Raw genomic sequence first — 115,343 nt, forward strand, 5'->3', positions numbered from 1 at the left:
ATGGATATACGGCTCGATGGTCGGTGGCAGCCGCCCTTCCTGACGGGCATTGGCCACTTCCTGAGGCACGAAGGTCAGCGCTATCCACACGCTGCGCTGAGCGAGCAGTTTCATCTGCTCTTCGGCGCCGGCCGGCTGACGCTCGCCCTGCGCCCACATCAGCGGATGCAGCGCATCGAGATAGTCCCACAGCGGTGCGGTCACCTCAGCGAACTGAGCATCACTCGCCACGGGAGATGCCAGCACCTCGCGCTGCTCGACGGGCAACAGCTCCAGCAACGCCTGCTTGAGGAAGGTGGTACCGTGGAAGCTGGGCGGCTGTGGATAGGTCACCCGCCCGGGATGCTCTCTGGCCACCTCCAGCAGGGCCTGCATCGAGCGCGGCGGCGATTCCAGCAGCGCGGTGTCGTACATGAAGATCAGCTGCGCACGCCCCCAGGGCGCCTCCAGACCGTCAGTGGCGAGTCCGAAATCGCGCGCGCCGATCTCCTCGAGCAGATAGTCACTGTTGGGCAGGCGCTCGACGAAGGGCCCCCACAACAGCTCGGCCTGCTTGAGCGCACGGAAGTTCTCGCCGTTGATCCAGATCACATCGATGCTGCCATCGCTGCGTCCGGCCGCCTTCTCGGCCAGCAGGGTCGAGACGCTCTCGGCGGTATCGGCGATCTTGACGTGGCGCACCTCGACCCCGTGCTCACGCGCCGCAATCTCGGCCTGGGCTCGCAGGTAGGCGTTGGTCGCCTCGCTCCCTCCCCAGGCGTGGAAATCGATCCGCTGACCTCTTGCCTGCTCGGAGATGGTCTGCCACTCGAGCGTGGCCAGCTCAGGTACCGGGCGTCCTGCTTTCGCATCGGCCGCATAGGTGAGCGCCATGCTCCACGGCGAGGCACTCACGCCCGCCATCAACAGCACGGACCCACCCATCAACGCCAGTGCACGGCGACGGCTCGGCTTGTGATTCGTCTCCATGAGGAGATCTCCTGATAGGAAAATGCCGCGTCCCGGACATGCGGGAACGCGGCATCAGTCATCGATTAGTGTTTTTCAGCAGCCGGAGCACTCGCGGTGTCCGTCGCCTTGAGCGTCTTGGTCGGTTCGAAGCGGCCGTTGCGGCGCCAGGTGAAGTAACGATCGAGCACCTTGAGCACGCCTTCCGGCTTGTGGGCATTCTTCCACATGCCAGCCGCGGCCTTGTTGGCTTCCGACAGTGTCGGATACGGGTGGATGGTGGACAGGATCTTGTTGAGTCCGATGCCGTGCTTCATGGCCATGGTGAACTCGGCCAGCCACTCCCCTGCATAGGCACCGACCAGCGTCACACCCAGGATGCGATCACGCCCCTTCTCGGTCAGCACCTTGACGAAGCCTTCGGTGGCCCGCTCGGCCAGCGCGCGGTCGCTCTCGCCCATCTCGTAATGGGTGACCTCGTACTCATAGCCCTGGGCCTTGGCTTCGGTCTCATTGAGGCCGACACGTGCCACTTCCGGCTCGGTATAGGTGACCATCGGCATGATACGGTAGTCGACCTTGAAGGTCTTCAGGCCACCGAACAAGGCGTTGACCGCCGCGTGCCACGCCTGATGACCCGCCGCATGGGTGAACTGGTAGGGGCCAGCCACATCGCCGCATGCCCAGATGTTCGGCTGCAGGGTCTGCAGCGACTCGGAGACATCGATGGTGCCGCGCTCGGACACCGCGATGCCCAGCGCTTCCAGACCGAAGCCTTCGACGTTGGCTTCGCGCCCGATGGCCACCAGCAGCTCGTCGAACTCGATCCAGCTCTCCTCGCCGTCGGGAGAACTCACGACCAGATGGCGCATTGGCTGACTGTCCTTGTCCTTGAGCACCTCGATGCGCGTGGCGGTGGAATTGATGCGCAGATCGACGCCCTCACCAGCCAGCTGCTCGTGCATCAGCGTGCTGACTTCCTCATCTTCACGCGGCATCACCCGTGGCGCACCCTCGATGATGGTGACGTGACTGCCCAGGCGCGCGAAGCTCTGACCCAGCTCCATGCCGATCGGGCCGGAACCCAGCACGACCAGGCGCTTGGGCTGCACCCTGAGATCCCACAGATTGTCAGAGGTCAGCGGCGTGATCAGCTCGATCCCGGGGATCGCAGGCACACGCGGACGAGCCCCGGTGGCGATCACCACATTGCGGGTGGTCAGCACACGCCCATCGACTTCCACTTCCCAGGGCGTCCTGAGTCTGGCATTGCCGGTATGGACTTCCACGCCCAGGCTCTCGTAGCGCTCGATGCTGTCATGCGGTTCGACACTCTCGACCACGTCCTGCACATGGCCCATCACCTTGGCGAAATCGATTTCCGGCTCACTGGCGGTGATCCCGAAACGCTGGGACTGGCGAATTTCATGAGCCGCACGTCCGGCACGGATCAACGCCTTGGAGGGTACACAGCCGGTGTTGAGACAATCCCCCCCCATCTTGTGACGCTCGATCAGCGCGACACGTGCATTGACGGCGGAGGCGATATAGCTGGTCACCAGCCCCGCGGAGCCTGCCCCGATCACGACCATGTCGTAGTCGAAGGTCTTCGGCTTGTCGAAGGCCGCCTGCTGCTTGCGCTTGCGCAGTACGCCGACGATCTTCTTGGCGATCAGCGGGAACAGGCCCAGCGCAGTGAAGGAGGCGATCAGCCCCGGCGAGAGGATGCCGGACAGCGACTCGAGCTGGCCCAGTTCACGCCCGGCATTCACGTAGATGGCGGTTCCGGCGAGCATGCCCAGCTGACTTGCCACGTAGAAGGTGACCACGCGCATGCGGGTCAGGCCCATCACCAGATTGACGATGAAGAACGGGAAGACCGGTACCAGGCGCAGCGTGAACAGATAGAAACCACCCTCACGCTCGACGCCACGATTGAGGGATTCCAGCTGACGGCGGAAGCGCTTCTCGATGCTCTCGCGCAGCAGAGTGCGGGAAATCAGGAAGGCCAGCGTCGCACCGATGGTGCTGGCGAAGGAGATCAGCAATAGCCCCCAGCCGAAGCCGAACAGCGCGCCCCCCAGCAGCGTCAGCAGTGCTGCCCCGGGCAGCGAGAGTGCCGCCATCGCCACGTAGACGACGAAGAAGGTGCCCGCGACCTTGTACGGCGATTCCGCGAACAACGCCTGGAATTCCGCCTGGCTGGCCTTGAGGCTCTGCAGGGTGAAGTAGTCCTGTGCCCCGCTGGCAAAGAACACCACGATGGCAGCGACGATGGCGCCTAGAAGCAGTAACTTGCGTTTATTCACTGGCGATTTCCTTTTCGATTCCTGCCGTCATGGGCATGTCATTGGGAGGTACCGTGTCCTTACGAGGCATGTCGCTGACTGGATGCACTGATTCGCGTAGCGGGGTGAATGGCTGTGGCTTGATCACGACAACGGTAACGTTTCATTCTGCATGTTCGCATCCATCCCACGTTTATTCGCGTAGAACCCTGATACAGGCAGTGAGTGAATGGCAAGGCCAGCCACCTCGCAGCCCACCGGGACATGGAGATTTCCATGTTCTCACTTCGAAGGAATGACGCCTTTCCCGGAGACACCATGACCCGATACACGCGAATCCCCTTCCCAGCGCTCAGACGCCTCACGCCACTGGCAAGCCTGCTCGGCGGCCTGCTGATTGTCGGCCACGCCAATGCCTTCGACCCGGAAACGGCGCCCAAGGGCGTCGCCGAGGGTGTCGCCCAGGGCCAGGAAGTCGCCATCTTCGCCGGTGGCTGCTTCTGGTGCATGGAGGGACCCTTCGACAAGCTGGACGGTGTGATCTCGACCACCTCCGGCTATACCGCCGGCGAACAGGACAATCCGACCTACAAGCAGGTCTCCTCGGGCAGCACCGGGCACACCGAAGCGGTCAAGGTGGTGTACGAGCCGGAAAAGGTCAGCTACGACACCCTGCTGGATGTCTTCTGGCACAACATCGACCCGGTCGCGGTGGATCGCCAGTTCTGTGATGCCGGCACCCAGTACCGCAGCGGCATCTACCCCCTCGATGAGGCCCAGCGTGACGCCGCCGAGGCCAGTCGCGAGGCGCTGAAAGACAGATTCCCCGAAGGCATCGCCACCGAGATCGAGGCGGCAGGCCCCTGGTATGCGGCCGAGGACTACCATCAGGACTTCTACAAGAAGAACCCGGTGCGCTATCGCTTCTACCGCGCCGGCTGTGGCCGCGATGACCGTCTGGAAGAGATCTGGGGTGACGACGCCCCCGCGCACTGATTCCGCCCTCCAGGCCCTCTGAACGACAACGGCTCGCCATCTGGCGAGCCGTTGTCGTTTGCGTGCTCTGCTGTCTGAGCTGATCTCAGTCTCGATACTGCGTGGCGGCCCGGCGCCAGCACAGGGTCGCCAGCGCGAAGGTCACCGCCAGCACCATTACGCTGGCGGCCACCACCCCGGGCCATCCGGCAGCCTGCCAGAAGGGTTCCAGCCAGAAGCCACCGAGACTCGCGCCCAGATAGTAGGCAGTCAGATACAGTGCACTGGCACTGGCCCGCGCGCCTTCGGCATTGCGTCCGACCCAGGCCGAGGCGGTGGCATGCGCGAGGAAGAAGCCGAAGGCATTCAGGCTCAGGCCGATCAGCATGCCGATCAGCGAATGGCTCAGCGTCAGCAGCGTGCCAAGCACCACGATGCCGGTGCCCAGCATCATGGTCAATGCCTGACCGCGTCGCTGAGCGATCGCCAGCGCGGCCTCGCCGTCCTCAGGCGCGGCCCCCGACACCAGACGCCGTGCCAGCCGGCCAGACTGGGAGGCGCCGAAGGTGCCTGCCAGATAGGTCAGGAACAACAGCCCCAGCCATTGACTGCTGAGTGACCAGGGCGCCTCACTCAGTCGGAATGTCATGTAGCTGTAGAGATTGACGAAGATGAAGAAATTCAGCCCGCCGAGCAGGAATACCGGCCACAGACGGGGGTTGCGAAGATGACGCCCCAGGCCTGCCAGCATGCTTCTCAGCTTGAGCGGCTGGGCGACGAAGCGTCTCTGGCGCGGCAGCAGCTGCCATAACGCCCCCAGCACCAGCAGGCTGACACCGCCGATGGCGGCAAAGCTGGCCTGCCAGCCCCAATGCTCCGCAATCACGCCCCCCGCGACCCGCCCGGAGATGCCGCCCAGTGAATTGGCGCTGATATAGAGCCCTACCGCCACCATCAAGGCGGGTTGCTCCATCTCGTCACTCATGTACGCCACTGCCACCGCCGGCAGGCCGCCGAGCAGAAAGCCCTGCAGCGCGCGCACCGCCAGCAGCGACCAGAAGCCCTCGGCGAACAGGGCCAGCCCTGAACAGGCCACCCCGCCGGCCAGGGTCCACAGCAGGATATGCCGCCGCCCAAGCGCATCGGACAGCGGACCGAACACCAGCAATGCGAGAGCCAGCGTCAGGGTGCTTACCGACAGGGACAGACTCGCCTGCAGCGAGCTCAGGCCCAGATCCGTCGCCAGCAGCGGCAGCAGCGGTTGCACCAGATAGAGGTTGATGAAGACCACGAAGGAGCCCAGGCACAGCGCCTGGGTCATGCGCCGCCAGTCACGCCCGCGCGCCTTGAGCGGCTCGGGCAGCTCTGTCTGTGCGGCGGAGAACGAGGTGTCGGAATCGGGGGAAGAAGACACGGAAAGCGATGAAGCCATCAGGTACCTGCACTCAATCAAGCATGGGGATGGCGCCAGTCTGCGCCGCGCGCCCGCATCAGTAAAATAGCTCGACATGATGATGACCATCAGCAAAGCTGATGGCAATCATCACAGCATGCTGAGGCAAGCGACGCCCCTTCCCCGCGAGCCAACGACAGTATTCGCCCTGCCAGCCGATCGTGGCGAAAGTCGGTCGTGATGAAGGCCAGTCGCAACGAAGCAGTGACAACGAAAAGGACTCAGTGATGAAACTGCCCTTTGATCTACGTGCCCTGGAGATTTTCGTCAGTGTCGTCGAGCATCAGAGCTTCACGTCCGCCGCTCAAACCCTCAGCCTGGCCCAGTCAGCAGTCAGCCAGTCGATCGCCGGGCTCGAAAGCCGACTGGGCACGCAGCTGCTGGTCAGAGGCTCACGCGGTCTGCGCCTGACACCGGCCGGCGACACGCTGCTCGAACATGCCCGGCCCATGCTGCAACAGGCACAGCGCGCGGCACTGGCGATGGCCGAGCTCGAGGGGCTGGTCAAGGGCGAGGTGCGCATCGGCGTCTCCTCGATGCTCGGCTCCTACTACTTCCCGCCCCTGCTGATGGCGTTCAAGGCACGCTACCCCGACATCAAGCTCAGCGTGATCGAGGGCGGTACCCTGAGCCTGCGCCGGATGATCGACAATGCCGAGCTGGACCTGGGCGTCATCGTCGAGGATCAACTCGGCACCGATACCCACGGCCTGATCCGGCGCCACTTCCTGAGTGAGGAAATGGTGGTCTGCCTGGCGAACGATCATCCGCTGGCCGCCCGCACGCAGATCAGTGTCGAGGAGTTCTTCGCCGAGGAGCTGGTGGTCTTCAAGCGCGGCTACTTCCATCGCGATTTCATCGAGCGCCTGGCCAGTCAGCATGGACTCGCGCCGAGCATCGCCTTCGAATCGAACCTGATCGCCCTCAACAAGGCGATCGTCGCGCGTGGCTTCGGGATCACCACCTTCCTCAAGCGTGTGGTCGAGGATGACCGTGAAGAGAACAACCTGACCGCCGTCTCCTTCGATGAGCCCGCCTGGCTTGAGCTGTCACTCGCCTGGCGCCGCGAGCGCGGCCTGTCGCGTGCCGAGCAGGCGCTGGTCGATTTCGTCATTGAACACTCTGCGGCCGGGAGGCCCACCCCGGATGCCTTGAGCGCTGAGGGTCAGGCTGACAGCGCTACGCTGGACTCTCCTTCCTGAACAGTGGCTGACATGTTCCCGGGCTCAGAAACGACATCACCCGGCCAGGGCCGGGTGATGTCGAAGAGGTTCTTGTCCCTTCAAGTGCTTGTCTCTTCAAGGGCTTGTCTGTTTCAGCGCTTGTTTTTTTCAGTGCCAAGCGTGATCGCCTCACTGGCTGCGCATGGCCAGCTTCATCTGCATGGCCTCATGGGGCATCGGGCGACGCGACTGCCAGTAGTGTCTGGACCAGTAGACGTTGTCGAGCCGCGACAGCTTCACGCCACGCGAGGTGGAGGCGTGCAGGAAGTAGCCGTTGCCGACGTAGACCCCCACATGGTTGTAGCGACGCGAGGGACGGAAGAAGACCAGATCACCCGGCTTGAGCTGCGACTTGTCGATACGCTTGCCACGCTTCACCTGGTCGGTGGTGGTGCGCGGCAGATCGATGCCGAAGCCATCACTGAAGACATGCTGCATCAGGGCGGAGCAATCGATGCCGCGGGAGTTGGTTCCTCCCAGACGATAGGGCGTCCCGGCCCAGCGGTCATGCTCTTCCAGCAGGACATCGCGGATGCTCGGCCCTGACATGGCGTAGTCCTGCGACTCGGCGGCCGGCTGGGACGCGGACTGGCGATAGCGCTTGAGCTTCGGCAGTTCCGGCAGGTCCACATCGTAGTAGGCCACATCATTGGACGGTGTTGAGTGACTGGCACAGCCTGCCACACCCAGTGGCAGGATCAGAAAACAGCATAATAACGCGTGGCGCATCCAGCATTCCTCGTCGTGGGCCCGGCGCTGGAAGGGTGAAGGTGAGCAGCGCTTGCGGACGGCGATAACCATTGATGCATGACGATGATCGTTGATCGATCAGGGATAAGACGGTGACTATCTGACGAGGTGGGCCGGATCAGGCAGCAGCACACCTTGCAACACGATGACGACAGTCAGATGACAAACCCAAGTCGTTCGCAGGATAGTAGTTCATGTCTCCGCAAACCGTATGCCATTGCCGCACAAGTTAGACCAAAGCATCAGAGAAAGTGCCCCCCTGCCGCTCACCCGACCTGAATTGAATCCCGCTCAGTGCAACGTGCGAGCGTCTCCGCTCAGCACATCCAGATGCAGCGCAGGCCAATGCCCCGGGCGCGCGCCCGGGAAATCGAGACTCGACCAGGCACCGGCCAGCGGTGGCGCCGCCGTCAGCCACTGGATGAGCGCATCGCGGAAGCCGCGCAGGAAGCTGTCACGCTGGTCGGTATCGCCCATGAAGAAGGCATAGCCGGCGAACAGTCCCCGGGCATATTCCTTCCAGCTGCCGTAGTGGTCGCGCGCCATCGCATAGGCGCTGTCCAGATAGGCAGTGAAGGTCGCATCGTCCAGCCAGCCCAGCTGTCGCCCGGCAATCGCGAGGTCCACCATCTGGGCGATGTCCCACGCCGCCATGTCCAGCTCGTTGCAGCGCGCCTCGTTGTCCCTGACGCGACGCAGACGGTCCAGATGCACCTGCTCATCATCGCCGCGCTCGGCGCTTTCCAGCACGTCGATCTCATTGTCGAGACGGGCGCGATTGAGGGTGTAGGGGCCGTAATTGATCTGGTATTCGTCCCGATCACCGGCATCGCGCAGGAAGTCGAGGAAGCCCTTGAGCGCCTCGGCGTTGGCGAGACCGTAATGACCTTCGAGCCAACCGCTGAGTTCCTCGACGCCCCGCCCGTACTCGTCCATCGGCTCGCCCCAGCACGGCGTATTGAGCGGGCCGCTCAGCGCCAGCGCCGTGAAGCGATCCAGACTCGGGCGCAGCCCCGGCTCCTGCCAGTCGCTGGCGCGCCAGTCGAGCCAATGGAACAGGCTGCCGGGGTCATCGAGATGCCAGCGGATCTCGTTGACCAGCGGATGGTCCTCGAGTTCCGGCACCGCGGACTCCCACACCGCCCAGGCTTCCAGCAGACGCGTGGCGTCCGGATAGTAGCGGCACAGGGCACTGCGCAGACGCTCGGCACACTGGGCCAGCTCATCGGCGGGGAAATCACCGCTGTCCTGCACCATCAGCAGATAGAAGGCGTACTTCTCGGCCATCACCACACTGGCAGGATAGCGATGACAGACGGCCAGCCGCTGACGGCGTTCCAGCTCGACGGCATCGGCACGTCCGAAGGGCGTCTGGGCATCGGGCAAGGCACCACGCGCGGCATCGGCGGCCAACTGATTGAGATGATGCGCCTGCGCCGGCAGCCAGAAGCGTGCCATGCCCTGCACGCCATCGCGGGTGTCCAGCGCCAGCGTCTCATTGAGATATTGGCGTGCCTCTTCGCGGCGCGCCGTATCGACCTCGGCGACAAGCCCCTGACGATAGAGCAGGTCCGGCTCGCGGATACTGGCGATGGCCAGCACCCAGTGGCGACTGTCATTGCGCCACGCACGAATCGCCGCTCGGCAGCGCTCACGCTGGGCGGCAGGCAGCAGCGCATGCAGCTCGCAACGCAGCGGCGTCAGTGGCGACGCCATCAACGGACGCCAGTCACTCTCGGTGTCGCGGGTCAGATCGACACCCTCGAACAGACTGCGACCGCGCTGATAGGCGCGAGCCACGCCCTGCCAATCGGCATAGCGACGCACCAGCAGGTCGATGCCGTGGGCGGCGAAGTCCTCGCCCTCCTCACGACTCAGCCAGCCGGCACATAGCCCGGCAAAGGCGAGATCGACCAGACGCAGCCAGTCCCAGGCGGCGAATTCCAGTGGCTCCCCACGATCGAGATACTGCAGCAGCAGCTCGCCGTAGGCCGCGGGTGACGGGGGCTTTTCCAGCCCGCCATCGGCGACGTCGATGCTGGAGGAGGCATGCGCGGGGGGGCCCTTGCGCCCTGCCGACTTGCGTTCGGCCTCTTCCTGAGCCGCGTCCGCTTCCAGCTCATCCAGCCACTTGGCACGCTCGCTGTCGCTGGCCGTCATCAGGCGTGCGCTGTCGATATCCCAGCCATAGCGATGCCCCTGGGAGGCCAGCCACAGCAACAGTCGAATCAGCTCATCACGCCCGGTGATCGCCCAGGTCTCGGCCAGCCAGCGCGTGACGTCCGGCCAGTGCGCCGCGGCGTCAAAACCGCTGACACCGTCTTCGTGCGGGCCGCTGTCATCGGTGGTCAATGTCCGACCGCCGAGCCACGGCGAGAAGATGGCGCGCGCCATCCAGACCCGGTCGCGCTCACCCTGAGGCCAGAGCTGCGTAACCGCCACCGGAGGCTGTGCCTCCAGCGCCTCCAGCAGACGTGGCCAGGTGACGCCGGCGTCTTCGTGCTCCAACTGGGACAGCGCGAGGCTGGCCTCGAAGAAGCCATCATCGCCTCGCGTCCAGCCCGCATCGCTGCGCGAATGGGCCAGGGCCTTGAGCCAGTCATCCAGCGAGGTGAAACGCCCGCCAATCGCCGTGAGTAGACGTATCAGCCAGGCACGCGTGCGCGCCTCTGACAGCCAGCCGGCGGTACGTGCCAGCGCCAGCAATTCCAACGCCTCCAGCTGGTGCAGCGGGTCCGGGGTATCATGGGGGAAAGCCTCCAGCAGACGCCATCCCAACTCCCCCGCATCCGGGACTTCCTGGGCCTTCAGACGCGCGCACGCCTGGGCCGGTGTCCACACCGTTTCCGGCGCAGCACTGAAACCCCAACCGCACAACACCAGCTGTTGCCCCCACCAGGCACTCAGGGGTTCGACCAAGGCACACCTCACGACTCGATAGGATTCGACTGACGCAACACTTGCGACCGGGCAACTCGCAACCGGCGGCGCATAGTGTAACGGAAAGGGGCTTGCGGCGATGCCCCTCGCGCAGGATAGCGAGCACGGACAACGCCATGACGCCCGAAGACAATGCCACTGTCATCGGGCGTCATGGCGTGGTGGCTGCAGACAGCGCAGGCCAAGATTACCGCATTCTCATCACATCAGGATCATCACATCAGGATGTCTTCATGGACTGGTTGCTGGTCGGGATACGGAAGAAGGCGCAGTACGCCACCGGCAGCACCACCAGCGTCAGCAGGGTCGCCACGCCCAACCCGAACACGATCACCACCGCCATGCTCGAGAAGAAGGCATCCGGGAACAGCGGAATCATGCCCAGCATGGTGGTGATGGCCGCCATCGACACCGGCCGCACACGGCTGACGGCCGCCTGCACCACCGCCTGGAAGCGATCCTCCTGCTCATCGAGCTGCACGTTGATCTCCTCCACCAGCACGATGGCGTTCTTGAGCACCATGCCGATCAGACTCAAGGTGCCGAGCAGCGCCATGAAGGTGAACGGCGCACCGAACACGATCAGACCACTGACGATACCGATCAGCGTCAGCGGCACGATGGACCAGATGGCCAGCGCCTGACGCAGGTTGGAGAACAGCAGCACCGTGATCACGAACATGCCCAGCAGCCCCATCGGCAGCGAGGAGAACAGCGCCTGCTGAGCTTCGGATGAGGTTTCATACTCGCCGCCCCACTCCAGGTGGTAGCCCTCGGGCAGCTCGATGGCCTCGATCTTGGGACGGATACGTCCCAGCACGCTGGCGGCCGTTTCCCCGGACAGCGGCATTGGCTCGGCGTAGACCGCCAGCATGCGCTGACGATCACGACGCTTGATCAAAGGGTCACGCAGCTCTGTCTTGAGCGGCCCCATCACCGAGCCCGCCGGCACGTAGGTCTCCTGCTCATCGCTCCAGACGTTGAGACTCGCCAGGGTGTCGAGATCGAAGCGCTGACGCTCCTCACCGCGCAGCAGAATCGGGATCAGCTCGGAGCCTTCGCGATAGACACCGACGCTCTCGCCGTCGCTGTTGATCAGCAGCGCCTGATGCAGCGAGTCACGCGTCACGCCGACACGCCGCGCCTGATCATCCAGGAATTCGGGCTCGATGCGATTGACGCGATTGCGCCATGACAGACGAATGCTGTCGGCCAGCGGCTCCTCCTCGAAGACGCGACGTACCTTGCCCGCCAGCTGACGCAGCACTGCGGGGTCTTCGCCGTAGAGACGCGCCTCGAGACTCGCCTTGGCCGATGGCCCGACCTGCAACGCCTGCACCTTGTATTCCACTTCAGGGTACTCGGCACGCACCAGGCGTATCACCTCCTCCATGCGCGCTTCGCGACTGGCCCGGTCCCGGGTCTCGACGATCAGCTGCCCGAAGCTGGCATAGCTGTCTTCCGGCGAGTAGGTCAGCGTGAAGCGCTGGGCACCCCCGCCGGTGACGCTGGTGACATGCTTGACCTTGTCCATCTTGAGCACCTGCTGCTCCAGGTCGGCGATACGCGCTTCCGTCGCCAGCACATCGGTGCCTTCCGGCATCCAGACATCGACGAAGAACAGCGGGGTCGAGGCATCCGGGAAGAAGGCATTCTTGACCTGTCCGAAGCTCATCACGGCCGCCACCAGCAACGCCACCGCGCCCCCCAGGGTCAGCCAGCGCAGGCGAATCGCCCAGCTCAGCAGACTGCGGAAGCCACGGAAGATGACGCCACGATAGGGGTCTTCCTCCTGATTCTCGTCCGTGTCACTGTCCTTCGTCTCCCGCGCTTCGCGGAAGAACATGTCGAAGAAGAACGGTGTCAGCGTCAGGGCGGTGATCCAGCTCAACAGCAACGAGTAGCACAGCACCCAGAACAATGACCCGACGAACTCGCCGGTGGCATCCGGCGACAGACCGATGGGCGCGAAGGCAGTGATCGCGATCACCGTGGCCCCCAGCAGCGGCATGCGGTTCTGATTGACGACCTCGAAGGCGGCCTGGCGCTTGGTCTTGCCACGCTTGAGACCGATCAACATGCCCTCGGTGACCACGATGGCGTTATCCACCAGCATGCCCAGCGCGATGATCAAGGCCCCCAGCGAGATTTTCTGCAGCTCGATGCCATGGATCGACATCATGACGAAGGTGCCGAGAATGGTGATCAACAGCACCAGCCCCATCAGCACGCCACTCTTGACGCCCATGAACACCAGCAGCACCAGAATCACGATGCCGATGGCCTCGGCCAGGTTGATCAAGAAGCCGGACACCGCCTCATCCACTACCTGGGGCTGGTGATAGACCGTGGTCAGCTCCATGCCCAACGGCATGCGCGACTCAAGCTCGCCAAGACGCTTGTCGACCAGCGCACCGACCTCGACCACATTGACGCCAGAGGCGAACGAGATACCCAGCGACAGCGCCGTTTCACCATCGGTGTGATAGAGGCGTGACGGTGATTCGGTGTATTCGCGGCTGACCGAGGCGATATCGCCGAGACGAATCAGGCCACCATTGCCGGGGCGCCCGACCACCAGACGCTCCAGGTCCTGCACGCTCTGGAACTCGCCACTTGGCTGCAGTTCCAGCGACAGACCGTTCTGACGGATACGCCCGGCGTCGCCGACCACGTTCTGGGCATTGAGCAGGTTGGCGAGCTGATCCGGCGAGATGTTCAGCGCCTGCATGCGATCACGATCCAGCGCGACGATGACCTGCTCGCTGCGCGCGCCGACGATGGAGACCTTCTTGACCCCCTCCACCAGCGTCAGCTCACGCTGCAGGAAGTCGGCCTGGTCCTCGAGGTCATGCGCCGAATAGCCCTTGCCGCTCAGGTTGTAGAGCAGGCCGAACACATCGCCGAAGTCGTCATTGACGATCGAGGAGCCACTGCCGGGCGGCAGGCTCGACTGGGCGTCATTGATCTTGCGGCGCAGCAGGTCCCAGTACTGCTGCATCTCGCCTTCGCGCACGCTGCTCTCGAGCTCGAGCGTGATCTGGGAAAGACCGGAGCTGTTGACCGAGCTGACGCGCTTGAGATTGGGAATCTGCTGGATCGCCTTCTCCAGCGGCAGCGTGACTTCCTCTTCCACCTGCTTGGGCGTCGCACCCGGATACTGGGTAATCACCACCGCGTTGCGGATGGTGAACTCGGGAAATTCCAGCTGGCCGAGGCCGAAGAAGGAGGTCACGCCACCCACCGACAGCAGCAGCACGACCATCCAGCTGATGACCTTGTGTCTCAGGAAATAATCGACCATGGATCAGAGCCCCGCTTCCTTGACCCAGGGACGCACAGGCTCCCCGGCTTCCATGCGACTGGCGCCCGCCGTGACCAGACGGTCACCGGCACTCAGTTCTCCCGTGATCACCAGTCCTTCGCCGGTAGCCTGCAGTACCGTGACCGGCACGGCCTCGACGGTGCCCTGGGAGCTGACTTCCTGCTGCCTGCCCTCGCGCTTGCCCTCATTCCTGCCGTCGTCTGAGCCGGTGTCCGTGGTGGCGTCATTGTTGATTGATGCGCTCGCCTGGGCGTCACCGTCCTTGGGCACATAGCGCCACACCACGGCCTGGTTCGGGCTTTCCTCCTGAGTGACCACCGCCTCGACCGGCACGCGCCACTGGCCCTGGGTCGCCGCCGTCAGCTGCTGCATGTCCAGCTCCACGGTGGCGCTCATGCCTGACAGCACGGTGATGTCCTGCGGCTCCGGCAGCGTCAGGGTGACTTCATAGCTCAGCGAGCCCTCGCTGGCGCTGGTGTCGTGCTCCTTGTAACGGGCCGGATAGCGCGACTCGCCACTGCCGAAGCGCACCCAGGCCAGGGCGGCATCCTCAAGGCGCCCGGCCTCGGCACGCTCACGATCGATGGCGCGCACCTGGCGCTCCGGCATGTTGAAGATCACATCGATCTGCCCCGGCTGCTGCAGCACGGCGATGGTTTCCTGGGCGGCGACCACCTGATAGTTGTCCACCGGCACGCGCGCGATCACCCCGTCATAGGGCGCCTTGAGATAGGTGTAGCTGAGCTGGTCCTGCGCCTGGGAATACTGGGCCTGCGCAGACTGGAATTCGGCCTGCGCCTCATCGAAGCGTGCCCGACTGATGGCGCCCTTCTCCACCGAATACTTCATGCGCTTGTAGGTCGCCTGCGCCAGATTGAAGCTGGAACGGGCATTGTTGAGCTCGCTTCTGGCGTCGCGATCATCCAGACGGGCGATCAACTCGCCCTTCTCGACCTCCTGGCCGGCCTGGACCTTGAGTTCGCGCAGCTCACCGCCGATGCGAAACGACAGGTTGGAGCGCTCCGAGGCCTCGACCACACCGGGATAGCGCTGGATGACCCCGCCGCCTTCATCCGACAACGACAGCAACTTGACCGGATGCACCTTCTGCTTCTCCAGCGGCGCCTCGGCCTCGCTGCAGGCCGCAAGCCCGAGGGCCAGCAGGAGTCCGGCGAACAGCTGAAGGACGCGGCCTCCCCGCCAGGCGAAAGGAGTACGCAGGTGTGGCTTGGCACCAGGTCGAAGTTTCATCAGCGGGCCCTTGAATCGTTGGAATGGAATGTCACAAGCGAAATCTGTCATCTGTCCGGCATGCGCTGAGGGGTTGGCTGCCCTCACTGGCGAAGCGCGATCGCGTCCCAGGCCATCTCGAAGGCCTGGTCGAAGCTGTCACCACTGATGGCTGGCACCTGGCAACCGGAGCCCTGCAGCAGGCTGTAGATCGACCGAAACATGAACACCTCGATGAGGGCGAGATCGATCTGCTTGAGAATGCCGGTCTGCTGGCCCAGCGCGAAGGCGTCCAGCAAGGGCGCGGCGCGCTCCTGATTGGCCACCCTCAGGGCATCCTGCATATGGGAAGAGTGCAGAAACTGATCGTGAAAGCGGAACAACGCGGGCTGATGGCGCCCCAACGCCACCAGGGCATTCCATACCCGACACAGTGCCGATTTCAGCTGCTGGGCGTCCGGGGGCAGCGTTGACGGCTCGTCCTCGAGCACCTCTACAGGCTCGGCCTCGAAGGCCTCGATGGCGACCGCGATGATGCGACGGCTGACCTCACGAAAGGTCGCCTCCAGCAGGTCATCCTTGTCACGGTAGTAGAGATAGAGCGTGCCGGGCGACATGCCGGCGGCACGCGCGATGCGCGCCACGGAGGTCACGGCAAAACCATGCTCGGCCACCTCATGCAGCGTGGCTTCCAGCAACGCCTGCTGCTTGTGTTCATCACGATGACGCATGGCCCGTCTACCTCTGGTCTAGTCTGTCTGTTCTTATCTCGAGCGAATCTCCACAAAATAAATGAACGTTCATTTATTTTCAACCAGACATTGCGTACCTGAGTGCACGCCCGCGCCTTGGCCATGCAAGCCAGCTCATGCAAACCAGCTCATGCAACAGATCAAACCGTGACTTAGGGGCAAAGGCGTCAAATACAAGGCCAGTGAATGCCTGAATCGAAATGCCTGAATCGAAATGCCTGAATCGAAATGCCTGGCTCGAAATTTCAGGTACGGAATGCCAGATACAGAATGCCAGATACAAGAAAGCGCAGCTCATCGAGCTGCGCTTTCTAAGGCATCCACCTGCAATCTGACACGCGCCCGCGGCGCGCTTCAGCTCTCGGGGTCTATGATCGCGATGATGTGGTCTTCCAGGTCCTGCTGGCGCACAGACACCTCGGAGACGGCAAAGCGTGACACCGAGAACCCGGCGCGCTTGACGCTCCTGGCATCGCCGGTCAACAGCGGGTGCCATTCGGGCAGCTCACGGCCTTCATTCAGGCGACGATAGCCGCAGGTTTCCGGCAGCCAGCGCAGCTTGCCCACCGTCTCGACATCCAGCGGAATGCAGCCCGGCACGCGCGTGGCGCGATTGGGATAATCGCGGCAACTGACCTTGCGCACATCCAGCAGGCGACAGGCGACATCGAGTACCGCGATATCGCCACTGTCTTCATCCTCGAACTTGAGCAGGCAGCATTGGCCACAACCATCGCACAACGCCTCCCACTCGGCGGTATTCAGCTCCGAGAGTGCGTGGCGCTCCCAGAAACGCTCACGCTTTCCGCCGTCAGGCTGCGGAACATCGCTCATCTTGCTCTCCTCGCCCTGCCGGGCAGCAGGGTCGTTTCATCAGTACGGTCTTGTCTGCCGGACAGGGCGTCAGTAATGCGTTTCCGGCGGCGTCACGCCAATCTCCTTGAGGAGATTTTCCTTGGCCGGCGGCATCTGCAGATAGAAGCCCTGCTCGCGAATCTTCTCGAGCACCGTGGTGCTGGCAACGCGCGCCAGCGGCTTGTCGGCACGAATCAGCAGTGTCATCAAAGGGGTCGGCGTGCCGAAGATGCCCAGCAGGGATTCCGGCACATCCTCGAGTCCGCGCGCCTTCTCGACGTAGAGGTACATCTCGTCCTTCTTGGCGCTCTTGTAGATCTCGCAGATCATCTTGTCGTCTGTCATCGGGCTACCCATCATCTTGCAGCGCTTGCGCGCATCAGCGAGCTCTGGCGTCACGGGCATGACCCGAGAGCTCACTATCGGTTTCTGGCCTGTGTTTTTAACCTGTGCGTCTGACCTGTGTTGCTGGCAGACCAGGCTGCGCGAACCTTGCGCATGCCCCTTTGCAGTCTGGCCCGCAGAAGCGGCGTGCGTCAGCTCTCGAGCGCCTTGGCCAGGCGCGCGGCCAGCAGCTCACCGCGCCAGCCCTGCGGCAAGGGCAGCGGCTCGCCCTCATAATCGGCGATCACCAGCGCTTCCATGTCACGGCGCTTGCCGAGAATCTCCGGCTTGAGCTGCGTCTCCTCGGCCACAGCATTGACCTCCCGCTTGAGGCGCTTCATGCAGTTCTTCCACTCCGGCGCCAACGGCGACGGCGGCACGCGCGGCAGCTGACTGTCATCGATCATGGCCACGTCCTTGAGCAGCGTCAGCACGGTGTCCCCGTGGCGCTTGATCTGCGGCGGATGCATGCCATCGACCTTGGCCAGCTCGAAGCGATTGGTCGGCAGTCGCTCGCAGATACCGAACAGCTGCGCATCGGCCAGCAGGCGTGACCGCGGCACGTCGCGCAGACGAATCTGCTCCTCGCGCCAGTCGCACAGCACCTGCCAGGCGGCCAGGCCACGCGGCGAGAGCTTCCACAGGCTGCGATGACGCTTCCAGTACTCCGGGTCCGGCGTGGCACCGCCGCTGCTGCCCGGGTCCCGGCAGTCCTCTTCAAGCCAGGCCATGCGGTCCAGCTCGAGCAACGCATCGCGCTGCTCGGACCACACCTGCGGCAGGAACAGCACGTCCAGCGCGGCGTAATCGCACTGCGCCTGACTCAAGGGGCGTTTGAGCCAGTTGGAACGCGTCTCTTCCTTGGGCACCGTGACACCCACCACACGCTCGACCAGACGCTGATAGCCCATCGAGGCTTCGCCGCCGGTCAGACCTTCGGCGATCTGGGTATCGATCAGCGGCGTCGGCGCCACGCCCGCCCAGCGCAGGAAGACTTCCATGTCCTCGCCGCAGGCGTGCAGCAGCTTGAGCGGGCCCTCTGCCCCCAACAGACGCTTGAGCGCCTCGCTGGCCGGCACCACGGTGGGGTCGATCAGGAAGATGCGCGGCGTCTTGCCGTCCGCACCGGGCAGCTCGCCGTCATGGGCAGCCATCAGCTGCACCAGTGCCGGAATCGGGAAGAAGGTCGACTCGCGGATGAATTCGGTGTCCAACGCCAGCCAATCGGCGCCTTCCAGTTCTGCACAGGCAGCGGCCAGCGCCTCGGGGGTCTCGACCCAAACGGCCTCGAAATCGAGTTCTGACAGCAGTGCGGTGGCGGGTTGATCACTCATCAGCAAGGAAATCTCGTGGTGACAGGCTTGCCCGGGCAAGCGGGGATTGAAGGTGACGGGCACTCGCCAGACACCGGGCGGTAAACGACCGCGGGCGTGGTGGTTCCTGACCACCACGCCCGCAGACGTGCTGCTGTAGTTGCTTTGATACCGAAGCTGCCTTTTGCAGAAGCTGCCTCGACATCGATGCCGGTGCCGAGCATCGGCACCGGCATCGCATCAGATCTCGCCGAGGGTGAAGGGCAGACGGCCGCTGAAGGCACGACTGAGCGTGCCGCCATCGACGTATTCCAGCTCGCCGCCCATCGGCACGCCATAGGCCAGACGCGTCAGCTTGAGCGGCTGCCCACCGTGTTGCACATCGCGAAGCTGCTCGGCGATGTAGTGTGCGGTAGCCTCGCCCTCGACCGTCGGGTTGGTGGCCAGCACCAGCTCCTCGATCTGGCTTTCTCGGACGCGGGTCTCCAGCGCATCCAGCCCGATATCCTCGGGCCCGATGCCATCCAGCGGCGACAGATGGCCGTGCAGCACGAAGTAGCGCCCCACATAGCCACCCGCGCCCTCGATGGCGAGCTGGTCGGCGGGCGATTCCACCACGCACAGCACGCGCTCATCACGCCGCGGACTCAGGCACAGCTGACAGACCTCCTCCTCTGTCAGCGTGCGGCAGCGCGCGCAATAGCCGACGCGCTCCAGCGCCTCGCCCAGCACGCCGACCAGACGATCGGCACCCATGCGATCACGCTCCAGCAGATGCAGCGCCATGCGCTGTGCCGTTCGCGGGCCAACGCCCGGCAGCACGCGCAAGGCATCCAGCAACTGATCTACCAGCGGCGAAAACCCCATCAGAACGGCATCTTGAAGCCGGCCGGAAGGTTCAAGCCAGCAGTCGCCTCTTCCATCTGCTTCTTGGAATTGACTTCGACCTTGCGCACCGCGTCATTGACGGCGGCCGCCAGCAGATCTTCCAGCAGCTCCTTGTCTTCTTCCATCAGGCTCGGATCGATCTCGACGCGCGCGACGTCATGACGACCATTCATGGTGACCTTGACCATGCCCGCGCCGGATTCGCCCTGGACTTCCGCCTTGGCGGCTTCTTCCTGGACCTTCTGCATGCGCTCCTGCATTTCCTGCGCCTGCTTCATGATGTTACCCATACCGCCTTTTCCACCGAACATGGCTCACCTCATCAATAACGTGTTGAACATGACCTAACGATAAAAACTGTCTGCCAGACGTGCCATGTCGTGGCACCTCTGGCCTTTGGTATGCGTGCTTGCCGGCACACACACCGCAAATCCGGGGAAGCATCAGTGGTACCCGGCACCGCCGACACTCGGTCGAAACTGCCCATAGCGTCAGAAATCATCCGGCTCGAAGGAGTTGACGCTTTCCTCGATCAGACGAGCACCCAGCTGTTGCTCCATGGACTGGATATGCGGGTCAGCACGCAAGGCTTCAACCGCGCGCGCATGACGCTCACCCAGCAGACGAATGCGACGACTGTGCGGCGTTTCCAGACCCTCCGGCAGCGGCGCGACGCTGATCTCCAGCACACGCTCCACGCCCTGGCCCGCCAGCGCCTTGCGAATGCGCTCCTGATGGACTTCGGCCATCATCGCCGACTGGGCGGGGTCCAGCCTCAACTTGAGGTGGGTGCCGTCGTCGTGCTCGACCAGGCAATGAGCGCCGATATTGCGCGTGATGCCGCCCAGCCCCAACGAGGGGAACAGCTCCAGCCACGCGGCGTGATTCAAGCGACCATCGGCACTCGATGCGCTTGGCACCGGCGAGGGAGCAGCCGCGGGTGCCGGCTCCGGCATCGGTTGCTCTGCCACGGCTGGCTCGTTTGCGACAGGCTCGTTTGCGACAGGCTCAGACACGACCGGCTCAGGCGCCGGCGATGCAGCGGGCTCGGGTTGTGCTGGCGCTGATGTTTCAGCTTCAGCGGCTTCCGGCGCTGCTGATACGGCTTCAGAGGGCTGCGGCGCTGCCATTTCAGCAGGCTGCGGAGCCGATGACTCAGCAGCCTCTGGCTGTGCTGGCGCGGAACCGAAGGCGGCACTCAGGCGTGACATCGCCGAACTGGGCGCAGCGGGCGCCTGTGCGGGAGCTGCCGTCTGTTCTGGCGCTGGTGCCGACTCCGGCGCGGTCTCAGGCTGAGGTTCGTCTTGCGCTACGTCGCGAAAGCCGGCATCCCGGGCGTCCTGCGGGACGTCCTCCGTCGCCCACGGGGGCGGCTCGTCGGCCATCGGCGGCTGTGCGTCGGTCGCTGGCGCGGCCACTGGTGCAGCAGGCTGGGGTGCGGGCGCCACCGGGGCCGCCGGAGCTTGCTGAACAGAAGCCTGTTGAACAGGCGCTTGCTGGACAGGCGCCGGGGCTTGAGCGCCAGGCGCGTTCGCCCCCTCCGCCTGGCCGGTCATCGGCAGCGGCGTCTGCGCCGGGCGCGGCACGCCCTGCGGGCGGAAGGCCAGCATGCGCAGCAGCGTCATTTCCAGCGCGGTGCGCGCATCCGGGGCGTTGGCCATGTCGCCACGCCCCTGCAGGGCGATCTGGTAATAGAGCTGCACGTCTTCGCCGGTGAAACGACTGGCCAGCGCCAGCAGTGCATCACGGTCACCATGCCCGTTGTCCAGCGCGCTCGGCACCATCTGGGCGATCGCCAGGCGATGGAAGACAGAGGCCATGTCGTCCAGCACCCCGCCGTAGTCCGGCCCTTGCTCGGCCAGTGTCGCGACCTCCGCCAGCAAACTTGCGGCGTCCAGCGAGGCCAGGCACTCAAGCAGCGCCAGCACGTGACGGTGATCCAGCGTGCCGAGCATGGCGGCGACATCTTCGCGCCGCACCTGACCATGGCCGAAGGCGATCGCCTGGTCGGTCAGACTCATGGCGTCACGCATCGAGCCATCGGCGGCCTTGCCGAGCAGCCAAAGTGCGTCTTCCTCGAAGCTGACTTCCTCGCGGGCGAGAATGTCAGACAGGTGCTCGACCACGCGCACCGGTGGCATGTTCTTGAGCGTGAACTGCAGGCAGCGCGACAGGATGGTGACCGGCAGCTTCTGCGGGTCCGTGGTCGCGAGCAGGAACTTCACATGGGGCGGCGGCTCTTCCAGCGTCTTGAGCAGCGCATTGAAACTGTGGGTCGACAGCATGTGCACCTCATCGATGAGGTACACCTTGTAGCGGCCCTGGGTCGGCGCGTACTGGACGTTGTCCAGAAGCTCACGCGTGTCCTCGACCTTGGTCCGCGAGGCGGCGTCAACTTCGATCAGGTCGACGAAGCGGCCATCATCGATCTCGCGACAGGTGCCACACACGCCACACGGCCTGGAGCTGACGCCCTCTTCGCAGTTCAGGCACTTGGCCAGAATGCGTGCCAGCGTCGTCTTGCCGACACCGCGGGTCCCGGTGAACAGATAGGCATGGTGCAGGCGCCCCTGATCGAGGGCATTGACCAGCGCACGGCTGACATGCTCCTGACCGATCAGTTCGTGAAAATTGCGCGGGCGCCACTTGCGCGCCAATACCTGATAGCTCATTGAGCGGGGCATTCCTTGGGCGATCTGAAACATGAGCTGAAATCTGCACGATCCGACTGGGCTTTACCCCCGACGATCGACAGACGGAGACCGATGACGAGGCCTCGCTGAGAATGCGCTCATTCTAGCGACTTGCCGAGTGGCTTCAAAGCACGATGCCACTTGCGCATCAGGATTGAGGGCACGACGCCGGATGACAGGCGTGGTGCACCCCGAATTGCGGGCACGACGAAACGCCAAGCGGGGCTCGGGTCAGGCAGGAGATGACAGGTTCAGACAGCGAGGGCGTGGCGAAAAGCTTCAGACAGCGCAAGGCGGAGGACTTGCAGGGGCTTGCGAGGGCTTGAGATAGAGCATTGCACAGCAGGCGAGGCAATGCGGACATTTCATGAGCAGCCACTTTCAGGGCCCTGAAATGGAGGCGGCCCCATCAGCCACATCCCGGCACACGCGTCAGCCACTACCGTTGCTCCCTTCCGGGCCTGGCGGGGTTTGCAGCCTAGCATTGCGGGAGGACCGATAGGGCCACCACAAACATGATCATTCGGTGAACTACCGAGCCAATCGCTTGAACTTCAAGCACTTGGCGTGATCAAGGCGCACACTATAACAGCGCATCGCCGCCCTCACAAGGGGAGATCACGCCACGGGCTATAGCGTTGCCTCACGCGCATGGCGATGGCGGAAATGACGCGCCATCACCGGTAGCAACAGCATCAGGACGATCAGGCGCAGAAGGTGATGGAAGGCGACGAAGATCGGGTCGAGATCGAGCGCCACTGCCAATAGCGCCATCTCGCCGATACCGCCGGGCGCCAGGGCAAGAAAGGCCACGTCACGCGGCACCCCCATCAGCTGATGGATCAGTTCGGCAAAGCAACCCAGCACCGACAGCGAGATCAGAGTCGCCACGCCCGACTGACCCATCACCCCGACCAGCACCCGCGGCGCAAGGCCCTTGAAGCGCGCCCCGATGGCGCAGCCCAGCACCAGCTGCATGACATCGGTGCCCCACACCGGTGGCGAGAAACGCACCACGTCGCCAAGCGACAGCACCAGCGCCAGCAACAGCGGCGCCAGCAGCGAGGCATTCGGTATGCGCAGTCGCCTGGCCAGAGGTAGCAGAATCGGCAGCACCGCGATCAACCACAGGCCGCTTACCGCCACATCCCTGCCGATGCCGGGCGTGCCCGACGCACCTTCCAGCACCCAATAGAGCGGCGGCAGAATCATGATCACCAGCAGCACTCGCAAGGATTGCGCCACCGCGATGCGCTGCGGATCGCCACCGATGCGCTCGCCGATCACCACCATCGCCGTCAGCGCACCGGGCACCGAGGAGAACCACGCGCTGGTGACGTCAAAACCACAGCGGCGATACCAGGCGGCGCAGGCCAGCGTCGAGGCCCATACCCCCGCCAGCAGCAGCAACGCCGACAACCACCAGCTGGAGAGGTGCGAGACCAGCTCCGGCGAGACGCGCGCGCCCAGCGTCAGACCCAGTACGCCCAGAAACAGGTTGCGCAGGCGGTCCGGCACACCGAGCCTCAACCCGGCCATCGCGCCCAGCAGGTTGGCGACCAGCGGCCCCAGCATCCATGCCAGCGGCATGCCGGTGAGCTGGAACAGCCAACCACCCACCACGCCCAGCGCCAGCGAGGCCAGCAGCGGCCTGAGCGACGCGACCGACACAGCCGACGCGACCGACACAGACGCGTCAGTCGAAAGCCGCTGCGCTGGCGAAAGACGCCGCGCTGGCGAAAGACGCCGGGCTGGCGAGAGACGAGAGGCGCGCGCCTTGAGGCGCTGCAGCGGAATGAATGGCATGCTGGCTTCCTTGTCAGCGACACGAAACAGGCCACCAATGATACGCTGGCGCAAGCGCCATTGGCTGCCTGTTTGAGGCATTATTGCGCCTTCAAGCGGCCACTGCAGGTCGCAGACCGGCCCTGGGCCTGACTCTCATCACTCTTGTCGCGTACCTGACGCGCCCTTGCGGAGCCCGGATGACTTTTCCCGACTCACTCCCCTCAGCACCTGACAATTCAGCGGCTGACGCCTCAGCGGCTGACGCTTCAGCGCATGGCTCAGCCACCGCCCCGTCCCCGCCCCTGCTGCTGGTCGAGGACGACGCCCTGCTGTCCAGCACGCTGTGCAGCGTCTTTTCCGCCGAGGGCCTTGCGGTCACCCACCTGGCCGACGGCGCCGCGGCGCTTGCCCGCCTGGCGACCCACCACGATCACGGCTTCGCGCTGATCGTGCTGGATCTCAACCTGCCCGGCGCTTCCGGGCTCGAGATTCTCGCCGCGCTGCGCCAGCACGACCGCCAGACCCCGGTGCTGATTCTCACCGCGCGCGGCGCCATCGAGGACCGCGTGCGCGGGCTGGACCTGGGCGCCGATGACTATCTTGCCAAGCCCTTCGTGCTCGATGAGCTGGAAGCCCGCGTGCGCGCCCTGCTGCGCCGCCATGCCACTCTTCAGGCCAGTCAGCAGGCCACTCTTCAGGCCAGTCAGCAACCGGCGCCCTCGTCTGGCATCGTCCCACGCCTGACCCTCGGCAGCCTGGTCTTCGAACCACTCAATGCACGCTTTCTGCTCGCCGATACCCCGCTGGCGCTGCCACCCCGTGAACAGCGCCTGCTGGGTTGCCTGATCCAGCATGCCGGCGAGCCGGTGGACAAGGCGCGCCTGACCCGGGAGGCCTTCGGCGAGGAGGAAGCCGTGGGCGACAACGCCATCGAGGTCTATGTACACCGCCTGCGCAAGCGCCTGGAAGGCAGCGATGTCAATCTGCGCACCATCCGGGGCCTTGGCTATCTACTGGAACAGACCACGGACGACAGCGCTTGAATTCCGCACCCTCACCACGCCCGCATTCGGCGGCAAAACGCAGCATCAGCCTCTATCGGCGCCTGCTGAGCTGGCTGCTGTTGCCCCTGCTGGCGCTGGGCACGCTTTTGCTGGTGCAGGCCTTCCTGTCGGCGCGCGAGGCAGCGGACCGCGCCTATGACCGGCTGCTGGAGGCCTCGCTGGTCACCATTGCGGAGCAGGTCAAATGGCAGGACGGCCAGTTGTGGCTCGACCTGCCGCCCGCCGCGCTCGAGATGCTGGCCACCGACGCCCAGGAGCGCGTCTTCTACAGCCTGGTGGATGCCGATGGCGAGCAGGTCACCGGCAATACCCACCTGCCGGACGCCAATCGCGCCGCCGATGGTCGCCTGACCCCACAGGAATCGCTCGGACGCAGCGGCGAGCTGTCGTTTCGCGATATCGCCTGGCAGGGGCAGGCACTGCGGCTGGGCAGCCTCGATACCCGGCTGGGCGGCTGGGGCGATGACCCACGCCACGGCCAGCGCTACAGCATTCGCGTCGCCCATACCCGCGAGGGGCGAGACACCCTGACGCGTGAGCTGTTCAGCGGCTCGCTGGTGCGTCTGGCGGGCATGGCCACGCTGGCACTGCTGGTGGTGCTGATCGGCGTGCGGCTGGCGCTGTCGCCGCTGACCCGCCTGCGTCGCGCCATTCGCGAACGTGACTCGCGCAGTCTGGCGCCACTCAACCTGCCCCTGCCGCGCGAGCTCGAAGAGCTCAAGCACACCATCAATGACCTGCTGGCGCGCATGCGCCGCGTGCGCGCCAATCAGGAGCGCTTCATCGGTGATGCCTCGCACCAGCTGCGCACCCCACTGGCGGGACTCTCCGCTCACGCCGAGCTGGCACTGCGTCAGCAGGACCCCAGCGCCTGGCATGCCGCGCTGGGCCAGATGCAGGCCACCGCCAGCCATACCGCCCACCTGGCCAATCAACTGCTATCGCTGACACGCCTCAACAACCCGGAGGTGCAGCCGCCGCGCGTGCCGCTGGAGCTGTCGGCGCTGGCGCGCGCCACCGTCAGCCGCCTGTTCCTGCGCTGTGATCGCGCCGGCGTGGACCTCGGCCTCGAGATCGCCCCGGACATCGATGGCGCCGCCTGGACGCTGGGCGTCGAATGGCAGCTCGAGGAGGCATTGGCCAATCTGATCGACAATGCCTGCAAGCACGGCGCGCGCACCGTCACACTCACCCTGAGCCGGATGGCGGCACCGAGCGATGCCACGTTCACGCAACCGGACAGCGCCGCACTGGCGGGCCGCTGGCGGCTGAGTGTCGAGGATGACGGCCCGGGCATCGACGCCGAACGGCGCCTGCTGGTGCTGCGCCCCTTCCACCGCAACACCCAGCCCGACAGTCATGCCCAGACGCCGACGCAGCAGCCCGATGAGCTCAAGCATCACGAAGGCGCCGGACTGGGACTGGCGATCGTCGATGGCATCGCGCGACACCACGATGCGCGTCTGACGCTCAGCGACGCGACAGCACTCAGCGTGACGCAGGCTGCCGACTCTGCATTCCGCGCAGACGATGCAACCCGCACAGCCGACACAAACGGCATAGCCAAGACAGGCGCGTCCTGCGGGCTATGCGTCAGTCTGTATCTGGCACCCTGTGCAGCGCCTGAGGTGAGAGAGGATGAGGACGATAAATCAGCACAGGCCGGCAAGCCTGCCAGGACAGGAGGCACAGCATGCTAGCGCGACGTCCGCGAATCGGGCGGCAGCGCCCTGACAAACACGGCCCTGACAGTCACGGCTCTGGCAATCACAGCCCTGTGAATCAGGGTCCGGACAGACAGCGCGCTGGAGGACTGGTGGTCTGCCTGGGGCTGGCCATGCTCCTGAGCCCCGTCAGTCAGGCCGCAACCCAGACAGGGGCCCGGACGGCGTTCGATCCGCTGCTCGAAGAGCATCAATCGCTGTGGTTGCAGGGCGGCCAGCCACTCACGGCGCCCGCGCCTGACAGTGGCGCCAGCCTCGCGGCCGACCTGACGATACACGCCGCGCTGGACCTGCCCGAGATTCGCCCGCTGCTGCTGCGCTACAGCCGCCAGCATCCTGAGCGCGTGCTGCACTACGTCAATCGCTCCGCCCTGGGACTTGAAGCACAGTACCTGCAGGCGCCGCTGACACCGCAGGCCGATCTGATGATCTCCTCGGCCATGGGGCTGCAGTACCGACTCGCCAATCAGGGTCATGCTCTGGCACTCGAGGCCCCCAACCTGACCGCCTGGCCGGCCAACTCACGCTGGCGCAATGAGCTGTATGCGATGAGCTTCGAGCCGATCGTGATGGTGGCGCGACGTGATGCGCTCAAGCACCTGGCGGACCTCGACGGCCTGCGCAATCCCCTCGATGTGCTGCGCAGTCATCGCGACTTCTGGCACCTGCTCGAGACGCGCCGCGAGCAGCTGCGCGGCCGCATCATCAGCTACGATCCGCGCCGCAGCGGCTCCGGCTTTACCTATGCCGTGTCCGATGCCCGTCAATCGCCGCGCTACTGGACGCTGGTGCGCGCCATGGGTCAGGCCGATGCCAGACTGGTCAGCACCACCGGCGCCATGCTCGAGGCGCTGGCCAGCGGCGAGGTGGACATCGCCTACAACCTGGTCGGCCCCTACGCGGTGACCTTTGCCCGTGCCCATCCGGAGCTGGTGGTGATCGTGCCGGAAGACTATGTGCTGATTCAGCGCCGGCTGGCCTTCGTCCCCCAGCAGGCACCTCACCCCGAGGCTGGTGAAGCCTTTCTCGACTGGTGGCTGAGTCTGGAAGGCCAGCGGCTCGTGGCCAGCGACAGCCAGCTGGGCGCGTTGCACCCCGAGGTGCGTGGCGAGGGCAGCGCTCAGCATATGCGCGAACAGCTGGGCGATGCGCTGCGCCCGATCGAGATCGGCCCTGGCCTGCTGGCGACGCTCGATCGCCTCAAGCAGGCCAGCTTCCTGAGCCGCTGGGTGCTGGAATTCGAGGCACCCGCTCCCGTTGTCGGTGAGACGAGTCAGGGGCAAATTCAGAGGCAGACCCCGTCAGCCACGCCGCCAGAATTGAACCAATGATGCGTGGCGTCAGAGCTGGCTAGCCCCTCTCGTTCTGTAAACGTACTGGACACAGCTCCGAGCCCATCACGCACAAGGCGCCCCACGGGGCGCCTTGTGCGTGATGCCATGCGGCAATCCAAGAGATGAGCGAGAGGATTCAGCGTCAGCGACCGCCGGCATCTCCACCACCGCCGGCATCTCCACCACCGTCAGCGCCATCGGCATCCGGTGCGGCCTCACGCAGCCCGGCGTCCTCACGGCCTGCCAGACCCTCGGCGGGCTTGCGGCGCGCGATCAGTGCACCACCTTCCCGGTGCTCGCTGCTCTGATACTCCGTGCTTTCCGTCTCGCTGCCTTCCAATGAGCCGCTGGCGGGGCGCAATGGCTCCGCCGAGGCGCTGCGCTGCTCGACGAGGCGCTCGGTGCCATCGGCGCGATGCAGCCAGACATCCATCTGCTGGAAGGCGACCTTGAGCCCGTGCTCGCGGAAGCGTGCATCGACCCAGCGATTGATCTCATCGGTGGCGTAGAGGCGATCGGTCAGGTCATTGACGTAGATGCGCAGCTCGAAACCGAAGTTGTCCTGGTTGTAGGTCAGGCAGAATACCAGCGGCTCCGGATCCTTGAGCACCCGCTTGTTTTCCTGGGCGGCCTGCATCAGCAGACGATGCGCCAGATCCAGATCACTGCCATGGGCGACACCGAAATTGAGCACCACCCGCGTGACGTTGTCCGACAGCGACCAGTTGATCAGCTGGTCGGTGACGAACACCTTGTTGGGGATGATGATCTCCTTGCGATCGAAATCCGTCACCGTGGTGGCGCGGATCCGGATGCGATTGACCGTGCCATGCAGATTGCCGATGGTGATGGTGTCGCCGATGCGCACCGGGCGTTCGAACAGGATGATCAGGCCCGAGATGAAGTTGGCGAAGATCTCCTGCAGACCGAAGCCCAGCCCGACACTCAACGCCGCCACCAGCCACTGCAGCTTGTCCCAGCTGACGCCCATGCTGCCCAATGTCATCACGAAGCCGGTCGCCATGATCACGTAGGACAGCAGCGAAGTGATCGCGTAGCTGGAGCCCTGCTTGAGCTCGAGCCGCGACAGGATCGAGACCTCCAGCAGGCCCGGCAGGTTGCGCGCCATCATCACCGCCACGGCGAGGGTGATCATGCCCGCGATCAGGTCCGCCAGCGAGATGGGCGTCGCCGAATCACCCTCGACGGAGGCGGCGATTTCCCACACCACCACGCTGTCGAGATAGCTGAGCACATTGAGCAGGTCGGCCCACACCACATAGAAGATCGCCAGGAAGCTGATGACCAGGATCAGCTTCGAGAGACGCAGTGACTGGGAGTTGACCTGTTCCATGTCCAGCGGCGGCTCTTCCACCACCTCGACACCGCCCTCGGCGCCCTCCTGAACCTGGGCGCGGCGACGCGCCACGGCGCGACGATAGGCCAGTCGCCGCGCGGCGACTGCCAGACCGCGCACCACGGTGGCTTCCACCAGAATCCAGGCCCCGAACAGGAAGATGGTGGTGATGAAGCGGCCACACAGGCGCAGCGCGGTGTACTCGTAACCGAGGCAGATCAGCACGCCCAGCGCCACCGGCACCAACGCCATCACAAGGCCCAGAATCAATCGGAACAGCTTGAGCCCGAAGAAGGGCACATGCGCCAGGATCAGCCGCGAGAGACAGAAGCTCATCGCCATCAGGCCCACGAACAGAATGGCCAGCCCCAGCGGACGCTCGAGCAGATTGAGGTCCGCCTCGCTGATGATGTTGGTGGTCAGCACCACCGGCAGCAGCGCGAAGCCCAGCCACCAGATATGGCGACGCAACTCCGCCACGTAGGTGGCCGGCCACTGGAAGTGACGCTCGGCGACGCCGTCCTTGACCAGCAGCCGGCGGAAGATGGCGAAGATGCCCCACGCCAGCGACAGCTTCAACAGCGCCTGGCCCAGCGCCCAGAGCATGATGCCCTCACCCAGCGACAGCACACCGCCAATCAAGGCCAGCGCCAGCGCGCCGGGAATGGCCAGCAGGACGTTGAGCAGAATGGCGCGCGGCGTATGCAGCTGGGTGTCCTGCTTCAGGCGCCCTATCTGGGCATGCAGATCCGCCAGGCGCGCGCGGATGCGTGAACGCTTCCAGGTGATGAAGATCAGCAGCAGCAAGCCCGGCAGCGCCACCCACAGGTCATTGAGCTGAAAGCCCTTGGACAGCCCCGCCACCACGCCGCGCCAGACGGTGGGCTTGAGCTCCTCGGCAAGCATTTCCGGGGTGCGTGACAGCCATTCCAGATCCAGTGGCTTGCCATTGGCGACCCAGAACAGCTGCTCCTCGATGGTCTGGCGCAGGCGTCCGGAGACTTCGAGCAACTGCTGCTGGTTGAGCTGCAGGTCAATGGCACGTGCCAACAGGCTGTCGTATTCCTTGTCGAGCTTGTCGACCAGCTCCTTGCGCGCCTCCAGCTGACCGATCAGCGCCTGACGCAGTTCGGCGCTGACCTGGCTGACATCGGTATTGCCGCCGGGGCGCTCCAGCGCCGCGGCCTCGCCCAGCACGTGCGAATCGAGATAGCCCGGAATATCGGCGAGCTGTTCGCGCACCTTGTTGAGTTCGAACTGCTTGAGGCGCAGGTCGGCGATCTCTTCCTTCAAGTCCTTGCGCACATCGACCTGCGGCAGGCGGCTCTGCTGCTCGCGAAGGATACGTGCCAGCAGGACGCTGCCCTTGATGGCCTCGATCTGCTCGCTCATGGTGCGCTCGACCTGGGTGACGCGATCAAGCTGGGTGCGCACCTCCAGCCCGTCGCGAATCACGGCGTTGACGCGATCGGTGATCGCCAGCAGCTGGCTGCTGAGCTCGCGATTGCGGTTGAGCACCTGCTGGAAGATGGGGTTGTCGGCCAGTGCGGCATTCTCGCCACTGGTGGCATCGGCGATGGTCTGCTCGGACTGGTTGCGGCGCTTGTCGTTGACCAGCGTCTGGACCTGCTCCAGGTCCTGCTCCAGATTGGCGATCTGGCGGCTGTAGAGAGTCTTGCGCACCTGGGCCAGCTCACGCAGCAGGGAGCTTGAATTGAGCTCTGAATGGCTCAGCTCGCCACGCGTCTCGGCCAATGCCAGACGGGCCTCGATCAGGTCACGCCCGGTGCCGGACAGGTCGGCATCGCCGCTGCCACCCAGCTGGGTCTGCAGGCGCTGCACCTGCTGCTGAGCATCGGCCAGGGTCGAGCGTGAACGCTCCGGCAGGCTCTGGGCATTGATCAGGCGCCGGTTGGTATCGGCCAGCCGGTCCTGCAGGTTCTGCAGCGAGTCGAGAATCGAGGTCATGCGCTTGTCCAGCGCCTCGACCGACTCGTCTTCCAGCGAGGCGATGCTGGGCGGGGTGTAGTCCTGAGGCAGGCGCGCCAGCTCGGCCTGCGCCTTCGCCAACTCCGCCGGCGCCTCCTTGACCTCACTCTTGAGGGAATTCAGGCTGCTGGTGGCCTCGGCGATGTCGTCGAGCACCGTCAGGGTATCCTTGAGGTCCGCGATGCGCTGACGGGTGTCGGCATCCGGTTTCTCGACGCTCTGCAGGTCTTCAAGCTGAGTCTGGACATCAGCACGCTTCGGGGCGTCCGCACTGGCCGTGGCCGGCACCCAAGCCAGCACCACCATCAGCAGCAAGGCGCCTGCCAACACCATCAGTCTCAAGGACTTGTTACCTGTCACAGCTGTCTCCTCAATGGTCACCACCGCGCTTCTTCATCGGCTCTACTGCCCCGCCAGGCCGCCGCCAGCCATGCAGGATGGCATCGTGGCAGGCCGCAAACGCGGGCAAGGGCCGCATTGTCGACTGGCGCTGCATCCCGCGCAATCCTTGTCGGCAAACGTCTGCCGGCGGGCGCCCAGCAAAGGATGAGGGGGAGAATGAACGAGAAAATGCAGCAAAGAATGACGGGGCGAGAAAGCGGTGCTTTCAGGCCAACGTGAGCGACATACATCGTCGCATCGAGGCGACGCACCTGTCGGAATCTTCGTGCTGGAACCGGACACAGCGTCACCAGTAGAATGGCAGACATGTCATGAACATTGCTCCATAATGCGCTGCTCCCCCGCCGCGGTGTAACCGACAGGATATTTCCATGCCCCTCCGCCTTGCCTCCATCGGATTCCGGTCCGTACCTGCACGCCTCTCGGGAGTGCTGGCCACAGTACTGCTGGGTGCCGCCGCACCGGCAGCGGCCGACGTGCCCTACACCATGGATGCCGAGGGACGCGTGGTACTGGCCAACGGCAAACGCTTCGCTCCCGAAGCGCTGGGCATGACTGCCGCCCAGGCCCGCGCGGGTGCCATGAGCCAGGCTGACTGGCGCGAGATGGCGGCGTCTGCACCGGGCACGGCGGAGGACGTCGAGAGTGACCCGCGTACCGAGCAGGTCTTCCTCTCCAACCGCGAAGACGCGGATGACGAGCGCTACTCGGCGGAAGCGGCCGAGATCGAGCAGGCACAAGGCCAGAGCATCGATGCGCCCCTCGATGAAAGCCTGGCCCAGCAGCGTGCCAAGGAGCGTGTCGTTCTCGAGGACGATGCCGAGAAGAATCCGCTGGCCATCACCGCCTACAAGCGCAATTACCTGCTGCCCTGGGCCTACAACACCAACCCGGATGCCAACGGCTTTGCCGAAGTCACCCGGGAAGGCGAAGTGGACAAGACCGAGGTGAAATATCAGCTCAGCCTCAAGGTCGAGCTGATGGATGACATCTTCGGTGACAATGGCGACGTGTTCTTCGCCTATACCCAGCGCAGCTGGTGGCAGGCCTACAACTCCGATGCCTCGGCGCCGTTCCGCGAGACCAATTACGAACCGGAAGCCTTCCTGCAATTCGACAATCGTTATGAGCTGTTCGGCTGGACCAATACCCGCAACCGCATCGGTTTCGCGCATCAGTCCAATGGCCGTTCCGACCCGTTGTCGCGCAGCTGGAACCGTGTCTACGCCGACATGATGTTCCAGAATGGCGACTGGGCCATCGCGGTCACGCCGCACTGGCGCGTGCCGGAGGAGTCCGACGAAGACGACAACCCGGATCTCTACAACTATATCGGCTACGGCGACATCACGGTCGGCTATACCGCGGATCAGCACGAAGTCACCTGGATGGTGCGTGGCAACCCTTCCAAGGGCAATTACGGCAACCAGCTCGACTACTCCTTCCCGCTGTTCGGCAAGGTACGTGGCTACGTGCAGTACTACCACGGCTACGGTGAGAGCCTGATCGACTACGACCACAGCGTGAATCGCTTTGGCCTGGGCTTCTCGATCAATACCTTCTTCGCCGGCTCGCCCGAGACCTGATAAAGAGACCTGATAAAGAGACCTGGTCCAGAAATTCTGATCAAAGAGTGCTGACGCAAGCACTCGCATGACCCTCTCGCAACGGGCAGCCCAGGCTGCCCGTCTTGCCATCTACCCCGCCCGTATGCACCGCCCATGTGGACTGCCCATGTAGACCTAGTGGCACATCCATGATCCAGATCATGCCTCCCGCACGCGACATGGCGATATCGTGCTCTGTGCGTGTCTTGCCCTTGTGTTTGTCGCGTTCGACCCCCACGACTTGTGCATGACCACGCAAGACGCGTCATGACGACGTGCTGACGATGCTTGCAGGAAGTCTCGCGCAAGCGGATTCAGGTCATGCCCTGCCGCCTGCGGCGCCCCAGGGAAGAGAGAGTTCGAGAGTCAAGCGCAGACAACACCGCGCTCACCATTCGCGAAATCTGATTCGACATACGGGAAGGAGTTACACCATGGCTATGCAAAAGATCGGCGATCACACCACTTCCGCGACCGGTGCCAACACCGACCAGCTGAAGGAAGATCTGCGCCATCTGTCCCAGACCGTCGAGGAACTGCTGCACGCCTCGGCTGAAGATTCCCGCGAGAGCATGAAGGAAGCCCGCGCCCGCGCCCAGACTCGCCTGGAAGCCACCCGCGCCCGCCTCAGCGCCCAGGGCGATCGCCTCGCCGCCGGCGCGCGCGAATCCGTGGACTGCGCTGATCGCTACGTGCACGACAACCCGTGGACCAGTGTCGGTATCGGCGCGGCCGCCGGTGTCGTCGTCGGCATGCTGCTTGGCCGTCGCTGATGCAGGAGCAAGGGCCGGTTGAACGCGTACTTGGCGCCATCCGACGTCTGACTGCGAGTCTGGTCGAGAGTGGCGAGACGCGCTTGCGTCTCGCCGTGCTGGAGCTCGAGGAAGAGCGCGAACGGCTGTTCGTGATGCTGCTGCTGTCGGGTATCGCCCTGATGCTGATCTGCTTCGGCATCGGTCTGGCGATCCTGCTGGTGGTCGTGGCCTTCTGGGATACCCATCGCCTGCTGGCCATCGCCCTGAGCGGCGGCATCCTGCTGACTCTGGGGGGATTGATCGCCTGGCGCGTCAAGGTGATCGCTTCCCAGCGCAGCCTGCTGCGCTCCACGCTCAGCAACCTGAGCCGTGACAGCGACAGCCTCAAGGATGTGCGGGCCGACGCACTGGAACGCCAGCGCCAACGCGAAAACCATTGATGCCCCGCCTGCCAGTGTCTGCCAAGGAGGCGAGATGAGTTCTTCCAGACAGTCCCTCACGCGACGCGACCCCACGCTGCCCCCGGTACAGGGGAACCGGCGTGGGCGTGCACATCCGCGTGATGTCCGGCGTGCGGAACTCGAGGCACGCATCAGTCAGCAGCGTCTCGATGTCAGCCATGCGATGCACGATCTCAAGGAAGCCACCGCCCCCATCGACCGTGGCTGGGCCAAGGTCCAGCAATACCGCGGCCCGCTGGTACTGGTGGGCGGCCTGATCGCGGCGCGGGGCGGGTTCCGGCCAAAGAAGGGCCTGAGCCTGCTCAAGCGCGGGTTGATGGGCTGGGTGATGATTCGCCGTCTGAGAATACTGCTCGACAAATGATCACGGTATTACAGCGAAAGCCCCGCCACCTGACATTCAGGTGGCGGGGCTTTTTTCGTCTCTGCAGCGTGCAGCTCCGTGACTCCTGCCACGATCAGGCGCTGCGGCTGTCACGCTTGAGCAGATACACGCCCAGATAGAGCACCGCGAAGATCAGCCCCAGCACGGCGGCGGCGCCGAAGACATTGCTGCCGTCACCGGGCAGGAACTCCAGGAAGGACGTCAGGAACTGTCCCAGGAAGATCGCCATCGTCAGGTAGGAGAGATTGCGACCGCGCACCGAGGTGTGGCTGCGCTCCACCGTCATGTGGTTGAGCAAGGGGATCGAGAAGCCGAAGCCCATGCCGGACAACACGGCACCGACGCTCATCAGCGTCATGTTCTCGGCCTGCTGGAAGAGGAACAGGCTGCCGGCATAGAGCAGGAAGGCCAGCACCAGCGTCGGCATCTCACCCAGGGCACGCGACACCTTCGGCATCAGCATCGCCGCGACCACCGCGACCAGCGAAATGCCCGCCAGGAAGATACCGGTGGCCGCTTCATCCAGCCCCAGCAGATTCAAGCGCATCGGCAGCATGACGATGGCGGTGAAGAACAGCGTCAACGAGATGGCCGCGGCCAGGTAGACGCTGATCAGCGAGGAGGACAAGGCCTCACCGCCGGCATTTCCGCTCTCCTCGGCAGGCGCTTCAGGCGACTGTTTCGGCACCATCATCCACAGCATGGCCAGCAGTACCCAGGCCAGCAGATAGAGGGCGAAGGGCCACTGCCAGGCGATACCCGCCAGCACACCACTGACGAACAGGAAGATCACCCCGCCAAGCTCGATGGACATGCCCTGCTGGGCGATCATCGCCAGACGCGCATGGCCGTGATACCACTCGGAGATCAGCGTGGTGCCGCCCGCCATCACCACGGCGGTCACGCCGCCGAGCAGGATGCGATCGGCAAACACGACGACGGTGCCTTCCAGCAGTGCGCCGCCCGCGCCCAGCACGCCATACAGGAACAGCCCGCCCACCAGCGAGCGATAGGCACCGACACGATCGATCATGCGCCCGGCGATGGGCGCGAACAGCACCGCGCCCAGCGATGGCAGGGTAATCAGCCAGCTGGCATGGCTCTCCACCTCAAGCGCCGAGGCGATGCTCAGAAGCCCCGGCGCGACCACGGTGCCCACCATGATGGTCAGACAGGCAATGGCCAGCAGCGTAAAACGGCCGCCGGCAGAAAGCGGTTGTGAGGGTCCGCACGTATCCTGCGCGGCCACTCCACTCGTTGATGTCGTCATATTGGCTCCACTCGAATTCAGAACCCTCCTGTCAGCCGCTACGCGCCCCGCCTGCTCGCGTGCTTGCTTGCGTGCTTGCGTGCTTGCGAGGCAAGGCCAGCGGCAAGCAGCCAGAGACAGGAGGCAAGGCGAGACGGCAGAGACTGACGAAGGGAGGTTTGGCAGGCCTTCAGACTAGCGAGTGCAGGCTTATAATAGAAATGACAATACTTGATATGACTTATACTGACTAGACATCAATCAACCACGAGGGCCGGCATGGAACTCCGCACACTGAAAACCTTCGTCTCGGTGGCGACGCACAGAAGCTTCTCGGCCGCCGCCCGCGAGCTGCATACCGTGCAACCCGCCATCAGCCGCCAGATCGCCGATCTCGAAGCCGAGTTGGGCGTCAGCCTGCTATGGCGCAATACGCGGGAAGTGAAGGTGACGGCACCGGGGGAGGCGTTGCTGGAAGAAGCGCAGCGCATGCTGGCGCTGGAGGCGCAGGCACGCAAGCGCGTGGCGATGGCTGCCAGCGGCCAGACCGGCACACTGCGCATCGGCTACATGAGCTCGGCCTGCGCAAGCTTCGTGCCCGGACTGATGCGCGACTTCGCCAGCGACCATCCCGAGGTCAGCCTGTCATTGCATGAGATGAGCGCCCAGCAGCAGTTGGATGCCTTCGCGCGTGACGAAATCGACATCGGGCTGTCGCGCCCGCTTCCCAGCGAGCAGCGTGACAGCCTGACCGCCCTGGCGGTCTACGAGGATAGGCTGATGGCGGTGGTGCCCGAGGGGCATCGTCTGGCGCACCGCAAGCGACTGGCCCTCAGCGAGCTTGCGCAGGAAGATTTCGTGCTGTTTCAGCGCGGGCAGGCGACGGGGCTGTTCGATCAGATCATCAGTGCCTGCGGCGATGCCGGCTTCTCACCACGCATCCAGCGCCAACCGGCCTTGATGCAGACACTGCTCAGTGAGGTGGCGGCGGGACTGGGAGTCGCCATCGCGCCCGGCTGCATTCGCCGCCTGCAACGTGATGGCTGCCAGTTCATTCCCCTGCGCCCGGCACTCGGCGCAGTACCGCTGGAGCTGCACTACCCCACCACACCGGCCCGTCCGGTGATCGAGGCCTTCGTCGCGCTGGTCGAGCAGCGCCTGCCCGCCATCCGCCAGCAGATGGCGTGAGGCGCAGCCAGTGGCGAGAAGGTGCCGGTCAGCAGTTCAGGCCGCAAGCCACCGCCGAAGACCACGCCCACTGGAAGTTGTAGCCGCCCAGTTCGCCGGTGACATCCAGCACCTCGCCGATGAAGGCCAGCTGCGGCAGATCGCGCACGCTGAAGTCCTTCTGCGAGATGGCATCGGTGACCACGCCGCCCATGGTGACCTCGGCGGTACGCCAGCCTTCGGTACCCGCGGGCTTGAGCTGCCAGTGATTGAGCGCCTTGGCCAACTGTTCGAGACGCGCGTTGGAGAGCTCGGCGAGACTGCGCTCGCTGATGCGGCCGGCATCGGCGTCCTGCCACTCGACCAGCGACTGGGCGAGGCGCTTGGGCAGGCGCTCGCCAAGCCAGGGGCCGATCTGGCGTCTGGGATGCTGCTCACGCAGGGCCAGCAGCTCGGCGTAGGCATCCACGCCCGGCAGCAGGTCGATGTCCAGCGGCTGACCGGGTGTCCACCAGCTGGAGGCCTGCAGCATCGCAGGACCGGACAGCCCGCGATGGGTGATCAGCATCGGTTCGCGATATTGGCCCTTGCCGGCGGTGACGCTGACGTCACAGGCAAGCCCCGACAGCGGTGACAGACGCTCCTTCCACTGGGAGGTCAGCGTGAACGGCACCAGCGCCGCGTAGGTCTCGGTGACCTCGAGCCCGAACTGGCGCGCGATGTCGTAGCCGAAGCCGGTCGCGCCCAGCGTCGGGATCGACATGCCGCCGGTGGCCACCACCACGCGCCCCGCCGTGTGCGTGCCATTGCTGGTCTCGACCCGCATGCCCTCGCCCGCGCGCTCCAGCGAGGTGATGCGCGTACTCAGGCGAATCTCCGCCCCGGCCCATTCACACTCCGTCAGCAGGATCGCCAGCAGGTCCTTGGCGGAATCGGCGCAGAACAGCTGTCCCGGCTTCTTCTCGACGTGCTCCAGCCCATGGCGCTCCACCAGTTCCAGGAAATGGTGCGGCGTGTAGCGCTTGAGCGCCGAGATGCAGAAATGCGGATTGCGTGAGAAGAAGTTGGCGGGGCCGGCATCCAGATTGGTGAAGTTGCAGCGCCCGCCGCCGGACATCAGGATCTTCTTGCCGGCCTTGTTGGCGTGGTCCAGCACCAGCACGCGCTTGCCCTGATAGCCTGCCGTGGCGGCACACATCAGGCCTGCCGCGCCTGCGCCGATGATGATGACGTCATATGTGGCCATGCGGGACACTCCGTGAAGCGAAGAAAGGAAAGGAAATCGGCTGTGCAGACACACGCGGGCCGGCATTCTACCAGAAGCCTGCCGCAGCCAGCGGCCGGAGATGGGAAACAAGACACCCCCACCGTCAGAGACGATGAGGGTGTCTTGTCAGACCGGACAGACTAGCCAGTCACGGCGCGCCTCAGACGATGACGCCCTGGCTGCGCAGGTAGTCGTCATAGGTGCCGGAGAAGTCGACCACGCCATCGGCCTTCAGCTCGATGATGCGGGTGGCCAGCGAGCCGACGAATTCGCGGTCGTGGCTGACGAAGATCAGGGTGCCCGGGTAGTTTTCCAGCGCGAGGTTGAGTGCCTCGATGGATTCCATGTCCAGGTGGTTGGTCGGCTCATCCATCACCAGCACGTTGGGCTGCTTGAGGATCAGCTTGCCGAACAGCATGCGGCCCTGCTCGCCACCGGAGATGACCTTGACCGACTTCTGGATGTCGTCATTGGAGAACAGCATGCGACCCAGGGTGCCACGCACGACCTGCTCGCCGCCGCCGGTCCACTGCGCCATCCAGTCATAGAGGCTCATGTCGTTGGCGAAGTCATGGGCGTGGTCCTGCGCGTAGTAGCCGACGTCCGCGGCGTCGGTCCACTTCACTTCACCGGCGTCCGGGTGCATCTCGCCGACCAGGGTGCGCAGCAGCGTGGTCTTGCCGATGCCGTTCGGGCCGATGATGGCGACACGCTCACCGGCGGCGACCGTGAAGCTGAAGTTCTCGAACAGGGTGTTGCCGTCGAAGCCCTTGGCGAGCTTGTCGATCATCACCGCGTTGTTGTGGACCTTTCTGGTCTGCTCGAAGCGGATGAACGGGCTGACACGTGAGGACGGCTTGATCTCGTTGAGCTGGATCTTGTCGATCTGCTTGGCACGCGAGGTCGCCTGCTTGGCCTTGGAGGCATTGGCGGAGAAGCGACTGACGAAGGACTGCAGCTCGGCGATCTGTGCCTTCTTCTTGGCGTTGTCGGCCTGCAGCTGTTCACGCGCCTGGGTAGCGGCGGTCATGTACTCGTCGTAGTTGCCCGGGAACAGACGCAACTCTCCGTAATCCAGGTCCGCCATGTGGGTGCAGACGCTGTTCAGGAAGTGACGGTCGTGGGAGATGATGATCATGGTGCTGGAACGCGCGGTCAGCACGCCTTCCAACCAGCGGATGGTGTTGATGTCCAGGTGGTTGGTCGGCTCATCGAGCAGCAGGACGTCAGGATCGGAGAACAGCGCCTGCGCCAGCAGCACGCGCAGCTTCCAGCCCGGCGCGACTTCACTCATCGGCCCCAGGTGCTGTTCGATGGGGATATCGAGGCCCATCAGCAGCTCACCGGCACGCGCTTCGGCGGTGTAGCCATCCAGCTCGGCGAATTCGACCTCGAGGTCGGCGACCTTCATGCCGTCTTCCTCGCTCATCTCCGGCAGCGAGTAGATGCGGTCACGCTCGGCCTTGACCACGGCCAGACGCTCGTGACCCATGATGACGGTGTCGAGCACCGTGTATTCCTCATAGGCGAACTGGTCCTGGCGCAGCTTGCCCAGACGGGTATTGGGCTCGAGCATGACATGACCACCGGACGGCTCCAGATCGCCACCGAGAATCTTCATCATGGTCGACTTGCCGCAGCCGTTGGCGCCGATCAGACCGTAGCGATTGCCACGCCCGAACTTGGCGGAGACGTCTTCAAACAGCGGCTTGGCACCGAACTGCATGGTGAGATTGGCGGTAGAGATCACGAGGGAATATCCGTTTGAAATGAAAAAGGTGGGCGGTGACGAAGCGTCACGCTGGCGCCGGGAGATACGGGGAGCCGCAAAGGCCTGGCAGGCATCAGCCGCGGAAGAAGACTTCCAGCAGGTGATAGCCGAACTTGCTCTTCAGCGGCCCCTGCAGGGTATTGAGCGGCCCCTTGAAGATGGCGCGATCAATGCCGCCGACCATCTGGCCGGGGCGCACTTCGCCCAGATCACCGCCCTGCTTGCCGGAGGGACAGGTGGAGTGCTTCTTCGCCAGTTTCTCGAACGGCTGGCCGCGCTCCAGTGACTGCTTGAGACGCTGCGCCTCGGCCTCGGTCTTCACCAGAATGTGGCGTGCCATGGCAATACGAGCCATCTCGTGTCCTCTTGCAGGCGGAATCGGTCTTGCCTCACGCCATCTCGTGCCTTGGGCATCCCGGAGGCGGGCCTGACGTCACCCGAGCACGCCACTGACGGCATGACAGCGTCATGAGTGTCGATCAGGTGTTCGGGGAAGGTTCGACAGGCGATGGGGTGAGTCTGAAGGCGGGCATGATAACAGCTCAGGATGACAGACGCTGTAGTGCGAGCTCGACAGCCCCCTCAGAAACGCGAAAAGCCCGCATCGTGAGATGCGGGCTTTTCTGAATCTGGTGGAGGGGGAGGGATTCGAACCCTCGAAGCCTTTCGACTTACACACTTTCCAGGCGTGCTCCTTCGACCACTCGGACACCCCTCCAGATCAGCGCTCTCATTGGTCACCCGACTGCGTCGTGTTTCCCTTGAGAACGCGGCGTATATTATCGATAACCTTCGAGTGGCGCAAGCCTTTTTTCCAAAAACTTTCAGATAGATAGCGTCAGCGATCTCACTCTACTTCCGCCCTGCGCTTTCAACCTGCACTCTCAGCCCGCGCATTGGCCCGAGGCCGTGCTCGTCATCACGGCCCCAGCACTACGTAATCGCCACGGGCCTCGAAACACAGTCGCGGAGCGGACTGCCCTTCGAGCTGACACCACAGCTGCTGGGTCAGCGACAGTCGTGCTCGCCGTCCTGCCGCCAGGCGCTCGCCTACCTCGTGCAGCGCCGCCATGTCATCCGGCGCGCAGAGGATGTGATAGTCGCCACTGACCGGAGCCAGAAATTGCTGGCTGGCCTGCGACACCACGATATCGCGCTGGATACCGCGGGCACGCAGCCAGAGCGTCAGCCAGCTCCAGCCACACAGGGTCGCCTCGAGACTCATGGCACCGCCAAACGCCGTGCCCTTGTCATTGAGATTGGGCGGCAGATGCAGATGCCAGCTCAGCTGACCCGTCGCACGCTCGGGCTCTGACCACTGCATCTCGACAAGCCCCAGATGAGCGGCCAGCGGGATCGCCTGCGTCAGCCAGCCACGAAACCGTGACAGGTCGTCGCTGACCGGCGCCACGAGACTGCCCGACCGCCCCTGCCCGTCACGCGGCAAAGGCAACGGTGGCCAGACCTCACCACTCAAGCGCGACGGCTCGTTCATTCAGCGCCTCACTGCCAGCGTTCGACGAAGTCGGCGCTGTTGCGGTTCGGCAATGGCTTGAGGCGTCCGCCCGGGGTGCCGAGATAGAGGAAGCCGACCAGCTCATCCTGGTCGCCCATGCCCAGCCCTGCGTGCACGATGGGGTCAAAGGCGTAGCCACCGGTGCGCCACATGCCACCGAGCCCCTGGGCCTGAGCGGCATACAGCATGGCGTGAGCGGCACAGCCGGCACTGACCACCTGCTCGACACGCGGCACCTTGGGGTGGTCCGGCGTGACCCTGGCGATCACCGCGATCACCATCGGCGCACGCAGCGGCTTCTTGCTGGCGGCGGCCTGGGCGGCCTCGTCACCCGCCGGCGACTTGTTGCGCTCGGCCTCGGCGAACAGTTCACCCAGGCGCTCAAGCCCGCTGCCCGTGAATTCGATGAAGCGCCAGGGCGTCAGCTCGGCGTGGTCCGGCGCGCGCAAGGCGGCCTGGTAGATGGCCTCCATCTGTGTCTCGCTCGGGGCCGGCGCCATCAGCTTGCCCATGGAATTGCGTTCATGCAGTAACGTCAGCGCGTCCATCGTCTCTCCTGTCACAGACTTAAGATAAGAATGATTCTCACACTAGCATGTCGCCGGTACGTCGTCTCATCACTCGCTGCTATCTGCCTGATTGGCAAGCCGATCAGGCGACATGAGCATAGAGAGAACTACTGACGCGAGAGACGCAGCGGCAGGCTGGCACGGGCCTCTGCCTCGAGATCTGGCGTAGCACGCCACGGGCTGATATCCAGGCCGCCGCGTCGCACATAGCGCGCCATCACCAGCAAGGACTCGGGCTTCACGCGCGCCATCAGGTCGACGAACAGGTGCTCGACGCAGTGCTCATGGAAATCCTGGTGCTGGCGATAGCTGATCAGATAGGCCAGCAGGCGCTCGCGATCGATACGCGGGCCGCGATAATGGATCCACACACTGCCCCAGTCGGGCTGGCCGGTGACCGGGCAGTTGGACTTGAGCAGGTGGCTGTGCAGGTCTTCGCTGACGATGTCGGTGTCATCGGCGCTGAGCAGGTCCGGCGACGGCGTGTAGTGCTCGACGCTGATCGGCAGGTCATCGAGGCATTCCCCCGGCAGACGCCCGACGTCCAGCTCGGCATCATCCAGCTCGAGCAGACGCACCTCGACCGGCGCACCGGCCGCGGCGGCGAGGTCACGCTCCAGCGTTGCCTGCACCGCTGCCTGATCGGGGAAACGACTCTGATTGAGGCTGTTGAGATAAAGCTTCCAGGACTTGGATTCGATCAGGTTCGGCGAGGCTGCCGGCAGGCGGAAACGGGCCACGCGCACCCACGGCTTGCCAGCCTCGTCCAGCCAGGAGACTTCGAAGGCGTGCCACTCATCTTCCCCGACGAACGGCAGCGCCGCGTCATCGATGCCGATGGGCCCTCGGTTGGCTGCCCGCGCGATGGGGAACAGCAGGCTGGCATCGTAATGCTCGGGATAGGCGGACTCTCGTCCGAGCGGCGCATCCTTGAGGGTCTCGGGGCGCGCTTCGTCGGGCACGTTGACGGCAGTGGGGTGAGCCATGACAGCCCTCCTGTGAAATAGGTCAATGATGCAGCAATATCAGGGGCGCAGATAGCAAAACGCCGGCAGAAGCCGGCGTTGCATGCACTGGCGCGATAGCGCGCATCTTACCATCATCGTCTGGGCGACATCTTCAGCTGCGGATGCCCTTGCCACGCTCCAGCAGCCACAGCGCGAAGGCGAACAGGCCGATGATGAAGGCCACGATAGCCGCCATCGCCGGGCCGACGCTGATGTCCGAGACCCCCAGAATGCCATAGCGGAAGGTGTTGACCATGTAGAGGATCGGATTGGCCAGCGACACCGTCTGCCAGAATTCCGGCAGCATGTGGATGGAATAGAAGACGCCCCCCAGGTAGGTCAGCGGCGTGAGCACGAAGGTCGGAATGATCGAGATGTCATCGAACTTGCGCGCGAACAGCGCATTGATGAAGCCACCTATGGAGAACAGCAACGCCGTCAGCACTACGACCACGACGGTCAGGATGGGGTGATGGATATCCAGGTCCGTGAACAGGAAGGCCACGGCGGTCACGATGATGCCGACCCCCAGACCGCGTACGGCGCCACCGATGATGTAGCCAAGCAGGATGATCCAGGACGGCAGCGGCGAGACCATCAGTTCCTCGATGCTGCGCTGGAACTTGTTGGAGAAGAATGACGAGGCCACGTTGGAATACGAGTTGGTGATCACCGACATCATGATCAGCCCCGGCACGATGTAATCCATGTAGCTGATGCCATCCATGGTGCCGATGCGCGAGCCGATGAGATTGCCGAAGATGACGAAATAGAGCGTCATGGTGATGGAAGGCGGCAACAGCGTCTGCGGCCAGATGCGCGTGAAACGACGGACTTCCTTGACGACGATGGTGACCAGAGCCACCCATAGCTGACGGGGGTTCACTGCGTGATCTCCTTGGCAACATTGGAGGCGATACCGCTTTCGGCATTGGAGCGCTCGACCAGGTCGACGAACAGCTCCTCGAGGCGATTGGCACGATTGCGCATCGACACCACGGTGATACCGGCGCGATCCAGCGCCGCGAAGGCGGTATTGATCGACTGCCCCTTGCGCACGGCGAGCGCCAGCTGCTGGGAATCGCTCAAGGACACCTCAAAGCCGTCAATTGCCGGCGCCTCACTCAACGGCTCACGAATATCAAGCAGAAAGGTTTCCGCATCCAGCTCCTTGAGCAGCTCACGCATGCTGGTGTTATGCACGATCTCGCCGTGGTTGATGATGGCGATGTTGCGGCACAGGCTTTCGGCCTCTTCCAGATAATGCGTGGTGAGGATGATGGTAGTGCCCTCCTCACGATTGATGCGGCGCATGAACTCCCACATCGAGCGACGCAGCTCGATATCCACCCCGGCCGTCGGCTCATCGAGAATCAGTAGGCGCGGCTTGTGGATCAGCGCGCGGGCAATCATCAGACGGCGCTTCATGCCACCGGACAGCATGCGTGACGGGGTTTCGCGCTTGTCCCACAGGCCGAGGTCCCTGAGCAGGCGCTCGGCACGCGGACGCGCTTCCTTCATCGGCATGCCGTAATAACCCGCCTGGGTCATCACGATGTCCTGCACCTTCTCGAACTGATTGAAGTTGAACTCCTGAGGCACGACACCGAGGTGATACTTGGCCTTCGAGAAGTCCTTGTCGATGTCGATTCCCGAGATCTCGACCTTGCCTGCAGTCTTCTGCACCAGCGAACTCACCACGCCGAGAGTCGTGGACTTGCCGGCCCCATTGGGGCCCAGCAGCGCGAAGAAATCGCCCTCGGGGACGTCAAGATCAATCCCCTTGAGCGCCTCAAAACCGTTGCCGTAGACCTTGGTCAGGCCACGGATAGACAAGGCAGGTCGTGACATCGGACACCTGTAATCGATTGACGCTGTCAGCCAGCACAGCAGAAAAGACGCATCTGAGAACAATTGCGCAACAGTGATGGCACTGCTTCGCAGTACGTGAACATGAAAATCAGACGCAAGATATTGGATGCGCATGGTAACGCATTCGGCGCTGCCACATCAGACACACGGCAGAAAGGCATTAGTGCGCCACGGGAAACAAGCAGAGAGAGAAAATCACACGGGGGACAGCACCAGCGAGAGGTGCAGAACAGGGTGGAGAGGAATTCCAGGCACAAAAAAATCGCCAGTGACGTAACACGATGATCGTGCCTGTCAGGCGATGGCGTATTGCTATGTCATGCTTTTGCTTGCAACGTCACATTCAACTGGAGCGGGAAACGAGATTCGATCGGACTGGCTTACCATCGGACTGGCGTTCCAGCTCGCGACCTATCGTTGCACTTTTCGACTGGAGCGGGAAACGAGATTCGAACTCGCGACCCCAACCTTGGCAAGGTTGTGCTCTACCACTGAGCTATTCCCGCCTGTCGAAACACAAAAACTGCGGCGTAAAACAGAATGGCGTCCCATAGGGGGTTCGAACCCCTGTTACCGCCGTGAAAGGGCGGTGTCCTGGACCACTAGACGAATGGGACGTACTGGAGCGGGAAACGAGATTCGAACTCGCGACCCCAACCTTGGCAAGGTTGTGCTCTACCACTGAGCTATTCCCGCACCGGGTGTCATGATCCTGTGACCACGACATCTGTCTTACTGCTGGCTTGCCACACCATCATGCTCTGCATGGCGTCCCATAGGGGGTTCGAACCCCTGTTACCGCCGTGAAAGGGCGGTGTCCTGGACCACTAGACGAATGGGACGTACTGGAGCGGGAAACGAGATTCGAACTCGCGACCCCAACCTTGGCAAGGTTGTGCTCTACCACTGAGCTATTCCCGCAACACAAGCAGATCATGCGACCACACAAGACCGAAGATGGCGTCCCATAGGGGGTTCGAACCCCTGTTACCGCCGTGAAAGGGCGGTGTCCTGGACCACTAGACGAATGGGACACACTGGAGCGGGAAACGAGATTCGATCGGACTGGCGAACCAGCTCGCGACCTTGTCACACCACTTGTTCCGAATGGAGCGGGAAACGAGATTCGAACTCGCGACCCCAACCTTGGCAAGGTTGTGCTCTACCACTGAGCTATTCCCGCACTCCGGTCTCTACGCTGCAAGAAAGTGGCGTCCCATAGGGGGTTCGAACCCCTGTTACCGCCGTGAAAGGGCGGTGTCCTGGACCACTAGACGAATGGGACGTAACGTTCTTGCCTCGTCGAGGTGGCGCGTATATTACAAAGCCCCTCCCCCTTCGTCAACCCCCTGCTTCAACAGGATTTTTCCGGCGTTGGCCAAGTACATCCACCACATGCTTGTGGTCACGCCCTGACGCCCGCATTCTTGGGGTATGTACCGGGTTTGCGTGAAGACCGACAACCACTCTTTTCGAATTGCCGCGCAGGAGAATTTGCTTGCAGGTTCGCGCGAGCACGCATTCGAGAAACGCATAGATAGAGAGTAGAGATCATGAGCGAACAAGACCCGCAGACTCAGGACAAGTTGATTCGCAGTGAAGAGGAATGGCGCAAGCGACTGACGCCGGAACAATACCGGGTGACGCGCGAGGCAGGGACCGAGCGCCCCTTCACCGGCGATCACGAAGTCAGCCCGACGCCGGGTACCTATCACTGCATCGCCTGTGACGCCAAGCTGTTCGACAACGACACCAAGTTCGACTCCGGCTGTGGCTGGCCAAGCTTCGACCGCCCCTATGACGATGCCGCCGTCGAGGAGCACTTCGATACCAGCCATGGCATGCGTCGCGTGGAAGTGCGCTGTCGCCGCTGCGACTCCCATCTGGGGCACGTCTTCCCGGATGGCCCGACTGACACCGGTCAACGCTACTGCATCAACTCCGTCGCGCTACGCTTCAAGCCGATACGCGCCTGACGCCCGAAACATGAAGAGTCGATAGAGAGCGCTGGGCAGTGATGACCGGATAGCGCGCCTCCATGGCCAGGCCGCCTCTGATAGAATGCGTCGCCATACGCGTCCCCTCCTCTCCCGCATGCCATGTCGTGCCATCCCTGATGGATGAGCGCCTTTGCTGGCATGCGGGAAGAAGGAGGCAGGACAGAGGCGACAGATCAACCGTCATACCCCTGACGGCAGGAGAGAAGCGACATGCTGGGCTGGTATCCGGGACATATGCACAAGGCACGCCGTCAGATAAAGGACGCGCTGCCCGAGATCGACGTGGTCATCGAAGTCCTCGATGCCCGCCTCCCCTACTCCAGCACCAATCCGGTGCTGTCCGAACTGACCCGCCACAAGCCGGTACTCAAGCTGCTGTCTCGCGCCGATCTGGCGGACCCGGCACGCACCCGCGAATGGGTCGAGTATTTCGATGGCCTGCCCAATACTCGTGCATTGGCGATCACCACGCTTGAGGCGCGTGATCTCAAGCAGATCCCGCGGCTGTGCCGCGAGATGGCCGGCCATATCCGCGTCGATCGTGATGCGCGCGTGATGGTGATGGGCATTCCCAACGTCGGCAAGTCGACGCTGATCAATGGTCTGGCGGGTCGCAAGATCGCCAAGACCGGCAACGAGCCCGCCGTCACCAAGCGCCAGCAGAAGATTCGCATCGACGGTGGCATCGCTCTGATCGACACCCCCGGGGTGATGTGGCCGAAGATCGAGGACCAGGCCAGCGCCTATCGTCTGGCCGGCAGCGGCGCGATCCGTGACACCGCCATCGATTACACCGATGTGGCAGTGATCGTCGCGGCGGAGCTGGCCAAGCGCTACCCCACGGAGCTGACCGCACGCTACAAGCTGAAGTCACTGCCGGCCTACAGCGCCAACCCTGACGCCGAGCGCGTCGAGAGTGACGGCCCGCGCAAGGTCGATCTGATGGCGCTGTCCGGCTTCAATGGGGTCGCGATTCTGGAAGAGATCGCCAGCAAGCGCGGCGGCCTGCGTGCCGGTGGCATCATCGATCTGCACCGCGGCGCCGAGGTGCTGCTGCATGAACTGCGCGATGGCAAGCTGGGGCGCCTGACACTGGAAACACCCGCCGACATTCCTGCCGAGCCGGTGCCGGAAGCCAGTGGCGAGACAGAAGATGGAGCCGAGACGCGTGAGCAAGACAGCGAATAACGCTACCAGAACAAGGCGCTAACGCGACTCTCACCTGGCCCCCGCCTGTGGGGGACGCTTGAATACCAGTTGAAAATCCCGCCAGAAAATCTCTGGCGGGATTTTTTTCTGCCTGAACATCTCAAACCACAAATTTAACCACGCTATTGGCCCTTGGCCGTGGCGCGGCAGGCCAGCGCCGCGATATGCTGGACGCTCGCCCCTACACCTTACGTGACGGAGATCTACGGAAAGCATCATGGATACCGAGCAAAGAAAGCCCCGCGAAATTCGCAAGTCACACAAGCTGGACAACGTCTGCTATGACATTCGCGGGCCGGTTCTCGAACACGCCAAGCGTCTCGAGGACGAGGGCCATCGCATTCTCAAGCTCAATATCGGCAACCCGGCGCCCTTCGGCTTCGAGGCACCGGAAGAGATTCTGCAGGACGTGATGCGCAACCTGCCGACAGCGCAGGGCTATTGTGATTCCAAGGGGCTTTACTCTGCGCGCAAGGCGATCATGCAGGAGTGCCAGCGCAAGGATATCCAGGGTGTCGGGATCGAGGACATCTATGTCGGCAACGGCGTCTCGGAGCTGATCGTGCTGGCCATGCAGGCATTGCTCGATGATGGCGACGAGCTGCTGGTACCGGCGCCGGATTACCCGCTATGGACCGCTGCCGCCAACCTGGCCGGTGGTCGCGCCGTGCACTATCTGTGTGACGAAGCGCAGGACTGGGCGCCCTCCATCGAGGACATCCGCGCCAAGGTGACCAGCCACACCAAGGGCATCGTGCTGATCAATCCGAACAATCCGACCGGTGCGGTCTACCCGCCCGCGGTGGTGAAGGACATCCTGCAGGTCGCGCGCGAATTCGGTCTAGTGGTGTTCTCTGACGAGATCTACGACAAGATCCTCTATGACGGTACCGAGCACGTCTCCACCGGCGCGCTGGCCGATGATCTGCTGGTCGTGACCATGAACGGTCTGTCCAAGAGCTACCGCTGCGCGGGCTTCCGCTCCGGCTGGATGATTCTCTCCGGCGACAAGCGCCCGGCGGCCGACTTCATCTCCGGCCTCGACATGCTGGCCAGCATGCGCCTGTGCGCCAATGTGCCGGCGCAGCACGCCATCCAGACGGCGCTCGGTGGCTATCAGTCGATCAATGATCTGGTACTGCCGGGCGGACGCCTGCTGGCCCAGCGTGACGCGGCCTGGAAGAAGCTCAACGAGATTCCCGGCGTCAGCTGCGTGAAGCCCAAGGGCGCGCTCTACATGTTCCCGCGGCTCGACCCCGAGATGTACCCCTTCGAGGACGATCAGCAGATGGTGCTGGAGCTGTTGCTGGAAGAGAAGATGCTGCTGGTGCAGGGCACCGCCTTCAACTGGCCGAATCCGGACCACCTGCGCATCGTCACCCTGCCCTACGCCGACCAGCTGGAAGAAGCCATCGAGCGCCTCGGCCGCTTCCTGGCACGACGCCGCAAGGCCTGACATCGGCCCGGCCCCGCGCTCAAGGGGCTACGCAGGTCGCCTCCAGTGGTGATACCTTGCTGTCCTTGCAGATCGTCCTTGCAGATCGTCCTTGCAGATCGTTCTTGCAGACTGTTCTTGCAGACTATCGACGCAATTTCTGCCCGCGCCACCGCCAGTGATTCATCTCACTGTCAGTATCGCGGGCAGATAATTGTGCCCTACCGATATATTGGCATTGGAGACCTGACCCCATGATGCGGATAGCCCTTTTCCTGATCACCAACCTGGCGGTGGTGCTGCTGGCTAGTGTCACGCTGCGCCTGCTGGGCTTCGATGGCTACATGGAAGCCAACGGCATCAACTACACGGCGCTGCTGATCTTCTGCTTCATCATCGGCATGGCCGGTTCAGTGATCTCGCTGTTTCTGTCCAAGACGATGGCCAAGTCCTCGACCGGCACCGTGATCATCGAACAGCCGCAGAACGACACCGAGCGCTGGCTGCTGGACACCGTCGGTGAACTGGCGCGCGACGCTGGCATCAAGATGCCGGAAGTCGGCATCTTCCCGGCGCAGCAATCCAATGCCTTCGCCACCGGCTGGAACCGCAATGATGCGCTGGTCGCCGTCTCGGCCGGCCTGCTCAATCGCATGCGCCCCGAGGAAGTGCGCGCCGTGCTGGCGCACGAGATCGGCCACGTCGCCAACGGCGACATGGTGACGCTGACGCTGATCCAGGGCGTGGTGAATACCTTCGTGATGTTCTTCGCGCGTATCGCCGCACACGCCATCGACGCCTTCCTCAAGCGCGATGACGAGAATGGCGGCCTGGGCTTCTTCGGCTACATGGCCGTGGTCTTCGTGCTCGAACTGCTGCTGGGCCTGGTGGCCTCGATGATCGTCGCCTGGTTCTCGCGCTGGCGCGAATACCGTGCCGATGCCGCAGGCGCAGGCCTGGCGGGCAGCGGCTCGATGATCAATGCCTTGGCTCGCCTAAAGCAGGAACATGAGCTGCCGGACCAGATGCCCGACACCATGACCGCCTTCGCCATCACCACCGGCAAGAGCCGCAAGCTGATGGAGCAGCTGTTCGCCAGCCACCCGCCGCTGGATGACCGTATCGCCGCGCTCAAGGCCGCTGCCTACAAGTAAGCTGCGCCAATCCTGCACGGCCTGAATGGCCCCTGCAGACAGCAAAAAGCCCGCCACGTGATCCACGTGGCGGGCTTTTTCTCTTTATCCCTCAGGGCTGAGTCAGCGTGACTCCGAGGTCTCGTGGGGCGTATCCAGCACCAGCGACTCGGCCAGCGGCGTCGGCTCCACACCCTCCTCGACCTCACCGTCCTCCAGTCGCTCCAGCTTGAAGCCAACCATGGCGTAGGCCACCGCCAGCGCCAGATTGATCAGGTTGAACAGCGCAAACGGCAGGTAGCTCAGGGTCGCGACACCCAGAGTGGCCGCCATGTAGGCGCCGCAGCTGTTCCAGGGAATCAGCGGCGAGGTGATGGTGCCGGAGTCCTCCAGCGCACGTGACAGGTTGACCGGCGCCAGGCGACGGCGACGGAACTCGGCGCGATACATGCGCCCCGGCAGGATGACCGAGATGTACTGATCGCCGGTCACCACGTTGGAGGCCAGGCAGGTCCCCAGTGTGGTGATGACCAGCGAACCGGCGTTGCGTGTCGCGCCCAGAAGGCTCTGCACCAGACGCTCCAGCAGGCCAAGGCGTTCGATCACGCCACCGAAGGTCATCGCCGACAGGATCAGCCACACGGTGTTGAGCATGCTGCTCATGCCGCCCTTGGAGAGCAGCGAGTCGATCACCTCATCACCGCTGTGGGAGACATAGCCATCGAACATCGACATCCACACGCCCTTGAGCAGCGCCATGGCGGTGGACATGTCAGTGACGCTTGCCAGCCCCACCACCGCCTGTGGCTGGAAGATGACCGCAAAGACCGCGCCCAGCGCCGCGCCGATGAAGATGGCCGGGAAGGCGGGCATCTGACGCACGGCCATCACCAGCAGCACCAGCAGCGGAATCAGCAGGTGCAGGCCGATGTTGAACTGCTCGCCCAGCTGGGCACGCAGGTTGGCGACCTGCTCCGGCGTCTGCAGACTGGAGACGGAGTCGTGGCCGAGCCACAGAAAGCCTGCCAGCGCGAGCAGGATGCTGGGCACGGTCGTCCACAGCATGTGGCGGATATGCGCGAACAGCGTGGTGCCGGCCGCTGCCGGCGCCAGATTGGTGGTATCGGACAGCGGCGAGAGCTTGTCACCGAAGTAGGCCCCGGAAATCACCGCGCCGGCGGTAATCGCCTCGGACAGCCCCAGGCCATCGGCGATGCCGATCAGTCCGATGCCGATGGTACCGGCGACCGTCCACGAGCTACCCACCGACAGCGCTACCAGCGCGCACAGCAGACAGGCGGAGGCATAGAAGTACTGCGGCGCGATCACGTCCAGGCCGTAGTAGATCATCGCCGGCACGGTGCCGCCGAGAATCCAGGTGCCGATCATCGCGCCGACCGCGAGCAGGATCAGGATCGCACCCAGCGAGATCTGGATGCCCTTGTTGATTCCCTCCTCGATATCGCTCCAGCGATAGCCATTCTTGAGGCCGATGATCCCTGCGATCATCGCGCCGGACAGCAGCGCGACCTGATTCGGCCCCCAGGAGGCATCGGCACCGAACAGCACCACCGCCAGTACCAGCATGGCGATGACCAGCACGATGGGAATCAGGGCATCCAGCAGAGAAGGCGGACGATAGCCGCCGTCCTCAGCAGAGTTATCAGGGTGTGGTTGCATTCAGGACACCATCTTCAAGAAATGAGGACGCCGACACGCCGCGTGGTGACGGGCATGGCAGAAGACACGGAGAATGGGGAGCAACGCCGCAGCGTCAGGCGGGGCATGCCGTCAAGGCCAACCCCTGCGCGTGTCGCCAGGCGATCTGGGCCGCATTATATCGACCAAGGTCGAAGACCGAAACGGTCATGGATGCAGCCATGCCACAAGGCTCTCGTCCATCAGGCGACCTCCACAACGCGAACGCCCCCGCCAGCAGGGCTGACGGGGGCGTTGCAGGGCGGCTTGCGAATCACGCCGTGATCATTTGCTGACCAGCTTGACGCGGGAGAAGCCGAAGCCCTCGAGCACCTCTCGCAGTTCGCGGGCATTCTTCTTGAGCTCGACACGCAATGTGGAGAACTCGCGACGCAGCGGATATTCGCGTCGATAACGCACGAACCCCTCGGCATTGCCGAAACGACGCTGATAGCGACGCAGACCCAGCGCATCGCGGCGCACGTCATAGCAGGCGCGTACGCAGAGTCCCAGCGCCTCTTCCGGCGGCGCCCAACCCGTCAGCACCAGCTTGCGCAGCCACGGGTCCGGCTTGAGCTGGCCCAGCTTGCGGCGCGCCGGCAGCCCGAAGTGACGGCAGGCCTGCTGATAGATGATCTCGGTGCCCTGCATCTTGCCATCCAGGCTATGCCCGGCGATGTGCGGCGTGGCGATGTCCACCAGTGCGGCCAGCTCGGCATCGATATCCGGCTCGTTTTCCCACACATCCAGCACGGTCAGCAGATCAGCCTGCTCCTTGAGGCGCTGCTTGAGCGCCGTGGTATCGACACAGCCTCCGCGGCCGGCACTCAGCAGCACGCTGCCGGGCCTCATGGCGCGGATGCGCTCGGCATTGATCAGATGATGGGTCGGATGCTCGCCACCGGTGACCATCGGGGTGTGCACACAGATGACATCACACTCGGCGACCAGCTCATCGAGGTCCACGAAGCGGGACTTCTCGGGGCGCTCATCGCTCTGGCCCTCAAGCGCGGCACGCGGCGGGTCACAGACCAGCACCTCGGCACCCAGCGACTCGAGACGCTTGACCAGCCGTGACCCGACCTGACCGGCCCCGACCACGCCGAAGCGGCGGTCCAGCTGCAGGTCCAGCCCTTCCTGCTCGGCCAGATGCCACAGCGACGACAGCACGTAATCCACCACCGAGTCGGCATTGCAGCCCGGCGCGTTGGTGAAGTGGATATCGTTGGCCGCGAGCCATTCGAGATCGGCATGGTCGGTGCCGATGATCGGCGAGCCGACGAAGCGCACCCGCGTTCCTTCCAACAGCGCCTGATCCACGCGCAAGGTAGAGCGACAGATCAGCATGTCGACGTCCTTGAGGACGGCATTGGTGATCTCGCGAGTCGGCATGCAGGTCACCTCTCCCAGTTCGGAGAAGAATTCCTCTGCCAGAGGGACGTTATCGTCCACGATGATGTGCATCTGTTGCCTTTCCTTGCTGTGGCAATGAGTGTCGCTGCGGGTTCACGGGCCAACATGAGCGCCTGAGTGACTTCACACCTTGCCGCAAGGCACGTGAAGATTACAATGGTATGCTTGCTTGCCCGCCGCCGTGCCATCTTAGGCGCACGCAACGGGCGTCACAAGCTCATGATTGAGTCCAGCCACCATCGTTTCGCCTCGGGAGTCACGCGTGATCATCCGCTGGGAAAGCCACCACGATTACGTTCTGGTCCATGTGCATCAGGACATGTTCGGCGACTGGATCGTCAGCCGCTCATGGGGCCAGATAGGCACCCAGTTCGGCGGATTGAAGCACGATCTCGCCGAAAGCCACGAGCAGGCCATGACCTGGGTCAGCGACCTCGCCCACATCCAGGCCTCACGCGGCTACACTAAGGTGCTGGAGGCCACGGCCGATAGCCCGGAAGCCGAAGACGCCATGCGCCAGATGTCGCTGCTGGAGAGCTAGTACGCAGCACGGTGCCAGACACGAAAAGACCGCCGCTACCCTGAGGTAGCGGCGGTCTTTTTGCACCAACTTCTAGCGACATATCTGCGCCGCTCAGCGCAGAAAGCGACGCCCGTTGCGCAGGGTGAGGCCCTGCAGCTCAGTGGCTGGGTCGTGCTCGGCTGGGGGCGTCATTTCGACGCCCTGCTCGAGGCGCTGCTCGACGCCCTGCGCGCGCAACCATTCCAGCAATACCTCTTCGCCATCGGCCAGCGAATACTCCGCCCCCGATGTGCTTGCCAGCACGGGAATTCGCGTCGCGTAACGCTCGCTCAACTGCGCATCGAAGGCAATCTCGACCCGCGTGAGCGTGACATCCGCCCCCAACGCCTGCAGCGTGGCTTCCAACCGAGCACACAGATGACAGCCCGCCGTGGTGTAGAGCCACAGCGGGATGCTGGCCATCGCTCAGCCCTTCACGTCGCTGGCGCGACGGATTCGGAAGACGTGGTGGATATCCGGGCGACGCTTGAAGTCCGGGTCCAGCAGCTTGCGCGACAGGTCTTCCACCACATGGTGCTGGCTGACGCTGTCATCCATCACGAAACGACGATGGTTGTTGGAGAAGATCAGCGTGCCGCCCGGTGCCAGACTGGCCATCGCCAGGTCGATCAGGCGTGCGTGATCACGCTGAATATCCAGGGTGCCTTCCATCTTCTTGGAATTGGAGAAGGTCGGCGGGTCGAGGAAGATCAGGTCGAACTCCTCGCGGGAGCGCTCCAGCCACTTCAGGCAGTCGGCACGCACCAGCTGATGGCGCTTCTCGCTGATGCCGTTGAGCTTGAAGTTCTCGCGCCCCCAGTCCAGATAGGTATTGGACATGTCGACGCTGACGCTCTCGCTGGCACCGCCCAGCACCGCATGCACGGTGGCCGTCGCGGTATAGCAGAACAGGTTGAGCACCCGCTTGCCGTCCGCTTCCTTGCCCAGCAGCTTGCGCACCGGACGGTGATCCAGGAACAGGCCGGTATCCAGGTAGTCCTTGAGATTCACCCACAGCCTGGCATCGCCTTCCTGCACCTCGATACGCTGACCAGAGCTGTCCTGGCGCGTGTACTGCGCCTTGCCCGCCTGACGCGTGCGTTGCTTGATATGGATATCGTTGGGCGAGCAGCCCAGCACCTGCGGAATCGCCGCCAGTGCATCCATCAGGCGACGCTGCGCCTGACTGGCATCCACGGACTTGGGCGGCGTGTATTCCTGCACGTGCACGTGACGGCCATAGATATCGATGGCCAGCGCGTACTCCGGCATGTCGGCATCGTAGAGACGATAACAGGTGGTACCGCTCTGCTTGAGCCAGCGCGCCAGTGACTTCTGGTTCTTCTTGAGGCGATTGGCGAACATCTGGCCGCCCTCGCTCAGCGCGGGCTGACTGCGGGCATCTTCGGCCACGCTGTCTTCGTCAACCGCACGCTCACGCGCCGCCACATCGATCATCAACAGCTTGCAATCGAGCTGGCCGTTGCGGAAGGCGTACTGACGATGCGCCCGCAGACCGAGACGGTGACCGAGATCCGGATTGCCGGTGAACATGCCGAGCGTCCAGCCGCCGAAGTGACGCTTCATGCGCTCACCCAGGCTTGCGTAGAGCGGCACCAGTGCCGGCAGCTCGCCCAGACGCTCACCGTAGGGCGGGTTGGTCATCACCAGGCCAGTGGTGGCGCCCTCGGGACAGGTCAGCTCGGCGACGGAGGCGCCTTCCAGCTCGATCAGCGCCGGAATGCCGGCACGCATGGCGTTGGAGCGCGCGGCAGAAATCGCCTGCGGGCTGTGGTCACGCCCGAACAGACGTGCGGTGACCTTGCGGCGCCCGGCAATGGCACGCTGCTCCATCTCTTCCCACAGGCCTTTCCAGATGCGCTCGTCATGGCGCCCCCAGTGGCGGCAGGCGAAGTCCTGGTTCAGCGACTGCGGCGCGATATCCGCCGCCATCAAGGCCGCTTCGATCAGCAACGTGCCGGAGCCGCACATCGGGTCGACCAGGCTCTCGCCACGCGCCGCACGCGCCGGCCAGTCGGCCCGCATCAGCAGGGCCGCCGCCAGGTTCTCCTTCAGCGGCGCATGGGCGAGATCAGGGCGGTAGCCACGCTGGTGCAGACTGCGCCCCACGAGGTCGATGCCCAGGGTGATGTAGCCATTGTGCAGGTGCGCGTAGATGCGCAGATCTGCATTCTTGCCATCGACGGTCGGCTTGTTGCGGCCTTCCTCGAACATCGCCTCGACGATGCCGTCCTTGACGGTCTGGGCGCCGAAGAAGGTATGACGAACATCTTTCCATGTTCCGTGGAAATCGACGGCGATGGACGCACGATCCGGCAACTCCATCGCCCAATCGACACCCGAACTCGCCTTGCGCAGTTGCTCGCCGGTGTCGACGCCACCCACGCGAGTGAGCAGACGAATGATGCGGTTGGCCAGTCGCGACCACAGGATGCTGCGGTAGGCGGTTTCCTGGCTACCGTTGAAGTGTACGCCAGCGACGGTCGTGCCAGTCACCTCGGCACCCAGAGCCGTCAGCTCATCGGCCAGCAGCGTTTCGATGCCACGCGGGCAGGTCGCAAACCAGGTAGAGAGCGAGTTGCTGGGCGCGCGGGGTGTAGTCGCAGAGGTCGTATCAGTCATGAATCTCTCACCGGCAGGCGCCGGACTTATTCCTGTGAGTTGGCTTCTGGCACTAGCGATATTCCTATACGGCTGTCGACAAGCCAGAGGCAGTGTTCTAAAAACTATAGGTGTAGCTGCAATTCGGAAAGGTGACACGCCATGCGAAATCGAGGATCAAGAGACACGAACCTCATTCGGGCAGCCTGTCTGTGCCGCTCAGGAGATCGGACTTCCGGCACGGCAAGGCAGTCGCTCTTTCACCATCACGCTCGAGCATATACAGGCAAGACCTTCCATCATCTCACACTCGTGACCTTTTCCGACAAGAATGGCCAACGACGCGAGGTGATGATGCACGAGGCCGGCAGTGCCCGACAGGGCATCGGCCAACTCTCTCACTCGGCATGTCCAATGGCAGGACAGCCGCGGCCAGACAAGGTCTCGCCGGGTATGTCTCGCCATCACTGACACGCAGTGCCGATGGGTTCTCACTTAGAGGTCATCCATGAAGAGACAGAAACGTGATCGCTTTCAGCGTGCCTATGTTCACGGCTACAAGGCTGGTGTCACCGGCCGTTCCCGTGATGATTGTCCCAGTATCGATGTCAATCTACGTGAATTCTGGATGAGCGGCTGGCGTGAAGGCCGCGGGGACCAATGGTCGGGAATGACCGGCGTCTCCGGCATCCACAAGAACCCCATGGTGCTCAGCTGAGCACCGCATGACGCCAAGGTTCATCATCCGCCGACCAGGAGGTCATCCCATTTCAGGAAAGCGGCACGTCACGGAATGACACTGGCAATACGGCGCGTGGCGCCCTTCACCCCGCCGACGCAGCCTGATGCGCTGCCCAAGCGGATTATCCGGCATCACGCCACCGGCTTCTGACAAGTTACAGGGTCGGCTGGCACGTACAGAGAGGACTCGAGGTGTTCACGGTGAGTCGGTTTAGCGACATCACCCGGAAAATCCCACGGAAGTCGCCCAGCGACACGTCAAATCACCAGGGAGGTAACGCCTTATTTCTATCTTGATGACGCGCGGCACTGACAGGCAAGAGACGCAGTAGGCAATGGGGCCGACTCGCTTCACTTCCTGAAAGGCCGAGATGTTGGCGCTCGTGTCGTTTCAATCGTGGTATGGCTCCAGAAGAGGAGGCGCAGCAGGCGACGGCCTGCGAGGACGACGGTCCAGCGCGGAGCACGACACGGGCAAACGTTCACCTTGACTGCATCAGCAGGTTCTTTCCAGGCCTGCTTCAACCATCCACGCACCCGATGAGCTCAAGGGGCCAACCCCCAACCGCCGTTTCTGACGGCAAAAGCGCTTCGCATCGTGCACGCTGGCTGGACATGGCAGCCAACACGACAACGGCAAATCACGCATCACTTCCCTGCCGTTGTCACATCATCATTCACGCCGGTACCGAGGCCGCCTTCTGATGTCAGGAGGCGGCTTTTCTGTGTCTGCCCTTCCCCACTCGCCCCTCCCTTGGAGTGCTGCGAGCGAAGGATGCCAGCATCACGCTGCGACTGAGCCCTGCCCGGATCACACCTTGATCAGGGTATCGGCCTTTTCCAGTGCACGCGCGCACTCACCGACCAATGCCGGGCCACGGTAGATCAGCCCGGAATACAGCTGCACCAGATCCGCCCCCGCGGCAATCTTCTCACGCGCACTCTCGCCATCGGTGATACCGCCCACACCGATGATCGGCATGTTCGGCAGCGCTTCACGCAGGCCACGAATCACCCGCGTCGACGATTCACGCACCGGGGCGCCGGAAAGTCCGCCCGCCTCCTGCGCATGCGGACTACCCGCGACCGCCGTGCGCTCGATGGTGGTGTTGGTGGCGATGACGCCATCGATGCCGTTGTCCGCCAACGCCCGCGCCACGAACAGGGTTTCCTCGCTGTCCATGTCGGGCGCGATCTTGATCACCAGCGGCACCTTCCTGCCGCGCTCGGCATCGAGCTGATCGCAACGCTGGCGAAGCCCGGCCAGCAGCTGGCTGAGATGATCACCGAACTGAAGATCGCGCAGCCCCGGGGTATTGGGCGACGAGATGTTGGCGGTGATGTAGTCGGCATGCGCATGCACGGCATCGAGGCAGACCAGATAGTCGCTCAATGCATCATCCACTGCCGTAGTCAGGTTCTTGCCGATGTTGATCCCCAGCACGATACCGGAGGCAGCACGCGCCTGGCTGGCTTTGACCTTCGTGACCAGATGCTCGACCCCGGCATTGTTGAAGCCCATGCGATTGATGATCGCCTGATGCTCCGGCAGCCGGAACAGACGTGGCTTGGGATTGCCGTCCTGCCCTTTCGGCGTCACCGTGCCGACCTCCACGAATCCGAAGCCCAAAGCGGCAAGCGCATCAAGGTGATCGGCATTCTTGTCGAGACCTGCCGCCAGGCCAACGCGATTGGGGAATTCGAGCCCCATCAGCGAGACCGGATCACGTGGCGCTTCACCGCCCAGACCGCGCGCCATGCCGAGGCGATGTGCCATGTCCAGCGCACTCAGCGTCACACCATGAGCTGTTTCCGGGTCGAGCTTGAAAAGAAGCGAGCGAGCAAACGAGTACATGATGATCTCCAGACAGCGGACGGCAGGGTCGTGACGACAGCATAGCTGGGCGCGAAGTATACCCGAAGCCCGCGAGGACAGACACTGCGCGCCGGCACGCTCGCGCTGCTATCGATAAAATCGCTCACGCCAAGGCCGGCAGCATTACTCATGCTCAGGGCAACAAGAAAGGGCGGCCCGCTGGGCCGCCCTTGTGTCACACCCGACTATGACGGGGTCATGCCCTGCAGATCATTTCACGTCGAGCTGCTGCACGCGCACGGTGTAGTTGTTGACGCCCTGCATGGAGGAGCCGAACTTCTGACCGCTGACCCAGACGGTGTAACGCCCCGGCTCCAGCACGGTCTTGAGGTGGAAGTCGCCCTGGAAGCCTTCGCCCTTGTCGCTGGCGACGGTGTTGCCGTTCTCGTCGAGCAGACGCATCTCAAGCTTGTAGGTGCCCTCGCTGCCCGGGAAGGTCTCACTATCGATGGTCACGGTGCCGCGGTCCGCGACATCGAAGGTCATGACCTCGCCCTTCTCGAGAATGCGCACATCGGTGACGATCTCGTCGAAACGACGATCCGGCTCCGCTTCGGCCTCGGTTTCCGTCACGGCTGCACTGCCCGTGGCAGCAGCCGTCGTGGCGGCAGCGGCAGACGTCTCGGCTGCAGCAGTCGCGGCTGCCGAAGTAGTAGCGGCGGCGCCTGTGGCAGAAGCAGCGCCTTCAGCTGCCGCATTGCCCGTTTCGACAGCCTTCTTCTCGCGGGCGGCCTGTTCGGCGGCGGCCACGGTGGCCGGCTTGATGGTCGCGACTTCATCGTTGGCATCGACGAAGGCGGTACGACGGCCATCGCCATCGGTGTCGAGGAAGACCAGGCCGTTGCCGGTCTCGATGCCGCTTTCCTCGGCAGACAGCTTCTCGCCACTCTCGCTCAGGCCTGCGACGTTGATCTCATAGGTGTTGCCGCCCGACTTGCCAGCCCCCAGCTTGTCGGCGCGCACCCGTAGCTTGTAGACGCCCGGCTCAAGCTCGGTATTCATGGTCAAGCCATCGGAGGCCCTGTCACCTTCTGCAGTGGCCACGACCTCACCCTGCTCACTCTCGAGCGTGGCTTTCATGGTGTAGGGGTCGGTCACATCGAAACTGGCGACGCCATCGATTTCGTAGCGTCCGGCTTCCTTGATGGTGAACTGGTGCACGCTGGTACCACCGAACTGGAAGTTCTGGCTGTGGGCATCACTGCGCGACTTGAGGAACTTGGAGATGTCCAGCTTGCCTGCCGCTTCTTCTGCACGCTGTTGAGCGGGGCTGCCATCGGCCAGCACGGTCTGGGATGCCAGAGTGGACAGGCCGAGCGCGAGGGCGCAAGCGAGGGGTAATGCACGATGTGACATGGTGTCTCTGCCTTGTTGTACTGATGCTTTGAAAACAGAAGCCTCCAGCGAGCGCCGCAGCGACTCCGAGACTTGAAATGAGAGTCTGATAATCAAGGACTGAAAACAGGGTCTGCAGCAAAGGATCCCCCATCAGGGCCTGTATCAGTCTGTGCACTGGTCACCACTCAGCATACCAGACAGCTGACGACAGTTACCTTACCGCAGGCTTCAGCTATCACTTTTTTATCTATCCCCCATGAAAAAGCCCTCACCGAGAGTGAGGGCTTCGATCAGCGAGTCACCAGCTACTCGCCACTTGCGTCAGCTCTTGCTGCATTCGAGGCCGAATGCATCAGGCTTCGCGCTTGGACTCGGCCAGATCGACCAGCTCGCGCAGGGCGACCGCGAACAGCGGGAAGCTCAGCTGAGCACCGCCCTTCATCTCGCCGAGCAGTGAGCACCAGCGGCTGACCAGACTTTCATGGCTGGCCATCCAGCTGTCGACACGCTCATCGATCTCGCGCGGTGCATTGTCCTGCTTGAGCACGCTGACGGTCAGGGCCAGCTGCTGACGATCGAGATCATCGCGGAAGCTCTCACGTGCCTGCGCCTGCCAGCTGTCCTGCACCTCAAGGCCGTTGATCTTGTCACCGACCCACGGCAGCTCCAGACGATGGCCGATGCCGTAGAAGGCTTCTGCCACGCGATTGATCTTCTCGCCGGTCGCCTTGGCCGCCTCGATGATACCGAGACCTGCATAGAGGCTTGAGGTCGCGGCGATGGTGCTGGCCAGGGCCTCCGGCACGCCTGCCTCGACATAGCTGTCGCGACGCGCTTCCCAGTTCTCGCGGGCTTCGCCCTTGAGACGCTCACCGATGCTCTCGGAGAGCTGGGCCAGACGCGGGGCGAAGTGGCCGATGCATTCCTTGACGCCCATGGCGCTGCGCTGACGCAGGAACCAGCGAGTGGCACGACGCATCAGGCGCATCAGATCGCCCATCATGCGGTACTGCAGTTCTGCCGGCACCTGGTGATCGAGGGCCTCGATCTGGGTCCACAGCGCTTCCAGATTGAAGCTGTCACGCGCCACGATGTAGGCACGCGCGATTTCCGCCTTGTCGGCACCGGTGGTGTCTTCCAGGCGACGCACGAAGGCGATGCCCATGTGGTCGACCAGGTCATTGGCGATCTGGGTCGCGGCGATTTCACGCTTCAGACGGTGCTGATACATCTCTTCCGGGAAGCGCTCCATCAGCACGCGCGGGAAGGCGCGCTCGAGGTGCTGCTGCACGTAGCTGTCGTCCGGCACGTCAGAGGCGATCAGGCTGGTCTTGAGGTCGCTCTTGGCGTAGGAGACCAGCACGGACAGTTCCGGCAGGGTCAGGGCTTCACCGGCGTTGGAACGCTCGATCAGCGCCTCATCGGACGGCAGGAATTCGAGTTCACGATCCAGGGTGCCGGCCGCTTCCAGCTCATTGATGAAGCGACGGAAGACGCCCATGCCTTCCTTGGACTGCTGCTCGGAGAGCGACAGTGCCTGGGTCTGGCGATAGTTGTCCTTGATCACCAGCTCGCCGACTTCGTCGGTCATCTCGGCCAGCTGCTGATTGCGTTGCTTGTCGGTCAGGTCACCGCGGGCAACGATGTCATCCAGCAGGATCTTGATGTTGACCTCGTGATCCGAGCAGTTCACGCCACCGGCATTGTCGATGAAGTCGGTGTTGACGCGCACGCCACGCTTGGCCGCGGCTTCCATGCGCCCACGCTGGGTCAGCCCTAGGTTGCCGCCTTCGCCCACTACCTTGCAGCGCAGCTCACGGCCGTCGATGCGCAGGCCATCGTTGGCCTTGTCGCCAACCTCGGCGTGAGTCTCGCTGGAGGCCTTGACGTAGGTCCCGATACCGCCGTTCCAGATCAGGTCGACCTGCGCCTTGAGCATCGCGTTGATCAGCTCGTTAGGCGCCAGATGGTCAGCACTGATATCGAAGACTTCCTTCATCTGCGGGCTGATGGCGATGGTCTTGGCATCACGCGAGAACAGACCGCCGCCTTCGCTGATCAGGCTCTTGTCGTAGTCGTCCCAGCTGGAACGCGGCAGACGGAACAGACGCTCGCGCTCGGCGAAGCTCTTCGCGGTGTCCGGATTCGGATCGACGAAAATGTTGCGGTGGTTGAAGGCACCGACCAGACGAATCTTCTCGGACAGCAGCATGCCGTTGCCGAAGACGTCACCGGCCATGTCACCGATACCGACCACACTGAACTCGTCTTCCTGGATGTTGATGCCCATCTCGCGGAAATGACGCTGCACGCTGACCCAAGCGCCCTTGGCGGTGATGCCCATGCCCTTGTGGTCGTAACCGTTGGCGCCACCGGAGGCGAAGGCATCGCCCAGCCAGAAGCCGTACTCGTTGGAGATGGCGTTGGCGATGTCGGAGAAGGTCGCGGTGCCCTTGTCGGCCGCGACGACCATGTAGGGGTCGTCTTCGTCGTAACGCACGACGGCCGTCGGGGCCACCACGTCACCGCCGGACAGGTTGTCGGTGATGTCGAGCAGTGCGCGGATGAAGATCTGGTAGCAGGCGATACCTTCCTTCTGGATCACGTCGCGGTCGGTGGTTTCCGGCATGCGCTTGCAGACGAAACCGCCCTTGGCGCCGACCGGCACGATGACCGCGTTCTTGACCTGCTGTGCCTTGACCAGACCCAGCACCTCGGTGCGGAAATCCTCATGACGGTCAGACCAGCGCAGGCCACCACGTGCGACCTTGCCGCCACGCAGGTGAACACCTTCGACACGCGGCGAGTAGACGAAGATCTCGAACATCGGGCGCGGCTTCGGCACGTCAGGAATGCTGCGCGTGTCGAGCTTGAAGCTGATGTAGTCCTTGGCCTGGCCATCTTCTGCCGGCTGGAAGAAGTTGGTGCGCAGCGTCGCCATCATCAGGTCGACGTAGCGACGCAGCAGGCGGTCGTCGTTCAGGCTGGAGACCTGATCGAGCAGACCATTGATGCGCTCGCGGCAGGCGTTGACGTCATCCTCGCCACCCTGACCCTGCGGGTCGAAGCGCAGGTTGAACAACTGCACCAGCTCGCGGGTGATGTCCGGATGACTGCCCAGCGCATTGGCGATGTAGGCCTGGGAGAGACCGAAGCGGATCTGCTTCAGGTAACGCGCGTAGGCACGCAGCATCGCCACTTCACGCCAGTCCAGGCCAGAGCCGATGATCAGGCGGTTGAAGGCATCGGATTCGGCTTCGCCGGACCAGATCTTCTTGAAGGCTTCGATGAAGCTCTCGCGCACTTCGGAGAGCTCGACTGCGCCCTTGCCGTGATGCTCGAGATCGAAATCGTGCACCCAGCAGGAGGAATCGGTGCGGGTGATCTCGTAGGGGCGCTCACCGATGACACGCAGACCGAGGTTTTCCAGCACCGGCAGCACGTCAGAAAGCGGAATCGGCTGATGCTTGTGGAACAGCTTCAAGTTGACGCCGGAATTGTCGTCCTCGACCAGTCGATAGGTGCTCAGGCCGACGGCCTGGCCTTCGTCCAGCGCACGCAGATGGCCCACGTCATAGACGGCGGTGCGCGGCGAGAAGTCGTCACGGTAGCTGCCCGGGAAGGCATCACGGTAGCGAGTCATCAGCTCGTTGGCCTGCTCTTCACCGAAGCCTTCGACCATGGCGGCGTGCAGTTCGTCACGCCAGCTGCGGGCCAGCTGAGCGATCTTGTTCTCCAGCGCGCGCATGTCGTACTGGCCCGGTTCATCGCCCTTGAAGCGCAGGATGAACTGGATACGCGTCAGTACGGACTCGGACAGATACGGCGTGAAGTCACCGAAGGTGGCGTTCAGCTCTTCACACAGCAGATTCTGGATGCGCACACGCAGGTCGGTGGAATAGACATCGCGCGGCACGAACACCAGTACCGAGAAGAACTTGCCGAAGCGGTCTTCACGCACGATCAGACGCACGCGACGACGCTCACGGATGTTGAGGATGCTGGTGGCGGTACGGGTCAGCTCGTCCGTGGAGATCTGGAAGAGGTCATCACGCGGATAGACTTCCAGAATCTGCAGCAGGTGCTTGCCATTGTGGCCCTTCGGGTTGACGCCGGCGGCTTCCATGACGTCCTGCACCTTGCGACGCAGAATCGGCACGTTGCGCGGGCTCTGGTTGTACACCGTGGAGGTGTAGAGCCCCAGGAAGCGGCGCTCGCCGATCACGCGGCCTTCTTCATCGAAGCGCTCGACGGTGATGTAGTCCGGGTAGGCCGGACGATGCACGCGGGCGTGGAAGGCGCTCTTGGCGAAGGACAGCAGCTCCGGGATCAGCACGTACTGATCGCTGTTGACGCTCTGCTGGTGACGCGACTGCTCGTGATAGCGATCAAGATCCAGCTTGAGCACGCCAAGCTCGGAGCCTTCGACCTTGTTCAGCACGCGGGTGCCGTCTTCCTGCTCGTCGACGGTGTACTCGTCATAGCCCAGGAAGGTGAAGTGGTCGTTGCCCATCCACTGCATGAAGTCGCAGGCTTCCTTATGGTCAGCCTCGGAGACAGTCGGCGGACGGTTGTCACGCAACTCCTGCAGCGCTTGGGCGCCCTGGCTGCGCATGGCGTCGAAGTCAGCGACGGCAACGCGCACTTCGGCCAGCACTTCACGCAGGCTGGTCTCGAGGTCTTCCAGTGTCTCGGCGTCGTTGTGACGATCGACCTCGATGTAGATCAGCGACTCGCGGTGCTGCGGGGCGTTCTCGGCACGTGGTGCCGTCACGCGCTCCAGCTGGCCGGCGTCATCACGTGCGACGGCCAGCACGGCGTTGTGGATGGCGTGAACGGTGATGCCACGACGATTGAGCTCGATACGCACGGAATCGACCAGGAATGGCATGTCCGGGTGCAGCACTTCGATGATGGTGTGCGTCGACTGCCAGCCATGCTTCTCGAAGTCCGGGTTGTAGGCGCGCACCTTGGGCGCCTCGAGGCTCTGCAGGAAGTGCCATACGGCCAGGGTGGAACCGTAGAGGTCATCCAGCTTGCGCTCGGCCATGTCCTCGAAGGAGGCCGTTGCGTGATAGTCGCGCGCAAACGCCGCGATCACGTCCACCTTGTCCTTGGGAAGTCGCTTGTCCAGCTGCTCTTCGAGCTGCGCAAGAAATTCCTGCTTGCCGTCCGTCGCCACGTGTAGCATCAATCACCTCGACTGACCTGATGGATGTATCAGGGAAAATAGTCATAGAGAGTCTGCGCCAACCAAAAGGCGTGGCCGCACAGACTCATGCAGTGCATCACAGACTAGCGCAGTCTGCGCCTCTGCCCCATGCCTGTTCCATATTGGTCATGCAGCATTACATCTGTGCATCGGGTATTGACTTGGCGGTCCGCGCATGAAACGAAAGTCTAATTCGAGTGGCTGTCATGTGCGCAAAAAAGCCCCGTCATCCCCTACCTGACAGGTAGATGACGACGGGGCTCCGGTTTTTCAAACGATTGGCGCGATGCCTGACTCATACGGGCGTGACGACAGTTGCCGATTTGACGACGCGCTTATCTGCGAACCAGATAGACACCGCACTCGAGGTGGTCGGTATACGGGAACTGATCGAACAACGCGAAGCGCTCGATACGGTGCGTGCGACACAGCAACTCAAGGTTGTCGATCAGCGTCTGCGGGTTGCAGGAGATGTAGACGATACGCTCGTAGCGCGCGGTCTGCTCGCAGCTGTCGGCATCGAGGCCGGCACGCGGCGGATCGACCAGCACGGTGCGGAAGTCGTGGTTGTCGAGGTCCATCTCCGCGACGCGACGGCCCGCCTTCTCGCCCGCCAGCGCCAGCGAGAAGTCCTCGGCCGACATGCGTGCCACCTGGGCATTGTCGATGCTATTGGCCGCCAGGTTGACCTGCGCCGAGGCCACGGAAGTGCGCGAGATCTCGGTGGCCAGCACGCGGCGGAAGTTCTCGGCCAGTGCGATGGTGAAGTTGCCGTTGCCGCAGTAGAGCTCGACCAGATCGCCCTGCTCACGGCCTTCCGCCTGCGCCTTGTCAGGGTGGGTCACGTCACGCGCCCAGCTGAGCATCGAACGGCAGATCTCGGCATTGGGCTGGGTGAAGCTGTTCTCGACCTGCTGATAGACGTACTCGCGGCCATCGACCTCGAGACGCTCGAAGACGTGATCGCGGGTCAGCACGATATGCTGCTTGCGCGAACGCCCGATGATCATGATGTCGAGCTCTTCTTCCAGCGCGCGTGCTTCGGCTTCCCAGTCTTCGCCGAGCTTGCGATGGTAGATCAGCGTGACCAGTGCCTCGCCGCTCAGAGTGGTGAGGAACTCGCACTGGAACAGACGCTCGCGCAGCACCGGGCTTGCCTTGAGGCGCTCACGCAGCAGCGGCATCAGCTCATTGATGCGCTGGCTGGCGACCGGAAAGTCGTCCATGCGCACGACCGTCTTCTTCTTGTTGCCTTCGTCGTCGAACTCGACCTCGAACATCGCGTAGTAGAGGTCATCATCCTCGTGCCAGATACGGAACTCGCAACGCATGCGGTAATGGCTGGGCGGCGAGGGAAACACCTCGAGTTCCGGCGCATCGAAGGCAGCGAAACGTGCGCGGGTCTGCTCGGCCTTCTCGGCGAGCTGCTGTTCATACTGACTGGGATCGACGACGGCGATGGCCACACTGACTCCTGCCTGCGGGCATACCGCAGCACTGAAACGATGAGCAAAGGGACGCGGGGACGTCATGGTGAGCCATGCCGATCACGTCCATTCAAAGGTTGGGCGCGCTAGCCTACCATCGGCAGCGCGAAGCTCAAGCGCCAAATCGCGGGCCAAGGCGGGAGCAGGCAGGTGCAATAGGGCCGCGAGAGTCAGCGCCCCTGCGCTTCAGTCGTCGAACGCCAGTGCCTGCGGCGCGGCGAAACCCTGACTGGCCAGCGCCGTGGCCAGCCCCGGCTGCCGGGCATCCGTCGCCAGCGCCATGTGCTCACGTAGTGCTGGCTGAACCGCCTGAGCGGCTTGCTGATCAGCCGCTTGCGCCGCAGTGCCAAGCGCCAGCACCTCCGCCACGCGGCGGGCGATTGCCGCGCCGGAATCCACCAGCGCCACTCGAGACTCGCCCAGCACCTGTGAGATGTCGGCGCCAAGCAGTGGGAAATGCGTGCAGCCGAGAATCACCACCTCCAGCGCCTCGACCGCCGCCAGATCAGCCAGACTGGCCGCCACCACCTCGGGGCGCGCCGGCTTGCCGCGCAGACGCCGCTCGGCCTCGGCGACCAGCGGATCGGCCGCAACGCGAATCACCTGACAATCCGCCGCGAAATCGTGGATCAACTGCTCCGTATAGGCACGTCTTACCGTGGCGGAAGTCGCCAGCAACGCGAACACCGGCGGCTCGCACTTCTCACGACGTGCTGCACTCTGACGCGCACGTGCCAACGCCGCCGCCGGCTTGATGGCGGGCACGGTGCCGATCACCGGAATCGACAGCGCTTCGCGCAACGCCACCAGCGCCAGGGTGCTGGCGGTATTGCAGGCCACTACCAGAGCACGCGCCCCGCTTGCCTCCACCGCCGCCACGCACACCTGCGCGATACGAGCCACCAGCCAGTCATCGGGCTTGGTGCCATAGGGCAAGGCGGCATTGTCACAGACATAGGCCAGTGGCAATGAGGGCCATTGGCGGCGGATCTCTGAGGCCACCGAGAGCCCTCCGACCCCCGAATCGAAGATCAGCACCGGGGCACCGGGGGATTCGGCCTGGACGTGGGACGGACAATCGACGGAGCCGGAAGGGGCGGCGAAAGGCACCATGGTGAGAGTATCTCGTGCGGCATGAGAGGAAGAGCGACGGAGCTGGCGCGCTATTTTACCTGCTTGGTGACGATGTAGGTGAAATAGCGATCGATACCCAGTTCCGAGACCAGCCAGCGGTCGATCAACCGCTGGTAGGCATCGATGCTGGCCGTCTCCAGCCGCAGCAGATAATCCACGCCACCACCGACCGCCACGCACTCGATCACTTCATCCGCTTCACGCATCGCCCGCTCGAAGCGCTGGAAGCTGCCGGCATCATGATGCTTGAGGTGGATCTCGACCCACACTGGCGTGCGCGGGGCGGCCGCCCGGGAAGCGCCCCCCTGCTGATCACTCAGGCGCTGCTGATTGATGATGGCGGCATAGCCCTCGATGATGCCCGCCTGCTCGAGGCGCTTGACGCGCTCCCAGCACGGGCTGACCGACAGGTTGATCTCCTCGGCCAGCCGCGACTTGGTGATGCGGCCATCGCGTTCGAGTATCGCCAGAATCTTGAGATCGAAGGCATCCAGTTTCGGCGCTGGCTGCGAGCGGGAGGGACTCGCGCTCATGAGTCCTCTCGCGCCAGGTCGTCCACGACTTCCGCGATCACCGCCAGGGTGTCGCCCAGACTCACCTGGGCCGGGAAGCGCCGCGCCACCAGCACGCCATCACGCTCGGCGCGATATTCCACCGCCGCCTGACCGGCACGCCCCAGCGGATAGACCCGCGCCACGCATTGCCCCGCCGTGACCTGCTCGCCCAGTGCCACGCACAGCTCCAGCAGCCCTTCATGCTCACTCTGCACGTAACAGCTGGCATCCGGCATGTCGATCAACAGCGGCGCGTTCGCCTGGCTGGCACGCTGGCGCTCGATGTCCTGCTCCAGATCCGCGCGACTGCGCTCGCGCAGCACACCACTGAAGGCGAGGAAGTTGTCGACGCCACGGTCGGCGATCGCCTGACGCTCCGGCGTGGTGGAGCCGCCGCCGCCCAGCTCCGTGGTGACGAAGACCTTGCCCTGGCGCTCCACCGCAGTGTCGTAGAGCGCCTCGGCGTCCAGCTCGAACATCATCATCGCCGAGGGCGCCCCGAAGGCCAGCGCCCCGGCCAGGCTCTCGGCTTCCTGCAGACGACATTGCTCGACGCCCAGCGACTCCTCGAGATAGTCGAGACGGTGCGCAGCCGCGAACGGCAGGATATCCAAGGTGCGGCCGCCGGAATGCAGGTCCAGCGCATAGTCGCACTGCGGCACCAGCACCCGGGTGAAGTAGTCGGCGATCTGCTCGGTCGGGCCGCCGGTGGGGCTGCCGGGGAAGCTGCGGTTGAGGTTGCCGCCATCGAGTGGCGAACAACGCCGCCCGGCCTTGGCCGCCAGCGCATTCATGGTCGGCACGATGATGACGCGGCCTTGCACGTCCTCAGGCGTGAGGCGTGCCGCCAGCTTGTAGAGCGCGGTGATGCCTTCGTACTCGTCGCCATGATTGCCGCCGGTCAGCAATACCGTCGGCCCCTCACCATTGGCGATCACGCTGATCGGGGTCATCACCGCGCCCCACGCCGACTCGTCAGTCGAGATCGGCAGCTTGAAGAAACCGTGCTGAACGCCATCGGCGAACAGATCGATGGTCAGACTGACGGGGGACTCTCGCATGACACCACTCCTTGTTATGGCGGGCTGCTGACACTTGTCGGCAGGCTATTTGACGAACAGCTGGCGCGGCACATCACACAGCGGCTCGGCACCGTTTTCCGTGATCAGGATCGACTCGGTGATCTCGAGCCCCCAGTCGTCCATCCACATGCCGGGCATGAAGTGGAAGGTCATGCCCGGTTCCAGCACGGTCTCGTCACTGGGGCGCAGACTCATGGTGCGCTCGCCCCAGTCCGGCGGATAGCTGATGCCGATGGGATAGCCGCAGCGTGCGCCGCCACGGTCGAAGCCATACTTGTCCATCGCCGCGCCCAGCGCCAGCGCGATGTCACAGCAGCGATTGCCCGGCTTGGCGATGGCCAGACCACTCTCGATGCCTTCCAGCAAGGCAGACTCACCGCGCACGAAATCGCGCGGCGGACGGCCGAGAAACACGGTACGCGACAGCGGCGCGTGATAGCGCTTGTAGCAGCCGGCCAGCTCGAAGAAGGTGCCCTCACCCTCACGAAACGGTGTGTCATCCCAGGTCAGGTGCGGTGCGGCGGCATCACTGCCGGTGGGCAGCAGCGGCACGATGGCCGGATAGTCGCCACCGAGAATCTCACCCTCGGGGCCGATCACGCCCTCGACGCCGACCCGGTAGATCTCCGCGACCAGCGCACTCTTGGGCAAGCCCGGCTCGATCATCTCCAGAATGCGCGAATGCATGCGCTCGACGATGCGCCCAGCCACGCGCATATAGGCGATTTCCTGCTCGGACTTGATCGCGCGACACCAGTTGACCAGCGAGTTGGCATCCACCAGCCGTGCGTGGGGCAGCTCCTTGAGCAGCGCCAAGTGCGCCCGCGCCGAATAGTAATAGTTGTCGAGCTCGACCCCGACGACCCCATCGTGCCAGCCACGCTGCGGCAGGATGGACTGGGCGAGAAACTCCATCGGATGCATGTCCGGATTCTGCACGTAGTAATCCGGATACCACAGGATGTTGTCCTCGCCCATCCAGCAGGTACGCAGCGCGCCGTTGCCGTCCTGACGACGCCCATACCAGACCGGCTCGCCGGAAAGCCCCAGCAGCACGCATTGGTGCACATAGAAGGACCAGCCGTCGTAGCCGGTCAGCCACGCCATGTTGGAGGGATCGGAAATCACCATCACATCGATACCGGCGCGCGCCATGGCCTCACGCACCCGCTGGATGCGCGCGCGATACTCGCCGATGGTGAAGGCCTGACGGCCAGCGGACAGCGCGCGTGGCGTCCAGTCACTCTCGGTGGCCGGTGCCTCGCTGCTGGGCAAGGTGGCCAGGCCAGCAAAGGCTGGCTGGGGCGCACCAGTATGGGGCGGGAATTGACTCATGCAGCGCTCCTTTTCGATCAGGCCTTGAGGCAAGCAGCACGTTGGGGCGGAGCCAGTGGCCATACGCAGGGCCAGGCAGCGGGTGACCGACCTGCCAGCCGCACCGGGCTGACAATGGCTGCCTGCGCCGCGAGCGAACGATGCGCCCCGCGGGTCGGCAGGGTCGGCGTACATGCGTACATCCGAATTCCCCTCTGGATTCGAGTCTGTCACTCTGCCAACAACGGGTCAAAGGACGACTCTGGCACTGTCGCCCTTCGCTTGTGCCCTTGCAAGGCCTGCGCCATTGCCGCCCGCGAGCAGGCCATGCTCTCGCGGCAGCCGCGCATGGCGAGGTGACAACACCAGACCCTTTGAATAGAGCCACGAACAGCGCCTGCGTACAGACCAGGACAGTTCAGCAATCCAGCCCCGCCACCCAGCGTCCCTGAAGAGGAGAACAGCATGCGAATACTGGTACATCATGAACGCGCCGAACGTTGGTGCGATGCTCTGCGTCAGCGCCTGTGCGATACCGCCGACGCCAAGGGGTCGCGGCAAGGTGAGTCGTCGGAACCGTCGTCGGAACCGTCATCAAAACAAGCGCCGCTGGAAATCGTTGCCGATGACGGCGAGATGCTGGGCGATGTACTGGTGGTGTGGGCGCCGCCTGCGGCGCTGTTCGAGCGCCACCGCGATCACGACGTCAAGGCGATCCTCAATCTGGGCGCGGGCGTCGACAGCCTGCTCGACAACCCGGCGCTGCCTGACGATGTGCCGGTGCTCAAGCTGAGCGATGCCGGCATGGCCAGCCACATGCTGGATTACGTGCGCTATGGCCTGCTGCACTTTCGGCGTGATTTCGACCGCTACGCCAGACAGCAGGCGGACACCCAGTGGGCCCCGCACCGCGTGGTGCGCGCCCATCAGTACCCGGTGGCGGTACTCGGGCTCGGCGCCATCGGCAGCCAGATCGCCGAATCATTGGCGGCAGACGGCTATCCGGTACATGGCTTCAGCCGCAGCGCCCACACGTTGCAGGGCGTGACCTGCCACCATGAAACCGGCGAAGGGGGCCGCACCCTCCAGCAAGTGCTGGGTGACGAGTCGCTCGGCCTCAAGGCGGTGATCAACCTGTTGCCCAATACGCCGGCCACGAGAGACGTGTTGAACACCGATGTCTTCCAGTCCCTGCCCGCCGACGCCGTGCTGATCAATCCGGGGCGTGGCAGCAGCGTGGTCGAGGAGGACCTGGTCGCGGCGCTCGAGGAAGGCAAGCTCAGGGGCGCCCTGCTCGACGTCTTCCAGCACGAGCCACTGGCCGAGGACAGCCCGCTGTGGCACCCGCCGCGCGTGATCATCACGCCGCATGCCGCCGCGCCGACCCCGGTGGCCGAGGCAGCTGATCAGCTGGCAGACAACATTCGCCGCATTCAGCGAGGTGAAGTGCTGACCGGCATCAGCCGCGAGCACGGTTATTGAGCACGCTGGCGCGCGGCGCTCAACCGGAGATCAGACGTCACCGCCTGACAGCCATCACAGCGGTAGCGCGGTGGTCGTCTTGATGCGCTCCATCGCGAAGCGGGCCGACACGTCGCTCAGCTCGTCGATGGTGTTGACCAGCCGCTTGTAGACGCGATCGTAGGCGTTCATGTCCTCGACCTGCACCTTGAGGAGATAGTCGTAGTCACCGGCCATGCGATAGAACTCGGTGACTTCCTCGATCTCCTCGACGATGGCCACGAAACGCTCGAACCAGGCCCGCGAGTGATCGCGGGTCTTGAGCTGCACGAAGGCCGTCAGCCCCATGCCGATCAGCTCGGCATTCAGCAACGCCACCCGTGCGGTGATCACGCCACACTCTTCCAGGCGCTTGAGGCGCTTCCAGCAAGGAGACGTGGTCAGATGCACGGCTTCCGCCAGCGCCGCCAACGACAGGCTGGCATCGCGCTGCAGCAGCCGCAGCAGGGCGCGGTCCGTGGCATCGAGCACTATTTTCTCCATTACCCTCACCTCGCAATGAATTCTTGCCATGAAACATGGCTCACGCCATGACAACTGGCAAGTTTTGCTTGGCGGCTGGTCATACCATGAAAGCTCCTTCCTGCGACCGGAAATGCCGCCATGCCGACCACTGCCTCGCCCTCGACTGCGCCTTTCAGCACGCCCGCAGCACAGCACGCCCCGCACGCGACTCAGCGCGAGTCATGGCACCAACGCAGTCTCATGAAGCTTGCGGCCTTGAAGGCCGCCACCCCGGCGACCCCGCTGCTGGAACTCAGCCTGCGCGGGCTGGGTGAGGCGCGCATCCTGATCAAGGACGAGCGAGCGCATGCCAGCGGCTCGCTCAAGCATCGCCTGGCGATGTCGCTGTTCGAGCAGGCCCTGCTAAAGGATTGGCTCACACCCGGCTGTCCGGTGATCGAAGCCTCCTCGGGCTCCACGGCGGTCTCCGAGGCGTGGCTGGCACGCCGGCTGGGGCTTCAATTCATTGCCGTGGTGCCCAGGGGCACCGCCTTTTACAAGCAGGAAGCGATTCGTGACGAGGGCGGGCGCGTGGTGGAAATCGAAGACTCCGCTCGGCTTTGCCAGCATGCGCAGGCGCTTGCCGATGACAGCGGCGGTCACTTCCTCAATCAATTCCGCCATGCCGCTACTGCCGGTGACTGGGCAAGCGACACGAGCCTGCCCGGGGAGTGCCTGGCACAGATCGCCGCGCGTGAGCTGCCCGAGCTACAGGCGGTATTTCTCGGCGCCGGCACCGGCGGCAGCGCCGCCAGCTTCGCGCGCCATCTGCGCCACAAGCGTCATCTGCATCAGGGGAGCCATCTGCATCACGGGAGCCATCGTGCCCGCGTGATCGGCGTGGACCCCGAGCACTCCGTCTATCACGCCTGCTGGCAGCACCATCGTGCCCACGGCACCCGTACGACCAGACTGCCCGCCCCGCAGGCGGCCAACCCCATCGAAGGCATCGGGCGGCCCTGCGTGCAGGAGGCATTCGACCCCGCCCATTTCGATGACTACCGGCGCATCGCGGATGCGCGCAGTCAGGCGGCCGCGCTATGGCTGGCCGAGCATGCCGGGCTTGAGGTCGGCCCCTCCACCGGCACCGCCTTCGCGGGGCTGCTCGAGAGTCTGGTGCTCAGGCGCGCTCGCGGTGAATCGCTGGCCGGCAGCTGGTTGCTGCTGGCCTGTGATCACGCCGAGCGTTATGCCACCACGCTGGGCGATCCCGCATGGCGAGCCGCACAGCAATCGCGACTCGCCCCGCAGCGGGCCTGGATCGAGGCGCTGACCGTCTGAAACGACGACACCCCGCCGAGTGGCAGGGTGTCGTCAGGCAGATCCGATGCGATGGCGGGCGCTAGCGGGGGTGAATCACACCAGCAGCGCCTGGAACTGACGCAGCCATTCCGGATGCGCCGGCCAGGCCGGTGCAGTCACCAGCTTGCCGGAGGTCACGGCATCGGTCACTTCCAGCGACACGAACTCACCGCCCGCCAGCTTCACCTCAGGCGCACAGGCCGGATAGGCGCTGACGCGATGGCCTTCCAGCGACATGGCGGCGGCCAAGAGCTGCGGACCATGACAGACGGCGGCGATGGGCTTGTCGGCCTCGACGAAGTGACGCACCATCGCCAGTACACGCTCATCCAGACGCAGATACTCGGGGGCGCGGCCACCGGGGATCAGCAGCGCGTCGTAACTCTCGACGGCGATCTCGGCGAAGCTGGCGTTGAGCGCGAAATTGTGGCCCGGCTTCTCGGTGTAGGTCTGGTCGCCCTCGAAGTCGTGGATGGCGGTCTTGACGATATCGCCTTCCGTCTTGTCCGGGCAGACGACATCCACGCGATGTCCCATCGCCTGCAGCGCCTGGAACGGCACCATCAGCTCGTAATCTTCTACAAAATCCCCGGCAATGATGACAATGCTGGCCATGATGATCTCCTGATTGGACCCAACGTCTAGGTACGCGCCGCGTGCGGCGGAAGGACAAGGCAGTTACAGAGTACCTATCCATTGCACATGAGCAAGCGCTGAAATATCGTCGTGGCCGCCTGGCGGGCGTTGGCTTGATTGTGGATCGCCTCAACATCATTACATCACTATTACATCACTACGTGCAGTCGCCCTACCCCGTCGCTGCCTGACCGCTCGACACCCTCATTCACAGGCCACGGCTCCAGTGCCGGTCTCGGGAGTCACCATGACCCTGCCATCTTTCGCCTTATCTCACCTTTCTCAAGCCCCCGCGCGGCGCGGCGCTTGCACCGCCACACGCGCTGATCGACCCTCGGCATGGCAGCGCCTGTGCCGCGCAGGCCTGGGGGCGCTGCTGGTGCTGGCGGGCAGTGCCCAGGCGGCCAGCGATGAAGCCGCTGTCAGCCCTGAGGCGCCCGTGGCACCTGTCGCCAGCATCGCCCCGGTGCCCTTCACCGCCCACTACACCCTGGTGCTGGATGGCTGGCCGGACGTGCCCATCACCCAGCGCGTCAGCCAGAGCGGCGAGCTGTACATCGCCAGCATGGAGGCCTCCATCAAGGTTGCCAGCGGCTATGAGCAGGGCCGCTTCACGCTAGCGGAGGGCCGCATGCTGCCCGAGGGCTATCGCTCCGGCTATCGGCTGGCCGGCATCGGCAAGGACTACAACCGGGAAGCACCGCAGGCAGGCGACACCCGCCTGCCTGACCGTCAGAGCCTGCTGGTGTTGCTGAGCCAGCAGGTCGACAGTCAATGGAGTGAGCAGGCCTGTCTGGCCGCGACGCCCTGCTCACTGGACTATCTCGACCACAAGGGCCGCCAGCGCACCTTGATGTACGAGATCCAGGGCCAGGAAACGCGCCAGGCGGCACAGCGCACCTTCCGCACCCTGCGCATCGAGGCATGGCGCAAGCATCGCGAACACAAGCACTACCGTATCTGGCTGGCGCCGCGCTGGCCGGGCCTGATGGTCGGCCTCGATTACCTCGACTACGAAGACGTCATGGACAAGGAAGGCAACCGCAACGGCAAGGTACCGCCGCGCTCGGCCCACCTGACCCTGCACCAGCTGAGCAGCGCCCGCCAGTGATGACATGCTCCCGCCTCTAGCGCGGCTGATCATAAGCCCCGCTGATACGCCATCAGCAAGTCTCTCACGCAATGCTGATGGCGGGGTTATCCAGACCCCACGCCAACCGATATAATAAGGTCCTTCGGCGGTATTCACCGCCAATCAATCACTTGCGCCACCCTGCTATCCGGGTGGCAATGCCAGGGAAGGGTCATGCTGTCGGGTCTCATCTTCATTCTGCTGCCGCTGATACTCGGCTATCTGGTACGTCTCACTGATCCTGGCCGCCTGGCGGTGGTCAATCGGCTGGTCAATGCCTCCATCTATCTCATCCTGTTCCTGATGGGCATGGGACTGGCGGCGCTGGAGCAGTTGAGTGTCGGCATGGCCGCCATGAGCGGTCAGGCGTTGACGCTGTTCGCCATCATCACGCCGCTGAATCTGCTGGCGCTGTGGTGGCTGTCGCGCCGCAGCCCGCTGCGCGCCAATCCCGCCCAGGCGGTGGATGGCGCACCGATGACCCGCTGGCAGGCACTGTCCGGCTCGCTGACCCTTGCCGCCATGGTCGCGCTCGGCGTCGGCGCCGGCGTGCTGCTCAAGACCTTCGGCACCCAGCTTGATACCGACACCCTCGCCGAATGGGCCCTCTATGTGCTGCTGGCGCTGATCGGCTGCCAGCTCAGAAGCTCCGGCATGAGCCTGCGCCAGATCCTGCTCAATCGACACGGCCTGGTCATCGCGCTGACGGTGATGGCCAGTTCGCTGCTCGGCGGCCTGCTGGCGGCGCCTCTGCTGGCGCTGGAGTGGAATCAGGGCATGGCGATCTCGGCCGGCTTCGGCTGGTATTCCCTGTCGGGGATCCTGATCGGTGATCAGCTCGGGCCGATTCTCGGCGGCGCCGCCTTCTTCAATGATCTGGCGCGCGAGCTGCTGGCCTTCGTGCTGATCCCCCTGACCATCCAGCGCTACACGCCGCTGGCCATCGGTATCGGCGGGGCCACCTCGATGGACTTCACGCTACCGGTGATCCAGCAGACCGGCGGCGTGGCCTGCGTCCCGGTCGCCGTGGTCTCGGGCTTCCTGCTGTCGCTGGCAGCGCCGCCGATGATGCTGTTCCTGCTCTCGCTGAGTCACGTCTGATCCGCCGGGCAAGGCTTGCTCCCGGGCTGCCTTAACAGGGACACTCTTGTCCTCCTTCGCAGCCGCTTGAATGTCCATGCCCTCTCAGCCACACAAAGCTTCCCGCCTCAAGCGCGTCACCCTGGCCGATATCGCCGCCCGACTGGGCGTCACCAAGGTCACGGTGTCGCGCGCGCTCAATCAGCCCGAGAAGGTGTCCGCCGCGATGCGCGAACGCGTCACCGAGTGCGCTCGCGAGCTGGGTTACATGCCCAACCGTCAGGCCGGCAGCCTCGCCAGCGGCCACTCGCGGCTGATCGCGCTGCTGATTCCTTCGCTCTCCAACGCCGTGTTCTCGGAGCTGCATCGCGGCCTGGAAGCCCCGCTGGCCGCCGCGGGCTATCAGCTGCTGATCGGCCATACCGGCTATTCGATGCAGGAAGAGGAGCGCCTGATCGAGACCTGGCTCTCCTTCGGCATCGACGGGCTGGTGCTGTGCGGCAGTCGCCATAGCCCGCGTACCCGCGAGATGATCGCGCGCTCAGGCTGTGCGGTGGTGGAGTGCATGGAGAAGCGCGAGACGCCGCTCGACATGGCGGTGGGACTGGACCAGCACGCCGCCGGCCGTGCGATGACCGAGGCCATGATCGCCCTGGGCCATCGTCATATCGGCTTTCTTGGCGCGCGCATGGACCGCCGCGTCGAACAGCGCCTGGGCGGCTGGCGAGCCGCGCTGGAGGCCGCCGGCCTGTCGCAGCAGGCGCTGTTGACCACCGATGCGCCCTCCAGCGTGCGCCTGGGCGGCGAGCTGCTCGATGAGATGCTGACCCGCTGGCCCGAGACCCAGGCCGTGTTCTGCTGCAATGACGACCTGGCGGCCGGCGGGCTGTTCGAGTGTCAGCGCCGCGGCCTGTCGGTGCCCGACCAGCTGGCGCTGGCCGGCTTCAACGGCCTGGAGATGACCCGCGGCACCTGGCCGCCGCTGGCCAGCGTGGTCACGCCACGCCGCGAGATCGGCGAGCGCGCCGCCGCCCTGCTGCTGGCGCGCTTGAGCGGTGATCTCGACGCCACGCCCCACGGCCTGTGGGAAGACCTGGGCTTCAGCCTGCAGAAAGGTGGCAGCCTCTCGTCGTGATACGCGGCAGCAACCTGTCGCCGTGAGACGTCCGGCGAGCGACTAGCGCTATGGCGCGTCGAGGACTTGCTGACAGACACTCTCGACCAGCGCCTGCGGTGTGGCGCTGATGTCGAGGGTGTGGATGCGCCCTTCATCGTCGCCGGGCACCTCGAGCGTCGCCAGCTGATTGTCGAGCATGTCAGCGCCCTTGAAGAAATGATCGGTCCGCGCCTCGAGGCGTTCCAGCAGCAGCTCGCGCGTGCCTTCGAGGAACACGAAGCCCAACGCGGGGTCCCCGCCACGCAGTTGATCCCGATAGCGTCGCTTCAAGGACGAGCAGGCCAGTACCAGACTGCGCCCGTCGCGACGCGCCGCCTCGATCAGCTCCGTCAGACGGGCCAGCCAGCCGTGGCGATCATCGTCATCCAGCGGAATGCCGCGCGCCATCTTGGCCACGTTGGCCTCACCGTGATAATCGTCGCCATCGATGAACTGCGCGCCCAGGCACGCCGCCAGCTGCTGCCCGACGTGTGACTTGCCACAGCCCGACACCCCCATGACCACCAGACGCACGCCACCCTGAGCGGCCAGAGCCTCTGACCTGGTCGGCATCGACGCGACCGCTGATGCTCCTTCTGCCTGCTGCTGCATGAAAACCCTCTCCCCCTGAATGAAAACGATGGCCCACCAGCGTAGCCGATGTTGCCGATTAATCCCTTGTCAGGCGCCTCGGGACGGCTGTCGCGCACTGAGCGACTGCCCGCTGGCGGACAGCCAGCTGCCAGACGCGACAGACTTTTGCCCCTCATGCACCTTTCGGATCATTGCGTAAGTGTGAATGTTACCGGTAACTTTCATCCTGCACGACCCACGACGCCTCACACAATACGCCTTTGGGCAATGGCCGATGATCACGCCGTTGCCAGCCGCAAGAGTTCGCCATCATGTCCCCAGATAGCACCCTCGTCCTTGCCGCCCTCGGCGGCATTCTGCTGCTGCTTTACCTCGTCATGCGCCTGCGCCTGCATGCCTTCGTTGCCCTGCTGGTGGTGAGTCTGGGGGTCGGGCTGGCCACCGGCATGCAGCCCGACGCCATCATCGATTCCGTCACCAACGGCATGGGCAACACCCTGGGCTTCGTTGCCACCGTGGTCGGACTCGGCGCGATGTTCGGCAAGATGCTGGAAGTGTCCGGCGGTGTCGATCGCATGGCCAACACCCTGCTGGGGCGATTCGGCACCTCACGCTCGCAATGGGCGTTGGCGCTGACCGGCTTTCTGGTCGCGATTCCGGTGTTCCTGGATGTCGCCTTCATCATCCTGGTGCCGCTGGTCTACGCGTTGGCACGCCGCAGCGGCCGCTCGCTGCTCTATTACGGCATCCCGCTGCTGGCCGGCCTTGCCGTGACGCACTCCTTCATTCCGCCGACCCCGGGGCCGATCGCGGTCGCCAAGCTGATCGGTGCCGATCTCGGCTACGTCATCCTGTTCGGGGCGCTGTGTGGCCTGCCGGCGATGATCGTCGCGGGGCCGATCTTCGGTCGCTTCATCGCGGCGCGCATCGACGCCAGGATCCCGGATTACATGGAAAATACCGGCGGTGTGATGAGCGATGAAGAGGTCAATCAGCGCGCCCCGGGCTTCGGTCTGATCCTGTCCATCGTGCTGCTGCCGCTGGCGCTGATCGTGCTCAATACCGTCTCGGGCTTCCTGTTCGGTGACGACAGTCCGCTGGTCGGCTGGCTGGGCTTCCTCGGTCACCCGTTCGTGGCGCTGAGTCTGGCCACCCTGATGGCCTTCACCCTGCTGGGTACACGGCGTGGCATGACGCGCGAACAGGTGATGGAAGTCGCCACCAAGGCGCTCGAACCCGCCGGCATCATCATCCTGGTCACCGGGGCGGGCGGCGTCTTCAAGCAGATGCTGATCGATTCCGGGGTCGGTGACGTGCTCGGCAACCTGATGGCCGACAGCAACCTGCCGCCTATCCTGCTTGCCTTCCTGATCGCCACCGCCGTGCGTGTCATCCAGGGCTCGGCCACCGTGGCGATGATCACCGCCGCCGGCCTGATGGCGCCGGTGATCGATACGCTGGCGCTGTCCGGCCCGGTACTGGGGCTGGTGGTGATCGCCATCGCCAGTGGCGCCACCGTGCTCAGTCACGTCAATGACTCCGGCTTCTGGCTGGTCAGCCGCTACTTCGGCCTCACCGAGAAGGAAACACTCAAGAGCTGGACGGTGATGGAGACCCTGATCGGCGTGATCGGCGTCTGCATGGCACTGCTGATCGGCCTGTTCATCTAGGTTATCCCGTTCATCCAGTTCAACTAGTTCAACGAGTGAATCTGGCCTGCCCGCGCGGTTCAGCCAGGCTGACATGAGGGTTCATCCCGTCAGCAGCCGCCGCCAGCCAGGCGCACTCGTGAAAAGCTGCCACTTCGTGTGGCAGCTTTTTTGTGGGGCGCCAATCACGCAATGGCAGATTGCGTCTGTTGCACGCTATTTCCCATTTTGGCATTGCGCCTGAATGGCATCATGCGATCATCCACCCATTCGTCTGCCTTTCATGGCCATGATCCATCGCCCGCTCTGACCGACGCCAAAGCGACTGGCCAGAAGACGGCTGCGCATCAGGCCAGTCACTTTTCGTTCGGAGTCCGCATGGACCATAGCCCTGAGACGCCAGCCTCGTCTTCCGCGTCGCCCGCCCCTGACGGCCGCCCCGCACCCTCCTCGCGGCGCCTGATCTGGATGCGCCTGCTGGCGCTGATCATTCTCGCCCTGGCGATCGCGCTGGCCGCCTGGTGGATGAATCATCGCCCCGGTGCGCCGAAGCGTGCCCCCAGCGAGGCGCCTGCCCCCACGGTCGAGGTAGTGACGGTCAGCCACGCTGCCAACGCCCCGACGCTTGAGGGCTTCGGTCGCGTGATCGCCGATCGTCAGACCACGGTCTCCACGCGCGTCAGCGGCCAGCTGGCGCCCTTCCCCGAAGGCATCGAGGTCGGCCGCGAGGTTCGCAAGAACCAGCTGCTGGCCAGTCTCGATCAACTGGATTATCAGCTGGCACTGCGTCAGGCCGAGGCAGATCTCGCCACGGCAGAAGCCAGCCTCGCCTCTGAAAAGGGCGAGCAGATCCGCGCCGCCTCGGAATACAAGACCTTCGGTCGCAATCTGCCGGCGGCCCAGAAGGCACTGGTCCTGCGCGAGCCTCAGCTCAAGTCGGCCCAGGCCGCCGTGGAAAGCGCCCGCGCCAGCCGCGATCAGGCCAAGCTCAATCTGGCCCGCACCGAGATTCGCGCCCCCTACGACGGCCTGATCAGCGAGCGTCTGGTCGGCGAAGGCAGCGATCTCAACGCCTTCACCGACCTGTTGACGCTGGTGGCCACCGACCGCTTCTGGGTGCGCCTGAATTTGCCGCAGGCCGACATGGAGTGGCTCTCGACCCACGCCCGTGATGGCCAGGGCACGCCGGTACTGCTCTCGAGCAAGGCCTGGCCGGATGGCCAGCATCGCCGTGGCGAAGTGTGGAGCGTGCTGCCGTCGCTGGAAGACAACGGCCTGCTGACCCAGGTGATGGTGGCGGTGGAAGACCCGCTGGCGCTCAATGTCTCCGACCAGGCGCGCGCCAGCACCCCGGCACTGCGCATCGGCGATGTGGTCGAGGCGACCCTGACGCCCCAGCGCACCGCCTCGCTGATCGAACTGCCGATCAGTGCGCTGCGCAGCGGCCAGCAGGTCTGGGTGCTGACGCAGGACGGGCACCTCGAGAAGCGCTCGGTAGGCGTGCGCCATCTGGGCAATGACACCCTGCTGGTCGCCGACGGTCTGGTGGACGGCGAGCGCGTCATCACAAGCTCCCTGAGCAGCGTCGAAGCCGGCATGGCACTGCGCGCCCGCGGCGATGCGCCGACGCCGACCGCCCGGGCGACGGATGCCAAGGCGGCTGACGACAGGACGACGGCTGGCGACAAGAGCACCGCGACAGTTGAGAAGGACACGGCGACTGTCGACAAGAGCACCGCCGCTGCCGACCAGAACACCGCCGCTGCCGACAAGAACGCCACGACCACCGGAAGTGACTCATGACGGCACAGTCGCGCCTCAAGGGCCCCATCCGCTGGATGCACGATCACGGCGTCGCCGCCAACCTGCTGATGCTGTGTCTGATTCTCGGCGGCCTGCTGATGTCCAGTCAGATCAAGAAGGAGGTATTCCCCTCCTTCGAGCTCGAGATCATCAACGTCAGCGTCAGCTATTCCGGCGCCACGCCGGATGAGGTCTCCGAGAGCCTGTTGCAGGCAATGGAGTCCGCGGTACAGGACGTGGAGGGCATCGAGGAGATCACCGCCACCGCCGAGGAAGGCCTTGGCTCGCTGTCCATCGAGCTGCAGGACGGCGTCGAGACCATGCGCGCCTATCAGGACATCCAGCAGGCCATCGACAGCATCACCACCCTGCCCGATGAATCCGACCCGCCCGTCTACTCGCTGGCGGGCCGCTCGCGCAGCGTGATGGAGCTCAAGCTGCATGGCCAGACCGATGACCAGACCCTGCGCAATGTCGCCGAGCGTCTGCGCCTGAGCCTGCTGGACAGCGATGACATCACCAAGGTGGAGCTGACCGGCATCCGTGACCGCGAGGTGCATGTCGCGCTGGAGGAAGGCGCGCTGCGCCGCTATGGCCTCTCGCATCAGGATATCGCCGGCCTGATCGGCAATCAGGCGCTCAACCTGGCCGGGGGCAGTCTCGATACCCAGCAGGGCGAATACCTGGTGCGCTATGAGGCACGTCGTGACGGTGCCGCCGAGTTCGCGCAGCTGCCGGTGATCTCCAGCCAGGAAGGCAATGTCGTGCGTCTGGGCGATATCGCCACCGTCACCGACGGCTTCGCTGACAGCGACAAGGAAGTGCTCTACGACGGCGAACCGGCGATTGGTCTCGATATCTATCAGGTCGGCTCCCAGACGCCCAACGAGCTGTCCGCCGCGACCATGGCGATGCTGCCGCAATTGACCGCCAGCCTGCCGCGCGGGCTGACGCTGAGCGTCGAGGACGATGACTCGCTGATCTATCAGGACCGCCTGGAGCTGCTGCTCAAGAATGCCTGGATGGGGCTGGTACTGGTACTGGTGCTATTGGGGCTGTTCCTCGAGGCGCGTCTCGCCTTCTGGGTCACGCTGGGCATCCCCACTGCCTTCCTCGGTGCGATGCTGTTCCTGCCGCTGGTCGGCGTGTCCATCAACATGATCTCGATGTTCGCCTTCATCATCGCGCTGGGCATCGTGGTCGATGACGCCATCATCGTCGGCGAGAACATCCACTCGCACCGCGAGCGCGGCGCCAGCATGCGCGAAGCCGCCATTCTCGGCGCGCGCGAGATCGCGGTGCCGCTGGCATTCTCGATCCTGTCCAACATCGTGGCCTTCATTCCGCTGCTGTTCCTGCCCGGCTTCCTCGGGCTGGTATTCGGCATCATCCCGCTGGTGGTGATCAGCATCTTCGCGCTGAGCTGGATCGAAGCAATCTTCATCCTGCCCGCGCACCTGGGTCACACCAGCGAGAAACCGATACGCTGGCTGGCACCGCTGGACCGCTTGCGCCATGGCGTCCAGCACGGACTGGAGCGTTTCACGCGTCGCCGCTTCCAGCCCTTCCTCGAAGGGTGCCTGAACTATCGTGGCCTGACCGCCGTCTGCGGTCTGGCGCTGCTGGTGCTGGCGATGGCCTGGATGGCCAGTGGCCGCCTCGGCTTCTCGCTGATGCCGCGTGTCGAGTCCAACCGTGCCGGCGTCACCGCCAACCTGCCGGTGGGCAGCCCGATCAGCCAGGACCGCGAGGTACGCACCCTGCTGCTGGACGCGCTGGAGCGGGTTCGTGAACGCGACGACGCCCCCGCGATCTACTCCACCAGCGCCGAGATCGAAGGCAACTCGCTGAGCATCATCGCCAATCTGGACACCACGGTAGAGGACAACTGGTCGCCCTCGCAGCTGATCACGGCCTGGCGTGAGGAAGCCGGCACCATCGCCAATACCGAGTCGCTGCTGTTCGAATCCGATATCGGCGGGCCGGGACGCGGCGCGGGCCTCACCATCCGCCTCTCCTCGTCTGACAGCGGCGCGCTGATGGCCGCCGCCGAGTCGCTGGCGACGTTGCTTGAGGATTACAGCTCGCTGTCGGACATCGACAGCGGCCTGGATGACGGCAAGCGCGAGCTCTATCTGCAGCTAAATGCCTACGGTCGCTCGCTGGGACTGGATGGCGCCACCCTGGCCAACCAGCTGCGCGGGCCGCTGTCCGGCGCGACCGCCCTCAAGCAGCAGCAGGGCCGCAATGAGGTCGAGGTCAAGGTGCTGCTGCCCGAAGACCAGCGCGCGAGCCTCGCCCAGCTGGAGAACTTCGGCGTACAGACCGGCAATGGTGTCAGCGTGCCGCTGGGGCTGGTGGCCGATATCGAGCAGGGACGCGCCGCGTCCAGCATCCTGCGCATCAACGGGCGCCGCGTGATCGAGGTCACCGCCAACGTCACCCCGTCCGACGCGGTCAGTCAGGTGATCACCAGCCTGGAAAGCGACGTCTATCCCCAGCTGAAGCGCCAGTATCCGAGCCTGAGCATCGGTTATGGCGGGCGTCAGGAAGAGACCGCCGACAACCTGGGGTCACTGCAGGTGTCGTTGCTGCTGACGCTGGCAGCCCTCTATCTACTGCTGGCGCTGCCGTTCAGAAGCTATCTGCAACCGCTGCTGGTGATGACGGCGATTCCCTTCGGCCTGATCGGCGCAGTCATCGGCCATCAGCTGATGGGCTATGGTCTGTCGGTGATCAGCCTGATGGGCATGCTGGCGCTGTCGGGCATCGTCATCAACGACGCCCTGGTGCTGATCGACTACGCCAATCGCCAGCGTCTGGCCGGTGCCACCGCGCGTGAGGCGATCATCATGGCGGCCACGCGGCGTCTGCGCCCCATCCTGCTGACGACGCTGACCACCTTCTTCGGCCTGGCGCCGATGATCTTCGAGACCTCGCGCCAGGCGCGCTTCATGATCCCGATGGCGGTCTCCATCGGCTTCGGCATCCTGTTCGCGACGGTGATCCTGCTGATTCTGGTGCCCTCGCTCTACCTGTTGCTGGAAGACCTGCAGCACAACCTGCGCCGCCTGCTGGGGCTGCCGCCCCGCACCCCGCGTCAGGAGGAACAACCATCATGATGCCCGCCGTCACCGCCTGGCGCTCACGGCTGTCCGTGAGGCTGTTCGTGATCCTGCTGCTGACCAATGTCGTGATCGGCGGCAGCATCTACATGTTCATCTCCCACAGCATGGACAAAGGGTTCGCGGAGTATCTGGAGCAGACCCAGCAGGAGCGCATCGAGCTGATCTCGTCCGATCTGGTCAGCGCCTACGCCGCGGAAGGCAACTGGGACTGGATGAAGAGCCGGCGCAACTGGGGACGCATCGTGCACTCCCAGGCGCCGCCGGACAGATTCGATCTGCCGCCGGGCGCCAACATGAATCGCCCCCAGGACTACATGCTGCGCGATACCCGCGGCCAGCGCCTCAATGGGCCGCCGCGCCCCATCCCCGGCATGCAGTTCAAGGACCTGATACTGGACGGCGAGAAGATCGGCGAGCTGGGCTACCTGCCGGTGAGTGAATTCCTGCGCCGCGGCAAGGACCAGTATCTGGAGCGTCAATCGCGCAATCTGGCGACCATCATCCTGTCCTCCACCTTCGCCTCGCTGCTGGCAGCGGCCGGGATCGCCTGGTGGCTGGGCCATCGGGTGCGTGACCTCGCCAGTGGCGCCAGCCGTCTGTCGAGTGGCGACTATGCCACCCGCCTGCCGGTGCGTGGGCGAGATGAGCTGTCGCGGCTGGCCGGCGACTTCAATGCGCTGGCGCAGACGCTGGAGACCAACCGCGATTCGCGCCAGCGCTGGGTGAGTGATATCTCCCATGAGCTGCGCACGCCGCTGGCGGTGCTAAAGGGCGAGATAGAGGCCATGCAGGACGGTATCCGCCCGATGAGCCAGGACAGCCTCGGCTCGCTGGAGCAGGAGGTGGATGCCCTAAACCGCCTGGTGTCGGATCTGCGCCTGCTGGCCCAGAGCGACGCCGGCACACTGGAAGCCTGGCGAGAGCCGCTGGAGCTGGATGCCCAGCTCAGCGATAGCCTGGACGACCTGCGCGGCTGGCTGGAAGACAGCGGCATCCAGCTGGAGACCGACATCCAGCTGCCACTGCGCGTGCAGGGCGACATGCAGCGCCTGCATCAGCTGTGGAGTAACCTGGCCAGCAACACCCGCGCCTACACCGACTCGCCCGGCAACTTGAAGGTCAGCCTGCTGCGCGAGGCTGCCTCACCCGGGGATGGCGCCGGTCACCCCGGCTGGGCGGTCGTGCGCTGGGAAGACTCGAGCCCCGGCGTGCCAGAAGCCGAGCTCGCCCACCTCACCGAGCGCCTGTATCGGGTCGAGAACTCGCGCAATCGCTCCAGCGGGGGTTCAGGCCTGGGCCTATCGATCGCCAGCGCGCTGGTCAGTGCCCATGATGGCGAGCTGGTACCGGGGCAGTCATCGCTGGGCGGACTGCGATGGGACATTCGCCTGCCTCTACTGTCTACTTGAAACAGACATTTTCCTCTGCAAGGACTCTTGACCATGAGCGACGTTTACGCCGACACCCCTGACGCCCGGGCCGAGACCCAGAAACCGCTGATTCTGGTGGTGGAAGACGAGCCCAAGATCGCCAGCTTGCTGTGCGATTATCTGGACGGCAGCGGATATCGCACCCGGCATGTCGACGACGGCAACGCCGTCATCGCGGCGGTCAATGACGAGACACCCGCCCTGGTATTGCTGGACCTCATGCTGCCGGGTACCGACGGCCTGACCCTGTGCCGCCAGCTGCGGGCCGAGGACAACCTGCTGCCCATCGTGATGCTGACCGCGCGGGTCGAGGAAGTGGACCGCCTGCTGGGGCTGGAACTGGGCGCCGATGACTATATCTGCAAACCCTTCAGCCCGCGTGAGGTGGTGGCGCGCATCAAGGCCGTGCTACGTCGCAGCCAGGCGCTCGATCAGACCCTCTCGCAGACCTCCGACAAGGGCCAGCTGGTGCTCAATGAGGAAGGCTGGCAGGCACTGGCCGATGGCAGTGACCTGGGCCTGACCGCCGTCGAGTTCCAGCTGCTCAAGGTGATGATGCAGTCGCCGGGGCGCATCTTCTCCCGCGATCAGCTGATGGACCACATGTACCGCGACCACCGCATCGTCTCCGAGCGCACGGTGGATTCCCACGTCAAGAAGCTGCGTCGCAAGATCGCCAATGTCTGGCCGGAGCGCGACGTGATTCGCTCCATCTATGGGGTCGGCTACAAGTTCGAGCCTGACGTGCTGGACTGACCCCCGCCTCACGCAGGCACCGAAACCTTTCAGAAACATGACAACCGCCGTCTGTGACCACAGACGGCGGTTGCGTTTTTGTTGCACCCACGGTGCGAACTTGCTGTCCAACTGCGACGGATACTGTCATCACTGCCCAAGCGAAAGCCATTTACTGCTGCTCAAGCGCGGGTCTACGCCACAAGTGAGGTATTCGTCATGTCCCACAGTCCTGCCCGTCGTGCTCTTTCCCGCACTCGCCTGATCGGTGCCGGCATACTGAGCGTCATGCTGATGGCATCACCGCTGAGCGTGACCAGTGCCAGCGCCGCCGATGTCTCGCTGAACGTGCTGCTGGATGGCATCAGCCTGAACGTCAGTCAGCGTGCCACCCTCGACCAGCAATATCGGCATTATCTCCAGCAACGTCAGGCCGCAGAGAGCCATCACGACGCCAAGGCGCTTGCCAAGGCGCGCGCGGCCTACCTGGCCAATGTCGATCGCATCCTGAACGGCCATCAGACCCAACGCTTCCACCAGCAGTTCGACCGCCACTATCCGGCGAAGGCCCAGGCGAACGCCAAGGTGGCGAAGAAGCGCCACCACAGCGGCTGACGGCCAGCGCGTCTGAGCGCCACGGGTTGAACCCTGGCACCATCACCTTGATCAGGGACTCAGTCTCCACAGGGGGCTGTCTCTAAAGGATTCAGACCACAAGATCACGCTGCACAAAGACCACGCAGCAAGCCGTTGCATGTTCCGCCGAAGCGCGTTGCACGCAACCCCATGAAACCTTGCACAATGCCGGCACATTCACTGCTGATAATGCTCTTATCGCTTGATTCCGGCCCTTTACCTAGACACTCGGAGTACGCCATGAACCGCATTTCTCGCAAGCTCATCGTTTCCGGTCTGCTGACCGCCCTGGCGCTGCCGATGACCGCCATGGCCTCAAGCAACGACAAGCACCATGACGGCGCCGACCGCAAGGAAGGCCTCGACAGGATTCTCGCCAGCTGGCATCTCAGCGATGAACAGCAGCAACAGCTCGACGCACTCAAGCAACAGCAGAGGGAAAGCCGCAAGCAGCTCAAGGAGCAGAAGTTCGACTCCCGCGAAGCGCGCCGCGACGCCATCCAGGCACAGCGTGAAGAACACAAGGCCGCCCTGGCTGAGATTCTCGACGAGAATCAGGTCAAGGTGCTCGAAGCCTATTGGGCTGCCGGCAAGCCGATGCACGGCAAGCACATGGACAAGCATGACGGCAAAGGTCACGGCGAAGGCAAGCATGCCGACGAGCATGGCGGTGAGCGTGGCGGCAAGCACATGGCCGGTGAGCGTGGCCGTCAGCACATGGCCGAGGACGGCAAGCAGCGCATGCAGCTGATGGGTGCCCTGTTCGACAGCTGGGACCTGGATGATGACCAGCGCAGCGCCCTCAAGGACTCCTTCAAGTCCATGCGCGACGACATGGAGTCACTCAAGAAGAAGGACTTCGACTCACGTGAAGCGCGCAAGGCCGCCTTCGAGGAACTGCGCAAGACCCAGCATGATCGTCTAGCCAAGGTGCTGGATGACGAGCAGATCAAGGTGCTGGACCTGATGCACCAGCGTGACAAGCGCGGTCCGAAGATGGCCGACCGTCAGCAGCGCGAAGGCATGAAGGCGCTGCTGGCCAGCTGGAACCTGAGCGATGACCAGATGCAGGCGCTCAAGGAAGTCCGCAAGGAAATGCGCGACGAGATGCATGACAGCATGAAAGAGATGCACGACGACATGCGTGATGTCATGCAGGACGCCGACACCAGGCAGGAGCGTGTCGCCGCCCGCCAGGAAATGCGCAAGGAAATGAAGGAGCAGCGCCTGGAGCTGCGTGAGGAAGGCCGCGAGAAACTCGCCGATGTGCTGTCCGCCGAGCAGCTCGATGCGCTGGAAGCTTTCATGGCAAATGGCATGCGCCATCACGCTGGCAAGCATCATGGCGGCATGAAGGGCGGCGACATGCAGCGCGGCCCGATGCATGACGCCGACCAGTCTGAAGATGCCTGAGTCAGGCCATCACCCGAGCAGCTGAACGCCGGCTGATCGACGCTCCGGCGAGCTAAGAACCGAGCGATCGCATCCCGGACGGTCGCGCCCCGAACGATCGCGTCCCGGACACAGCCATTCAACTGCCCTGCTGACGTCACTTTCGCCGCCCCGGCCACGATTCTGTGGTCGGGGCGGCGTCGTTGTGTCCTTTTACCGACAGCGATTTTCCAGAGCACGACACCGCGCCTGAGAGGCTCTGCCATCGGGTCTCGCGGCGATCTGACCGCGACGCGAGGATAAACGAAAGCGACAGTTGCACTGCCTTTTTCCCCAAAGGGGGGTTATATTTTTATTGAACAATCAATTAAAATAATTCTGCAACGCTTTGAGCATTACACGGCGTGATGATGTGAGTCGCGTTTTCCTGACTGCTGAGCTCCCCTCCGCTGCCGATCTCGACCGGTGGCAGCAAGACGGGATGCCTGCAACCGTCACAGGAAAGCGGACCCGGTAGATGCCGACGAGACTGACGCCTGCCATCCCGGCAACTTCAAGGGAACAGGTGATGGCGACCGCCACGGACTCGCGAGTAGACACCGGAGTCACCCGCCCTTCGCGAGAAGGCGGGTGACGTCCAGGGACGCCGAGTAGACGTTCGAAGTGATGAGAGCAGCACGATGAAGGCACAGCGCTCCCCTGCGCTCGACCCGCCATCGTTCTTCTGCGGCCATGCTGGCCTGTAGGGAAAGGACCGCAGCACCGCGGTGCACGCGCCCGGCGTCTCTCATGAATTGCCCACCGGCATTTCTTGCTTGCTGCCCAGCGATGCCCCTGCAATCGCATCGCCACGGCAGTCGACACTGCCGCTGCTGCAAGCTCCGCCCCGTGCGTGAGCTGAGCACGGCCCGTGCCGTTCGTGTCCGTCTTTTCCTGCTCGCCACCCGTACTTCCTGCGGCTGACGGGCAGCTAAGCACCACGCACGAGTGAAACTTCCCCTGATAAGGAGTTGCTCATGCAGAAACCTGCTTCCGCCGAGAACGCCACGCCGTCCTCGAGTCGTATCAACCCGACGGTCTTCTACGGATCGATCATCGGTATCCTCGCTTTCCTGGCCTTCGCGATGCTGTTCACCGAACAGGCCGACGCCTGGATCGGCAGCGCCCTGGGCTGGACCATCGATACCTTCGGCTGGTTCTACATGCTGGCCATCGTCGCCTATCTGGTCTTCGGGGTACTGATCGCATGCTCGCGCTTCGGCCGCATTCGCCTCGGGCCGGATGATTCACGCCCGGAGTTCTCGCTGCTGTCCTGGTCGGCGATGCTGTTCGCGGCCGGTATCGGCATCGATATCCTGTTCTACTGCATCGCCGAACCGCTGTCCCACTACGTGGCACCGGTGACCGGTGACCCAGAGACCCAAGCGGCAATCCGCAACGCCATGGTGGAAACCTTCTTCCACTGGGGCCTCTCCGGCTGGGGCATCTACGTGCTCGCCGGCATGTCACTGGCCTACTTCAGCTATCGTCACCGCCTGCCGCTGGCGATCCGCTCGGCCTTCTACCCGCTGCTCGGCAACCGCATCAATGGCCCGATCGGCAACACCGTGGACATCTTCGCGATCATCTCCACCGTGTTCGGCATCGCCACCTCGCTGGGCATCGGCGTCATCCAGCTCAACTACGGCCTCAAGTTCATGCTCGGCGTGCCCGAGAACCTCGCCGTCCAGGCCGCGCTGATCCTCGGCGTGATGGTGCTGGCGACCATTTCCGTGATCACCGGTGTCGAGAAAGGCATCCGCATGCTGTCCGAGTTCAACATGCTGCTGGCCACCGCGCTGCTGATCTTCGTGCTCGCGGTCAGCGATACCTCACAGCTGCTCAACGCCCTGGTGCTCAACATCGGTGACTACATCACCCAGTTCACCGCCAAGAGCTTCGATACCTACGCCTACACGCCGGGTACCGATGAGTGGATGAGCGGCTGGACGCTGTTCTTCTGGGGCTGGTGGATCGCCTGGACCCCGTTCGTCGGCCTGTTCCTCGCACGCATCTCGCGTGGCCGTACCATCCGCGAGTTCGTGTTCGGCGCACTGCTGATTCCGCTGAGCTTCATGATGGTGTGGATGAGTGTGTTCGGTAATTCCGCCATCGACATGGTCGCCAATCAGGACGTCGCGGCACTCGCCACCGAAGCCCTGAATGCACCACAGAACACCATCTACACCTTCCTGGAGCAGCTGCCCTACTCCACCATCACCACCGCCGTGGTGGCGATTCTGGGTATCGTGTTCTTCGTGACCTCCGCCGACTCCGGCGCCCTGGTGCTGGCCAACTTCACCTCCATCCTCAAGGACGTGAATCACGACGCACCGATCTGGCTGCGCGTCTTCTGGTCCGCCATCATCGGCCTGCTGACGCTGGCGCTGTTGATGGTCGGGGGACTGAGCGCGCTGCAGAGCGCCGTGGTGATCACCGCCGTGCCCTTCTCCATCGTGCTGATCTTCATGATGATCGGCATGTACAAGGCGCTGATGATCGAAGATCGCAAGGAGAGCGTGCGTCAGGACAACCGCTACGTCTACGAAGGTGTCGACTGGCATGAGCGTCTGGACCACGTGCTCGACTTCGCCCAGAGCGGCAGTTCCGAGGCGACCCTCAAGCGCTCCATCCGCCCGGCCCTCAACCAGCTGGCCGAGGAGCTCAATCGTCGCGGTCAGGTCTCCAGCGTCACCGAAGAGACGCTGGAAGATGAGCCGCTGCCCCGCGTGACGCTGGAAGTCGAGTTCGAGGATGCCTCCAACTTCGTCTACCAGGTGCGTGCGGTGCGCCAGCAGACGCCGAGCTTCATCGACGCCAATGATGACTACTACCTGCGTCTTGAGGTCCACCTCTCCGAAGGTGGCAGCGGCCAGGAGCTCAACGGCCTGTCGCGTGCCCAAGTGCTCGACGAAGTCGTCACCGCCTACCAGCAGCATCTGGCCTTCGTGCGCCACGATACGGTCAATGAAGCGCCGGCGATGCCGGGCGTGATCGGCAAGTCCGAACTGGACTGAGCCGTCGCTGAGCGCCTGCGCTCGGCCTGCAATGCAAAAGCCCCCGCCGGGAGACCGGCGGGGGCTTTTTGCGTCTTGCCTTGTGCGTTTGCGGCTTGCATCCTTACCTGACTGCCAGCGGCTCAGGTCGCGGCTGCGGTCTCGACCTGCTGGGCGCCCTTCTTGATCAGCGCATAGCCGATACCTGTCACCAGGGTGCCGGCGACGATGGCGCCCAGGTACATCAGCGGCACGTTGATGGCATTGGGAATCAGCAGCACGAACAGCCCGCCGTGCGGCGCCAGCAGCTTGGCCCCTATCAACATCGACAGTGCGCCGGTAACGGCACCACCGACCATGCAAGCCGGAATCACGCGCAGCGGGTCCTTGGCGGCGAACGGAATCGCACCCTCGGAGATGAAGCACAGGCCGAGAATGAAGCTGGCCTTGCCCGCCTCACGCTCCGGCTCGGCGAACTTGCTACGCGCGATGAAACTGGCCAGCCCCATGCCCAGCGCCGGCACCATGCCAGCGGCCATGATGGCCGCCATCGGCGCATAGGTCTCGCTGGCCAGCAGGCCGACACCGAAGGCATAGGCGGCCTTGTTGACCGGGCCACCGAGATCGAAGCACATCATCGCACCGAGCAGAATGCCCAGCAGCACGGCATTGGCCGAGCCCATGGACTCGAGGAATTCGGTCAGCGTCGCCATCAGCCCCGCCACCGGCGTACCGACCACGTAGATCATCACCAGGCCAGTGACCATGCTCGCCACCAGCGGGATGATCAGGATCGGCTTGAGCGATTCGATCGACTGCGGCAGCTTGACGAAACGGCTCAGCCCCAGCGCGCTGTAGCCCGCCAGGAAGCCGGCGATGATGCCGCCGAGGAAGCCGGCGTCCAGGGTGGCGGCCAGCCAGCCGCCGATCATGCCCGGCGTGATGCCCGGGCGGTCGGCGATTGAGTAGGCGATATAGCCCGCCAGCACCGGAATCATCAGCTTGAAGGCCGAGCCACCGCCGATCTGCATCAGCGCCGCCGCCAGGGTGCCTTCTTCCTCGAAGGCCTTGATGCCGAACACGAAGGACAGCGCAATCATCAGGCCGCCCGCCACCACCATCGGCAGCATGAAGGACACGCCGGTCAGCAGATGCTTGTAGGGGCCGCGCTTCTCGCCCTTCTGCTGGCCGCCCTGACCGCCCGCGGCGGTGGCGGATTCCACCTCGGCGCCTTCCAGCGCCTGCTCGATGGTATCGCGCGGCTTCTTGAGCGCGGTGCCGGTGGAGGTACGCCAGATGCGCTTGCCGGCGAAGCGTGTCGGGTCGACCTCGATATCACAGGCCAGGATCACCACCTCGGCCGCGGCGATCTCCTGCTCGGTCAGCGCATCCTGCGCGCCCACCGAGCCCTGGGTCTCGACCCGCGTCGGGTAACCCAGCGCGCGTCCTGCCTCGCTCAGGGCCTCGGCGGCCATGAAGGTATGCGCCACGCCGGTCGGGCAGGCGGTGACCGCGACGATGGACGGTTTGTGCGTCACGTCTCCACCAGCTGCACTTGCTGCGCCGCTGGCCGTCGTGCTGGACATCGTGCCGACAGTCGCAGCCACGTCGGCGATGTCCTTGGCTTCCAGCACGCGGGCACGGGAATCGGCATTGGCCAGGAAGGCGGCGGGGTCCGGCAGCGCCTCTTCAATAGGCGCGACATGCACGCGCTTGCCGACGAAACGCTCGAGACCGGCGCTGGTGATTGGCGACGCCGCGACGATTACCAGCTCGGCGGCGGCGAGCTGGGCATCGCTCAGCACGAGTTCACGCTCGAATTGCGAGCGCATGTCGATGAGGGGCTCCCAGTCGCGACGACGGGCGGCCTGCTCCAGGCGGCGTGCCGCCAGGAAGCTGGTCGCCATGCCGCTCGGGCAGGCGGTAACGATGATGACATTCATGGGCGTGGCTCTCCGGCTGTCGCGACCTCGGCGCTGGCCAATGTCTCGATGCTGGTGTGTTGTTGGAGGGTTTCAAGCTCCGGGGCGGCGGGATTGCCCGGCCCCGGGTGGGTCACGGCCTCGGCGGAAAGCGCCGTGGCATGACGCAGAATTTGTTCACGCATGGCCGCCGTAGGTGTTGGATGGCAGAGCACCCCATGCAGCATGGCGGCCAGCAGGGTATCACCGGCACATACGGTACTGACCACTCGCATGCGCGGCGGACGTGCACGCAGTGTCTCGGCGCCGGGGCTTGCCCACAGCACGCCTTCCGGGCCGGCAGAGATCAGCGCCTGCTCGATGCCGTGCTCGACCAGACTCGCCAGCGCGCGCTGACGGGCCGCGTCGCTCTCCAGCGGCTCGCCCGCCCACAGTGCCAGTTCCTGTTCGTTGGGCTTCACGCCGCTGGGCGGCACCGCCAGACCGGCTTCGAGTGCCGTGCCGCTGGTATCCAGCCAGCAGGCAATGCGGCGGGCACGCACCCGCTGCACCAGGCTTGCCAGCTGCTCGCTGCTGACACCCGGCGGCAGGCTGCCGGCGATGACGACGGCACAGCGCTCGTGGCTACCCTCGGCCTGCTGACGAGCGATCCAGTCATCGATGCGCGCCTCGAGCCGCGTGAAGGCGGCCTCATCGACCTGCATGCCCGCGCCGTTGATATCGGTGACACGACCACTGGCCTCACCGAGCTTGACGTTGATGCGGGTCGCGCCCGCGACGCGCTCGAAGGCGTCACTCAGCCCCCATTCGGCGAAGGCGGCCTCGAAATCGGCCTGGTTGTCGGCGCCCAGAAAGCCGCTCAGCGTCACGGGATGGCCCAGCGTCGCCAGCACCCGGGCGACGTTGATGCCCTTGCCCGCCGCCTCGAGATGCTGGCTGCGCGCCCGGTTGACCTTGCCCGGCACCAGGCTGTCGAGGCCGATGGTCATGTCCAGCGCCGGATTGAGCGTCACGCACAATACCGGGCAGTCGGCGGCCTGACGCGTCGTGTTGTCACTCATCACACTGACTCCCGCGGGCTGTGTCCATTACTGTTCGCATGACTGACCGCATCACTGCCCACATCACTGGCTGCAGCGCCTGACGTGGCCTCGGCAACCGAAGGCTCGCCCTGCTCGAGCAGCGCTTCCAGAGCACTGCGCACGTCTTCCGAGGTCGGCTGGGCCAACGCGACCCGCGCCTGCTCACGCGCCGTGGCCAGGTCCAGCTCACGCACCCGCGCCTTGACCAGCGGGATCTGGCGACTGGACACCGACAGCTCATCCACGCCCAGCCCGACCAGCACGCCGACCGCCTGGTCATCACTGGCCAGCTCACCGCAGACGCCGACCCAGGCACCGTGGGCGTGGGCGGCACTGACGGTCATCTCGATCAGGCGCAACACCGCCGGATGCAGGCCATCGGCCTGCGCCGAGAGGGTCGCATGGCCACGATCGATCGCCAGGGTGTACTGGGTCAGGTCATTGGTGCCCACCGAGAAGAAGTCGACTTCCGGCGCGATGCTGGCCGCCGTCAGCGCCGCCGAGGGGACCTCGATCATCACACCGACCTGCACGTCGCGCACCGGCGGCTGGCCATGTTCGGCCTCATAGGCGGCGTCCAGCTCGGCACGCACGCGATCGACGATGGCACGCGCGCCACGCAATTCGGCCAGGTCCTTGACCATCGGGAACATCAGGCGAATCGGCCGCGCACCGGCGGCCGCCAGCAGCGCCCGCACCTGGGTCTCGAGCACTTCCGGGCGCGTCAGGGCTAGGCGAATGCCGCGCAGGCCGAGGAAGGGGTTGTCCTCACGCGGCAGCGGCCAGTACGGCAGCGGCTTGTCGCCGCCGACGTCCAGCGTGCGTGCCACCAGCGGCCGTCCCTCGAGCGCATCCAGCGCCTCGCCGTACTGGGCGGTCTGGGTGGCGAGGTCCGGCGCCTGCGGGTGCGCCATGAACACGAATTCGGTACGCAGCAGGCCGACACCCTCGGCACCGCGCTCGACGGCGTCGCCGGCATGGGCGGTGTTGCCCAGATTGGCAACCACCTCGACATGATGGCCATCCAGGGTTGTGGCGGGCGCCATGCGCGACTCCCAGGCAGCGGCCTGGCGGTGTTCATGCCCGGCGATCGCCTCTTCGGCACGCGCGCGGCGACTGGCCGAGGGCATCACGCTGACGCGGCCGCGTTCACCATCGACGATCAGCTCGCTGCCATCGGCGATCGCCAGCACGCTCGGGCCAGCCCCGACCACCGCCGGGATGCCCAGCGAGCGCGCCAGAATCGCGCTGTGCGAGGTCGCTCCGCCCAGCGCCGTGACCAGGCCGCGCACGCGAGTGGTATCCAGGCGCGCCACATCCGACGGGCCGATATCCTCGGTCACCAGCACATGCGGTGTCTCGGGGGCGCTGGGCAACGGCGTATCGGTGAGCACGCCGAGCACACGCCGGCCGACATCGCGCAGGTCGGCGGCGCGTTCGGCCAACAGGCGATCGGCGAGGTTCTCCTGGGCACTGGCGGCGCTGTCGATGGCCGACCACCAGGCCGCTTCGGCGCTGTGCCCTTCATCGAGGCTTTCGCGCGCCGCGGCAAACAGCTCCGGATCGCCAAGCATCTCCTCGTGCATCGAGAGAATCTCGGCCATCTCGGCGCCTTCGGCGCGATTGACCAGCGCCAGCAGCTGCTCGCGAGCGGTCTGGATACTGGCCACCAGGCGCTCGGCCTCACGATCGGCGCCGGCATCGCTGCGCGTCTCGTAGACGAAGCGCGGCAGGCGCATCACCCAGCACGGCGCGATGGCCATGCCCGGTGAGGCGGCCACCGCGGGTACCACGCTGTCGGCGGCAGGAGCGGCCTGCTGAGGGTCGCGGGTAGCTTGCTGCTCGCAGGCCGCAAGCGGCGTGGCGGCGTCGGCGCGCCAATCGGCCAGCGGCTCCACCGCCTCGCCGAGACCGGCCTGCACCGCGCTCACCATCATGCTCAGCGCCGCCTGGTTGGCCACCGAGTCATCGCCGGAGGCGCTGAAGATCAACGTCTGGCCGCGGCGTGCCCCCAGCCCCAGCACCTTGGTCAGACTGGCGGCACTGACCACACCGCTGTCATCGCCTTCCAGTCGCAACGCCGGAATGACGCCATGCTGCTCTCCCGCCTCGCGCGCCGCCTGCACCAGCTGCTTGGCCGGGCGCGCATGCAGGCCGTGGGCGTTGAGCAACACGACCTGAGCCAGCTGCGCCGTGGCAGACTCCCCCGACAGCCGCGCCAGCAAGGCACTGGCCGACAGGCCCGGCAGGCTTTCGCCTGCGCCCTCCTCCAACAGCGTCAGCAGGCGCTCCAGCAACGGCTGATGCTGGCCCTGCCCGGCATCGACTGCCAGACAGGCCAGCGCAGTGATGCGCCCGTGGCGAGTCTCCAGTGCCTTCTCCGGCGTGACGATGGCCAGCGCCGAGCGGGACACATCCTGCTGCGATTGCGCCAGCCACACGCCCTGCCCCAACGCCACCGGTTCGGCGGCGAGCATGGCCGAGATGAAACCATCGTTTACACAGCCGGCCTGGCGCAGGCGCGCGGCCCCCGCCAGTACCAGCTCGTCACGATCACGCGCGGGGAAACCGAACAGCAGCGTCTCGGCATCCAGCCGCGGCGGTACCACCTCGCGCCCCAGCTCGCTCAGCACTTCCTCGGCGGTCGTCGACGCGGCCAGGCGCTCACTGACGCCGTCGCGATCGAGCACACGCGTCAGCGCGCGCAGGATGTCGAGGTGCTCATCGGACTGTGCCGCGATGGTCACCAGCAGGAAGACGCGATTGCCGTCGTGCCACTCCACGCCCTGCGGGAACTGCAGGACACGCACTCCGGTGGCCAGCACGGCCTCGCGGCTGTCCGGCGTGCCGTGGGGGATCGCGATCCCCTGCCCCAGGTAGGTGGAAGACTGGGCTTCACGCGCCAGCAGACCCTCACGATAGTCGGGCGTGGCGCGCCCACCGGCGACCAGGGCATCGGCGGCCTGTTGCAAGGCATCGCGCCAATCGCTGGCATGGGCGGCGAGAAGGATGTCCTCGCGATCAAGACTGAGCATGGCTGGCTCCTTGAGGCTCCCTTGGGGTGAGGAGCCTGGATGTTGGCGGTGCGCGGCAAACGCGTCTTTCAGCTGCCGCGACACGTCACTTAGCGAGTTCCGACAGGGTAGCGCGTCATGCGTGATGACGAGCGTGCTGAATCGTGTCACCTCAATAGGACTCATGCTGGCCGTTTTCTTGCGCCCGATCAAGCGAACACAAACCGAAAACGTGCTTCTGGTGACTAGACATTGGGCGTAGAGCCGCCTGTGGCGCGGGCTCGAGAGGCGTCGAGCGAGACGCGCCCGGCGCAGAGAGGATTTGCACCGGAGCCCACAAGTGCGCATCATTCCTCGCACATGGAGCACGCAGATCCCGTTCCCCTTTCCAGCAAGGACAGTGGCATGACCCTGGCAGAAATCGCGCGTCTTGCAGGCGTTTCACGCACCACCGCCAGTTATGTGGTCAATGGGCAGGCACAGGCACGACGTATCAGCCCGCAGACGGTCGAGCGCGTCATGGCGGTGGTACAACGTCATCATTATCGGATCGATGCCCAGGCAGCCGCGCTGCGGCGTGGTGAGAGCCGCACGCTGGGCTTCATGCTGCCGGACCTGGAGAACGCCAGTTACGCCCGCCTGGCCAAGTTGCTGGAGCGCGGGGCACGTGAGCGCGACTATCAGCTGTTCATCGTCTGCTCCGACGATGAGCCGGAAACCGAGCGCGAGCTGGCGCGCATGCTCAAGGCGCGGCGGGTCGATGCGCTGATCACCGCCAGTTGCCTGTCCCCCGATGACCCCTTCTACCGCGAACTGGCGCTGGATGGCTTCCCGGTCATCGGTGTCGATCGCGCACTGGATACGCGCCACTTCGCCAGCGTGGTCAGCAACAACGAAGATGCCGCCCGCCAGCTGACCGAGGCCGTGCTGGAACACGCGCCGCAGCGACTGCTATGGCTGGATGCCTTGCCGGAGATCGATATCTCGCGGGCGCGGGCCAGCGGCATGCAGGCGGCGCTGACGCACTATCAACAAAACACCGGCAGCAGCGAGCTTGAGGCCACCATCCTGCATGCCGCACGTTACGAGCGCGAGGCCGGTGCAGCGGCGCTGATCGAGCATCTCCGCCATTCACCGCTGCCGGATGCCATCGTCACCGCCTCCTACACCCTGATGGATGGCGTGCTCGATGTGCTGTTCGCCGAGGGGCCGCCGGCCAATCCGCCCAAGGCGATGGCCAGCTTCGGCGATGATCGCCTGCTCGACTTTCTGCCCCTGCCGATCCATTCGCTGCCCCAGCGTCACCAGCAGATCGCCGATGCGACGCTGACGCTGGCGTTGCAGGGTATCCAGGGCAAGACCACGCCGGGTGTGACGCTGGTGGAGCGCGAGCTGCGCCGCCGCCAACACTGAGCTGCCGCGCTCGCCGATCTCCAGCCTCAAGGGTAGCGGGCGCCCTCAGCCTGATCGGCGCTGCGGTGATCGCGAATCTCGGCCAGCAGCGCCGCCACCGCGGCCTCGATACGGGTGCGCGGCGTGTCGGATGCCAGCAGCAGCTCCAGCTGCAGAGCGGCGTCGCGTAGCAGGTCGTGATCCAGAGTGGCGGCGCTGCCCTTGAGCAGATGGGCCTCATGCTGCAGCTGCTTCAGATCCATGTGATCCACCGCCCGCGACAGGCGCTGGGACTGCTGCTCGAGCTGCTCCTCGAAGGCCGTCTCGAGGGCCGCGATACTGTCGGCATCCAGCTCGTCCCGCAGCGCAGGTGTCACGGCCTGTGCAAGCTCCGCCGCTGTCCCGCCAGATGTCCACGACTCCCCTGTGTTCATGATCGTGTCTCCCCCATCTTCCCCTCCCCGTTCGCCCTCGCTCTTGCCTTCGCTTTCGCCTTCGCCCTCAGGCTCACGCCGCTCGATGGGGCCAGCCGCCGACGACTCACTGACCTTGCCTGCTTTAGTCTCAGTTTCAGCTTCAGCCTCGGCCTCAGTGGCACGCGCCTGAGCCTCCTGGATCATGCGACGCCGCGCAGCGGGGGAATCGAGTGATGCCACCAGTGACGCCGCACGCGCGAGAGCCTCACCGGTTTCCGGCGGCGCCTCGAAGTGGGGCGGTCGCTCAGTGGTAGGGGAATAGCTGATCGGGTCGAAAGGCTGGGTGCTGGCGAGGGCATTGACGCGCCATTCGCCGAGGTCCTGGCTGCCCGACTGCCAGCGCGCCAGCATGCTGGCGAGCTGCTGACGCCGGATCGGCTTGGACAGGAAGTCGTTCATGCCCGCCGAGAGGCAACGCGCACGCTCCCCCGCCGCCACATTGGCCGTCATCGCGACGATAAGACTCGGCGCACGCCTGTCACTGTGCTCCATGGCGCGCCAACGACGCGCCACCGCAAAGCCATCCAGTCCCGGCATGCGCAGGTCGAGCAGCACCAGCACCGTATCGGGCTGGCGTGCATACCACGCCAGCGCCGCCTCGCCACTGTCGACCGTCGTCACCGTATAGCCCAGGCCACTGAGCATGGAGTGGGCCACTTCGCGATTGATGTGATTGTCGTCGACCACCAGAACATGCTCGCCACGGCTGATCGGCAGGGGCGTGGAGGAGAGGGCCGGTCGCTTGAGCGCCGCGGCGCGTGGCAGCGGCAGCTCGAACCAGAAACAGGCGCCCTTGCCCGGGCGTTGCCTGATGCCCAGTCGCCCCCCCATCAGCTCGACCAGCCGTCGCGAGATCGAAAGCCCGAGCCCGGTACCGCCGAAGCGGCGCGCAGTGGAAGCATCGCCCTGGGTAAAGGGCTCGAACAGCTGGGCGGCCTGTTCTTCACTGACCCCGATGCCGGTGTCATCGACCTCGAAACGCACGCGCCCCGCCGGCAATGCCTCGACCAGCAGACAGACACGCCCCTGCTCGGTGAACTTGAAGGCATTGGAGAGCAGATTGAGCAGCACCTGACGCAGGCGCACAGAATCGCCCATGACCTGCTCGGGCAGCTGGGCGGAACGGCGGTCATCGAAGACGATGCGCGTGCTGTCCATCTGCGGCAGCAGCAGGTCGATCACGCCATCGATGGCCGTGTGCAGTTCGAAGGGGCGTCGCTCGACGCTGAGCTTGCCGGCCTCGATCTTGGAGAAGTCGAGAACATCATCCACCAGCCCCATCAGCACTTCGCCACTGTCGCGCAGGCTGCTGGCATAGCGGTGCGCACTGCTCTGCAGCGGTTCGGCCAGCAGCAGTTCGCTCATGCCGATCACGCCATTGAGCGGGGTGCGAATCTCGTGGCTCATGGTGGCCAGAAACTCGGACTTGGCGCGACTGGCCTGTTCGGCCCGCGCCGCCTCGTGCTTGAGAGCCGACGACATCGCCAACATCTGCTGGCGGGCCTGTTCACGCCCGCGGGCCTGCAGCCAGATCTGACGGCAGACCATCACGGTGGCCAGCAGCATCAGCGCCAGCAGCAGCAACATCAGCTGCACCAGGCTGTCGCGGCTCTGACGCTCGTGGGCCAGCTCCTCGGCCAGACGTGCACGTACCCGCAACAACAGCGTCTGGGTGGTATCGCCCAGCGCATCGCTCAACTGCTGGAACTCAGCCGCCTCGCGATCCTCGGGCCCCAGCACCCGGGAGCGCTGTGCAGCGCCATTGCCTGCTGAAGCGTCACTGCCTGCTGAAGCGTCGTCGGCCTGGGCCGTCTGCACCGGGCCCGCGCCCTCGAACACCGGGCCATGTCGCCACTTTTCCAGCCGCAGATCGAGATACTCGATCTGGCTCATCAACTCATCGGCCAGCAGCGGCAAGGCCGGCAGGGTCATCAGATGGCGCTGGAAATCCCCTCGCCGGAAGATATAGGTACGGCTGTAGAGCAGTTCGTAATTCTGCAGCACCTCATTCCAGATACTGGCACGGTCAGCTGGCTCGGCGACGCGATAGCGCGCCATCGAGGAGGAGAGACTGACTGCCTCGCGATCCAGCTTGTAGATCGACCAGACGGCATCGTCGCGGGTGCGGTCTTCCAGGCTGACCTGGTTGTGCAGGATGGTGCCGCCGATGCCGATGGAGGCCAGCAGACACAGGATGCTGATCGCCATGCCCAGCCACAGCGGCCAGCGGACAGGGGGATTGCCGCTTGCGGCCACGTCCGACGCGACAATGCCCTGATCAGCAAAGGACTGATCAGCAGCGGTGCCTGAAATCGGGGATCTTTCACCCGGCGACTGATTCACTGCATGACTCCATGTCATCTTGCGACTGGGGGCCGGGCGCCAGCCCTCGCTCACTCCAGCGTCAGCCCGGTGACTTGCCAGACACTGCGAAAGCGCACCTGCTCATTGAGCAATTCCGGATGAGCATCAAAGGGATACAGCACGAACAGGGGCCCGAGATCACGCACCGGCATGCGCTCGCCATCACGTCGCGTGGCCAGCAGGACATCGAAGTCTTCGATATCGCTGAGGGGGATCTCGGCCACGAAGTCATTCAGTGCCCGCACCTTGAGTCCGCTGGCATCTTCAGACACCCGCGCCACCAGCTCGCGCAGCAGCGGGCCAGAGAAACTGACACGCCCCTGGGTCCAGGGAGTATGGGTGGCCACCACGCGCGACGGCATGGCTTCGAGCATCGCCAGATCGAAACGCGCCCGCGGTGCCTGCCGGGAACCGGCATTGCCACAGCTGACGGCGCCCTCGACCGTCAATACCACCGGCCCGCTGGGCGCGGGCAGGCAGTCATTGGCCGCCAGCACGTGGCGCTCGCCTGTCGCCAGCGGCGCCTCGGCGGCCAGGGCCGCAGGGCTTGAGAGGCACGCAGCCAGGCCTGCTGTCAGACTTGCGGCCAGAGCGACCTTGCGCCAGACAGGGCTGCGCAAGCCGGGCCCGCGGTTGACGGGTCTGGACAACGGACTCACGAGGCGCATCGCCGATGGATCATTCATGCCGGTTTCCCATGCTATTGTGCGAACGCCATGTGCATTCAAGGGCCCAACTTTACGCTAGCTCGCGCATGCTTTGCGAGTCTGCGAACCTCGCGTCACGACGAGTTGTCACACTCAACGCACGGAGCCACTCACACGCGCAAGCCCACGCCTGCCCCCATGGCTGGCGTTCGTCGCCTGTTAGGCTATCGCTTGATAAACGCCAGCTGACCGCCATCCCTCTCCACCTGCCATCGAGCCTGCTTCATGTCTGCCACTTCGTCCGCCTCGCTGCCTGTCAATGGCTCTCCCACACCGACTGCTGCCCTGCCCCGCGTGCTGGCAGGCCCGATATTGCGTCGTGTCACCGCCGAGGGCGTGATGCTGTGGCTGGTGACTTCTCGCCCACAGCAGGCGCGGGTGTGGCTGCTGCCGGAACAGGACGCGACGCCTCTCACCCGAGATGAGGATGGCCTGCCGACGACATCAGGCTGTCGGCTGACGGAGCATCTGGCGATGCCGCTGGGGGAGCTCGCCTGGCTGCTGTTGATCGAAGCGCACCCCGACACGCCCTTGCCTGCCGACTGCGCCATCGCCTACGAGCTGGGCCTGGCGGAGCCGGCAGCATCATCCACAGACACGCCCGAATGGCAGGGCATCGCCGACTGGGCGCCACAGATCCGCTATCCCGGTGAAAGCCTGCCGCGTTTTCGCCTGCCGTCACGCCTGACGCGTGTCGCACATGGCAGTTGCCGCAAGCCGCATCACGGCTTGAGTGACGACGAGCAGCAGACGCAGCAAAGTGCGCAAGGCGCTGCGATGACAGACCGCCTTGAGACGCCACCGCCCAAGGGCCCGGGTGGCGATGGACTGGTGGCGCTGGATCACTGGTTGAGCGAGCGTCGACAGAGCGTCACCGAGTGGCCGGAGGTGATGCTGTTCACCGGCGATCAGATCTACGCCGACGATGTCGCGGGGCCGATGCTGGGCGCGATCGATCAGCTGATCGCGGGGCTGGGCCTGCCGGAGGAGACATTGATGGAGGCCGAGGTCTCCGACACTCGCGAGCTGCGCCAGCACCCCTCGCACCTCTACCATCGCCCGCAGCTGCTACCGGACATGGCGGCCAACGAAGGTGTGGCCGCCAGCTTCTTCGGTGCCAAGCGCAAGCCCATCTTCACCTCCACCGGTGCCGACAACCATCTGATCGGCCTGTCGGAAGTCATCGCCATGTACCTGCTGGTGTGGTCTGACGTGCCGTGGGAGGCGCTGGGCATCACGCTGGAAGACCCCTCGGCGCTCGAGGGCCATGACGACGCCACCCGCGAGCGCCATGCCACCGAGGCCCGCCATCTGCGGCGCTTCTGTGGCGGACTCGGTCAGGTTCGTCGCCTGCTGGCCAATGTGCCAAGCCTGATGATCTTCGATGACCACGATGTCACCGATGACTGGAACCTCAGCGCCGCCTGGGAGGAAGCCGCCTATGGCCACCCCTTCTCGCGCCGCATCATCGGCAATGCGCTGACCGGCTATCTGCTGTGTCAGGCCGCCGGCAATGGGCCGGAGCCACTGGCGGAGCTGCTGGAGGAGACCCGGTCGCTGTTCACTCATGCCCTGACTGGCACTGACAGGGCCGCAGACGGCCATTTCGATGTCGAGCGGCAGGAGGCGTTGATCGCCCACCTGCATCGCTGTGAGAGCTGGGATTATCAGCTCGACACCACGCCGCCGCTGATCGTGGCCGATACGCGCACCCGCCGCTGGCGCAGCGAGCGCAAGCTCTCGCATCCCTCGGGGCTGATGGACTGGGAGGCGCTGAGCGAGCTCCAGCAACGCTTGGTCGGCCATCCGGCCGTGGTGCTGGTGTCCCCGGCGCCGATGTTCGGCGTCAAGCTGATCGAGAGCATCCAGAAGCTGTTCACGCTGGCCGGCAAGCCGTTGATGGTCGATGCCGAGAACTGGATGGCGCATCGCGGGGCGGCCAGCGTGATGCTCAACATCTTCCGCCACTCGCGCACGCCGCAGAACTTCGTGATCCTGTCCGGCGATGTGCACTACTCCTTCGCCTACGACGTGCGTCTCAAGCATCGCCGTTCGAGCCCGAACATCTGGCAGATCACCAGCAGCGGCATCCGCAATCGCTTCCCGGTCGGCCTGCTGGATGTGCTAGACCGTCTCAATCGCTGGCTGTATGCCCCGCGCTCGCCGCTCAATCTGTTGACGCGCCGGCGCAACATGCGTGTCACGCCGCGCCGTCACGATGCGGCCAGTCAGGGCGAACGCCTGCTGAATGCCTGCGGCATCGGGCTGGTCGATCTGGACACCGACGGCCGCCCCATCGCCATTCGCCAGCTGACCACCGACGGCCAGGAGGTGCACTTTGTGCCCCGTCGCTGATGCCCACTGCCCGCCGCTGGCGCTGATCCATCATCCCGGCTATCGGATCGCGCTGCCCGAGAAGCACCCCTTCCCGATGGACAAGTTCAGCGTGCTCAAGCGTCTGCTCGACCGCCAGCTGGCCGACTGCGCCTCGGCCGTCGACTGGGTGACGCCTCAGCCCGCCGAGGAAGACGACCTGCTCAGCGTACACACCCGCCGCTACGTGCATGAATTTCTCACTGGCACCTTGAGTCATCAGGCCCAGCGGCGCAGCGGTTTCGTATGGAGCGAGGCACTGCGCGAGCGCAGCGTGCTGGCGGTGGGCGGCACCATGACCACCGTGCGCGAAGCGCTCACACGCGGGCTGGCCTGCAACACCGCGGGCGGCACCCATCATGCCCACCCGGAGGCCGCCAGCGGCTATTGCCTGCTCAACGACATCGGCGTGGCGGCGCATCAGGCGCTGGAGGACGGCGTGAAGCGCGTGCTGATCGTCGATCTCGATGTGCATCAGGGCGATGGCACGGCGTTGATCTTCGCCGACGAGCCGCGGGTCTTCACGCTGTCACTGCATGCCGAGAGCAACTTTCCGGCACGCAAGCAGCAAAGTGATCTGGACGTGCCCTTGCCCAGGGGCATGGGCGATACGGACTACCTGGCGGTGCTGGAGCGTACGCTTGAGGAGGTGCTGGCGCGGGTACGCCCGGAGCTGGTGATCTTCGATGCCGGTGTCGACCCGCATGCCGCAGACAGGCTCGGCCATCTCGAATTGAGCGACAGCGGCCTCTACCGGCGCGAGCGGCATGTCATCCAGCGCTGTCGCGCGGCGGGCGCCGCCGTGGCCTGCGTGATCGGCGGCGGCTATGACCGCGATATCGAGGCGCTGGCATGGCGTCACAGCCAGCTGCATCGCGCCGCGCTGGATGTATGGCGCGAGGCGCATGGCCAGCCTGCCCTGTTCGGGCCGCCGACCTGAGTTTGCCTACCTCCTTGCCAAGCGCCCCCTCAACGAAAACGCCCGCCATCGAGGGTGGCGGGCGTTTGGGTTCAGGCCTGTAGGCAAGATTCCAGCGACATCACTTGAAGGCGGTGACTTCCACCTCATCGCCGACATGCAAGGTAGGCTTACGCGAGGGATCGAGTGCGACGAGGTTGTAGCCGAAGTGCACCTGGCCATCCGCGAAACGACGCACCCGCGCCAGCGTCTTGAGCGGCTCACCGTCGCCACGCTTGTCGCCCGTCGCCGGGTCGACATTGACCATCGCACAGCGGGTGCAGGAGGACACCAGCGTGAAGCGTGCCTCGCCGATGCGCACTTCCTGCCAACCATCCTCGGCCCATGCCTCGGCGCCGCTGATCACCAGATTGGGGCGGAACTGATCCATGCCATGATCCGCCGTCGGCGTCTCACAATTCAGCGCTTTCAGCGAAGCCTCGTTGGCCAGCAGCAGCGGGAATCCATCGGCGGCGCTGACGCGCTGCGCGATGATCTCGCGATAGCGCTCCGAGCGCTCGCCCAGCCAGCAGAGCCTGACCGGCATGCCGATCTGCTCGCTCAGCCAGGCATCAGCCTCAAAGCTCACGCTCAAGGCAGTGAACCGATCGGCCCAGACCTGGATATCGAGACGCTCGGCCTGGTCATCGGTGGCAAAGCTGACGCTGCCGCATTCGGGGTGGTCCAGATGCCACAGTCGCCACTGGCCGCTGGCGTCTTCGCGCAAGGCCAGACGCTGCATCTGCGGATGCGTGCGCGCGGTGACGAACTTGCCACGCGCCGCGACCACCACGAAGCGGCGGTCCTGCGTGAGACCTTCCTCGCCGAGCGTCACTGTCTCCAGCGCTTCAGCGGCGCCGGACTTGAGGGGATAGCGCCACAGGTGGGTCAACTTCATGAGAAGTTCCTTTCCAGAATCCATCAATTTGACAAGTCAGCGTAGGGTGCAACCGAGCGGCATCAACTCGCAGACGAAGTGGAGCCTGCGTCATTCTGCGTCGCATTTGCCTGTGCCGCATGTGTCTGTACCGCATCCATCACGGGAATATCGTCATCCATGGCGTCCAGACTGATCACGTCGGGGCCCGAGAGCGCCACGCTGGAGATCAGCGCCTTGACGCCCAGCCCGACCTTGAGGCCCAGCTCCTGACACACCAGGCGGTCGACTCGCGCCCTCACCCGCTGGCCGGCGATGCCCAGCACCAGCTCGGCGCTGGCGTGGCCGCGCTCGCTCTCGATCTCGTGGATCACGGCCGGCAAGGCATTGCGCAGGCTGGTGTGAGGCGGCGTCTCCAGCGCGATGCTGATGTCACGCGCCCGCAGCCGCAGTCGCACACGACGCCCCACCGGCATCGCCAGCCGCGCCAGCTTGAGGCTCAACCCGGCGCCCAGCCCCAGACGCGTCAGCTGCCAGTCATCATCGTGCGACAGCACCTCGGCGGTCAGCAGCGAGCCCGCTTCGAAGCGGCCGGTCTGCGGTGCCAGGTCCAGCCGTGACAGCATGTCACCGATCTCGCCGCTGGCGGTGATGCGACCGTTGTCCACCAGCGCCAGGCGGTCGGCGACCGCGAACAGCTCGCGGGTGTCATGACTGACGAACAGGATCGGGATCTCGATCTCGCGGGCCAGCCGCGCGATGTAGTGCAACAGCTCCTGCTTGCGCGCGCCGTCGAGGCCGGTCAACGGCTCATCCAGCAACAGCATGCGCGGGCGTGACAGCAGGGCGCGGCCGATCGCGACACGCCGCGCCTCGCCACCGGAGAGCTGGCCGGGCATGCGCGACAGCAGGTCCTCGATGCCCAGCAGCGTCACCATCTCATGCAGACGTGACTGATTCTGTTGGCGCTGAGCGGGCGTCAGGGCGCGCGGCATGCCGTAGCGAAGGTTGCCGCGCACGCTGTAGTGCGGAAACAGGCGCGGCTCCTGGAAGACGACACCGAGCCTGCGACGATGTGCCGGCACGAAGATATCACTCTCGCCGCCCGTCAGGCACTCGCCGTCCAGACGCAGATGGCCATGGTCGGGACGTTCGAGGCCTGCGATCAGGCGCAGGATGGTGGTCTTGCCGCTGCCGGAGCGCCCGAAGAGCGCCGTGACGCCGCGCGCCGGCACCTTGAGCGTGGCATCCAGCGTGAAGGCGCCCTGCTGACGATGGAGGTGGAAATCAAGCATCACGCCCCTCCATGCGCAGTCGTGCGCGACGTGCCAGCCATTCGGAGGCCAGCAGCGACAGCATCGCGATGACGACGGCGATGGCGCACAGCCTGGCCGCGGCGCCTTCCTGGCCCGGGGTCTGGATCAGGGTATAGAGCGCCAGCGGCAGCGTGCGGGTCTCGCCGGGAATATTGGCGGCGAAGGTGATGGTGGCACCGAATTCCGACAGCGCACGCGCGAAGGCCAGCATGCCACCGGTGAGAATGCCCGGCAGCGCCAGCGGCATGGTCACCGTGAACAGTACCCGCAGCGGATTGGCCCCCAGGGTGCGGGCCGCGGCCTCCAGCCCCGGGTCGATGGCCTCCAGCGACAGGCGCATCGCGCGCACCATCAGCGGAAAGGCCATCACCGCTGCCGCCAGCGCCGCGCCCTGCCAGGTGAAGGGCAGCACGATATCGACCTTGGCCAGCCACTGGCCGATGACACCATTGCGCCCGAAGGTGACCAGCAACAGGTAACCGACCACCACGGGCGGCAACACCAGTGGCAGATGCAGCAGACCATCGACCAGCGCCTTGCCACGAAACTCACGTCGCGCCAGCCACCAGGCCGCCGCAAAACCGGGAATCAGGCTCAGGCCGACCGCGACGCAAGCCACCTTGAGGCTCAGGCTCAGGGCTTCCCATTCCAGCGCACTCAGCATGGATCTTCCTCAGACGAAGACAGGTTCTCGCACACGACGTGACGCCAAGAGCCGGCAGACAGCCCTGCCCGCCTTGCTCACGCCGATGTGACAGCAGGCTTCCAGTGTAGCGGCCTCACCTTGCCGATGACATGCCAGCGTATGCCACGAGATGTTTGCGGCTGATCCAGCGACTACTCGTCCTCAGGCTGCGCAGCAGGAGCCTGATGGGCGAGCGTGCTGAAGCCGAAGCGATGGAAGATGGCACCGGCCTCGTTGCTGGAAAGCCAGGCCGAGAAGGCCTCGGCCTGTGACGACGGCGCATCACCGCCACGACTGATCAAGGCGGCAGGATAGCGGATGGGGTCATGGCTGCTGTCCGGCAGCAGGCCGATCTGATGCACCCGATGACTGATGGCGGCGTCGGTGGCATAGACGATCCCCAGCGGGGCCTCGCCATGCTCGACCAGCGCCAGCGCGGCGCGCACGTCCTCGGCGCTGGCCAGGCGCGAGCGCAGCATCTGCCATTGTCCCAGCGCTTGAAGCGACTGACGCGCATAGATGCCCGCGGGCACGTGGTCGGGGTCGCCGACGGCCAGGCGCGTGTTGCTGCCGGTGGCGGCGAGGCGCTCGGCCACATCGGTGACGTCCTCGGCATTGCTGACACTGGCGTCCAGCTGGCTGGGGCCAGGCGCGACCAGCGCGAGACGGTTGCCCAGCAGGTCGTGACGGCCGGTGACGACAATGCCGGCCTGCTGCTCCAGCCAGTCCATCCAGCGCTCATTGGCCGACAGATACAGCTGCGCCGGAGCCCCATTGGCCAGCTGACGCGCCAGGGTCGAGGACGAGGCATAGACCGGCTGGATATCCACGTCGGCGAGACGCTCGTAGCGCGCCTCGATGGCATCCAGCACATCATGCAGCGAGGCGGCGGCCATGACACGGATCTGGGGACGTTCGGCTGCCTGAACTGGCGCGGTCAGCAGTGCCAGCATCAACGGGGCCACCAGGCTGCCCCCCCTCAACAGTGCCGATGAAGGAGATAGCGCTGATGAAGAAGATAGCGTTGATGAAAGAGTCGGCACTGATGACGCAAGCCATAGCGGAGAGACAAGCAAGGCGGCCCGGGCGCGCAAGCGGGTAGCGAATGACATCTACAGGGGTCCTTGAACAGTGACACGCAGCGACGAGGCCTGCTGCACATTGATCTCGCCATGATGCCGCGCTCGCTCGCCATGTGCATCTCATGTGGGCGCAATTGCCGTGCGGGGCGCGGAAACCGTCAACCCTGTTTGTCGAACGCCAGCGGCTTGAGGTTCGCTTGGGGCACGCCGGCTGCCTGTCAGCGCCCGTCTGCCATCAGCCACGGGCTGGTCAGCGACGGCGCCGGCTGGCGGATGTTTCGCCTCATCCGGCTACAGGCAAACGCGAATCACTCACATGTATGCCATTCACTCGACCAGATCGGCTACAATGCTGGCCAAAATGGCAGGGAGTCGCTGGCCCACACCCCAGCAACGACGCGATTCCTGCTTTCATGCTTTCTTTCACGCTATTTGCCGCTTCAACGGCAGACAACAGCGGCGGGTGCCACCAAGTCATGCCTCCAGTACTTGACGAATTTCAGGGCCTCAGTGCCTTCGATGCCATCATGCGCTACGGCAATCTGGGCGCAGGAGCCGAGCATCTCGGTATCTCCAAGTCCACGCTCAGCCGCCGGATCAGTCATCTCGAACATCAGCTCGGCCAGCCACTGCTGCATCGCCAGGCCAACCGCCTGATTCCCACCGAGGCCGGCACGCTGTTCTATCAGTACTGCCAGCAGATGCTGTCGCTGGGCGAGCGCTCACAGATCGCGCTGGATGAACTGCGCGAGGAAATCAGCGGTGATATCACCGTCAGCGCGCATCCGCACTTCCTGCGTGGCTGGTTCAATCGCGTGCTGACCGACTTCATCGAAGCGTATCCGGGCATCCGTCTGACCCTGACCGCCAACCACCTGCCGCCGTCACGTGATGACGACCAGGTGATGCTGTGGCTATGGGAAGGTCCGGTCAAGGACACCGGGCTGCGCGAGGAGATACTGGGGCAACAGCAGCAACATCTCTATGCCCACCCCAGCTATCTGCGCCAGCATGGCCATCCGCAGCACCCCAGCGAGCTGACCTCCCATGACTGGGTCAACCTGATCGACCGCCATCACCCCAACTTGGTGCTCAACCACCCCGAGGAAGGCGAGTATCGTCTGAGCCTGCCGCCGTCACGCTTCACGGTCGACAACGTGGTGGTGCATGCCGACCACATCGCGCACGGTGCCGGTATCGGCCTGCTGCCGGACTACCACGTGCGCACTCGGGCGAAGGCGCATCCGGGACAGTTCGAGGCCTGCCTGCCCGAGTGGAAGGGGCCATCGATTCCGGTCAGCCTGCACTATCCCTTCGGGCACCCGCCGCGCAAGCTCGGTGCCCTGCTCGACCATATCCGCCGTCGTGTGCCGGCGGACTGGACCCGCTGACCTGTCGGCCTGACAACTCTGCAGGCCGTTCAGCGGTTGCTTCACGTTTTCAGCTCCACGATTTCACAGCTTCACGGCAGCACTGACTGCCCGTCAGGATTGCTGACCGAACAGATGACGGCGCGCTTCCTCATCCATCGCCACATTGGCGGCCGGGTTGATGTCATCGATACGTGCCATTGCCCGCTTGACGCCATCACGCTCGGCGATGCGGGCACGATAGGCGGCGACCGCCGGGAAGCGCGTCAGATCGATCTCCTGCTTCTCAGCCTTCAGCCATGGCCAGATGGCCATGTCGGCGATACTCAACTCATCCCCCGCCACGAAATCACGCTCCGCAAGCTGGCGCTCCAGCACGCCATACAGACGCTCGCCTTCCCTGTGATAGCGCTCGATGGCGTACTTCACCGGCTCTGGCGCGTAGTGCGTGAAGTGATGCACCTGACCCAGCATCGGCCCAAGGCCACCCATCTGCCAATGCAGCCACTGCAGCACGTCATTGCGCGCACGCGTCTCGCGCGGCAGGAACTTGCCAGTCTTGTCAGCCAGGTACTCCAGAATCGCGCCGGACTCGAACACCGAGATCGGCTCACCGCCATCGGCTGGCGCATGGTCGACGATCGCCGGCATGCGATTGTTGGGCGAGATGGCCAGAAACTCCGGCGCGAACTGCTCGCCCTTGCTGATGTTCACCGGAATGAGGCGATACTCGAGTCCGGCTTCCTCCAGAAAGATCGTGATCTTGTGGCCGTTGGGCGTGGTCCAGTAATACAGATCGATCATCATGGGCTCCTTGTCTGGAACAACACGACATGGCCCGAACGCCCACCAGCGTTCGGGCCATGAGAAAGGTCATCTGCGATGCGAGATTACTGCGCAATCTCGCTGGCACGTGGCGCCTTGCGCGCCATGCCGTCGTGCAGGTCCATCATGCGCTCGCGCCACTGCACCAGCGGGTCGCCCGCGTCTTCCGTCTCACCGAAGGGCGAGGTGTCAGAGACGATGTGCGCCCAGATGAAGAAGCCGAAGACCAGGTAATCCGCCGCCGCCGGGGCATCGCCATCCATGAAGGGCTGATTGGCAAGCAGGCCACGCAGTGGCTTGAAGGCGCTGTCGAGAATGCCACGGGCAATCTCGACGTTATGGAATTCCTCGAACGACATGCCGAAGCGGGCTTCACGCGCGCTCCGGAAGTACTCGCGGTCATCCGGGTGAATCGCCGCCAGCAGATCCAGCGCCACCAGGCGGAAGAAACCGACCGCCATGACCTGCTCGGCATACACCTTGACGAAATTCAGGCGTGCCTGCGCCTGGGCATCACCGATCAGCGGGCCATTGCCGGCATTCGGATAATGCGCGTCCAGATGCTTGAAGATGTCATAGCTGTCCATCGCCACACCATGCGCATCCTTTAGCACCGGCACCGTGGTGGAATCACAGAAGTCGATCGGGCTCTTGTCGGTGAACAGCATCGGCACGAGTTCTGCCTCGATACCCTTGTGGGCGAGTGCCAGACGCGCGCGCCAGCAGAACGGCGAGAAACGCAGGCGGTCATCACGGCCACGCAATTCATAGAGGACTGGGGTCATGCGGATCTCCTTGGGTGTCATTGAGGCCTGGGGTCATTGAGGCCTGGTGTCATTGAGGCTTGATGTGAACGGCATGACTTCGCTGCGCGTCCTGCCTCTGGCAATGTTTTGGACGTTGTGTCGCGCCAATGCAAGAAAAATGAGCATTCGTTCAACATCACGCCAAGCGCCACTCAAGGTGCGGAGCCTCGCTCACCCTTGCAGTGACGCGAGGTTGGACCCATTGATGAGGGTTACGTGACCAGGGCCGGACATTGACCAAAGGATATTG

84 protein-coding genes, 9 tRNA genes and 1 other RNA gene (1 of these 94 running past the window's edge) are annotated in these 115,343 nt (G+C 64.4%); 33 read left to right on the plus strand and 61 right to left on the minus strand.

The genetic code is table 11. The features are described from left to right. Both FLM52_13660 and FLM52_13665 read right to left on the minus strand, forming a co-directional pair. Positions 1 to 969, minus strand: the 5' portion of a protein-coding gene (locus tag FLM52_13660) for an ABC transporter substrate-binding protein (protein ID NVN56821.1). It extends 315 nt beyond the left edge of the window; only the first 969 of its 1,284 coding nucleotides appear in the window; its start codon is at positions 967 to 969; the stop codon falls past the left edge of the window. Between the two features lie 65 nt (positions 970 to 1,034). Then, a complete protein-coding gene (locus FLM52_13665) occupies positions 1,035 to 3,257 on the minus strand; it encodes a pyridine nucleotide-disulfide oxidoreductase (protein NVN56822.1) in 2,223 nt (740 codons plus the stop codon). A 297-nt stretch (positions 3,258 to 3,554) separates the two neighbouring features. Here FLM52_13665 and msrA point away from each other — a divergent pair, with 297 nt between their 5' ends. Then, the gene (msrA, locus tag FLM52_13670; protein NVN56823.1) at positions 3,555 to 4,232 is read left to right on the plus strand and encodes a peptide-methionine (S)-S-oxide reductase MsrA; all 678 of its coding nucleotides are present in this window, start codon (positions 3,555 to 3,557) and stop codon (positions 4,230 to 4,232) included. Between the two features lie 85 nt (positions 4,233 to 4,317). Here the strand turns inward: msrA and FLM52_13675 are convergent, their stop codons facing one another. Further along, a complete protein-coding gene (locus FLM52_13675) occupies positions 4,318 to 5,643 on the minus strand; it encodes an MFS transporter (protein NVN56824.1) in 1,326 nt (441 codons plus the stop codon). A 248-nt stretch (positions 5,644 to 5,891) separates the two neighbouring features. Between FLM52_13675 and FLM52_13680 the strand changes: the two genes are divergently transcribed. Beyond that, on the plus strand, positions 5,892 to 6,866 hold the full coding sequence (locus FLM52_13680) for a LysR family transcriptional regulator (protein NVN56825.1): 975 nt from the start codon (positions 5,892 to 5,894) through the stop codon (positions 6,864 to 6,866). Between the two features lie 150 nt (positions 6,867 to 7,016). Here the strand turns inward: FLM52_13680 and FLM52_13685 are convergent, their stop codons facing one another. The 13 genes from FLM52_13685 to FLM52_13745 all read right to left on the minus strand — a co-directional run bounded on the left by FLM52_13685 (position 7,017) and on the right by FLM52_13745 (position 23,823). Beyond that, complete coding sequence (locus tag FLM52_13685) at positions 7,017 to 7,616, minus strand: hypothetical protein (GenBank protein ID NVN56826.1); 600 nt, start codon at positions 7,614 to 7,616, stop codon at positions 7,017 to 7,019. 312 nt (positions 7,617 to 7,928) lie between these two features. Continuing rightward, positions 7,929 to 10,556, minus strand: a complete 2,628-nt coding sequence (locus FLM52_13690; GenBank protein NVN56827.1) for a DUF1266 domain-containing protein — start codon at positions 10,554 to 10,556, stop codon at positions 7,929 to 7,931. A 241-nt stretch (positions 10,557 to 10,797) separates the two neighbouring features. After that, a complete protein-coding gene (locus FLM52_13695; protein ID NVN56828.1) occupies positions 10,798 to 13,881 on the minus strand; it encodes an efflux RND transporter permease subunit in 3,084 nt (1,027 codons plus the stop codon). 3 nt (positions 13,882 to 13,884) lie between these two features. Further along, complete coding sequence (locus FLM52_13700; GenBank protein ID NVN56829.1) at positions 13,885 to 15,153, minus strand: efflux RND transporter periplasmic adaptor subunit; 1,269 nt, start codon at positions 15,151 to 15,153, stop codon at positions 13,885 to 13,887. Positions 15,154 to 15,236: 83 nt separating this feature from the next. Continuing rightward, positions 15,237 to 15,863: a TetR family transcriptional regulator gene (locus FLM52_13705; protein NVN56830.1), complete on the minus strand. Its 627-nt coding sequence runs from the start codon at positions 15,861 to 15,863 to the stop codon at positions 15,237 to 15,239. Positions 15,864 to 16,238: 375 nt separating this feature from the next. Continuing rightward, positions 16,239 to 16,718 carry a YcgN family cysteine cluster protein gene (locus FLM52_13710; protein ID NVN56831.1) on the minus strand — a complete coding sequence of 160 codons (480 nt, stop codon included), beginning with the start codon at positions 16,716 to 16,718 and terminating at the stop codon, positions 16,239 to 16,241. A 69-nt stretch (positions 16,719 to 16,787) separates the two neighbouring features. Then, positions 16,788 to 17,084 carry a YcgL domain-containing protein gene (locus tag FLM52_13715; GenBank protein ID NVN56832.1) on the minus strand — a complete coding sequence of 99 codons (297 nt, stop codon included), beginning with the start codon at positions 17,082 to 17,084 and terminating at the stop codon, positions 16,788 to 16,790. 191 nt (positions 17,085 to 17,275) lie between these two features. Beyond that, complete coding sequence (gene rnd, locus FLM52_13720) at positions 17,276 to 18,457, minus strand: ribonuclease D (GenBank protein NVN56833.1); 1,182 nt, start codon at positions 18,455 to 18,457, stop codon at positions 17,276 to 17,278. Between the two features lie 219 nt (positions 18,458 to 18,676). Beyond that, positions 18,677 to 19,303: a recombination protein RecR gene (gene recR / locus FLM52_13725; GenBank protein ID NVN56834.1), complete on the minus strand. Its 627-nt coding sequence runs from the start codon at positions 19,301 to 19,303 to the stop codon at positions 18,677 to 18,679. After that, positions 19,303 to 19,635 carry a YbaB/EbfC family nucleoid-associated protein gene (locus FLM52_13730; protein ID NVN56835.1) on the minus strand — a complete coding sequence of 111 codons (333 nt, stop codon included), beginning with the start codon at positions 19,633 to 19,635 and terminating at the stop codon, positions 19,303 to 19,305. The genes recR and FLM52_13730 overlap by 1 nt, the downstream gene beginning before the upstream one ends. A gap of 180 nt (positions 19,636 to 19,815) precedes the next feature. Then, complete coding sequence (locus FLM52_13735) at positions 19,816 to 21,996, minus strand: DNA polymerase III subunit gamma/tau (GenBank protein NVN56836.1); 2,181 nt, start codon at positions 21,994 to 21,996, stop codon at positions 19,816 to 19,818. Between the two features lie 425 nt (positions 21,997 to 22,421). Further along, positions 22,422 to 22,518: signal recognition particle sRNA small type (gene ffs / locus FLM52_13740), an RNA gene on the minus strand. 129 nt (positions 22,519 to 22,647) lie between these two features. Continuing rightward, positions 22,648 to 23,823 (minus strand): AbrB family transcriptional regulator, encoded by a 1,176-nt coding sequence (locus tag FLM52_13745; GenBank protein NVN56837.1) that lies wholly within the window; start codon positions 23,821 to 23,823, stop codon positions 22,648 to 22,650. 179 nt (positions 23,824 to 24,002) lie between these two features. Between FLM52_13745 and FLM52_13750 the strand changes: the two genes are divergently transcribed. The 3 genes from FLM52_13750 to FLM52_13760 are packed head-to-tail and all read left to right on the plus strand — an operon-like array spanning position 24,003 to position 27,924. Then, complete coding sequence (locus FLM52_13750) at positions 24,003 to 24,848, plus strand: response regulator transcription factor (protein NVN56838.1); 846 nt, start codon at positions 24,003 to 24,005, stop codon at positions 24,846 to 24,848. Positions 24,849 to 24,892: 44 nt separating this feature from the next. Beyond that, a complete protein-coding gene (locus tag FLM52_13755) occupies positions 24,893 to 26,569 on the plus strand; it encodes a sensor histidine kinase (GenBank protein ID NVN56839.1) in 1,677 nt (558 codons plus the stop codon). Continuing rightward, positions 26,563 to 27,924 carry an ABC transporter substrate-binding protein gene (locus FLM52_13760; GenBank protein NVN56840.1) on the plus strand — a complete coding sequence of 454 codons (1,362 nt, stop codon included), beginning with the start codon at positions 26,563 to 26,565 and terminating at the stop codon, positions 27,922 to 27,924. Before FLM52_13755 ends, FLM52_13760 begins: the two co-directional genes overlap by 7 nt. Before the next feature lie 145 nt (positions 27,925 to 28,069). On the opposite strand, the gene mscK is transcribed toward FLM52_13760, so the two are convergent. Continuing rightward, a complete protein-coding gene (gene mscK, locus FLM52_13765; GenBank protein ID NVN56841.1) occupies positions 28,070 to 31,606 on the minus strand; it encodes a mechanosensitive channel MscK in 3,537 nt (1,178 codons plus the stop codon). 650 nt (positions 31,607 to 32,256) lie between these two features. Here mscK and FLM52_13770 point away from each other — a divergent pair. The 4 genes from FLM52_13770 to FLM52_13785 all read left to right on the plus strand — a co-directional run bounded on the left by FLM52_13770 (position 32,257) and on the right by FLM52_13785 (position 34,862). Beyond that, positions 32,257 to 33,261, plus strand: coding sequence for a phospholipase A (locus FLM52_13770; protein NVN56842.1), 1,005 nt, complete (start codon positions 32,257 to 32,259; stop codon positions 33,259 to 33,261). Positions 33,262 to 33,716: 455 nt separating this feature from the next. Then, complete coding sequence (locus tag FLM52_13775) at positions 33,717 to 34,055, plus strand: DUF883 family protein (GenBank protein ID NVN56843.1); 339 nt, start codon at positions 33,717 to 33,719, stop codon at positions 34,053 to 34,055. Continuing rightward, complete coding sequence (locus tag FLM52_13780) at positions 34,055 to 34,477, plus strand: hypothetical protein (GenBank protein ID NVN56844.1); 423 nt, start codon at positions 34,055 to 34,057, stop codon at positions 34,475 to 34,477. Before FLM52_13775 ends, FLM52_13780 begins: the two co-directional genes overlap by 1 nt. After that, entirely contained in the window at positions 34,428 to 34,862 is a 435-nt protein-coding gene (locus FLM52_13785) for a hypothetical protein (GenBank protein ID NVN56845.1), read from the plus strand. Before FLM52_13780 ends, FLM52_13785 begins: the two co-directional genes overlap by 50 nt. 94 nt (positions 34,863 to 34,956) lie before the next feature. On the opposite strand, the gene FLM52_13790 is transcribed toward FLM52_13785, so the two are convergent. Further along, a complete protein-coding gene (locus FLM52_13790) occupies positions 34,957 to 36,153 on the minus strand; it encodes an MFS transporter (GenBank protein ID NVN56846.1) in 1,197 nt (398 codons plus the stop codon). 258 nt (positions 36,154 to 36,411) lie between these two features. On the opposite strand from FLM52_13790, the gene FLM52_13795 reads away from it, so the two are divergent. Next, a complete protein-coding gene (locus tag FLM52_13795; protein NVN56847.1) occupies positions 36,412 to 37,320 on the plus strand; it encodes a LysR family transcriptional regulator in 909 nt (302 codons plus the stop codon). A 28-nt stretch (positions 37,321 to 37,348) separates the two neighbouring features. Here the strand turns inward: FLM52_13795 and FLM52_13800 are convergent, their stop codons facing one another. The 17 genes from FLM52_13800 to FLM52_13880 all read right to left on the minus strand — a co-directional run bounded on the left by FLM52_13800 (position 37,349) and on the right by FLM52_13880 (position 46,586). Beyond that, positions 37,349 to 38,545 (minus strand): NAD(P)/FAD-dependent oxidoreductase, encoded by a 1,197-nt coding sequence (locus FLM52_13800; protein NVN56848.1) that lies wholly within the window; start codon positions 38,543 to 38,545, stop codon positions 37,349 to 37,351. 181 nt (positions 38,546 to 38,726) lie between these two features. Then, positions 38,727 to 40,316: an ABC-F family ATPase gene (locus FLM52_13805; GenBank protein NVN56849.1), complete on the minus strand. Its 1,590-nt coding sequence runs from the start codon at positions 40,314 to 40,316 to the stop codon at positions 38,727 to 38,729. 94 nt (positions 40,317 to 40,410) lie between these two features. Beyond that, a complete protein-coding gene (locus FLM52_13810) occupies positions 40,411 to 40,692 on the minus strand; it encodes a peptidylprolyl isomerase (protein ID NVN56850.1) in 282 nt (93 codons plus the stop codon). 275 nt (positions 40,693 to 40,967) lie between these two features. Further along, positions 40,968 to 41,055: transfer RNA gene (locus tag FLM52_13815), tRNA-Ser, on the minus strand. A 201-nt stretch (positions 41,056 to 41,256) separates the two neighbouring features. Next, the gene (locus FLM52_13820) at positions 41,257 to 41,832 is read right to left on the minus strand and encodes a thioesterase (protein NVN56851.1); all 576 of its coding nucleotides are present in this window, start codon (positions 41,830 to 41,832) and stop codon (positions 41,257 to 41,259) included. Positions 41,833 to 41,840: 8 nt separating this feature from the next. After that, entirely contained in the window at positions 41,841 to 42,401 is a 561-nt protein-coding gene (locus tag FLM52_13825) for a nitroreductase (GenBank protein NVN56852.1), read from the minus strand. A 128-nt stretch (positions 42,402 to 42,529) separates the two neighbouring features. Continuing rightward, a complete protein-coding gene (gene queF, locus FLM52_13830; protein NVN56853.1) occupies positions 42,530 to 43,408 on the minus strand; it encodes an NADPH-dependent 7-cyano-7-deazaguanine reductase QueF in 879 nt (292 codons plus the stop codon). A 133-nt stretch (positions 43,409 to 43,541) separates the two neighbouring features. After that, positions 43,542 to 44,315, minus strand: coding sequence for an ABC transporter permease (locus FLM52_13835; protein NVN56854.1), 774 nt, complete (start codon positions 44,313 to 44,315; stop codon positions 43,542 to 43,544). Then, the gene (locus tag FLM52_13840) at positions 44,312 to 45,280 is read right to left on the minus strand and encodes an ABC transporter ATP-binding protein (protein ID NVN56855.1); all 969 of its coding nucleotides are present in this window, start codon (positions 45,278 to 45,280) and stop codon (positions 44,312 to 44,314) included. The genes FLM52_13835 and FLM52_13840 overlap by 4 nt, the downstream gene beginning before the upstream one ends. Before the next feature lie 452 nt (positions 45,281 to 45,732). Then, positions 45,733 to 45,807: transfer RNA gene (locus tag FLM52_13845), tRNA-Gly, on the minus strand. Positions 45,808 to 45,842: 35 nt separating this feature from the next. Continuing rightward, positions 45,843 to 45,918, minus strand: a tRNA-Glu gene (locus FLM52_13850). 4 nt (positions 45,919 to 45,922) lie between these two features. Then, a tRNA-Gly gene (locus tag FLM52_13855) sits at positions 45,923 to 45,997 on the minus strand. Positions 45,998 to 46,067: 70 nt separating this feature from the next. After that, a tRNA-Glu gene (locus tag FLM52_13860) sits at positions 46,068 to 46,143 on the minus strand. Between the two features lie 4 nt (positions 46,144 to 46,147). After that, a tRNA-Gly gene (locus FLM52_13865) sits at positions 46,148 to 46,222 on the minus strand. Positions 46,223 to 46,259: 37 nt separating this feature from the next. After that, positions 46,260 to 46,335, minus strand: a tRNA-Glu gene (locus FLM52_13870). Between the two features lie 74 nt (positions 46,336 to 46,409). Beyond that, positions 46,410 to 46,484 (minus strand) — tRNA-Gly (locus tag FLM52_13875). A 26-nt stretch (positions 46,485 to 46,510) separates the two neighbouring features. Next, positions 46,511 to 46,586, minus strand: a tRNA-Glu gene (locus FLM52_13880). 268 nt (positions 46,587 to 46,854) lie between these two features. Between FLM52_13880 and msrB the strand changes: the two genes are divergently transcribed. From msrB to htpX, 4 genes are all read left to right on the plus strand, one after another. Beyond that, a complete protein-coding gene (gene msrB, locus FLM52_13885; GenBank protein NVN56856.1) occupies positions 46,855 to 47,277 on the plus strand; it encodes a peptide-methionine (R)-S-oxide reductase MsrB in 423 nt (140 codons plus the stop codon). Between the two features lie 234 nt (positions 47,278 to 47,511). Continuing rightward, positions 47,512 to 48,489 (plus strand): ribosome biogenesis GTPase YlqF, encoded by a 978-nt coding sequence (ylqF, locus tag FLM52_13890; GenBank protein ID NVN56857.1) that lies wholly within the window; start codon positions 47,512 to 47,514, stop codon positions 48,487 to 48,489. A gap of 238 nt (positions 48,490 to 48,727) precedes the next feature. Further along, positions 48,728 to 49,966, plus strand: a complete 1,239-nt coding sequence (locus FLM52_13895; protein ID NVN56858.1) for a pyridoxal phosphate-dependent aminotransferase — start codon at positions 48,728 to 48,730, stop codon at positions 49,964 to 49,966. A gap of 233 nt (positions 49,967 to 50,199) precedes the next feature. Continuing rightward, entirely contained in the window at positions 50,200 to 51,099 is a 900-nt protein-coding gene (gene htpX, locus FLM52_13900) for a protease HtpX (protein NVN56859.1), read from the plus strand. Between the two features lie 102 nt (positions 51,100 to 51,201). Here htpX and nhaC read toward each other — a convergent pair whose 3' ends face one another. Both nhaC and pdxB read right to left on the minus strand, forming a co-directional pair. Next, positions 51,202 to 52,758 carry a Na+/H+ antiporter NhaC gene (nhaC, locus tag FLM52_13905; protein ID NVN56860.1) on the minus strand — a complete coding sequence of 519 codons (1,557 nt, stop codon included), beginning with the start codon at positions 52,756 to 52,758 and terminating at the stop codon, positions 51,202 to 51,204. 303 nt (positions 52,759 to 53,061) lie between these two features. After that, on the minus strand, positions 53,062 to 54,240 hold the full coding sequence (pdxB, locus tag FLM52_13910; GenBank protein NVN56861.1) for a 4-phosphoerythronate dehydrogenase PdxB: 1,179 nt from the start codon (positions 54,238 to 54,240) through the stop codon (positions 53,062 to 53,064). 211 nt (positions 54,241 to 54,451) lie between these two features. Here pdxB and FLM52_13915 point away from each other — a divergent pair, with 211 nt between their 5' ends. Then, positions 54,452 to 54,730: a WGR domain-containing protein gene (locus FLM52_13915; protein ID NVN56862.1), complete on the plus strand. Its 279-nt coding sequence runs from the start codon at positions 54,452 to 54,454 to the stop codon at positions 54,728 to 54,730. 93 nt (positions 54,731 to 54,823) lie between these two features. On the opposite strand, the gene FLM52_13920 is transcribed toward FLM52_13915, so the two are convergent. Further along, the gene (locus FLM52_13920) at positions 54,824 to 55,174 is read right to left on the minus strand and encodes a glutaredoxin family protein (protein NVN56863.1); all 351 of its coding nucleotides are present in this window, start codon (positions 55,172 to 55,174) and stop codon (positions 54,824 to 54,826) included. A gap of 3 nt (positions 55,175 to 55,177) precedes the next feature. Then, entirely contained in the window at positions 55,178 to 57,394 is a 2,217-nt protein-coding gene (gene rlmKL / locus FLM52_13925; GenBank protein NVN56864.1) for a bifunctional 23S rRNA (guanine(2069)-N(7))-methyltransferase RlmK/23S rRNA (guanine(2445)-N(2))-methyltransferase RlmL, read from the minus strand. A gap of 487 nt (positions 57,395 to 57,881) precedes the next feature. Between rlmKL and FLM52_13930 the strand changes: the two genes are divergently transcribed. After that, positions 57,882 to 58,091 (plus strand): ribosome modulation factor, encoded by a 210-nt coding sequence (locus FLM52_13930; GenBank protein ID NVN56865.1) that lies wholly within the window; start codon positions 57,882 to 57,884, stop codon positions 58,089 to 58,091. Positions 58,092 to 58,925: 834 nt separating this feature from the next. Here the strand turns inward: FLM52_13930 and FLM52_13935 are convergent. The 8 genes from FLM52_13935 to doeA form a co-directional block, all read right to left on the minus strand. Then, a complete protein-coding gene (locus FLM52_13935) occupies positions 58,926 to 59,969 on the minus strand; it encodes a quinone-dependent dihydroorotate dehydrogenase (GenBank protein NVN56866.1) in 1,044 nt (347 codons plus the stop codon). A gap of 231 nt (positions 59,970 to 60,200) precedes the next feature. Then, a complete protein-coding gene (locus FLM52_13940) occupies positions 60,201 to 61,346 on the minus strand; it encodes a hypothetical protein (protein NVN56867.1) in 1,146 nt (381 codons plus the stop codon). A gap of 334 nt (positions 61,347 to 61,680) precedes the next feature. Next, on the minus strand, positions 61,681 to 66,519 hold the full coding sequence (locus FLM52_13945) for an NAD-glutamate dehydrogenase (GenBank protein ID NVN56868.1): 4,839 nt from the start codon (positions 66,517 to 66,519) through the stop codon (positions 61,681 to 61,683). 356 nt (positions 66,520 to 66,875) lie between these two features. Further along, on the minus strand, positions 66,876 to 68,006 hold the full coding sequence (gene trmA / locus FLM52_13950; GenBank protein NVN56869.1) for a tRNA (uridine(54)-C5)-methyltransferase TrmA: 1,131 nt from the start codon (positions 68,004 to 68,006) through the stop codon (positions 66,876 to 66,878). 207 nt (positions 68,007 to 68,213) lie between these two features. Continuing rightward, the gene (murI, locus tag FLM52_13955) at positions 68,214 to 69,140 is read right to left on the minus strand and encodes a glutamate racemase (protein ID NVN56870.1); all 927 of its coding nucleotides are present in this window, start codon (positions 69,138 to 69,140) and stop codon (positions 68,214 to 68,216) included. 50 nt (positions 69,141 to 69,190) lie between these two features. Continuing rightward, positions 69,191 to 69,694, minus strand: coding sequence for an Lrp/AsnC family transcriptional regulator (locus FLM52_13960; GenBank protein NVN56871.1), 504 nt, complete (start codon positions 69,692 to 69,694; stop codon positions 69,191 to 69,193). Continuing rightward, positions 69,691 to 70,776 (minus strand): N-alpha-acetyl diaminobutyric acid deacetylase DoeB, encoded by a 1,086-nt coding sequence (gene doeB / locus FLM52_13965; protein ID NVN56872.1) that lies wholly within the window; start codon positions 70,774 to 70,776, stop codon positions 69,691 to 69,693. Before doeB ends, FLM52_13960 begins: the two co-directional genes overlap by 4 nt. 45 nt (positions 70,777 to 70,821) lie before the next feature. After that, positions 70,822 to 72,132 carry an ectoine hydrolase DoeA gene (doeA, locus tag FLM52_13970; protein ID NVN56873.1) on the minus strand — a complete coding sequence of 437 codons (1,311 nt, stop codon included), beginning with the start codon at positions 72,130 to 72,132 and terminating at the stop codon, positions 70,822 to 70,824. Between the two features lie 444 nt (positions 72,133 to 72,576). Here doeA and FLM52_13975 point away from each other — a divergent pair, with 444 nt between their 5' ends. After that, the gene (locus FLM52_13975) at positions 72,577 to 73,593 is read left to right on the plus strand and encodes a glyoxylate/hydroxypyruvate reductase A (protein NVN56874.1); all 1,017 of its coding nucleotides are present in this window, start codon (positions 72,577 to 72,579) and stop codon (positions 73,591 to 73,593) included. 54 nt (positions 73,594 to 73,647) lie between these two features. On the opposite strand, the gene FLM52_13980 is transcribed toward FLM52_13975, so the two are convergent. After that, entirely contained in the window at positions 73,648 to 74,145 is a 498-nt protein-coding gene (locus FLM52_13980) for an Lrp/AsnC family transcriptional regulator (GenBank protein ID NVN56875.1), read from the minus strand. Between the two features lie 90 nt (positions 74,146 to 74,235). On the opposite strand from FLM52_13980, the gene FLM52_13985 reads away from it, so the two are divergent. Further along, entirely contained in the window at positions 74,236 to 75,417 is a 1,182-nt protein-coding gene (locus FLM52_13985) for a pyridoxal-phosphate dependent enzyme (protein NVN56876.1), read from the plus strand. A gap of 75 nt (positions 75,418 to 75,492) precedes the next feature. Here FLM52_13985 and FLM52_13990 read toward each other — a convergent pair whose 3' ends face one another. Beyond that, entirely contained in the window at positions 75,493 to 76,053 is a 561-nt protein-coding gene (locus tag FLM52_13990) for a DJ-1/PfpI family protein (GenBank protein NVN56877.1), read from the minus strand. Positions 76,054 to 76,321: 268 nt separating this feature from the next. Here FLM52_13990 and FLM52_13995 point away from each other — a divergent pair, with 268 nt between their 5' ends. The 3 genes from FLM52_13995 to FLM52_14005 all read left to right on the plus strand — a co-directional run bounded on the left by FLM52_13995 (position 76,322) and on the right by FLM52_14005 (position 79,421). After that, a complete protein-coding gene (locus tag FLM52_13995; GenBank protein ID NVN56878.1) occupies positions 76,322 to 77,185 on the plus strand; it encodes a hypothetical protein in 864 nt (287 codons plus the stop codon). A 195-nt stretch (positions 77,186 to 77,380) separates the two neighbouring features. Continuing rightward, positions 77,381 to 78,307, plus strand: coding sequence for a lysine exporter LysO family protein (locus FLM52_14000; protein NVN56879.1), 927 nt, complete (start codon positions 77,381 to 77,383; stop codon positions 78,305 to 78,307). Positions 78,308 to 78,383: 76 nt separating this feature from the next. Further along, positions 78,384 to 79,421: a LacI family DNA-binding transcriptional regulator gene (locus FLM52_14005; GenBank protein NVN56880.1), complete on the plus strand. Its 1,038-nt coding sequence runs from the start codon at positions 78,384 to 78,386 to the stop codon at positions 79,419 to 79,421. 48 nt (positions 79,422 to 79,469) lie between these two features. On the opposite strand, the gene FLM52_14010 is transcribed toward FLM52_14005, so the two are convergent. Further along, a complete protein-coding gene (locus FLM52_14010) occupies positions 79,470 to 80,015 on the minus strand; it encodes a gluconokinase (GenBank protein ID NVN56881.1) in 546 nt (181 codons plus the stop codon). Between the two features lie 332 nt (positions 80,016 to 80,347). Between FLM52_14010 and FLM52_14015 the strand changes: the two genes are divergently transcribed. From FLM52_14015 to FLM52_14050, 8 genes are all read left to right on the plus strand, one after another. Next, a complete protein-coding gene (locus FLM52_14015) occupies positions 80,348 to 81,706 on the plus strand; it encodes a gluconate transporter (protein ID NVN56882.1) in 1,359 nt (452 codons plus the stop codon). Between the two features lie 171 nt (positions 81,707 to 81,877). After that, positions 81,878 to 83,488: an efflux RND transporter periplasmic adaptor subunit gene (locus FLM52_14020; protein NVN56883.1), complete on the plus strand. Its 1,611-nt coding sequence runs from the start codon at positions 81,878 to 81,880 to the stop codon at positions 83,486 to 83,488. Positions 83,489 to 83,523: 35 nt separating this feature from the next. Beyond that, positions 83,524 to 86,610, plus strand: coding sequence for an efflux RND transporter permease subunit (locus FLM52_14025; GenBank protein NVN56884.1), 3,087 nt, complete (start codon positions 83,524 to 83,526; stop codon positions 86,608 to 86,610). Beyond that, positions 86,607 to 88,025: a HAMP domain-containing protein gene (locus tag FLM52_14030; protein ID NVN56885.1), complete on the plus strand. Its 1,419-nt coding sequence runs from the start codon at positions 86,607 to 86,609 to the stop codon at positions 88,023 to 88,025. Before FLM52_14025 ends, FLM52_14030 begins: the two co-directional genes overlap by 4 nt. A gap of 33 nt (positions 88,026 to 88,058) precedes the next feature. Continuing rightward, positions 88,059 to 88,802 carry a response regulator gene (locus tag FLM52_14035; protein NVN56886.1) on the plus strand — a complete coding sequence of 248 codons (744 nt, stop codon included), beginning with the start codon at positions 88,059 to 88,061 and terminating at the stop codon, positions 88,800 to 88,802. A 198-nt stretch (positions 88,803 to 89,000) separates the two neighbouring features. Continuing rightward, positions 89,001 to 89,396, plus strand: coding sequence for a hypothetical protein (locus FLM52_14040; GenBank protein NVN56887.1), 396 nt, complete (start codon positions 89,001 to 89,003; stop codon positions 89,394 to 89,396). Positions 89,397 to 89,657: 261 nt separating this feature from the next. Further along, a complete protein-coding gene (locus FLM52_14045) occupies positions 89,658 to 90,830 on the plus strand; it encodes a hypothetical protein (protein ID NVN56888.1) in 1,173 nt (390 codons plus the stop codon). Positions 90,831 to 91,825: 995 nt separating this feature from the next. Then, positions 91,826 to 93,865: a BCCT family transporter gene (locus FLM52_14050; protein NVN56889.1), complete on the plus strand. Its 2,040-nt coding sequence runs from the start codon at positions 91,826 to 91,828 to the stop codon at positions 93,863 to 93,865. A 122-nt stretch (positions 93,866 to 93,987) separates the two neighbouring features. Here FLM52_14050 and FLM52_14055 read toward each other — a convergent pair whose 3' ends face one another. From FLM52_14055 to ptsP, 3 genes are read right to left on the minus strand one after another with little or no spacing between them, the layout of a single operon-like run. Continuing rightward, positions 93,988 to 95,787 carry a PTS fructose-like transporter subunit IIB gene (locus FLM52_14055; protein ID NVN56890.1) on the minus strand — a complete coding sequence of 600 codons (1,800 nt, stop codon included), beginning with the start codon at positions 95,785 to 95,787 and terminating at the stop codon, positions 93,988 to 93,990. Further along, a complete protein-coding gene (locus FLM52_14060) occupies positions 95,784 to 96,827 on the minus strand; it encodes a 1-phosphofructokinase family hexose kinase (protein ID NVN56891.1) in 1,044 nt (347 codons plus the stop codon). The genes FLM52_14055 and FLM52_14060 overlap by 4 nt, the downstream gene beginning before the upstream one ends. Continuing rightward, positions 96,827 to 99,883, minus strand: a complete 3,057-nt coding sequence (gene ptsP, locus FLM52_14065) for a phosphoenolpyruvate--protein phosphotransferase (protein ID NVN56892.1) — start codon at positions 99,881 to 99,883, stop codon at positions 96,827 to 96,829. The genes FLM52_14060 and ptsP overlap by 1 nt, the downstream gene beginning before the upstream one ends. A 384-nt stretch (positions 99,884 to 100,267) precedes the next feature. Between ptsP and cra the strand changes: the two genes are divergently transcribed. Further along, on the plus strand, positions 100,268 to 101,275 hold the full coding sequence (gene cra, locus FLM52_14070; GenBank protein ID NVN56893.1) for a catabolite repressor/activator: 1,008 nt from the start codon (positions 100,268 to 100,270) through the stop codon (positions 101,273 to 101,275). A gap of 26 nt (positions 101,276 to 101,301) precedes the next feature. On the opposite strand, the gene FLM52_14075 is transcribed toward cra, so the two are convergent. Both FLM52_14075 and FLM52_14080 read right to left on the minus strand, forming a co-directional pair. Continuing rightward, positions 101,302 to 104,073, minus strand: coding sequence for a response regulator (locus FLM52_14075; GenBank protein NVN56894.1), 2,772 nt, complete (start codon positions 104,071 to 104,073; stop codon positions 101,302 to 101,304). Between the two features lie 50 nt (positions 104,074 to 104,123). Next, positions 104,124 to 104,630 (minus strand): oxidoreductase, encoded by a 507-nt coding sequence (locus FLM52_14080; protein NVN56895.1) that lies wholly within the window; start codon positions 104,628 to 104,630, stop codon positions 104,124 to 104,126. A 396-nt stretch (positions 104,631 to 105,026) separates the two neighbouring features. Here FLM52_14080 and FLM52_14085 point away from each other — a divergent pair, with 396 nt between their 5' ends. Further along, complete coding sequence (locus FLM52_14085) at positions 105,027 to 107,156, plus strand: alkaline phosphatase family protein (protein ID NVN56896.1); 2,130 nt, start codon at positions 105,027 to 105,029, stop codon at positions 107,154 to 107,156. 76 nt (positions 107,157 to 107,232) lie between these two features. Next, on the plus strand, positions 107,233 to 108,114 hold the full coding sequence (locus FLM52_14090) for a histone deacetylase (GenBank protein NVN56897.1): 882 nt from the start codon (positions 107,233 to 107,235) through the stop codon (positions 108,112 to 108,114). Between the two features lie 100 nt (positions 108,115 to 108,214). On the opposite strand, the gene FLM52_14095 is transcribed toward FLM52_14090, so the two are convergent. The 4 genes from FLM52_14095 to modA all read right to left on the minus strand — a co-directional run bounded on the left by FLM52_14095 (position 108,215) and on the right by modA (position 111,963). Then, a complete protein-coding gene (locus FLM52_14095; protein NVN56898.1) occupies positions 108,215 to 109,054 on the minus strand; it encodes an MOSC domain-containing protein in 840 nt (279 codons plus the stop codon). A 38-nt stretch (positions 109,055 to 109,092) separates the two neighbouring features. Further along, complete coding sequence (gene modC / locus FLM52_14100) at positions 109,093 to 110,304, minus strand: molybdenum ABC transporter ATP-binding protein (protein NVN56899.1); 1,212 nt, start codon at positions 110,302 to 110,304, stop codon at positions 109,093 to 109,095. Beyond that, positions 110,297 to 110,989, minus strand: a complete 693-nt coding sequence (gene modB / locus FLM52_14105; protein ID NVN56900.1) for a molybdate ABC transporter permease subunit — start codon at positions 110,987 to 110,989, stop codon at positions 110,297 to 110,299. The genes modC and modB overlap by 8 nt, the downstream gene beginning before the upstream one ends. A 173-nt stretch (positions 110,990 to 111,162) precedes the next feature. Then, complete coding sequence (gene modA / locus FLM52_14110) at positions 111,163 to 111,963, minus strand: molybdate ABC transporter substrate-binding protein (protein ID NVN56901.1); 801 nt, start codon at positions 111,961 to 111,963, stop codon at positions 111,163 to 111,165. A gap of 605 nt (positions 111,964 to 112,568) precedes the next feature. Between modA and FLM52_14115 the strand changes: the two genes are divergently transcribed. Continuing rightward, positions 112,569 to 113,483, plus strand: a complete 915-nt coding sequence (locus tag FLM52_14115) for a LysR family transcriptional regulator (GenBank protein NVN56902.1) — start codon at positions 112,569 to 112,571, stop codon at positions 113,481 to 113,483. Between the two features lie 93 nt (positions 113,484 to 113,576). Here the strand turns inward: FLM52_14115 and FLM52_14120 are convergent, their stop codons facing one another. Both FLM52_14120 and FLM52_14125 read right to left on the minus strand, forming a co-directional pair. Then, positions 113,577 to 114,266, minus strand: a complete 690-nt coding sequence (locus tag FLM52_14120) for a thiol:disulfide oxidoreductase (protein NVN56903.1) — start codon at positions 114,264 to 114,266, stop codon at positions 113,577 to 113,579. An 86-nt stretch (positions 114,267 to 114,352) separates the two neighbouring features. Continuing rightward, the gene (locus FLM52_14125) at positions 114,353 to 115,072 is read right to left on the minus strand and encodes a glutathione S-transferase family protein (GenBank protein ID NVN56904.1); all 720 of its coding nucleotides are present in this window, start codon (positions 115,070 to 115,072) and stop codon (positions 114,353 to 114,355) included. Between the last annotated feature and the right edge of the window lie 271 nt (positions 115,073 to 115,343).

The sequence above is a fragment of the bacterium Scap17 genome (assembly GCA_013376735.1).
Taxonomy (GTDB): domain Bacteria; phylum Pseudomonadota; class Gammaproteobacteria; order Pseudomonadales; family Halomonadaceae; genus Cobetia.

Bases quoted from the DNA above. Each gene is read 5' to 3' on its own strand.
- FLM52_13985 (NVN56876.1), top strand. From the start codon at position 74,236: ATGCCGACCACTGCCTCGCCCTCGACTGCGCCTTTCAGCACGCCCGCA.
- FLM52_14050 (NVN56889.1), top strand. From the start codon at position 91,826: ATGCAGAAACCTGCTTCCGCCGAGAACGCCACGCCGTCCTCGAGTCGT.
- FLM52_13990 (NVN56877.1), bottom strand. From the start codon at position 76,053: ATGGCCAGCATTGTCATCATTGCCGGGGATTTTGTAGAAGATTACGAG.
- FLM52_13750 (NVN56838.1), top strand. From the start codon at position 24,003: ATGACTTTTCCCGACTCACTCCCCTCAGCACCTGACAATTCAGCGGCT.
- msrB (NVN56856.1), top strand. From the start codon at position 46,855: ATGAGCGAACAAGACCCGCAGACTCAGGACAAGTTGATTCGCAGTGAA.
- htpX (NVN56859.1), top strand. From the start codon at position 50,200: ATGATGCGGATAGCCCTTTTCCTGATCACCAACCTGGCGGTGGTGCTG.
- msrA (NVN56823.1), top strand. From the start codon at position 3,555: ATGACCCGATACACGCGAATCCCCTTCCCAGCGCTCAGACGCCTCACG.
- FLM52_13795 (NVN56847.1), top strand. From the start codon at position 36,412: ATGGAACTCCGCACACTGAAAACCTTCGTCTCGGTGGCGACGCACAGA.
- FLM52_14115 (NVN56902.1), top strand. From the start codon at position 112,569: ATGCCTCCAGTACTTGACGAATTTCAGGGCCTCAGTGCCTTCGATGCC.
- FLM52_13675 (NVN56824.1), bottom strand. From the start codon at position 5,643: ATGGCTTCATCGCTTTCCGTGTCTTCTTCCCCCGATTCCGACACCTCG.
- rlmKL (NVN56864.1), bottom strand. From the start codon at position 57,394: ATGACTGATACGACCTCTGCGACTACACCCCGCGCGCCCAGCAACTCG.
- FLM52_13790 (NVN56846.1), bottom strand. From the start codon at position 36,153: ATGACGACATCAACGAGTGGAGTGGCCGCGCAGGATACGTGCGGACCC.
- FLM52_13895 (NVN56858.1), top strand. From the start codon at position 48,728: ATGGATACCGAGCAAAGAAAGCCCCGCGAAATTCGCAAGTCACACAAG.
- FLM52_13735 (NVN56836.1), bottom strand. From the start codon at position 21,996: ATGAGCTATCAGGTATTGGCGCGCAAGTGGCGCCCGCGCAATTTTCAC.
- FLM52_13680 (NVN56825.1), top strand. From the start codon at position 5,892: ATGAAACTGCCCTTTGATCTACGTGCCCTGGAGATTTTCGTCAGTGTC.
- murI (NVN56870.1), bottom strand. From the start codon at position 69,140: ATGGTGCCTTTCGCCGCCCCTTCCGGCTCCGTCGATTGTCCGTCCCAC.
- FLM52_13780 (NVN56844.1), top strand. From the start codon at position 34,055: ATGCAGGAGCAAGGGCCGGTTGAACGCGTACTTGGCGCCATCCGACGT.
- FLM52_14045 (NVN56888.1), top strand. From the start codon at position 89,658: ATGAACCGCATTTCTCGCAAGCTCATCGTTTCCGGTCTGCTGACCGCC.
- queF (NVN56853.1), bottom strand. From the start codon at position 43,408: ATGGCTCACCCCACTGCCGTCAACGTGCCCGACGAAGCGCGCCCCGAG.
- FLM52_13975 (NVN56874.1), top strand. From the start codon at position 72,577: ATGCGAATACTGGTACATCATGAACGCGCCGAACGTTGGTGCGATGCT.
- FLM52_14035 (NVN56886.1), top strand. From the start codon at position 88,059: ATGAGCGACGTTTACGCCGACACCCCTGACGCCCGGGCCGAGACCCAG.
- FLM52_13770 (NVN56842.1), top strand. From the start codon at position 32,257: ATGAGCCAGGCTGACTGGCGCGAGATGGCGGCGTCTGCACCGGGCACG.
- FLM52_13920 (NVN56863.1), bottom strand. From the start codon at position 55,174: ATGGCCAGCATCCCGCTGTGGCTCTACACCACGGCGGGCTGTCATCTG.
- FLM52_14090 (NVN56897.1), top strand. From the start codon at position 107,233: ATGGACAAGTTCAGCGTGCTCAAGCGTCTGCTCGACCGCCAGCTGGCC.
- FLM52_14015 (NVN56882.1), top strand. From the start codon at position 80,348: ATGTCCCCAGATAGCACCCTCGTCCTTGCCGCCCTCGGCGGCATTCTG.
- FLM52_13785 (NVN56845.1), top strand. From the start codon at position 34,428: ATGTGCGGGCCGACGCACTGGAACGCCAGCGCCAACGCGAAAACCATT.
- FLM52_13930 (NVN56865.1), top strand. From the start codon at position 57,882: ATGAAGAGACAGAAACGTGATCGCTTTCAGCGTGCCTATGTTCACGGC.
- FLM52_14060 (NVN56891.1), bottom strand. From the start codon at position 96,827: ATGAGTGACAACACGACGCGTCAGGCCGCCGACTGCCCGGTATTGTGC.
- FLM52_13695 (NVN56828.1), bottom strand. From the start codon at position 13,881: ATGGTCGATTATTTCCTGAGACACAAGGTCATCAGCTGGATGGTCGTG.
- doeB (NVN56872.1), bottom strand. From the start codon at position 70,776: ATGCGAGAGTCCCCCGTCAGTCTGACCATCGATCTGTTCGCCGATGGC.
- FLM52_13710 (NVN56831.1), bottom strand. From the start codon at position 16,718: ATGAGCGATGTTCCGCAGCCTGACGGCGGAAAGCGTGAGCGTTTCTGG.
- modB (NVN56900.1), bottom strand. From the start codon at position 110,989: ATGCTGAGTGCGCTGGAATGGGAAGCCCTGAGCCTGAGCCTCAAGGTG.
- pdxB (NVN56861.1), bottom strand. From the start codon at position 54,240: ATGCACATCATCGTGGACGATAACGTCCCTCTGGCAGAGGAATTCTTC.
- FLM52_13945 (NVN56868.1), bottom strand. From the start codon at position 66,519: ATGCTACACGTGGCGACGGACGGCAAGCAGGAATTTCTTGCGCAGCTC.
- FLM52_14125 (NVN56904.1), bottom strand. From the start codon at position 115,072: ATGACCCCAGTCCTCTATGAATTGCGTGGCCGTGATGACCGCCTGCGT.
- FLM52_14020 (NVN56883.1), top strand. From the start codon at position 81,878: ATGGCAGATTGCGTCTGTTGCACGCTATTTCCCATTTTGGCATTGCGC.
- FLM52_13715 (NVN56832.1), bottom strand. From the start codon at position 17,084: ATGACAGACGACAAGATGATCTGCGAGATCTACAAGAGCGCCAAGAAG.
- FLM52_13940 (NVN56867.1), bottom strand. From the start codon at position 61,346: ATGTCACATCGTGCATTACCCCTCGCTTGCGCCCTCGCGCTCGGCCTG.
- FLM52_13705 (NVN56830.1), bottom strand. From the start codon at position 15,863: ATGCGTCATCGTGATGAACACAAGCAGCAGGCGTTGCTGGAAGCCACG.
- FLM52_13745 (NVN56837.1), bottom strand. From the start codon at position 23,823: ATGCCATTCATTCCGCTGCAGCGCCTCAAGGCGCGCGCCTCTCGTCTC.
- FLM52_13775 (NVN56843.1), top strand. From the start codon at position 33,717: ATGGCTATGCAAAAGATCGGCGATCACACCACTTCCGCGACCGGTGCC.
- FLM52_14120 (NVN56903.1), bottom strand. From the start codon at position 114,266: ATGATCGATCTGTATTACTGGACCACGCCCAACGGCCACAAGATCACG.
- FLM52_14025 (NVN56884.1), top strand. From the start codon at position 83,524: ATGCACGATCACGGCGTCGCCGCCAACCTGCTGATGCTGTGTCTGATT.
- FLM52_14095 (NVN56898.1), bottom strand. From the start codon at position 109,054: ATGGATTCTGGAAAGGAACTTCTCATGAAGTTGACCCACCTGTGGCGC.
- FLM52_13700 (NVN56829.1), bottom strand. From the start codon at position 15,153: ATGAAACTTCGACCTGGTGCCAAGCCACACCTGCGTACTCCTTTCGCC.
- nhaC (NVN56860.1), bottom strand. From the start codon at position 52,758: ATGCAACCACACCCTGATAACTCTGCTGAGGACGGCGGCTATCGTCCG.
- FLM52_13820 (NVN56851.1), bottom strand. From the start codon at position 41,832: ATGAACGAGCCGTCGCGCTTGAGTGGTGAGGTCTGGCCACCGTTGCCT.
- FLM52_14055 (NVN56890.1), bottom strand. From the start codon at position 95,787: ATGAATGTCATCATCGTTACCGCCTGCCCGAGCGGCATGGCGACCAGC.
- ptsP (NVN56892.1), bottom strand. From the start codon at position 99,883: ATGCTCAGTCTTGATCGCGAGGACATCCTTCTCGCCGCCCATGCCAGC.
- FLM52_14030 (NVN56885.1), top strand. From the start codon at position 86,607: ATGATGCCCGCCGTCACCGCCTGGCGCTCACGGCTGTCCGTGAGGCTG.
- cra (NVN56893.1), top strand. From the start codon at position 100,268: ATGACCCTGGCAGAAATCGCGCGTCTTGCAGGCGTTTCACGCACCACC.
- rnd (NVN56833.1), bottom strand. From the start codon at position 18,457: ATGAGTGATCAACCCGCCACCGCACTGCTGTCAGAACTCGATTTCGAG.
- FLM52_13810 (NVN56850.1), bottom strand. From the start codon at position 40,692: ATGGCTCGTATTGCCATGGCACGCCACATTCTGGTGAAGACCGAGGCC.
- FLM52_14085 (NVN56896.1), top strand. From the start codon at position 105,027: ATGTCTGCCACTTCGTCCGCCTCGCTGCCTGTCAATGGCTCTCCCACA.
- doeA (NVN56873.1), bottom strand. From the start codon at position 72,132: ATGAGTCAATTCCCGCCCCATACTGGTGCGCCCCAGCCAGCCTTTGCT.
- modC (NVN56899.1), bottom strand. From the start codon at position 110,304: ATGCTTGATTTCCACCTCCATCGTCAGCAGGGCGCCTTCACGCTGGAT.
- recR (NVN56834.1), bottom strand. From the start codon at position 19,303: ATGGGGTTTTCGCCGCTGGTAGATCAGTTGCTGGATGCCTTGCGCGTG.
- mscK (NVN56841.1), bottom strand. From the start codon at position 31,606: ATGGTGTTGGCAGGCGCCTTGCTGCTGATGGTGGTGCTGGCTTGGGTG.
- FLM52_13980 (NVN56875.1), bottom strand. From the start codon at position 74,145: ATGGCAAGAATTCATTGCGAGGTGAGGGTAATGGAGAAAATAGTGCTC.
- FLM52_13685 (NVN56826.1), bottom strand. From the start codon at position 7,616: ATGCGCCACGCGTTATTATGCTGTTTTCTGATCCTGCCACTGGGTGTG.
- modA (NVN56901.1), bottom strand. From the start codon at position 111,963: ATGCTGGCACTGCTGACCGCGCCAGTTCAGGCAGCCGAACGTCCCCAG.
- FLM52_13825 (NVN56852.1), bottom strand. From the start codon at position 42,401: ATGGACGCGCTGACGTTACTGCATGAACGCAATTCCATGGGCAAGCTG.
- FLM52_13960 (NVN56871.1), bottom strand. From the start codon at position 69,694: ATGAGCGCGAGTCCCTCCCGCTCGCAGCCAGCGCCGAAACTGGATGCC.
- FLM52_13800 (NVN56848.1), bottom strand. From the start codon at position 38,545: ATGGCCACATATGACGTCATCATCATCGGCGCAGGCGCGGCAGGCCTG.
- FLM52_14000 (NVN56879.1), top strand. From the start codon at position 77,381: ATGCTGTCGGGTCTCATCTTCATTCTGCTGCCGCTGATACTCGGCTAT.
- FLM52_14040 (NVN56887.1), top strand. From the start codon at position 89,001: ATGTCCCACAGTCCTGCCCGTCGTGCTCTTTCCCGCACTCGCCTGATC.
- FLM52_14010 (NVN56881.1), bottom strand. From the start codon at position 80,015: ATGCCGACCAGGTCAGAGGCTCTGGCCGCTCAGGGTGGCGTGCGTCTG.
- FLM52_13840 (NVN56855.1), bottom strand. From the start codon at position 45,280: ATGTCACGACCTGCCTTGTCTATCCGTGGCCTGACCAAGGTCTACGGC.
- FLM52_13935 (NVN56866.1), bottom strand. From the start codon at position 59,969: ATGTACTCGTTTGCTCGCTCGCTTCTTTTCAAGCTCGACCCGGAAACA.
- ylqF (NVN56857.1), top strand. From the start codon at position 47,512: ATGCTGGGCTGGTATCCGGGACATATGCACAAGGCACGCCGTCAGATA.
- FLM52_13760 (NVN56840.1), top strand. From the start codon at position 26,563: ATGCTAGCGCGACGTCCGCGAATCGGGCGGCAGCGCCCTGACAAACAC.
- FLM52_14005 (NVN56880.1), top strand. From the start codon at position 78,384: ATGCCCTCTCAGCCACACAAAGCTTCCCGCCTCAAGCGCGTCACCCTG.
- FLM52_13730 (NVN56835.1), bottom strand. From the start codon at position 19,635: ATGTTCGGTGGAAAAGGCGGTATGGGTAACATCATGAAGCAGGCGCAG.
- FLM52_13995 (NVN56878.1), top strand. From the start codon at position 76,322: ATGACCCTGCCATCTTTCGCCTTATCTCACCTTTCTCAAGCCCCCGCG.